At 65.3% G+C, this 90,319-nt stretch carries 92 protein-coding genes, 1 tRNA gene and 1 pseudogene (1 of these 94 cut by a window edge); 47 read left to right on the top strand and 47 right to left on the bottom strand.

Going from position 1 to position 90,319, the window contains the following annotated elements; genetic code table 11:
- The 4 genes from C491_RS02105 to C491_RS02120 form a co-directional block, all read left to right on the top strand.
- The coding region (locus tag C491_RS02105; protein WP_241431285.1) for a 6,7-dimethyl-8-ribityllumazine synthase at positions 1-204 on the top strand (204 nt) is incomplete at its 5' end.
- A complete protein-coding gene (locus tag C491_RS02110; protein ID WP_005553443.1) occupies positions 201-1,349 on the top strand; it encodes a pyridoxal phosphate-dependent aminotransferase in 1,149 nt (382 codons plus the stop codon). The genes C491_RS02105 and C491_RS02110, both read left to right, overlap by 4 nt.
- 87 nt (positions 1,350-1,436) lie before the next feature.
- The gene (locus C491_RS02115) at positions 1,437-2,186 is read left to right on the top strand and encodes an HNH endonuclease (RefSeq protein WP_005553444.1); all 750 of its coding nucleotides are present in this window, start codon (positions 1,437-1,439) and stop codon (positions 2,184-2,186) included.
- Positions 2,187-2,286: 100 nt separating this feature from the next.
- Positions 2,287-2,389, top strand: a tRNA-Gln gene (locus C491_RS02120).
- Positions 2,390-2,499: 110 nt separating this feature from the next.
- On the opposite strand, the gene C491_RS02125 is transcribed toward C491_RS02120, so the two are convergent.
- On the bottom strand, positions 2,500-3,543 hold the full coding sequence (locus tag C491_RS02125) for a hypothetical protein (RefSeq protein ID WP_005553446.1): 1,044 nt from the start codon (positions 3,541-3,543) through the stop codon (positions 2,500-2,502).
- A 157-nt stretch (positions 3,544-3,700) separates the two neighbouring features.
- On the opposite strand from C491_RS02125, the gene C491_RS02130 reads away from it, so the two are divergent.
- Positions 3,701-4,207, top strand: coding sequence for a GNAT family N-acetyltransferase (locus C491_RS02130; protein ID WP_005553447.1), 507 nt, complete (start codon positions 3,701-3,703; stop codon positions 4,205-4,207).
- Between the two features lie 98 nt (positions 4,208-4,305).
- Here the strand turns inward: C491_RS02130 and C491_RS02135 are convergent, their stop codons facing one another.
- From C491_RS02135 to C491_RS02155, 5 genes are all read right to left on the bottom strand, one after another.
- The gene (locus tag C491_RS02135) at positions 4,306-4,683 is read right to left on the bottom strand and encodes a winged helix-turn-helix domain-containing protein (protein WP_005553449.1); all 378 of its coding nucleotides are present in this window, start codon (positions 4,681-4,683) and stop codon (positions 4,306-4,308) included.
- Between the two features lie 219 nt (positions 4,684-4,902).
- On the bottom strand, positions 4,903-5,691 hold the full coding sequence (locus C491_RS02140; protein ID WP_005553451.1) for a TorD/DmsD family molecular chaperone: 789 nt from the start codon (positions 5,689-5,691) through the stop codon (positions 4,903-4,905).
- A gap of 2 nt (positions 5,692-5,693) precedes the next feature.
- Positions 5,694-6,902 (bottom strand): 4Fe-4S dicluster domain-containing protein, encoded by a 1,209-nt coding sequence (locus C491_RS02145; RefSeq protein WP_049891375.1) that lies wholly within the window; start codon positions 6,900-6,902, stop codon positions 5,694-5,696.
- Between the two features lie 16 nt (positions 6,903-6,918).
- On the bottom strand, positions 6,919-10,434 hold the full coding sequence (locus tag C491_RS02150; RefSeq protein ID WP_005553455.1) for a molybdopterin-dependent oxidoreductase: 3,516 nt from the start codon (positions 10,432-10,434) through the stop codon (positions 6,919-6,921).
- A 278-nt stretch (positions 10,435-10,712) separates the two neighbouring features.
- Entirely contained in the window at positions 10,713-12,008 is a 1,296-nt protein-coding gene (locus C491_RS02155; protein WP_005553457.1) for a P-loop NTPase, read from the bottom strand.
- Between the two features lie 1,041 nt (positions 12,009-13,049).
- Here C491_RS02155 and C491_RS02160 point away from each other — a divergent pair.
- Positions 13,050-14,333, top strand: a complete 1,284-nt coding sequence (locus tag C491_RS02160) for a Cdc6/Cdc18 family protein (protein ID WP_005553458.1) — start codon at positions 13,050-13,052, stop codon at positions 14,331-14,333.
- Between the two features lie 204 nt (positions 14,334-14,537).
- Here the strand turns inward: C491_RS02160 and gdhB are convergent, their stop codons facing one another.
- Entirely contained in the window at positions 14,538-15,812 is a 1,275-nt protein-coding gene (gene gdhB / locus C491_RS02165) for a glutamate dehydrogenase GdhB (RefSeq protein WP_005553459.1), read from the bottom strand.
- Between the two features lie 258 nt (positions 15,813-16,070).
- On the opposite strand from gdhB, the gene C491_RS02170 reads away from it, so the two are divergent.
- From C491_RS02170 to C491_RS02180, 3 genes are read left to right on the top strand one after another with little or no spacing between them, the layout of a single operon-like run.
- Complete coding sequence (locus tag C491_RS02170) at positions 16,071-16,532, top strand: MaoC family dehydratase (protein WP_005553460.1); 462 nt, start codon at positions 16,071-16,073, stop codon at positions 16,530-16,532.
- 2 nt (positions 16,533-16,534) lie between these two features.
- A complete protein-coding gene (locus C491_RS24090; protein ID WP_049891437.1) occupies positions 16,535-17,401 on the top strand; it encodes a PH domain-containing protein in 867 nt (288 codons plus the stop codon).
- Entirely contained in the window at positions 17,398-18,018 is a 621-nt protein-coding gene (locus tag C491_RS02180; RefSeq protein WP_005553462.1) for a PH domain-containing protein, read from the top strand. The genes C491_RS24090 and C491_RS02180 overlap by 4 nt, the downstream gene beginning before the upstream one ends.
- 13 nt (positions 18,019-18,031) lie before the next feature.
- On the opposite strand, the gene C491_RS02185 is transcribed toward C491_RS02180, so the two are convergent.
- Together C491_RS02185 and C491_RS02190 are read right to left on the bottom strand one after the other, a co-directional pair.
- A complete protein-coding gene (locus C491_RS02185) occupies positions 18,032-18,382 on the bottom strand; it encodes a DUF5658 family protein (protein ID WP_005553463.1) in 351 nt (116 codons plus the stop codon).
- Between the two features lie 129 nt (positions 18,383-18,511).
- Positions 18,512-20,290 (bottom strand): acyl-CoA carboxylase subunit beta, encoded by a 1,779-nt coding sequence (locus tag C491_RS02190; RefSeq protein WP_005553464.1) that lies wholly within the window; start codon positions 20,288-20,290, stop codon positions 18,512-18,514.
- Positions 20,291-20,540: 250 nt separating this feature from the next.
- Between C491_RS02190 and C491_RS02195 the strand changes: the two genes are divergently transcribed.
- Both C491_RS02195 and C491_RS02200 read left to right on the top strand, forming a co-directional pair.
- Positions 20,541-21,713 carry a hypothetical protein gene (locus tag C491_RS02195; protein WP_005553466.1) on the top strand — a complete coding sequence of 391 codons (1,173 nt, stop codon included), beginning with the start codon at positions 20,541-20,543 and terminating at the stop codon, positions 21,711-21,713.
- Between the two features lie 28 nt (positions 21,714-21,741).
- On the top strand, positions 21,742-21,981 hold the full coding sequence (locus C491_RS02200; protein ID WP_049891439.1) for a hypothetical protein: 240 nt from the start codon (positions 21,742-21,744) through the stop codon (positions 21,979-21,981).
- A gap of 12 nt (positions 21,982-21,993) precedes the next feature.
- On the opposite strand, the gene C491_RS02205 is transcribed toward C491_RS02200, so the two are convergent.
- From C491_RS02205 to C491_RS02215, 3 genes are all read right to left on the bottom strand, one after another.
- Positions 21,994-23,376: an ADP-dependent glucokinase/phosphofructokinase gene (locus tag C491_RS02205; RefSeq protein ID WP_005553469.1), complete on the bottom strand. Its 1,383-nt coding sequence runs from the start codon at positions 23,374-23,376 to the stop codon at positions 21,994-21,996.
- A 169-nt stretch (positions 23,377-23,545) separates the two neighbouring features.
- On the bottom strand, positions 23,546-24,415 hold the full coding sequence (locus tag C491_RS02210; RefSeq protein WP_005553471.1) for a class 1 fructose-bisphosphatase: 870 nt from the start codon (positions 24,413-24,415) through the stop codon (positions 23,546-23,548).
- The gene (locus C491_RS02215) at positions 24,412-25,200 is read right to left on the bottom strand and encodes a class I fructose-bisphosphate aldolase (protein WP_005553472.1); all 789 of its coding nucleotides are present in this window, start codon (positions 25,198-25,200) and stop codon (positions 24,412-24,414) included. Before C491_RS02215 ends, C491_RS02210 begins: the two co-directional genes overlap by 4 nt.
- Positions 25,201-25,412: 212 nt before the next feature.
- On the opposite strand from C491_RS02215, the gene C491_RS02220 reads away from it, so the two are divergent.
- On the top strand, positions 25,413-26,267 hold the full coding sequence (locus C491_RS02220) for a 3-hydroxyacyl-CoA dehydrogenase family protein (protein ID WP_005553473.1): 855 nt from the start codon (positions 25,413-25,415) through the stop codon (positions 26,265-26,267).
- A 64-nt stretch (positions 26,268-26,331) separates the two neighbouring features.
- Entirely contained in the window at positions 26,332-26,763 is a 432-nt protein-coding gene (locus C491_RS02225) for a hypothetical protein (RefSeq protein WP_005553474.1), read from the top strand.
- Here C491_RS02225 and C491_RS02230 read toward each other — a convergent pair.
- Positions 26,760-27,806 carry a phytoene/squalene synthase family protein gene (locus C491_RS02230; RefSeq protein WP_005553476.1) on the bottom strand — a complete coding sequence of 349 codons (1,047 nt, stop codon included), beginning with the start codon at positions 27,804-27,806 and terminating at the stop codon, positions 26,760-26,762. The two genes, C491_RS02225 and C491_RS02230, sit on opposite strands and share 4 nt — an antisense overlap.
- 203 nt (positions 27,807-28,009) lie before the next feature.
- Between C491_RS02230 and C491_RS02235 the strand changes: the two genes are divergently transcribed.
- Entirely contained in the window at positions 28,010-29,155 is a 1,146-nt protein-coding gene (locus C491_RS02235; RefSeq protein WP_005553478.1) for an acyl-CoA dehydrogenase, read from the top strand.
- A 4-nt stretch (positions 29,156-29,159) separates the two neighbouring features.
- Here the strand turns inward: C491_RS02235 and C491_RS02240 are convergent, their stop codons facing one another.
- Genes C491_RS02240 through C491_RS02250 form a run of 3 tightly spaced genes read right to left on the bottom strand, consistent with a single transcriptional unit; the run spans position 29,160 to position 30,656 of the window.
- Entirely contained in the window at positions 29,160-29,375 is a 216-nt protein-coding gene (locus C491_RS02240; protein ID WP_005553479.1) for a hypothetical protein, read from the bottom strand.
- 29 nt (positions 29,376-29,404) lie between these two features.
- Positions 29,405-29,692: a PadR family transcriptional regulator gene (locus C491_RS02245; protein ID WP_005553481.1), complete on the bottom strand. Its 288-nt coding sequence runs from the start codon at positions 29,690-29,692 to the stop codon at positions 29,405-29,407.
- Positions 29,693-29,723: 31 nt separating this feature from the next.
- The gene (locus C491_RS02250) at positions 29,724-30,656 is read right to left on the bottom strand and encodes a DUF3267 domain-containing protein (RefSeq protein WP_152421265.1); all 933 of its coding nucleotides are present in this window, start codon (positions 30,654-30,656) and stop codon (positions 29,724-29,726) included.
- 88 nt (positions 30,657-30,744) lie between these two features.
- Here C491_RS02250 and C491_RS02255 point away from each other — a divergent pair, with 88 nt between their 5' ends.
- The 6 genes from C491_RS02255 to C491_RS02280 all read left to right on the top strand — a co-directional run bounded on the left by C491_RS02255 (position 30,745) and on the right by C491_RS02280 (position 36,392).
- Positions 30,745-31,050 (top strand): DUF7111 family protein, encoded by a 306-nt coding sequence (locus tag C491_RS02255; protein WP_005553483.1) that lies wholly within the window; start codon positions 30,745-30,747, stop codon positions 31,048-31,050.
- Positions 31,051-31,166: 116 nt separating this feature from the next.
- Positions 31,167-32,606 carry a heme o synthase gene (locus C491_RS02260; RefSeq protein WP_005553484.1) on the top strand — a complete coding sequence of 480 codons (1,440 nt, stop codon included), beginning with the start codon at positions 31,167-31,169 and terminating at the stop codon, positions 32,604-32,606.
- A 58-nt stretch (positions 32,607-32,664) separates the two neighbouring features.
- A complete protein-coding gene (locus C491_RS02265) occupies positions 32,665-33,309 on the top strand; it encodes a DsbA family protein (protein ID WP_005553485.1) in 645 nt (214 codons plus the stop codon).
- 154 nt (positions 33,310-33,463) lie between these two features.
- Positions 33,464-34,078 (top strand): OsmC family protein, encoded by a 615-nt coding sequence (locus C491_RS02270; RefSeq protein WP_005553487.1) that lies wholly within the window; start codon positions 33,464-33,466, stop codon positions 34,076-34,078.
- Positions 34,079-34,378: 300 nt separating this feature from the next.
- A complete protein-coding gene (locus tag C491_RS24340) occupies positions 34,379-35,041 on the top strand; it encodes a PAS domain-containing protein (protein ID WP_005553489.1) in 663 nt (220 codons plus the stop codon).
- Positions 35,013-36,392, top strand: a complete 1,380-nt coding sequence (locus C491_RS02280; protein WP_005553491.1) for a sensor histidine kinase — start codon at positions 35,013-35,015, stop codon at positions 36,390-36,392. The genes C491_RS24340 and C491_RS02280 overlap by 29 nt, the downstream gene beginning before the upstream one ends.
- Positions 36,393-36,669: 277 nt before the next feature.
- Here C491_RS02280 and C491_RS24155 read toward each other — a convergent pair whose 3' ends face one another.
- From C491_RS24155 to C491_RS22380, 3 genes are all read right to left on the bottom strand, one after another.
- Positions 36,670-36,864 (bottom strand): HalOD1 output domain-containing protein, encoded by a 195-nt coding sequence (locus C491_RS24155; protein WP_394295439.1) that lies wholly within the window; start codon positions 36,862-36,864, stop codon positions 36,670-36,672.
- Positions 36,865-37,368: 504 nt separating this feature from the next.
- Positions 37,369-38,040, bottom strand: a complete 672-nt coding sequence (locus tag C491_RS02285) for a helix-turn-helix domain-containing protein (protein ID WP_005553493.1) — start codon at positions 38,038-38,040, stop codon at positions 37,369-37,371.
- A gap of 118 nt (positions 38,041-38,158) precedes the next feature.
- Positions 38,159-38,350, bottom strand: coding sequence for a hypothetical protein (locus C491_RS22380; RefSeq protein ID WP_152421266.1), 192 nt, complete (start codon positions 38,348-38,350; stop codon positions 38,159-38,161).
- A gap of 462 nt (positions 38,351-38,812) precedes the next feature.
- Here C491_RS22380 and C491_RS02290 point away from each other — a divergent pair, with 462 nt between their 5' ends.
- Entirely contained in the window at positions 38,813-39,283 is a 471-nt protein-coding gene (locus C491_RS02290; protein WP_005553494.1) for a DUF6653 family protein, read from the top strand.
- 242 nt (positions 39,284-39,525) lie between these two features.
- Here C491_RS02290 and C491_RS02295 read toward each other — a convergent pair whose 3' ends face one another.
- Positions 39,526-40,527, bottom strand: coding sequence for an aldo/keto reductase (locus tag C491_RS02295; RefSeq protein WP_005553495.1), 1,002 nt, complete (start codon positions 40,525-40,527; stop codon positions 39,526-39,528).
- A 191-nt stretch (positions 40,528-40,718) separates the two neighbouring features.
- On the opposite strand from C491_RS02295, the gene C491_RS02300 reads away from it, so the two are divergent.
- The gene (locus tag C491_RS02300) at positions 40,719-42,206 is read left to right on the top strand and encodes a geranylgeranyl reductase family protein (protein ID WP_005553496.1); all 1,488 of its coding nucleotides are present in this window, start codon (positions 40,719-40,721) and stop codon (positions 42,204-42,206) included.
- A gap of 66 nt (positions 42,207-42,272) precedes the next feature.
- Here the strand turns inward: C491_RS02300 and C491_RS02305 are convergent, their stop codons facing one another.
- The 5 genes from C491_RS02305 to C491_RS02325 form a co-directional block, all read right to left on the bottom strand.
- A complete protein-coding gene (locus tag C491_RS02305; protein ID WP_005553497.1) occupies positions 42,273-43,226 on the bottom strand; it encodes a TIGR03557 family F420-dependent LLM class oxidoreductase in 954 nt (317 codons plus the stop codon).
- A gap of 78 nt (positions 43,227-43,304) precedes the next feature.
- On the bottom strand, positions 43,305-45,041 hold the full coding sequence (locus C491_RS02310) for a glycoside hydrolase family 13 protein (protein WP_049891443.1): 1,737 nt from the start codon (positions 45,039-45,041) through the stop codon (positions 43,305-43,307).
- A 246-nt stretch (positions 45,042-45,287) separates the two neighbouring features.
- On the bottom strand, positions 45,288-46,367 hold the full coding sequence (locus C491_RS23615; RefSeq protein WP_005553500.1) for a sugar ABC transporter permease: 1,080 nt from the start codon (positions 46,365-46,367) through the stop codon (positions 45,288-45,290).
- Positions 46,364-47,362, bottom strand: coding sequence for a carbohydrate ABC transporter permease (locus C491_RS02320; RefSeq protein ID WP_005553502.1), 999 nt, complete (start codon positions 47,360-47,362; stop codon positions 46,364-46,366). The genes C491_RS23615 and C491_RS02320 overlap by 4 nt, the downstream gene beginning before the upstream one ends.
- Positions 47,363-47,371: 9 nt before the next feature.
- Positions 47,372-48,667, bottom strand: coding sequence for an extracellular solute-binding protein (locus tag C491_RS02325; protein ID WP_005553503.1), 1,296 nt, complete (start codon positions 48,665-48,667; stop codon positions 47,372-47,374).
- A gap of 217 nt (positions 48,668-48,884) precedes the next feature.
- Here C491_RS02325 and C491_RS02330 point away from each other — a divergent pair, with 217 nt between their 5' ends.
- From C491_RS02330 to C491_RS02350, 5 genes are all read left to right on the top strand, one after another.
- The gene (locus C491_RS02330; RefSeq protein WP_005553504.1) at positions 48,885-50,009 is read left to right on the top strand and encodes an ABC transporter ATP-binding protein; all 1,125 of its coding nucleotides are present in this window, start codon (positions 48,885-48,887) and stop codon (positions 50,007-50,009) included.
- Positions 50,010-50,145: 136 nt separating this feature from the next.
- Complete coding sequence (locus C491_RS02335) at positions 50,146-52,245, top strand: alpha-amylase family glycosyl hydrolase (RefSeq protein ID WP_005553507.1); 2,100 nt, start codon at positions 50,146-50,148, stop codon at positions 52,243-52,245.
- A gap of 66 nt (positions 52,246-52,311) precedes the next feature.
- The gene (locus tag C491_RS02340; RefSeq protein WP_005553509.1) at positions 52,312-53,247 is read left to right on the top strand and encodes an ABC transporter ATP-binding protein; all 936 of its coding nucleotides are present in this window, start codon (positions 52,312-52,314) and stop codon (positions 53,245-53,247) included.
- Positions 53,244-54,017 carry an ABC transporter permease gene (locus C491_RS02345; protein ID WP_005553510.1) on the top strand — a complete coding sequence of 258 codons (774 nt, stop codon included), beginning with the start codon at positions 53,244-53,246 and terminating at the stop codon, positions 54,015-54,017. The genes C491_RS02340 and C491_RS02345 overlap by 4 nt, the downstream gene beginning before the upstream one ends.
- Before the next feature lie 46 nt (positions 54,018-54,063).
- Positions 54,064-55,305 (top strand): cytochrome P450, encoded by a 1,242-nt coding sequence (locus C491_RS02350; protein ID WP_049891383.1) that lies wholly within the window; start codon positions 54,064-54,066, stop codon positions 55,303-55,305.
- 34 nt (positions 55,306-55,339) lie between these two features.
- Here the strand turns inward: C491_RS02350 and C491_RS02355 are convergent, their stop codons facing one another.
- On the bottom strand, positions 55,340-55,852 hold the full coding sequence (locus tag C491_RS02355; protein WP_005553512.1) for a hypothetical protein: 513 nt from the start codon (positions 55,850-55,852) through the stop codon (positions 55,340-55,342).
- A gap of 57 nt (positions 55,853-55,909) precedes the next feature.
- Positions 55,910-56,932 carry a Gfo/Idh/MocA family protein gene (locus tag C491_RS02360; protein ID WP_005553513.1) on the bottom strand — a complete coding sequence of 341 codons (1,023 nt, stop codon included), beginning with the start codon at positions 56,930-56,932 and terminating at the stop codon, positions 55,910-55,912.
- Between the two features lie 147 nt (positions 56,933-57,079).
- Between C491_RS02360 and C491_RS22850 the strand changes: the two genes are divergently transcribed.
- Positions 57,080-57,232: a hypothetical protein gene (locus tag C491_RS22850; RefSeq protein ID WP_160167134.1), complete on the top strand. Its 153-nt coding sequence runs from the start codon at positions 57,080-57,082 to the stop codon at positions 57,230-57,232.
- Between the two features lie 30 nt (positions 57,233-57,262).
- On the opposite strand, the gene C491_RS02365 is transcribed toward C491_RS22850, so the two are convergent.
- The 4 genes from C491_RS02365 to C491_RS23095 all read right to left on the bottom strand — a co-directional run bounded on the left by C491_RS02365 (position 57,263) and on the right by C491_RS23095 (position 58,920).
- On the bottom strand, positions 57,263-57,862 hold the full coding sequence (locus C491_RS02365; protein ID WP_005553514.1) for a DUF420 domain-containing protein: 600 nt from the start codon (positions 57,860-57,862) through the stop codon (positions 57,263-57,265).
- 88 nt (positions 57,863-57,950) lie between these two features.
- On the bottom strand, positions 57,951-58,220 hold the full coding sequence (locus tag C491_RS02370; protein ID WP_005553515.1) for a HalOD1 output domain-containing protein: 270 nt from the start codon (positions 58,218-58,220) through the stop codon (positions 57,951-57,953).
- 63 nt (positions 58,221-58,283) lie between these two features.
- Positions 58,284-58,652, bottom strand: a complete 369-nt coding sequence (locus C491_RS02375; protein WP_005553517.1) for a helix-turn-helix domain-containing protein — start codon at positions 58,650-58,652, stop codon at positions 58,284-58,286.
- Between the two features lie 112 nt (positions 58,653-58,764).
- Positions 58,765-58,920 carry a DUF7560 family zinc ribbon protein gene (locus C491_RS23095; RefSeq protein WP_005553519.1) on the bottom strand — a complete coding sequence of 52 codons (156 nt, stop codon included), beginning with the start codon at positions 58,918-58,920 and terminating at the stop codon, positions 58,765-58,767.
- A 117-nt stretch (positions 58,921-59,037) separates the two neighbouring features.
- On the opposite strand from C491_RS23095, the gene C491_RS02380 reads away from it, so the two are divergent.
- Positions 59,038-59,685: a helix-turn-helix domain-containing protein gene (locus C491_RS02380; RefSeq protein WP_049891385.1), complete on the top strand. Its 648-nt coding sequence runs from the start codon at positions 59,038-59,040 to the stop codon at positions 59,683-59,685.
- Between the two features lie 66 nt (positions 59,686-59,751).
- The gene (locus tag C491_RS02385) at positions 59,752-60,219 is read left to right on the top strand and encodes a pyridoxamine 5'-phosphate oxidase family protein (protein ID WP_005553523.1); all 468 of its coding nucleotides are present in this window, start codon (positions 59,752-59,754) and stop codon (positions 60,217-60,219) included.
- Positions 60,220-60,285: 66 nt separating this feature from the next.
- On the opposite strand, the gene C491_RS21390 is transcribed toward C491_RS02385, so the two are convergent.
- The gene (locus tag C491_RS21390; protein WP_005553525.1) at positions 60,286-60,423 is read right to left on the bottom strand and encodes a DUF7560 family zinc ribbon protein; all 138 of its coding nucleotides are present in this window, start codon (positions 60,421-60,423) and stop codon (positions 60,286-60,288) included.
- A 167-nt stretch (positions 60,424-60,590) separates the two neighbouring features.
- On the opposite strand from C491_RS21390, the gene C491_RS02390 reads away from it, so the two are divergent.
- The 4 genes from C491_RS02390 to C491_RS02405 all read left to right on the top strand — a co-directional run bounded on the left by C491_RS02390 (position 60,591) and on the right by C491_RS02405 (position 64,097).
- Positions 60,591-61,250 carry a helix-turn-helix domain-containing protein gene (locus tag C491_RS02390; protein ID WP_049891387.1) on the top strand — a complete coding sequence of 220 codons (660 nt, stop codon included), beginning with the start codon at positions 60,591-60,593 and terminating at the stop codon, positions 61,248-61,250.
- A 50-nt stretch (positions 61,251-61,300) separates the two neighbouring features.
- Complete coding sequence (locus C491_RS02395) at positions 61,301-62,155, top strand: HpcH/HpaI aldolase/citrate lyase family protein (RefSeq protein ID WP_049891388.1); 855 nt, start codon at positions 61,301-61,303, stop codon at positions 62,153-62,155.
- Positions 62,156-62,252: 97 nt separating this feature from the next.
- A complete protein-coding gene (locus C491_RS02400) occupies positions 62,253-63,509 on the top strand; it encodes a Glu/Leu/Phe/Val family dehydrogenase (RefSeq protein ID WP_005553529.1) in 1,257 nt (418 codons plus the stop codon).
- 81 nt (positions 63,510-63,590) lie between these two features.
- Positions 63,591-64,097, top strand: coding sequence for a DUF2062 domain-containing protein (locus tag C491_RS02405; RefSeq protein WP_005553530.1), 507 nt, complete (start codon positions 63,591-63,593; stop codon positions 64,095-64,097).
- Positions 64,098-64,181: 84 nt separating this feature from the next.
- Here C491_RS02405 and C491_RS02410 read toward each other — a convergent pair whose 3' ends face one another.
- The 3 genes from C491_RS02410 to C491_RS02420 form a co-directional block, all read right to left on the bottom strand.
- Complete coding sequence (locus C491_RS02410) at positions 64,182-64,400, bottom strand: hypothetical protein (RefSeq protein WP_005553531.1); 219 nt, start codon at positions 64,398-64,400, stop codon at positions 64,182-64,184.
- A 1-nt stretch (position 64,401) separates the two neighbouring features.
- Positions 64,402-65,544 (bottom strand): acyl-CoA dehydrogenase family protein, encoded by a 1,143-nt coding sequence (locus tag C491_RS02415; RefSeq protein ID WP_005553532.1) that lies wholly within the window; start codon positions 65,542-65,544, stop codon positions 64,402-64,404.
- A gap of 61 nt (positions 65,545-65,605) precedes the next feature.
- Entirely contained in the window at positions 65,606-66,814 is a 1,209-nt protein-coding gene (locus tag C491_RS02420; protein ID WP_005553533.1) for a DUF7544 domain-containing protein, read from the bottom strand.
- Between the two features lie 150 nt (positions 66,815-66,964).
- On the opposite strand from C491_RS02420, the gene C491_RS02425 reads away from it, so the two are divergent.
- The 3 genes from C491_RS02425 to C491_RS02435 all read left to right on the top strand — a co-directional run bounded on the left by C491_RS02425 (position 66,965) and on the right by C491_RS02435 (position 69,236).
- Complete coding sequence (locus C491_RS02425; protein WP_005553534.1) at positions 66,965-67,777, top strand: RIO1 family regulatory kinase/ATPase domain-containing protein; 813 nt, start codon at positions 66,965-66,967, stop codon at positions 67,775-67,777.
- A gap of 81 nt (positions 67,778-67,858) precedes the next feature.
- The gene (locus tag C491_RS02430; protein ID WP_005553536.1) at positions 67,859-68,347 is read left to right on the top strand and encodes a hypothetical protein; all 489 of its coding nucleotides are present in this window, start codon (positions 67,859-67,861) and stop codon (positions 68,345-68,347) included.
- 166 nt (positions 68,348-68,513) lie between these two features.
- Entirely contained in the window at positions 68,514-69,236 is a 723-nt protein-coding gene (locus C491_RS02435; protein WP_005553538.1) for a helix-turn-helix domain-containing protein, read from the top strand.
- A gap of 64 nt (positions 69,237-69,300) precedes the next feature.
- Here C491_RS02435 and C491_RS02440 read toward each other — a convergent pair whose 3' ends face one another.
- Entirely contained in the window at positions 69,301-70,137 is an 837-nt protein-coding gene (locus tag C491_RS02440) for a proline dehydrogenase family protein (RefSeq protein WP_005553539.1), read from the bottom strand.
- A 138-nt stretch (positions 70,138-70,275) separates the two neighbouring features.
- Between C491_RS02440 and C491_RS02445 the strand changes: the two genes are divergently transcribed.
- Complete coding sequence (locus C491_RS02445) at positions 70,276-71,811, top strand: aldehyde dehydrogenase family protein (RefSeq protein ID WP_005553541.1); 1,536 nt, start codon at positions 70,276-70,278, stop codon at positions 71,809-71,811.
- Positions 71,812-71,873: 62 nt separating this feature from the next.
- Here C491_RS02445 and C491_RS02450 read toward each other — a convergent pair whose 3' ends face one another.
- A complete protein-coding gene (locus C491_RS02450; protein ID WP_005553542.1) occupies positions 71,874-72,206 on the bottom strand; it encodes a 2Fe-2S iron-sulfur cluster-binding protein in 333 nt (110 codons plus the stop codon).
- A 228-nt stretch (positions 72,207-72,434) separates the two neighbouring features.
- Between C491_RS02450 and C491_RS02455 the strand changes: the two genes are divergently transcribed.
- Both C491_RS02455 and C491_RS02460 read left to right on the top strand, forming a co-directional pair.
- The gene (locus tag C491_RS02455) at positions 72,435-73,847 is read left to right on the top strand and encodes a transposase (protein ID WP_005553543.1); all 1,413 of its coding nucleotides are present in this window, start codon (positions 72,435-72,437) and stop codon (positions 73,845-73,847) included.
- Positions 73,848-73,931: 84 nt separating this feature from the next.
- On the top strand, positions 73,932-74,633 hold the full coding sequence (locus C491_RS02460) for a hypothetical protein (RefSeq protein WP_005553544.1): 702 nt from the start codon (positions 73,932-73,934) through the stop codon (positions 74,631-74,633).
- Positions 74,634-74,854: 221 nt separating this feature from the next.
- Here the strand turns inward: C491_RS02460 and C491_RS02465 are convergent, their stop codons facing one another.
- The 9 genes from C491_RS02465 to C491_RS02505 form a co-directional block, all read right to left on the bottom strand.
- Entirely contained in the window at positions 74,855-75,679 is an 825-nt protein-coding gene (locus tag C491_RS02465; RefSeq protein WP_005553545.1) for a carbon-nitrogen family hydrolase, read from the bottom strand.
- Positions 75,676-76,110, bottom strand: a complete 435-nt coding sequence (locus C491_RS02470; RefSeq protein ID WP_005553546.1) for a CoxG family protein — start codon at positions 76,108-76,110, stop codon at positions 75,676-75,678. Before C491_RS02470 ends, C491_RS02465 begins: the two co-directional genes overlap by 4 nt.
- 125 nt (positions 76,111-76,235) lie before the next feature.
- Positions 76,236-76,460 carry a DUF7123 family protein gene (locus C491_RS02475; protein ID WP_005553547.1) on the bottom strand — a complete coding sequence of 75 codons (225 nt, stop codon included), beginning with the start codon at positions 76,458-76,460 and terminating at the stop codon, positions 76,236-76,238.
- An 89-nt stretch (positions 76,461-76,549) separates the two neighbouring features.
- Entirely contained in the window at positions 76,550-76,735 is a 186-nt protein-coding gene (locus tag C491_RS02480) for a DUF7525 family protein (RefSeq protein WP_005553549.1), read from the bottom strand.
- Between the two features lie 79 nt (positions 76,736-76,814).
- On the bottom strand, positions 76,815-77,672 hold the full coding sequence (locus C491_RS02485) for a bile acid:sodium symporter (protein ID WP_005553550.1): 858 nt from the start codon (positions 77,670-77,672) through the stop codon (positions 76,815-76,817).
- A gap of 279 nt (positions 77,673-77,951) precedes the next feature.
- The gene (locus tag C491_RS02490) at positions 77,952-78,296 is read right to left on the bottom strand and encodes a hypothetical protein (protein ID WP_152421267.1); all 345 of its coding nucleotides are present in this window, start codon (positions 78,294-78,296) and stop codon (positions 77,952-77,954) included.
- Positions 78,297-78,448: 152 nt separating this feature from the next.
- Positions 78,449-81,634, bottom strand: coding sequence for a bacterio-opsin activator domain-containing protein (locus C491_RS02495; RefSeq protein WP_005553554.1), 3,186 nt, complete (start codon positions 81,632-81,634; stop codon positions 78,449-78,451).
- A 108-nt stretch (positions 81,635-81,742) separates the two neighbouring features.
- Entirely contained in the window at positions 81,743-82,774 is a 1,032-nt protein-coding gene (locus tag C491_RS02500) for a phosphate signaling complex PhoU family protein (protein ID WP_005553556.1), read from the bottom strand.
- A gap of 103 nt (positions 82,775-82,877) precedes the next feature.
- Positions 82,878-83,984: an ATP-NAD kinase family protein gene (locus C491_RS02505; RefSeq protein ID WP_005553558.1), complete on the bottom strand. Its 1,107-nt coding sequence runs from the start codon at positions 83,982-83,984 to the stop codon at positions 82,878-82,880.
- Between the two features lie 96 nt (positions 83,985-84,080).
- Here C491_RS02505 and C491_RS23930 point away from each other — a divergent pair, with 96 nt between their 5' ends.
- Positions 84,081-84,206 carry a hypothetical protein gene (locus C491_RS23930; RefSeq protein WP_005553559.1) on the top strand — a complete coding sequence of 42 codons (126 nt, stop codon included), beginning with the start codon at positions 84,081-84,083 and terminating at the stop codon, positions 84,204-84,206.
- A gap of 25 nt (positions 84,207-84,231) precedes the next feature.
- On the opposite strand, the gene C491_RS02510 is transcribed toward C491_RS23930, so the two are convergent.
- Positions 84,232-84,924: a competence/damage-inducible protein A gene (locus tag C491_RS02510; protein ID WP_005553560.1), complete on the bottom strand. Its 693-nt coding sequence runs from the start codon at positions 84,922-84,924 to the stop codon at positions 84,232-84,234.
- Positions 84,925-85,285: 361 nt separating this feature from the next.
- Between C491_RS02510 and C491_RS02515 the strand changes: the two genes are divergently transcribed.
- The 6 genes and pseudogenes from C491_RS02515 to C491_RS02540 all read left to right on the top strand — a co-directional run.
- Positions 85,286-85,744, top strand: coding sequence for a 6-pyruvoyl trahydropterin synthase family protein (locus tag C491_RS02515; RefSeq protein WP_005553561.1), 459 nt, complete (start codon positions 85,286-85,288; stop codon positions 85,742-85,744).
- Between the two features lies 1 nt (position 85,745).
- Complete coding sequence (locus C491_RS02520; protein WP_005553562.1) at positions 85,746-86,525, top strand: 7-carboxy-7-deazaguanine synthase QueE; 780 nt, start codon at positions 85,746-85,748, stop codon at positions 86,523-86,525.
- A gap of 21 nt (positions 86,526-86,546) precedes the next feature.
- A complete protein-coding gene (gene queC, locus C491_RS02525; protein ID WP_005553564.1) occupies positions 86,547-87,305 on the top strand; it encodes a 7-cyano-7-deazaguanine synthase QueC in 759 nt (252 codons plus the stop codon).
- 86 nt (positions 87,306-87,391) lie between these two features.
- Positions 87,392-88,159 (top strand): DUF5518 domain-containing protein, encoded by a 768-nt coding sequence (locus C491_RS02530; RefSeq protein WP_049891391.1) that lies wholly within the window; start codon positions 87,392-87,394, stop codon positions 88,157-88,159.
- 100 nt (positions 88,160-88,259) lie between these two features.
- Complete coding sequence (locus C491_RS02535; protein ID WP_005553568.1) at positions 88,260-89,561, top strand: serpin family protein; 1,302 nt, start codon at positions 88,260-88,262, stop codon at positions 89,559-89,561.
- Between the two features lie 124 nt (positions 89,562-89,685).
- Positions 89,686-90,319: pseudogene (locus C491_RS02540) on the top strand (NAD(P)/FAD-dependent oxidoreductase); it runs 324 nt beyond the window's last position.

The raw sequence follows: 90,319 nt of genomic DNA on the forward strand, positions 1-90,319 counted from the left end.
TGTATAAGAGACAGGGTGATCACCGACGCGGCCGCACAGCGACTCTCCGACGTCAGTCTCGAGCGTGACACTCCCGTAACGCTCGGCGTCACCGGCCCCGGCATGTCCGCCGCGGAGGCCCGGGAACGCGTCGACAACGCGGCGAAGGCCGTCGACGGCGCGCTCGACCTCGTCGCCGAGCTACCCGACCCAGATCAACGATGACAATGGAATTCACCGACCGCCTGACCCGAGTCGAACCGTCCGCAACGCTCGCCATCTCCGCGCTCGCGACCGAACTCGAGAACGATGGCGAAGACGTCGTCGACCTCTCGGTCGGCGAGCCCGACTTCCCTACGCCCGAGAACGTCGTCGAGGCCGGCAAGGATGCGATGGACGCCGGCCACACCGGCTACACGACCTCGGCGGGGATCCTCGAGCTACGCGAGGCGATCTCCGAGAAGCTCGCCGAGGACGGCCTCGACCACGGCACCGACGAGATCATCGTCACGCCCGGAGCGAAGCAAGCGCTGTACGAGATCGTCCAGGCGCTGATCGCCGAGGGCGACGAGGTCGTATTGCTCGATCCCGCCTGGGTCTCCTACGAGGCGATGGTCAAGATGGCCGGCGGCTCGCTCTCGCGAGTCGACCTCTCCGAACACGAGTTCCAGCTCGACCCCGCCCTCGAGGACCTCGAGGCCGCGGTGTCGGACGACACCGAGCTGCTAATCGTCAACTCCCCGTCGAACCCCACGGGCGCCGTCTACTCCGACGAGGCGCTCAAGGGCGTCCGCGACCTCGCCGTCGAGCACGACGTGACGGTGATCTCCGACGAGATCTACAAGGAGATTACCTACGGCGTCGAGCCCACGAGCCTGGGGACGCTCGAGGGGATGGCCGACCGCACCGTCACGGTCAACGGCTTCTCGAAGGCCTACTCGATGACCGGCTGGCGGCTGGGCTACTTCGCCGGCCCCGAGGAGCTGATCGACCAGGCCGGCAAACTGCACAGCCACTCCGTCTCCTCGGCGGTGAACTTCGTCCAGCACGCCGGGATCGAAGCGCTCGAGAACACCGACGAGGCCGTCGACGACATGGTCGCCGCCTTCGCCGAGCGACGGGACCTGGTCGTCGACCTGCTCGAGGGCCACGGCGTCGACGTCGCCGTTCCAAAGGGAGCATTCTACATGATGCTTCCCGTCGCGGAGGACGATCAGGCGTGGTGTGAGGGCGCGCTCGAGGATGCCCACGTCGCCACCGTCCCCGGCAGCGCGTTCGGCACGCCGGGGTACGCCCGCATCTCCTACGCCGCGAGCGAGCAGCGCCTGCAGGAGGGTATCGAGCGACTGGCCGACGAAGACTACCTGTAACGTCGTCACCGATCCCGATTTTCGCGGATCCCAGTCGATTTTGTCTATTGACCTAGCTTTACGTACGATAGCGGGGTCAACGACCGTATGGACTGTCCCACGTGTGGCAAGTCCCTCCAGTCGGAACGGGGAATGCGACAGCATCATACGAAAGTACACGGGGATCCGCTTCCGAACCGGACCTGCAGCGGCTGTGAGACGGAGTTCTACGATCCGAAGGCGCGCCGCGAGTTCTGTGACGACTGTAACCCGAACGCGGGAGAACATAACGGAAACTGGAAGGATGCAACCGAGACCACGTCGTGTGCATCCTGCGGAACGACGTTCTCGTACTACCCGTCCAACAAGCAGGGACGGTACTGTCCGGACTGTGTCGATGCCGCAGATGGATTGCTTCCGGAGAACCCGTCGGAGAAGGGCGAACGAATCGAGACAGCGTGCCCGTCGTGCGGCGCGACTCTCGAGGTACGTCCCGCTCGTCTCGAACGGCGAAAGCGGGGCGTCTTCTGTACGCTCGAGTGCTACGGAGAGTGGCTTTCCGAGAACGTGGTCGGCTCGGAGCACCACCAGTGGGAGGGTGGACCGATCGAATACGGCGGAGAATGGTGGCGCGTACGGCGACGGGCGCTTGAGCGAGACGAGTACGAGTGTCAGCACTGCGGCGCGAACGCCGACGAACTCGATCGCAACCCGGACGTACATCATCTCCGACCGGTCCGGTCGTTCGAGGACGTCGAGGACGCACACTCCCTGGACAACGTCGTCACGCTGTGTCGGAGCTGTCACCGTCGCGTGGAAGCGGGCTCGATAGCGGTACCCCCTCGCCGTGAAAAGTAACACTATTGTGCAGCGGGAGTCTATCCCGCGAGTGAAGTCCCGTGGTGGTGAGCGATTCCGAAGAATCGCGAGGTACGCGGGAGCTTCGAACGACGTGAGAAGTCCCGTGGTGTAGTGGCCAATCATATGGGCCTTTGGACGTGCTCGGTTCGATCCGTCACGGAAGACAGCCCATGACGGCGGTTCGAATCCGCCCGGGACTATATTTCACTGTTTTTCGTTTGAAATAAACTCGAGCAGGCCGATAGCTATCGTTCGGAAAATCCCTCAGCGGAAGCAACCTCGAGCGACCCGACCCCAACTTCCGAACAGCTTACGACGGTAGTTCCTCGAAGGTCGCCGACGCGTGGACCCGGTTTTCCTCGAGGCTGATCTCGTGGGGCACGTCCTCGTCGACGAGGTGGTCCCGGACCATGCTCTCGGCAGGGACCGAATCCTCGGGATAGAGCCCCGAGAATCGGGCTTCCGTCTCGAGGAGGTCGCCGTCCTCGGCATCGACCACGAGAGTAGTGACAAACTCATCGACGTCGTTGAGGACGGGGTTGCCGCCCACATCCAGGTCGGCTCGCGGCTCGTCGCCGGCGCCGAGCTCCTCGACCGGCTCGAGCGCGTCGTCGAAGCTCTCGACGTTCCAGACGCCGAACGCCATCGCGGCGTCGCCCGTCGTCTCGAAGAGCCAGCGACCGTCGTCGGTGTCGACGGTTCGGTCGACCTCGTCGAGGCGGCGCTCGAGCGCGTCCTCGACGACGGCTTTGGGCCGATACCCGTCGTCGTCGCCGGGCTGGGTGGCGACGACTACCGCGTCCTCCGAGACGGCGTAGGCCAGCTCCTCGGGGGTGACGTAGACGGTGTACCCGTCCCGTTCGTCCGCCTGCTCGAACTCCTCGGAGTACTGCGCGACGAAGAGTTCGGGGTCGTACGTTCCGTGGAACACGAGCACGTTCTCGGTCCAGGTCACCGAGTCGGTCGCGATCCCGTCGATATCCTGGCCGTCTTCGGGGAGGATGTCGTCGGAGAAGGGGTAGAACATGATCCCGAACGCCGCAAACGGAGCGATCAGCCCGCCGTACATCGGGAGTCCGAGGATCGGAGCCTCCTCGAGGAGCGCCTCGGTTTCGTCGTCGGTTCTCGGAACGCCGGCCTCGAGTTCCTCGAGGGCCGTCCAGTCGAGGTGGGCGAAAAACGTGCCCGTCTCCGTTCCTCGGCTCGCCTCGGGGACCCACCCGGCGTAGCCGGGAACGTCGCGGGAGGGGAACTGGCCGTCGTCACCGTCGAGGTCGCCGGTGCCGGAACACCCGGCGATCGTCGCGAGGCCCGTCGCGGCGAGAGTCGTCGAGAGCAACTGACGGCGTTTCATACGGAGGCGCTTCGGCCCGAACGGGGAAAACCGTGACGCGCTCGTCCCGCAGAGAGTACGGTACCGAGTCTCTCGACCGAAACGACGGATGCTCGCTCGCTCCCAGTCGCTGGGAACCCGGGACAGGCTTAGGAACGTCCGCCACCGAGTACACCTCATGACCCTCCCGTCCGATCAGCGATCGCGGTTCCCGCGTCCGCCGACGACGGCCGACGATCACGAGGGCCGGACGATAACCGTCGTCGAGTACGACGACGGGACCGATCCCCTCGTCGAGATGTACGGCCACTTCGACGAGGAGTCGCGGTCACAGGGGCTCCCGCCCAGATCGGACGATCGAACCCGCGAGTGGCTCGAGGGGCTGCTCGAGGACGGGTACAACACCGTCGCCTACCACGGGGACGACGCGGTCGGCCACGCGGTATTGGTCCCCTCCGGCGAGCTGTTCGAGCTCGCGATCTTCGTTCGACCGGAGTACCAGGCAGCAGGGATCGGGACACAGCTCATCCGCGGGCTGCTCGGCCAGGGACAGGACCGCGGTGTCGAGCACGTCTGGCTCACCGTCTCCCGCTCGAACCGGATCGCGATGAACCTCTACTGGTCGGCCGGCTTCGAGACGACGGCGAGCGGGCGGGGAGAGCACGAGATGGAACTCCGCCTGTAGTCTTGTGACCCTGTTTTGGAAGTCGATTCGAAGAAAAGGGGACGTATCCGTGTATCCGTCGCTCGGTCATCGGCGGGAGCATCGTAGAAACGTAGACGTTAGTCCGAGAGCGCACTCGAGCCCTGCCCCGGGGCGTCGATCGAAATGCCGTCGGTGCCGGTCACGGAGACCGTGATCTCGTCGAAGCACTGGCAGTACTCGCTGGCATGTTTGCCGCCGATCTGAATTCGGATCCGTTCCTCGAGCAGTCCCGCGTCGGTCAGTAACTCGAGTTTGCGGTACACCGTCGAGGAGGGGATCTCGCACCGATCGGCGACCTCGGCGGCGGTCAGCGCCTCGTCGGTCGTCGCCTCGAGGATCGTTCGGCAGTCGCCGTCCTCGAGAGCGGTGAGAACGGTGTCGACGTCGACGTCGTCTTCGGTCGAGAGGGGCGATACGGAGTCGGCGGGATCGCGGTCGTAGTTCGTCACGGACATCGTCGTTCTACTCCCTTCTTTCCGTGGGATCCGTACCAACTAACGCCCAAAATATACGGGGCCGTTTATCAGGGGGTAGTTATGTGGGGCAGGGTCGGAGATGCAGCGAAACACGAGTCCGCTCGAGATCGAATCGAGCAGCGCCGAATCGGATCGGAGAAGGACGACTGCGGATCGGACGCGGGATCGAACGGGATACGGCCGAAATCGAACGGGAGCTCAGTAGGGACCTTTGCGGTTGCCCATCGGCATCTCGGCGGTCGGTCCCGAGGACGTCGCGCTGCAGGTTCCACAGCGGAAGTCACCCTCACCGTCGTTGAGCCCCTCGAGTGGCGACGCCGGCGTCTCCTCGAACTGCTTAGGCTCGACGCCAAACCGGTCGGTGTCATCGGCCACGAGGCTATCGACCAGCACCGCGAGCGCGCGGTAGAACTCGACGTCGGCCTCGTCCTCGAGCGTCTCGCGGAACCGACCCGTCCAGCGCCCGAGGTGATCCTCGAGGAAGCTCCCCTGTGCGTCGGTCAGGACCTCGATACCGGTTTCGTCGCCCTCGTTCTCGAGGTAGGCCGTCTGCAGGGCCAGGTGCGAGAGGAACTCGAGCTGGATACAGAGGTGGTCGACGCGCTCGCGGTTGCCCTCGTCCATCGAGAGGCCGAAGGCGCCGTAGAACCCCGAGATGTCGGCCAGTACGTCCGTGCTGGTGACGAGTGTGCCCGGGCTGTACTCGATCTGGTACTGGGAGATGTTGCCACCTTCCTCGAAGCCGAACAGCGCAGCCCAGTCCGAGTAGCAGTCGTCGAACTCGTCCTCGTTGGTCGGAGCCGCCTCGGCGACCGCTTCGGCGTGTTCCTCGAGGGGTTCGTCGTCGAGGGCGGCGGCGGACTCGAGCAGTTGCTCCTCGAACGTTCCAGAGAGCAACGCCTCCTCGAACTCCTCGCCGGGACGGTCGAACGCCATCGAGGCGAGCTTGTACAGTCGTGCGCGGTGAACGTGGATGGTTGCGGTCATGGTTACGTGATGTCGAGCCGGTAGGCGTCGTTGTCCTCGTCGTACAGTTCGCGTTCGTACTGGGGCTCCTCCATCGGGACGCGGGCGACCGTCGAGCCGTCCTCGTCGTACCCGATGGCCTCCTCGTCGGTCACCTCGAACTCCTCGACGCGCCACTCGGTCGAGCCCATCAGGTGGAGCAGGCCACGGAGCTTGCGGTACTCCTCGTCGCCGCGGCGGGCGGCCTGGTAGGTCTCCTTCGCCTCCTCGACGCGGGGACCGAACATCTGGACGAGGTAGTCCGTCGGCACGTTGATCGGCGGGATGTAGTAGACGTTCGGCTCGAGGCCGAGCTGTGGGTACAGCGGCAGGGCGACCTCGGCGTCGTGGACCAGGTAGTCGATCGGGTTCGAGGAGTCGGCCTCCTCCGGTGGGTTGACCCAGCCGTGCTGTCGGATCTTGCCGAGACAGGTCTCGAAACACTGCGGAACGAGTCCCTGCTCGACCTTCGGGTAACAGCCGACACACTTCTGGGAGACGCCCTCCTGGGGGTTGTAGATGGACTTTCCGTACGGGCAGGCCCGAACGCACTCCTGGAGCGCCTCACAGTTCTCCTCGTCGATCAGGACGATCCCGTCCTCCTCGCGCTTGTAGACGGCCTGGACCGGACAGCCGCCGGCACAGCCGGCGAACGTACAGTGGTTACACAGCCGCGGGAGGTAGAAGAACCACATCGGGTGGGTCTCCTCGTCCTCGGAGATGTGCGTGTCCGCCTCGAACTTCTCGCCGGCCGGCTCGTCCTCGCCGAGGTTGGGGTAGGCCCAGTCCTCGCTGTCGGGACGGTAGCCCTCGATCCCCTCGCCGTGCATGTTTCCGGGGTCGTCGTCGGGCTCCATGTCCTCCCAGTCGATATCGTTTGCCTCGAAGATGGTGTCGCCGTCGTAGACGTACTCGCCGTCCTCTTCGGTCCACTCGCCGACGCCGAGCTCCTCGAGGATCTCCTTGTCCCAGCCGATGGGATGGGAGCCGTACGGCTTGGTCTCGACGTTGTTCCAGAACATGTGTTCCTGGCCCTCGCCGTGGGTCCAGGTCGTCTTACACGACAGCGTACATGTCTGGCACGCGATACACTTGTTGATGTCGAAGACGGCACCCCACTGTTTTTCGGGTCGTGCCTCTCCGTAGGGGTACTCCATCTCTCGTCCGATCTGCCAGTTGTATACTTCAGCCATTGGTAATCACCTTGTGTTAGTCGTCGGAAGTCGTCACGAAGTTGCCGCTCAGGTACTCCTCCATCGATTCGTCCTCGTTGCTCGGGCGGAGGCCCTTCCGGTCGGGCATCCACTGCTCCTCGTCCTCCTCGTGAGCCGCGTCCTCGGCCTTCTCGATCTTGACGAACGACTCCTTGGGCGCGCCGTTGGCGACGTGGACGTCCATCTCGAAGCCGACGTCGATGTTCTGCCCGCCGTAGTTCTTGCGGGCCATGTCGTCGGTCAGCAGGGTCGGCCGGAACCAGGTCCGGGTCGCGCTCTGGTGGCTTCCCTGCCGGTACAGCGACGCGTAGTCGGTCTGTTCGTTGACCGCCATCCCGTCGCCGTCCTCGTCGTTGTGCGCCTCGACGGTGCCGTGGGAGGCACCGTTTAAGTTCATCCAGCTACGGGTGACGCCCCGTGGCATCGCCGGCTGGCTCCGGGCGCGCATCTTCGCGCGGGCGTAGTTATCCTCGTCCTCGGAATCGGCGCCGCGGTACGGCCGGTCCTCGGGGTCGGCGTCGACCCAGACGTAGTCGCCGTCGTTCAGCCCCTCCGCTTCCATGTCTTCGGGGCTCATCTCGATGTACCCCTCACCGTAGTAGGGTTTGCGCTCGTCGTGGCGCTCCATGTCACCGAAGGGACCCCACCAGACCGCGATGTTCGGCAGCGCGTTCGCGAAGGTATGGGTGCCGTGGCGGTACTTCGGCGTCATGTAGCTGTAGTCGTACCCCTCGTCGAGCTCCTTGAGCGGGTGTTCGGTGTCGGTGAGCTCCTCGGGCGTGTAGATCCGGTTGCGGATCTGTCGAGCGTCACCGTCGCGGCGATCGCCGACACCGAGGTCCTCCGGGGTATCGGGCTCGATGATCGGGTGATCGTCACCGGAGACGATGGCGTTGGGCTCGTAGAACGTGCCGTCCATCGGCTCGCGGTGCAGCGGGATGTTCTCGCCGGCCTCGGTGAACAGCTCCTCCTCGCGGAAGAACTCCATCCGACCGGTCTTCGTGTACCAGGGGTCGCCGTCGACGGCCTGGCGCCCACCCATCTTCTTCGGGTAGGTACTGGTCTGGATCAGCTTCGGCGTCCCCTCCTGGGCCTCCTCGAGCATCTCGTCGATGTCGTACCCCTTGACGGTGTTCGAGTGGTCGATGATCCGCTGGAGGTACGGCCGGGCCGTATGCTCCTCGTCGATGAACGTCCAGTAGTCCTCGAACCGATCGTCCTCTAACAGCTCGCCGAGCTTCTCGGCGACGCCCGCGTAGATCTCCGCGTCGTTGCGGGTGTCGTAGATCCGGTCGATATCGGTCGTGGGGATCGCCATCACGAACGGGTTCGTCACGGCGGCCGTGAGATCGTTCATGTTGTGTTCGGCCCACGAATCGGCCGGGAAGACGATATCGGAGTACTCGCAGGTTCCCGTCCACCACCACTCGTTGGTGAAGAAGGCCTCGATCCGGCCGTTGCGAAGCATGTTCTCGATGATGTCGTAGGAACCCTTCGCGTTGCCCAGGATCGAGTTCGAGCCCGACACCCACAGCAGCTTCGTCGGCGTCGGCATGTGGGAGTCGCCCATGTGGTACTCGCCTTCGATTTCCAGGGGACGGTCGCCGTTGGAGTACCAGTGGGCCGACTGTGCCGTCGTCGTGTTCCGGATGTCGACGTCGGTCACGTCCGGATCGGTCTCGGGATCGAACGGATCCTCGTAGATCCACTGATCGCGGCCGTTGAAGTACGCCCCGCGGTAGTTGCCCGCGTAGCTGCCGACGTTGCCGGCGTGGCGGCCGACGTTCTTCGTCAGCGACGCCAGCAGGAAGGCGGCGCGGTCCTTCTGGTCCTGATTCGTGTAGTGGTTCGGCCCCATCCCGGTGAGGATGAGCGTCTTCTCGTGGTTGTCCGCGAGGTCCGCGGCCAGGTTCTCGACGGCCTCCGGCGAGCTTCCGGTGACCTCGGCGACCGCTTCGGCGTCCCAGGTGTCGGTCAGGTGCTGTCTGATCAGATCGAAGACGGTGCGGACCTCGACGGTCTCACCGTCGACGGTCTCGACCTCGAAGCTTCCCTCGAGGCTGGCGGGGACATCGAAGTCGTCGCCGATCTCGTCACGGGTGACCGGCTCGAGCTCGCCGCTTTCCTCGTCGCGGACGACGAAGTCGCCCCACTCGTTGCGAAGGTCCTCGGTGAGGACGTTCTCCCAGACGCCGGTCGTCCCTTCGTTGGGTCGGTCCTCGTCGTCCTCGACGACCATCGTCTTCTCGAGGTCGGCGGGCTCGTAGCCCTCGATAACGTCGCTGGCGCGCAGGAGCGACTTGTCGTCCATGCGAACCAGCATCGGTAGGTCCGTAAAGCGGCGGACGTAGTCCTCGTCGTACTGCTCTTCCTCGATGATGATCTTGGCCGCACCGAGGAACAGCGCGGAGTCGGTCCCCGGCCGGAGCACGACGAGCTCGTCGCACTTCGAGGCCGTCGCGTTGTAGTCGGTGAAGACGCCGGTGACCTTCGTGCCCTTGAGCCTGGCCTCGGTCAGCCAGTGGCAGTCGGCCATCTTCGTCGTCAGGAAGTTGATTCCGGCGAGGATGACGTGGTCGGCGTACTCAACGTTCACGAGGTCGAAGTCGACGGTCTGCTGGCCGGTGACCATCGTGTGTCCCGGCGGCAGGTCCGTGTGCCAGGAGTAGTTGTCGAGGCCGACGCCGCCGACGGCCTCCTCGGCGTCGACGTCGCGAATGTGCTGGTCGACCAGCGCCATCTGGTTCGCGACGCGGTACATGCCCATCAGTCGGATCATTCCGAGCAGGGGCATCCCGCCGCGGAACTTCAGCACCTGCGTCCCGATCGAGTCGGTCTCCTCGACGACGCGCTCGTCGTAGTCCTGCTCGAGGAGCCGCTGTGCGCCGGCGTCACCGTTGTAGTTTTCGGCGATGTTGTAGATCGCCTCCGCGGCGAGTTCGTACGCCTCGTCGAACTCCATCTCGACCCAGTTGTCCTCGCCGCGGTTGGCGTACTCCTCGGGCATCGAGCCGTCGTCATTGCGCGGGAAGCCCTCCTCGACCCACTCCGCGAAACCCTCGCGGACCATCGGTGCCTGGACGCGCTTGTCGCTGTAGAAGCGCTCGACCATCGCAAGCCCCTTGTTACAGACACGGGGATCCCACCGCTGGGTTGCCTGGTTTCCGTCGAGGTCGGTCGCCTCGCCGTAGTTCATCGAGGGGCCCAGACGGGTGACCTGGCCGTTTTTGACGCTGGCCTCGAGGTAGCAGTTGTGGGTGTCGTTGGGCGTACACGTCAGCATGTACGACGAGTCGGGCTCCCAGACGTCGCGGTAGTGTTCCTCCCACTCGCGGTCCGGATACTCCTCGAGGGGGTTCATCGGTCCCTCCTCGGCCGTTTCGTCGGCGTCGCCCGAGAGCCGGCGGTAGCCCAGCAGGCTGAGTCCGGAGGCACCGGCGACCCCGGCTGCCGCGGCACCGAGCTCGCGGCGGGTCATCTCGATGCCGGCGTCGTCCTCGGATTCAGACATCGTCCCACCCCGCGGACGTCGCTCGGAGCGAGCCGACGGACGGTGCGGTCGTTGCCCGGCACGGATGCCGTTCCGTGGGTTCCGATTGTCCGTATTTCATACAGGCTATCGTTGGGAGGCCTCTCTTTAACCAGACGCGGCTGTTCCCAGCGAATGGGGACGAGCGGCCCGGAAACCACGGTATAGCGGGTCGTTTATAACGGGGTGCGAAAGAAGGAACGAGACACGGATTCTGATCGCTCGAAAACGGGTTCCGGACGGTCGCCCGGGGAGTCGGCTCAGGCCAGTGGTTCGGACCGCGCGAGCGGCTCGGTCTCGAACTCGACGAGCCATCCCTCCTGTCCGAGATCCTCGACGTCGGCTCGCTCGAGGCGTTTGCCGTCGGACTCGAGGGTTTCCGCGACGGACTCGCGGAGTCGCTCGGGGTCGTGGCGACAGAGCAGCGACAGGTGGCCGTCCTCGGTGACCCCGAGTTCGGTGATCGCCTGTCGATTACAGGTCTCGGGCGGGAGCCCGCGCAGGTCGATCGCGTCCTCGGGCGCCCGCGTTCCGCCCTTCCCGGCGACGAACGACTCGACGGTTTCGGCGAGGTCGGCGATCGCCCGCTCCCCTGCAGAGGTGCCGTCGGCGAACGATCGCTCCGTCGGGGTCCGGAGCGCGGGATCGAACGGAACGGGTTCGATCGAGGCGACCGCGTCCTCGTTGATTGCGTCCTCGAGATTGCGGCCGTCGCCGTCGTACGGCGACTCGTTCGTTTCGGTCGCGGTCATGTTCGGAACGACGCCGATCGTCTCGACGTCGTTGGCGGTGAACAGCGCGCCGGTCCGCTCGGTCGCGCTCGCCCCGGCGTCGGTCGGCGTACTGACGAGCAGGGCGCCGTCGAGGGGGGCCTGCTGGACGAGAGTGTAGACGGCGTCGCCGATCCCTGGCGGGAGGTCGACCAGGAGCACGTCCCGGTCGTCCCAGGTCGCGTCCCCGAGGAGGTCCTTGAGGACGTCGTGGACCATCGCGCCGCGCCAGGCGACGGGGCCGTCCTCGGCGATCAGGTCGAGACTGACGACCTCGATCCCGTCGGCGTCGATCGGCTGCGGTCGGCCCGAGGGCGTGTTCTGGATTGGTCCCTCCGCGCCCAGCAGGCCGGGGATATCGGGGGCGTAGACGTTCGCGTCGAAAACGGCCACGTCGAGCCCGGCCTCGTCGAGGGCCCGCGCGAGCGCGGCGGTGACAGTCGTCTTGCCGACGCCGCCCTTCGCGCTGCCGATCGCGATCAGCGAGTCGACGCCCGTGACGGGAAGACCGCTCTCGGGTGCCTCGGCGTCGGTCGCCTTGAGGCGAACGTGATCGATCCCCTCGGTCGCGAGCCCGGCGCCCCGGAGCTGATCCGAGAGGCGCTCGCTCAACTGCCGGTTGAGCCGATCGAAGACGACCGTGAACGTGACGACCCCGTTCTCGACGGAAACGTCCTCGAGCAGTTGCTCGCTGACCGGGTCGCCGTCCGCCAGTTGTACCTCTCGTGTTCGGTCGATAACCGCGCGCTTGATCTCGTCGTCCGTCCGCGGTGTCTCGTCTTCCATGGACGTGTGTTCGGAACGGACGGTATTTCACCCAGCGTCTCTTCCCAGGGGCTGGGAAGACGTCGTCGGACGGCGCTCGACTACGTTGTCGTTGAACGATCGGTGTGGCGTCACTGTCGCCATCCCCGTCCCCCGGTCCCCTTGTTCAGAGTGTAACGACTCGAGCGGGAAGCCGGGGGAAGCGGCGATTACGAGCCACAGCTTTTCACTCTGAGTTGGGTGTGTGCCCACCCCCACCCCTCGTTCAGAGTGAAAAGGGCTTCGAAGGTGTCCCCCTACCTGTGAGGGACGACGGTGGGAAGGATATTCAGTAGGAGACCAGCGTATCGATCGGTATCACCACAGTTGAGTCGTCTCGCGGTAATTCTACACGAGAGCTCGATCAAAGCGGAACAGGGAAGCAAACTCTGTCGTGTAGATACGAAATACTACCAGCATCCTTATCCTGAGTCGACGTAGGCGTCGATTCGCATAGTACGCTGCCTTGGAGTGTGGTATCTTTAATCTAGTTGGCAGCTAGCATATTGTGGTGGACTCTCTCTGAATGTCTACGTCTAGATACTAGATAGATATCTAGAAAGACATAGTAACTAACTAGAGATGGTCTAGAAATCGTTCTCTTACCAGCAGCAACAACCTATACCAAAAAATATAATACTAACTAGTAGATCTCGGCTACAGTGGATGCTAGACAGACTCACGCTATGCTCGAGATGGGAGTACAGTGAGAGAACTGTCACGTCCTCACAGCAGTTACCGTCTCAATCCCGTGGTTACCCACCGCCATTTCTTACCACCCCTCCCCCACCACCCCTCCCCACCCCCTCTCTCGAGCCGTTACACTCTGAACGAGGGGTGGGGGTGGGGTCGAAGAGAGGCCGAAAACACCGGTGGAGTCTCCCCGTCGTTCAGTCTGCATGCGGCCTCCGGCCCGCTCGCGCCGATTCTCTCGAAATACATCGGTTCAACGCCGCTCGAGATACCTTATCAGTCTGAGCTACCTTCCATAGTTTTATTATACAACTCTCCAAGGACAGCAACATGACCGAACAGGCCGGTGGGGATCCCCTCTTCCAGTCGCAGGATCCGATCTTCAATCGGAAGGAACTCCTGCACGTCGGCCACGTCCCCGATGAGGACCGGATCGTCGGCCGGGACGACGAGATCCAGTCCGTCGCCGCCGAAGTCGGGGCGATCACGCGGGGCGACCCACCGAACAACGTGATGATCTACGGCAAGACCGGGACCGGGAAGAGTCTCATCTCCCGCCATGTCGCGACGCGGGCCCGGGACGCCGCCGATGACAACGAGATCGGCTGTGGCGTGCTCTACGTCGACTGCTCCGAAGCCAACACGGAGACGCGGGCGACCCGCCAGCTCGCCCTCAGTCTCGCCGACCAGACCGGCTACGACCAGCACATTCCGGTCCGTGGTGTCGGCACGATGGAGTACTACCAGCACATCTGGTCGATCCTCGAGGAGTTCTTCGACTCGGTGATCGTGATCCTCGACGAGATCGACAAGCTCGACAACAGCAACATCCTGATGCAGCTCTCGCGGGCCCGCGAGGCGCGAAAGACCGACGCCTACATCGGTGTCATCGGCATCTCGAACAAGGTCCAGTACCGCGAGACCCTCGATGAACGGATCGACAGCAGCTTCGGCCACCGGGAGCTGTTCTTTCACCCCTACGACGCCGCACAGCTCCGAGAGATTATGCGAAATCGCCAGGACGCCTTCCAGCCCGACGTGCTCGAGGACGGCACGATCGAGCTCTGTGCCGCCCTCGCGGCGAAGAAACACGGCGACGCGCGCAAGGCGATCGAGATCCTCAAGGAAGCCGGCGAACTCGCGCGCCGCACGGCCTCCGAGAGCGTCTCCGAGCGCCACATCAAGCAGGCTCAGGAGGTCGCCGAGATCAACCGGATCGAGGAACTCACCAGCGGGGCGACCGCCCACGCGAAACTGGCACTGTACGCGCTGGCGAGCTGTATCGTCACCGGCGACCGCGAGACCTACAAGACCCGCGAGATCTACGAGCGCTACGCCGACATCTGCGAGCTGGTCGCGACGGACCCGATCACCGAGAACGGGCTCTACCGCCAGCTCAAGGAACAGGCCTTCTTGGGCGTTATCGAGTCCGAGAAGACCGGCGGGGGTCGCTCCCAGGGAAGCTACCTCCTTCACCGCCTCGTCACCGATCCGAAACACATCGTCAAGGCCGTCCGTCGCGACGACTCGCTCGAAGAGCTGCCGCCCTACGACAAACTCGCCGACAGTACCGACTCGACGCGCGGACGCGTCGACCTGTCCTCGTTCTCGTAGCTCTCCGTTCCACCCTTCGCTTCTGCAACTCCCTCGCGTCGCTCTCCTACGTCGCTCCCCGTCGCAGTCGCTCTCCGTTCCAGTAGTCTCGGCACCACGCCTCGTTTCCGTCGCCCCCCGCTCTCTCGAGCCGTTTCACTCTGAACGAGGGGTGGGACCCCGGCCCAACGGTCGCGATTATCGACGGGAAACGATACCCCCTTACTACGGCCACAGGCCGCGGGCGTCGTGTGCGTCCGCGATCCGCGAGAGCGCGACGAGGTAGGTCGCGTCGCGCCAGGTGACGTCCCGCGCGTCGTACTCCTCTCGAACGGCGTTCCACGCCTGGAGCATCTCCGACTCGAGCTCCTTGTGGACCCGCTCCAAGCTCCAGGCGCGGCGGTTGATGTCCTGAAGCCACTCGAAGTAGCTCACCGTTACCCCGCCGGCGTTAGCGAGGATGTCAGGGATCACGTGAACGCCCTGATCCTCGAAGACCTGGTCGGCGGCCGACGTCGTCGGTCCGTTCGCGCCCTCGACGATCATCTCGGCCTGGACGTTGCGGGCGTTCTCGACGGTCAACACGTTCCCGACCGCCGCGGGAATCAGCACGTCGACGTCGAGCTCGAGCAGCTCCGCGTTCGAGAGCGTCTCGGGGGCGTCGTACGTCGAGACCATCCCCGGTGCCTCGTCGTGGTCCTCGACGTCGTTCGTGTCGAACCCGTCCGGATCGTAGATCGCCCCGTCGACGTCCGAAACCGCGACGATCGTCGCACCGCGTTCGTCCAGATAGCGGGCCGCGTTCGCGCCGACGCTGCCGAACCCCTGGACCGCGACCGTCGTCTCCTCGAGCTCCCAGTCGTAGTAGTCGATCGCCTCTCGCGTGACGATCCCGACGCTTCGACCGGGGGCCTTCTCGCGGCCCTTGGAACCGCCGATAACGGGCGGCTTCCCCGTGACGACGCCGGGCGTCGTCTCGCCGGCCTGCATCGAGTAGGAGTCCATAAACCACGCCATCGTCTGTGGATCGGTTCCCATGTCCGGAGCCGGGATATCCTTCATCGGGCCGATGACGGGTCGGAGCTCCTCGGCGAACCGGCGGGTGAGCCGTTCCTTCTCGTCGTTGCTCAGCTCCTTCGGGTTGACGACGACGCCACCCTTCGCGCCGCCGAAGGGGAGATCCATCACGGCGCACTTCCAGGTCATCCACATCGAGAGCCCGACGCACTCGTCTTCGCTGACGCCGGGGTGGTAGCGCAGCCCACCCTTGTACGGGCCACGAACGCTGTCGTGGTGGGCGCGGTAGCCGGTGAACATCTCGGTCGTCCCGTCGTCGCGCTCGAGCGGGATCGACACCCGGTAGACGCTGGTCGGGTGCCGGAGCCGTTCGACGACGCCCTCGTCGACCTTGAGGTGTGCCGCGGCGCGCTCGAGCTGGCGGCGGGCGGTTTCGACGGCGCTCTCGGATTCGGGTTCCGCTGTGGATTCGGCTGTAGTCATTGTGAAACGGTGGTGCACGATCGGAGTAGTGCTCGAACGGATCGGCGACTCGTCGTCGATCCGGGCTCCGGAGTGCAGGTCTGATCGATGTCCGCGCCAAATAATAATCCTTGTCACTCCGGGCGAATTACGACAATACTTGCGACCACGAGGCCAACACCTGACAGCCGTCCGATCGCAGCTGGGCCACCCTCGAGCGCGCGAAAGACGCCTCGGGATCCCGACGCGTTTTTGTGCGGTCTCGTGGAGGTCGAACGCATGACGGGACTGTACTACGAGGAGTTCGAGGTCGGCGAGACGATCGAACACGAGCGCCGACGGACGATCTCCGAGAGCGACAACCAGCGCTTCTGTGACATGACGATGAACCAGCAGCCGCTCCACCTCGACGAGGAGTTCGCTGGCGACACCCAGTTCGGGGAGCGGCTGGTCAACGGACTCTACACGATGTCGCTGGCGGTCGGGGTCTCGATCCCGGAGACGACCGACGGGACGATCGTCGCGAACCTCTCCTACGACGACGTCGAACACCCCCAGCCGGTGTTTCACGGCGACACGATCCGGGTTCAGTCGACGGTAACCGACAAGCGCGAGACCAGCGACGGCGAGCGCGGGATCGTCACCATGCGCGTCGAGGCGTTCAACCAGGACGACGAACTCGTCTGTGAGTTCGAGCGCACCGTCCTCTCGCTGAAACGCGAGCGCGCGGAGGCGGAGTGACGATGTCGGCCTCCGGTGATCCCGCCCTCGAGCGCGACCTCGAGTGGCTCTCGCTGGAGGACGACGAGGAGATCGTCTGGGTCGGCGGCCCCGACCGTCGGACGCTGCTGCCGACGCTGGCGATCGGGATCCCGCTCTCGATCGTGCTGATCGGGATCCTAATCATCGTCGGCGAGTACCTTCGGATCAGTAACACCGTCTACGTGATCACCGACAGCGCCGTCTACCGGAAGACGGGCGTGCTCTCTCGGGACGTCAAACGGATCGACCACGAGAAGGTCCAGGACATCTCCTACAGCCAGTCCGCACTCGGCTCGACCTTCGGATACGGAACGGTCGAACTCACGACAGCCGGCGGCGCAGGTGTCGAGATGGCGTTCCGGTCCGTTCCGGAACCCCGAATGGTCCAACAGCGGATCAGCGAACAGGTCGGCCGCCACCGTGATCCGGGTCAGGGAGAGGGCGACGTCCTCGAGGAGATCCTCGCCGAGCTACGGGCGATCCGTGCGGCCGTCGAGGGGTCGGATGACCGCGGCGAGATACCGGATATCGACGACGAAATATCGGATATCGACGGCGAAGGGTTGCTCGAGCCCGACTCGGACACCGGACGTGAAGCCGAGTCGAGGCCTGAATTCGACTCGAGGACCGAACCCGAGTCGAGGACCGAATCCAAACCGGATCGTCGAGAGCCCGTTCGCAGGCGACAGCCGCCGACGGACGACGCAAGCCCGGCGGATGGGAGCCCGCCCGACGGCGATCCGTCCGACGACCGACTCCTCGACGGCGACGATCCGTCGCTCGATGACCGTCCGCTCGAGGACGACTCGAGGAACGGATCCGACGACGACGATCGGAACCGACGATGACGGCCGCGACGAGTCGTTCTCGGACCGATTCGGGCGATCAGGCAGACCGAGAGAGGGTCGCATCCTGGCTGGCCCTCAAGTCCGACGAGCGACTACAGTGGCGAGGCCGACCTCGGGTCCAGACCATCTACCCGTGGCTGGCCGGAACGGTCCTCGCCATGGCCGCGGTCGCCGTCGGCGTCATCCTCGAGTTCCTTACGATCCTGGCACTAGGCTGGATCCCGATACTCGCGGCGATCCCGGTGTGGCCCTACGTTCGGCTCGCGAGAACGGAGTTCGTGATCACCGACCACCGGCTGGCGATCAGACGTGGCGTCGTCGGCGTCTCGGTGCGAACGGTCGGCCTCGAGCGGGTCCAGAACACGACCGTCACGCAGGGCGCCCTCGAGACGGTGATCGACGCCGGAACGGTCTCGATCGAAACCGCGAGCGGGTCGACGCTCGCGTTTCGCTCCGTCGACGCTCCGCTCGAGGTTCGCGCCGAGCTCGAGCGCGCGGCGGAGGGATCCGAAAGGGCTGGAGTTCCCGGCACGCGGGCACAGTGGACCGCGATCAGGGACGCGGTTCGGGGCTGGCGGCTGGCGCTCGAGGAGCGGAACGGCGACGAGCGTCGATAGCACCCTTAGGCACTCAGACAACTCGCGAGATCATGTAGAGGTTGATCCCGACCGCGACGGTCCAGGGGATTGCGAGCCCGGCGGGAACGATTACCCGATACACCTGTGGAAGGAGCGGTCGACAGGCCAGGCCGACGCCGACGGCGGCCCCCTTCATCACGAGCATTCCCGCGAGCCCGTAGCTGTAGATCACGTTCCTGGCGATCGGGTTCGACTCGGCCAGCCCGAGCTGGAGACCGACGAACGTCGTGACGACGTCGCCGACCAGCGAGAGGCCGACGAGGATCCAGAGCGCGCGCTCGAGCGTTTGGGGCGTCAGTTCGCCGGGAAGCCGTCTCGAGGCGTACCCCTCGTCGAAACCCATGAGTCTCCCCGCCGGAGTCGAACCGGCGGCCGCCCTCGGGAGCGTATAGCTCTCCTCGACGAGAAGCGGTTTTGTTATGGGAGCGATAGCGACGGGATAGGTGGCTGCTAAACGGTTCCCGACGGCGAACTAGAGGATCGTGCCGTGTTTCTTGTCCGGCAGCTCCTTCTCGAGGCCCTCGTAGAACGCGAATCGGGCCGACAGCTCCTCGCGAAGCGTGCTCGGGGGAACGATCTCGTCGATGACGACCTCGCTGGCCATCCGGTGGACGTCGATGTCCTCGCGGTACTCCTCGCGGAGTTCCTGCTCGCGGCGTTCGCGCTCATCGGGGTCGTCGATCTCGGAGAGCTTGCGCGCGTAGACGGCGTTGATCGCGGCCTCGGGGCCCATGATGGCGATCTCGCCGGAGGGGAGGCCGATGACGCTCTCGGGGTCGTAGGCGGGGCCGCCCATCGCGTAGATCCCGGCGCCGTAGGCCTTGCGGACAACGACCGTCTGCTTGGGCACCGTCGCCGAAGAGGTCGCGTAGATCATCTTCTTGCCCTGTTCGAGGATACCGTCCTTCTCGACCTGCGAGCCGGCCATGAAACCAGGCGTGTCACAGAGGTAGAGCAGGGGGATGTCGAAGGCGTCTGACTTCCAGATGAACTCCGCGGCCTTCTCGGCCGCGTCGGGGAAGATCGCACCCGCACGGTGAGCCGGCTGGTTCGCGACGATCCCGACGGGTCGGCCGTCGATCCGAGCGTAGGCGGTGATGATCTCCTCGCCGTAGTCGGGCCGTAACTCGAAGTAGGTGCCGTCGTCGACGACCCGATCGATGACGTCGGTCATGTCGTACCCCTTGTTCGGCTCCTGGGGAACGATCGCGTCGATCCCCTCCGGCGAGGCGGCCGGCGGCTTCGGCTCCTGTTTCGGCGGTTTCTCATCGGCGCTGTCGGGGAGGTAGGTGATCAGCTGGGCGACGAGTTCGCGGGCGTGTTCCTCGTCGCGCGCAACGAGGTCCGCGGAGCCGGATTCGGCGGCGTGGACCTGCGGGCCGCCGAGGTCCTGCATGCTGATGTCCTCGCCGGTCACCATCTGGACCATCCGGGGGGAGGCGATCGCCATCGCGGACATCTCCTCGACCATGACCGTGAAGTCGGCGAAGACGGGCGTGTAGGCGGCCCCGGCGATACAGGGGCCGTAGAGCACGCAGATCTGGGGCACTCGGCCCGAGAGCATCGAGTGGTTGTAGTAGTACTTCCCGATACCCTCGCGGTTGGCGAAAAAGCCCGTCTGCTGGTCGATCCGACCGCCCGAGGAGTCCATCAGGTACAGTACCGGCTTGCCCGTCTTCAGCGCCCGCTGTTGCATCCGGAGGAACTTCTCGACGCCCTTGGCCGCCATGCTGCCGCGCTTGACAGTGTAGTCGTTGGCCATGAAGTGGACGTCCCGCTCCTCGAACTCCGCGGCGCCGGTGATGAGCCCGTCGGCCGGAAGTCGGTCGTCGGTCTCCTCGTCCGTGTCGGCCCCGCGGGGGTGCCAGTCGTCGAACGCCGCGAACTTCCCGTCCTCGAACAGCAGGTCACCGTCGTCCCCGCCGAACCAGAGGTCGAGGCGGTCCCGGACGAACAGCTTCTCGCCGTCCTCGAGCTGCTCGCGGTACTTCTTCGGGCCGCCCTCGAGGATGTCCTCGATCTCCTCCCACAGCAGCGCCTCGCGGTTGGTCGGTCCGAGCGACTCCGCGGACCGGTCGGCCGCGGATCGATCCGCCGTCTGCTCGGGCTCGGTCGGCTCCTCGCGGGTCGCCGCTGGCTCGTCTCCGTCGCCGACGTACACCTCGACGTCGCTCCCGACGTGTTCGGCCAGCGCGGCCGCGATCGCGGCCGCCTCGTCGTCGGACGCGGTCGCAGCGATACGAACTTTCATGACAAAAATTGCGACGGGGGGTCCCAAAACCGTTTTCACTCGCCGGCGCCGAGGTTCGACTGACTGTCCCGTCGAAACGCCGGTTTCGGTGACTGTCAGGTCTCGGAACGGAAACAGCACCTGCAGGCAGAATCGGTATCTTCTAAATCGCCCAAACCCGTAGTAGCTTCCGATCCCACGGGTGTACGTGACGATTAGCTATGACAGCCCGTGGCGTACGCCGTAGAGCCAGACTCGAGAGATCAGTAGAATGTCCGATGCGACCGCTTCCCGCTCCGCAGATCGACTCGCGAGGATTCGCGACCACGTACGGGAGGGAATGAGCCGCCGCGAGTTCTTCCGAACCCTCGCTACCGGCGGGTACGCCCTCGGTATGGCCCACTTTCTCGGCGTCGAGGACTTCCTCGCGGCCGACGACGGCGAGGTTCCAGTCGTCACTGCGCTCGTCCGGAGCGACCCCGACGACCCCTGGTCGCTCGAGGAGCGCACGGAGTACGTTCCCGCCGACTGGTACGCCGCCGTCGAGAGTGCGATCGAGCTGAACGATCGCCTCTCCCGGGCCGCCTTCACCGGATACCTCGGCAGCGCGGTCGTCCCCGAGCACTACGACGACGGCGGTGCGGCGGTCTCGGTCGGCGTCTCCGGCGACCTCGATTCGATCCGAGACGCGGTCGGCGACCTCTCGGAGGGTGTCTCCCTGAACGTCCGGGAGATCGTCGATGTCGAGGCGGTCGAGGACGACTCCGACCGCTACGAGCCGCGGATGGCCGAATCGCTCACCTCGAGTCAGATCCCCGCCGGGATCGCCTGCGAGACACCCTCGAGCCTCGCGACGCTCGGGCCGGCCATGTTCGACCCCGAAAGCCAGCAGCGGTACTTCGTCACGGCCGAACACGCCTTCGAGGAACAGGACGAGGTCGACGGCGCGTTGCTCTCGCTTCCGATCTCGGCGGAGGAACCCGTCGAGCTCGGGCCGGTCAGACACGCCTATCCCGTCGAGGACGTCGCCGCTATCGAACCCAACGGCAGCCTCGCACCGTCGATGTGGATCGACGCCCCGGAGCCGGTCCGCGTGCGCGGCCAGCTGACGCGCTGGGGCCTCGCCGACCTCATCGCGCGGGACGAACGCCTCGAGAAGGTCGGCGCGCTGACGGGCCACACGACCGGTCGGGTCCAGGGGTTCGATGCGGTAACCTGTTTCACGGACGACTTCTGTCGGCGAGGCCAGATCCGCTGGGGCGGCGAGATGGACCTGACCGACGGCGACAGCGGCTCGGCCAGCTACTACGACGACCCCGACGGTAACGAGGAAGACGTCCTCGTCGCGGGGTTCAACAACGCCCGGACCTGGTGGCCCGGCCAGAGCTACGTCTGGGGGGTCGCGGCCTATCGCGTCACCGAGCAGTACGGTTATCACTTCTGAGATGGAACCCGACACCACGCACGCAGCGATGTCCGACGATCACCGCTCCCGGCCGCGACGCGCGCTCGCCAGCCTCGCAGCGGCCGTCGGCGTCGGAACCCGCATCGTCCTCGACGCGCTCGTCATCGGCCTCTGGGTCCTGTTTCTGACGCTGCTGTTTCTCTCGACGAACTGGCCCCGGTGGCTATTCTACCTCCTCCTGCTGCTCGGGGTCGGACTGTACGTCTCCATCACGGCCGGCTGGGGCGGCTCGTCGAACCGCGACTGATCGGGACCACGATCACCCCTCACTCTCGTCCCTGGTGACGGCGAGTTCGAGGACGAAACTCGAGGCCGAGACGATGTCGCCGATCCCGACCGTCCCCGCGGGATCGGCGACGACGCGGTTGGGGCAGGCGGCGACCGTCGGCTCACAGAGGGTACCGTCCTCGGCCTGCCCGTCGACGCGTGCCGCCAGCAGTTCGATCGCTTCCAGTCCCTTCCTCGAGGGGGCGTGCTCGAGGCCAGTCTCGAGGTCGTCGGGCGCCGAGATGTGACCGCGGGCGGCCTTGGCCGCGGCGTTGATCGCGGCGAACTCGAGTCCCCGCAGCAGGGCTTCCGGCGAGTGGGACGCCTCCATGACGGCGAGGTGGTACTCCATCGCGTGCAACTGGAGACAGCCGACGCCGAGTTCCTCGCGTATCGCCTCGAGCATTCGGTAGTGGTCGATGATCTCTGTCGGTTCGAACGGCGTCGCCTCTGAGGGTGGTTCCTCGACGACGCCGACGCCCGCGTCGTCGTGGAGCATGGTCAGTTCGTGCGTGTCCACGCCCACGACGTTCGCCACCGGCAGGACCACGTCGTACATACTCGCTCTGAGGTCGTCGTCGTGGGTGACGGCGTACTCGACGTGGACGTCGACGTCGCTAGTTGATCGAAGCCGATGGATAACGTCCCGTGCATGACGATGCGTCTCCTCGTACCCCGCCTCGACGTGATCCGGGGTGAGGTTGTGATACCCCGCAAGGAGGGCGCCGTCGACGACGTCGCCGACCTGGTCGATCGTTCCGTCGAGATCGCCGGCCGTCAGGTCGAACTCCGGCGGTCTCGAGGCGGCGATGAACCGGGAGCCACCTGTTGCCTGCACCCCGAAGAACTCGTCTCCCTCCCTGAACTCGAATACCCAGTTGATCTTCGTTCGCTCGGCGGTTTCGGCCTCTGGAAGGGGAACGTAGCTCACCGTATCGTCCTCGACGACGGGGTAGCGCACCGCCTCAGGGTGGTCGAACATCGACAGCTGTCGCTCGGAGAGCAGGTACGTGTACGTGATCGGCGCCACCCCCAGCGCAGTGAGCAGGTTCGTCATGATGCCCGCCTGGCCGCCCATCTGCTGGCCGTCGGGCTTTAGCTCCGACTCGAGCGCGGCGGCGAACGCATCGGTCATGGCGATCTCGTCGCCGTGTCCGGCCGCCATCGTTCGGGCGATCGCCGCCGCGAGATCCCGTTTCGACTCGAGCGGTTTCGCCGGTCCCGTCTTCCCGGGATCCGACGGTCGATCGAGAACCGACGCCAGCTCTTCGTCGGCTCGAACGATCGCATCGACGTTCGCGTTGTAAGCGACGAACACCGACAACTCCTCGAGGGCGGCGAGATCCCGCTCCAGTCGGGCGTGGGCGTCGCTCATTGCACGGGCTCCCTCCCAGACGCAGCGGGATAACCCTGTGCGTGTCGGACTCTCGATTTGGCACTCGCCGTCTCCCCGGGGACGCGGCGATTCCGGCCGCCATGGAAACGGTGGACCTGGTTCCTACGCGCGAAAAAGGAGGGGCGTCTGGGACGTCCGCCTCGAGTGGCTACTCGAGCGCGTCCTCGAGACGCTCGATCAGCTCGTCGTTGCCGACGTGCAGCGGCACGCGGTCGTGGAGCTCGTCCGGTTCGACCTCGAGGATCGACTGGCTTCCGTCCGTGGAGCTGCCGCCGGCAGTCTCGACGAGGTGTGCGATCGGGTTCCCCTCGAACTGCAAGCGGAGCTTGCCTCGGGGGTTGCCCTCGAGGGCGGGGTAGGCGAAGATCCCGCCGTAGGTGAGCACCTGGTTGACGTCGCCGATCATCGCGCCGCCGTAGCGCAGCTTGTGGTCCGGATCGGACTCGATCTCGCGGACGTAGGCCTCGAACTCGTCCGACCAGTGGGGGACGCGGCCGCCGAAGCCGTAGACGAGGGGATCGTCGGGGAGGGAAACGTCGTCGTCGACGAGGTTGCGGTCGTCGCCCGTGAGCTCGTACTTCTCGACGACTCCGTCGCGGGCGAGGGCCATCGTCGTGATCGGCCCGTAGAGGACCCAGCCCGAGGCGACGAGCGAGGTGCCCGGTGCGGGGAGGGGATCGTCGTAGATCCCGAACACCGTCCCCATCGTGTTGTTCGACTTGAGGTTCGAGGAGCCGTCGAGGGGGTCGACGCCGACCGAGAGGCCGCCCTCGTCCCCGCAGTCGATCGTCTCGAGGCGCTCCTCGCTCGCGTACTGGCAAACCCCGTCGATCGACGAGAGGCGGTCGGCGAGCAGCTCGTCGGCCCAGACGTCGGCCTCGGCCTGGGTCTCACCGCTTGGGTTCTCCGCGTCGGCGTCTTCGCGTCGGCCGACGAGGCCCTGCCTGATCTCCGGTGCCGATTCCGCGATCGTCTCGACTACCTCGTCGACCACGCGACCGGCATCGCGTCCGGTCATTCCTCGAGTGCGGCGTCGGCCGTCTCCTCCTCGAAGATCACCTTCTCGAGGGCGTCGAGGATTCGGGTCGGGTTCTCGCGCTGCCAGACGTTGCGGCCGACGGCCAGTCCCTTCGCGCCGGCGCTGACGGCGGACTCGACCGTCGAGAGGAACTCGTAGTCCGAGGTCTTCGACCCGCCGCTCATGACGACCTTCATGTCGCCGGCGGACTTGCAGGCGTGTTCCATCGCTTCGGAACTGCCGGGGTACTTGACCTTCGCGATGTCGGCGCCCAGCTCGAGCCCGAGGCGGGTCGCGTAGGAGATGGTGCTCGGCTTGGTGTCGTTTTTCAGCCCCTGGCCGCGGGGGTACGACCACATGACGACGGGCAGGTCGTGTTCGCGAGCGTCCTCCTGGACGTCCCGGAACTCCTCGGCCATCTCGACCTCGTGGTTCGAACCGCCGTAGAGGGTGAAACCGATGGCGTCGGCGCCGATATCGGCCGCGTAGTCGACCGAGCAGTTCACCGCGGAGTCGTACTCGCCCATCCAGAGGTTCGAGGTGCCGTTTACCTTCAACAGGAGGTTCACGTCGTCCTCGTAGCTGGGGTAGTAGCCCTCGGCGATCCCCTTCTGGACGGCCATGCAGGTGACGGCGTCGTGGGTCGCCGTCTCGAACACCGTCGACGGGTCGAGCTTCTCCGGGACGTCCTCGAAGTCGACCGGACCGTGCTCGAGGCCGTGGTCCATCGCGAGAATCAGTGACTTACCGTCGCGAACGATCGGAGAGTCGTCGATCGGAATCATCTGTTAGACGGTCCACCGTGTCGCTATATATCTCTGGTGGTCTGCCTGATATAAATTACTTACAGTCGTAGTAAGCGACTCCGTCGGTCGTCCACTGTCCGGAAATATCCCTCTGTACAACCCCTCTCGAAAGCAACAGTTCGTCTCCCTCGAGCAGCGGATCCACACGATCGATCGGCACGTTTACGAGCCCGATGGGTGAAGGCCGGCGTATGGTACGCGACCAGATCGACCGGATCGGCGTCGTCGGCGCGGGAACGATGGGCAGCGGGATCGCACAGGTCGCCGCGACGACCGGCTACGACGTCGTGCTCCGGGACATCGAACGGGAGTTCGTCGAGAACGGCTTCGAGACGATCGAGGACAGCCTCGGCCGCCTCGAGGGACGTGACGCCCTCGAGGAGGACCCCGAGACGATTCGCGGCCGAATCGAGGGGACGACCGCCATCGACGAACTCGGCGACTGCGACCTCGTCGTCGAGGCCGCCCTCGAGGAGATGGACGTCAAACAGGAGATCTTCGCGGAGCTGGAGCGAGTCTGCGACGAGGACGTCCTGCTTGCGACGAACACGAGCACCCTCTCGATCACGACGATCGCCTCCGAACTCGACCGCCCGGAGCGCGTGATCGGGCTGCACTTCATGAACCCCGTGCCGATCATGGAGGGCGTCGAGGTCGTCGTCGGCGAGAAGACGACCGACGACGCGACCGAACTGGCCCACGACCTCGCCGAGGAACTGGACAAGACGACCTGGGAGTCCGACGACAAGCCCGGCTTCGTCACGAACCGGATCCTGATGCCCTGGATCAACGAGGGGATCCGGGCCTACGACGAGGGCGTCGCGACGAAGGAGGACATCGATGCGGGAATGGAACTCGGCACGAACGTCCCGATGGGGCCGCTCACGCTCGCCGATCACATTGGTCTCGACATCTGTCTGCACGCCTCAGAGACCCTCCACGAGGAGCTCGGCGATCGATACAAACCGGCGTACCTGCTCAAGCGGAAGGTCGAGGCCGGCGACCTCGGGAAGAAGACGGGCGAAGGGTTCTACGAACACGACTGACGACCCCCTCGCCGACCCGCGGCGCGCGGCAAGCTTTTTATCAGACCGCGAGAACGGTCCTCCGATGCCCGGGTACAGTCGCCGCCAGCTCGTCGGCGCAGGCGCGACCGGCACCGCGTCGGTTCTCGCGGGCGGATACGCGTGGAACCGATACGCGACGCGCCACCACCTTCGGCTTCAACCGCTCGAGGCCGTCAACGAGACGGCCGACTCCCTCACGCTCGAGTTCGCCGTCGAGGGGAACGGAATCGAAGCCCAGCGGACGGTCCGGCTGGCGCCAGCGGACGAGGAGGGGGCGACGCATCTTTCAGGTCGGTGGATAAAAAACACGGCCGAGTGGACCGTCAGCGCCGAGTACGAGGGTGAGACGCTCGAGATCCGGGCCAGCGAGATCACCGAGCGACTCGAGGGAACGGGTTGGGGGCCGGACTGTGCGCGCGTCGCGCTGGTCGTGACGGCGACCGGCGAACTGGAGGCGCGGGTCGGGCCCTGTTAACGGTGCAGCGGTTTCTCGGCCATCTCCTGGCGGAGATCGCGCAGCTGAGCGCGGGAGACGTCGTCCTCGAACTGCTGGATGACGGCGAACACCTCCGCACGGCAGATCTTCACGTCACCCTCGCGGACGACGTCTTCGGGTCGTTCCTGGAGTTCCCGCAGGGTGCCGACCGCGAGCAGGTAGGGGATCGCCCACGCCGAGAGCCGGTTGCCGTGGCGCTCGGGGACGACCTCAAGGTAGCGGTGGGCGTCGTCGAGGTAGTTCTCCGCGCGGCCGGTCACCCGCTGGATGACGTTGGTGACGCCGCGCTGGTTGTCGGGTTCGGTGACGGCATCGGCGTCGACGTTCTCCTCGGCGAGCCACTCCTCGGGGAGGTAGACGTTGTTCTCCTCGTGGTAGTCGCTCTCGACGTCCTTGGCGATGTTGACGAGCTGCAGGAGGAGGGCGAACGAACGGGCGTTCTTGCGCATCTCCTCGGCCCGGTCGGGCGAGGCGCTGCGGGCGACCAGCCCCGTGATCAGGGTGCCGACGGTGCCGGCGGCGTACCAGCAGTACTCCTCGAGCTCTTCGAGGGTCTGCAATCGGAGTCCGCCCTCCTCGGCGTACCGATCGGTGAACATCGCCATCCCGTCGACGAGCTCTCGAACCGGGTCGCGCATGATCTCGCGGGGCTCCTCGTCGAGCGCCTCGAAGGTCCGCAGGACGCGAGGCGTCTCGGCGACGACCTCCCAGTCGGCGTTTGCTTCTTCCGGGATCCAGGGTTCGATGTCGGCCATGAACTGCTCGACCTCGAGCGGGTCGGCCGGATCGAGCAGCCGGTCGTAGGCGCTCAACAGTTCCGTCTGGGTCTCGGGCGGAATGTGACCCGCATCCTCGATCGTGTCGGCGACGCGACAGAGGAGATAACCGAGGCAGATATGTCTCGCCATCGGTTCGTCGAGGCGATCGATCGTGATCGAGAAGGTCCGAGAGACCCCGTGTACGGCCTCGTAGCACCACTCGAGGTCGGTATCGAGGTTTGTTTCAGGCTGGCCCGTTGTCATCTACTCGATACGGTTTGGTTCCCATCCCGGAAAAGCGCCGCGGTCGCGGCGCGTCGTTCCGTTACGGACACTCGCAATGCCGACTGGTCATCGAATCCGACCGAAGCGCTCGTCTCGCCGGCCGGAAACGCCGAACGACGGGCCCGAAGTTGACGTCCCGGGGGAGAGACAGTAATAAATAATCAACCTCGCAATATCTGCGTATGGAGTTTGCACTCTCGGCCGAGCAGCGCCAGATTCGGGATATGGTCTCGGAGTTCGTCGACGAGGAGGTCGTCCCCGTCGCGAGCGAGATCGATCACGACGACGAGTTTCCCGCCGACCTTGTCGACGAGATGGCCGAGCTGGGGCTGATGGGGATGCCGTTCCCCGAGGAGTACGGCGGCGCCGGACTCGACTACCACTCCTACGCGATCGGCCTCGAGGAGATCTCGCGAGGCTCGGGCGGTCTGGGAACCGTCGTCGCCGCCCACATCTCGCTCGCCGGAAACATGCTCTACGAGTTCGGCGACGAGAGCCAGAAGGAGGAGTACCTCACGCCGCTGGCGGAGGGCGCCGACGTCGGCGCGTTCGCGCTCTCGGAGGCCGGCGCAGGCAGCGACGTGCCGGCGATGGAGACGACCGCGGAGAAGGACGGCGACGAGTACGTCCTCGAGGGCGGCAAGCTCTGGATCTCGAACGGCTCGGTCGCAGACACCGTCACCGTCTTCGCCAAGACCGATCCCGACGCGGGCAACAAGGGGATCTCGTCGTTCGTCGTCCGCCCCGAGGAGGACGACGGCTTCCACGTCGAGGGCACCGAGGAGAAGCTCGGCGACAAGGGGTGTCCGACCGCGGAGCTTCGCTTCGACGACCTCCGGATTCCCGAGGACCGCCTGCTCGGCGAGGAGGGCGAGGGATTCGTCCAGGCGCTGAAGACCCTCAACGGGGGGCGGATCACCATCGCGGCCCGCGGGGTCGGCATCGCCCGCGCAGCCCTGGACGAGGCTCGCGACTACGCCAATGAGCGCGAACAGTTCGACCAGCCGATCGGTGAGTTCCAGGCGATCAAACACAAGCTCGCCGACATGGACACGAAGATCCAGGCTGCGAAGCTGCTCATGCACAAGGCCGCGGACAGGAAGATCCGCGGCGAGGACTACATCAAAGCGTCCGCCCAGGCCAAGCTGTACGCCTCCGAGGTGAGCCGCGAGGTCGCGAACGAAGGAATCCAGATCCACGGCGGCTACGGCTACACCAAAGATTTCCCCGCCGAGCGGTTCTACCGCGACGCCAAGCTCAACGAGATCTACGAGGGCACGAGCGAGGTGCTGCGGAACACGATCGGCGACCAGGTCCTCGAGGAGTAGGGGATCAGTCGGCCGTTCGCTCCTCGTCCCGCTCGGCGGCCGCGTCGGATCCCCCCATCGCGTAGGGGATCGTCACGGCGGCCAGGACCGCCGCGCCGAACACCGATCCGAAGATCGCGTCCGAACCGAGCGCGGTCGCCAGACCCAGCGCGGCGCCCACGAGAATCACGAGCAGCAGGATGATCGCGTTTAACTGTCGCTTCAACCGAGTGTCAACCATACTTACTACTGTGCGATCGAGCACATATGCTATTCGGCCGTCGCCTCGAGACACGCCCGAACCCACTCGCCGTGTTCGCGGACCCGCCGCTCGCCGGCCTCGGTTAGCGCGTAGACGTCGTGAAGCCCCTCCGTTCGCTTCTCGACGAACCCCGTCTCGACCAGCGCCGATAGCGAGCCGTAGAACGACTTCGGCTCGAGGCGCTCGTCGTAGTGGGACTCGAGGCGGGACTTGAGTTGCTGGCCGCGCAGTTCGCCCTCGGCCGCGAGCAGGAAGCAGAGATCCCGCCGCCGGCCGCTCTGGAGCCACTTGCTCATACCGGGCGATCGATCCGCGCTCGCTCGAGCGTTACGGTTTCGCGAGTCCGTTTCGGACGGCGTCGGCGAGCGCCCAGGCGAGTCCCCCGCCGACGGTTACCGCGGCGAGGTATCGGGCGCCGATCTCGAGGACGACGACCCCCGTGTACATCTCGTGGCGAAGCAGCGTCCACCCGCCGAGGTCGACGACGACGGTCCCCGTGCCGACCGCGAGCGATCGAAAGACCAGTCCGGCCAGGATCGACGCGAGCGCGACCGCCGTTGCCGCAGCGCCGACGACGGTCCGCGAGAGGAACTCGCGTCCGGGGAGCCGTTTGACGGGAACCCGTTCGGACTCGCCCGGGCCTGCGGGAGGGTAGATGGCAAACCCTCGAGCGTCCGCTCGCGGGTGGTCCCCGACGCGAACGTCGGACGGATACCGCCAGAGCGCGAGCGCCATCCAGAGGTCGCCGACCGAACCCGCCGCGTTGACCGCCAGCGGGACGAGCCAGATCGGGGACGGGTGGATCGCCATCACGACCAGCCCCGCCGTGGTACCGATCACGAGCGGTGCAAGGAGGACGACGAGGAGTTGGTTCCGGCCGTAGCTGGCGGCGCCGCCTCGAGCGTAGGCGTAGGGAAAGACGACCGAGACGCCGATCCCGTAGGACGGCGAGTCGCCGTAGCGAGCCATGAAGAGCCCGTGGACGAGTTCGTGGGCGGCGACCGAGAGCACGCCGAGCCCGATCGCGGCGAGCAGGGCCGGCCCGCCGTAGGATAGCATCCCGATCGAGAGGACGATCGGCTCGAGGGTGGCTCCGTGGATCGCGGCGAGGACGACGCCGAACGCGTACGCCGACGCGAAGAAGCCGACAACCGAGACGAGAACCAGTCCGACGGCGACCGACCGAGTGAGCCGAACCGTCTCGATCGGCTCGAGGGAGGCGCCGTCGATTGCGGTTCCGTTCGGCGTCGCAGCTGACACGCTCTTTCCTCTCGTGAGCGAGGCGAAAGGGGTGTCGGTCGCCGACGAAACCGACAGCTTCCCGGTTATCGACTCCACAGGTGGAGGTATGACCGACGACGACCGAACTGCCGAGGCGAACGGAATCAGGGCCAGCTACGAGGTAGCCGACGGCGAGCGACGGCTCTCATTCGAGGCGACCGACGCCAGCGAAGGGGCCCGGGCCGGTTCGACCGCGGCGATCGCCCAGAACCTCGAGGGGTACGCCATGCTGAAGGTGCGCCCGACGGCGGCGGGTGACGAGCTCGAGCGCTACTACGGGTTCGACATGGCGCTCGATCACGTCGGCGAGCTGCTCGGCGTCTCGCCCCGCGAGCTCCCGGTGCCAGAGGCCGCCGCTGACATGGGAATGTGAGCGGAAGACCGGAGTTGTTCGGTCGGCGACCGAACCGACCCGGGCGAGCGGGGTCGCCGGCGAAAAAAGCGGGAACCCTAAATACGCAGAGTCGAACGGTGTAGACGAGAATAGCCGTGGCAACCGACCCGTTTCCCCGTCCGATTCGGACGCGTCGTCGTTTCTCCGCACTGCTCGCAGCGACCGCCCTCGGCGTCTACCTGCTGTTGATCATCGGAGCCACGACGTCGATTACGAACGCGGCGACGGCGTGTTCGACGTGGCCGGCCTGTCACACCCCCGTCGATCCCCTGAGCCAGACCGATCTGGCGATCGCCTGGGGCCACCGCCTCGCCGCCGTCCTCGTCGGAGCGCTCGTCGCTGCATCCGTGGTCACCGCAGTGCTCGGTGCGGTCTCGAGCCGTGTTACGGTCGCCCTGCTTGTCGGCGCCGTCCTCTACGTCGTGCAGGTCGGCGTCGGCGCCGCGACCGCGACGCTCGGTCCCGCCGCGATCGTTCCCGGGCTCCACCTCACACTGGGCGTCGTGATCTTTACGGCCATCGTCCTGGCGCTCGCCTGGGACCTCGAGCTCGCGACCGGCAGCGAGGACGACGTCATGGAGACACCGGAGCCGATCGATCCCGAGCCGTCCGCGACGGCCGGGGGAGGCCGAACGCTTCCCTCGAGCCGGCTCGCTCGCGCCCGGCTGACCGCCTTCGCCTACTTCAAGATGATGAAGCCCCGTCTGATGTGGCTGCTCTGTCTCGTCGCCGCCGCGGGGATGGCCCTGGCCGCGGGCCCGGCGCTCGACCGCTACACGATTGTCGCCACGCTCGGCGGCGGCGTCCTCGCGATCGGCGCCTCGGGGACGTTCAACCACGTTCTCGAGCGCGACGTCGACCAGCGGATGTCCCGCACGGCCGATCGGCCGCTGGCGACCGACCTGATCCCGGTTCGAAACGCCCTGCTGTTCGGGCTGTTCCTGACCGCGGCCTCGCTGACGGTCTTCCTGACGATCAACGCGCTCGCGGCCGCGCTCGGCCTCGCCGCGATCATCTTCTACAGCGTCGTCTACACGCTGTTGCTCAAACCCAACACCGTCCAGAACACGGTGATCGGCGGCGCCGCGGGCGCGCTCCCGGCGCTGATCGGCTGGGCCGCGGTCACGAACGAGATCGGCCTCCCGGGGCTCGCGCTGGCGGGCGTCATCTTCCTCTGGACGCCGGCGCACTTCTACAACCTCGCGCTGGCGTACAAGGATGACTACGCCCGCGGCGGATTCCCGATGATGCCCGTCGTTCGGGGCGAGACCGAGACCCGAAAACACATCGTTTACTACATCGCCGCGACGCTCGCAGGGACGGTCGCGCTCGCCTGGATTGCCAACCTGGGCGCGCTGTACGCGGCGACGGTCCTCGTCTTCGGCGGGATCTTCCTCTGGAGCGCCGTCGGCCTCCACTTCGAGCAGACCGAGGCCGCGGCGTTCCGGTCGTTCCACGCCTCGAACGCGTTCCTCGGCGCGGTGCTGGTCGCGATCCTCGTCGACGCGCTCGTGCTGACGACGCCGGTGTTCTGAGGATCGCTCGAGCGAGAAGCGTCACCGATAACAGGCCCGACTCCCTACGCTCGGCCGAATGAACCGCCGCTCGTTTCTCACCGTCACCGCCGCGACTGGATCGGTCGCACTCGCCGGCTGTTCGGCGCTGTTCGGCGCGTCGCTCCCCGACGAACTCGACGGCGTCGACTCCGACCCCGATCAGCTCCCAACGCCGACGGTCGGCTCGGGGACCGTTTCGATCGACGTCTACGAGGACCTCGCCTGCCCGAGCTGTCAGGAGTTCCAGGCCGCCGTTTTCCCCGAACTCGAGGCTCGCCTCCTCGAGGACGACGGGGCGACCTACCGTCACCACGACTTCCCGCTGCCGGCCGACGAGGAGCGGTCGATCCCGATGGCCAACGCCGCGCGGGCGGTCCAGTCGGCGTCCGGGACCGAGGACGACCCCGGGGAGTTCTTCGGGTACAAGCGATTCGCGATGGACGCGGGGACGCCGAGCGACGAGGAGCTGGTCGAGATCGCAGATGCCGAGACCGACGTCGACCCCTCGGTCGTCGAGAACGCCCTCGAGGAGAATACCTACTACCCGACGCTGGCCGCCGGGTGGGTGGATGCCGACGACCGGGGCGTCGACCGCACGCCGACGGTGTTCGTCGACGACGAGGAGGTCGAGGATCCGCTCGACGCCGACGAGATCATCACGATGGTCGAAGATACCGTGTAGGTCGAGCTCCGAGTTCGAGCCTGTGACTCTCGCCCGATCCGTGGCACGTTCGTTCCCGTTTCTCCCCTGGCGTCTCCGTTTCTCCCCTGGCGTCTCCGTTTCGCGAGGCGCGGTTAATACCAGGCCCCGTCTAGAGTCGCTCGAGAGATCACTGATGTCGACAGCACGACGAGACCGACGAGCCGGTGAGATCGAACACGGCGCGGATGCCGAGACACACCTCGAGTTCATCGACTGGGTCGAGGCCAACCCCGAGGACGCCATGCTCGAGTTTCGGGCGGCCGGCGCCACGGAGGCGGTCGCGAACCGGACGACCGCGACGATCGGCGACTGGGCGCTCGGCGGCGATGAGATGGGCGCCGAACGCGAACACACCCTCGAGTTCGGACTGCCCCCCGAACTGGAGGAGGCGATGGGCTACGTCGAGGCGACCGACCGCCACGAGGCGATCGAGGGCGCCCTCGCGGGGCTGACCGCCTGCATCAACGGGACGATCGTCTACAACGCGATCCGCGAGGGGATCGACCTCGAGGGCGTGACGACGACCGTTCGCGCACCCGTGGACCTCCGGATGCTGTTCGGCATCCACGACGTCGACCGCGCCCACGAGATGTACGGCGAACTCGAGATCGACGTCGAGGTGACGGGCGATCTCACGGCCGAGGAGAAGATGGTCGTCCGCGACTACCCGAAACGGTCACCGGTGTACACGCTCGTGACGCTCGAGCATCCGAACAGGCCGACCGTCGAGTTCGAGCCGACGGCCTAACGGTATCTGGCAATACGTCTTTCCAAAATCGGGTGGAAGACTTGTGGTACGTACAGGTCAAGCAGGTAGCGGAGAGACAATCAATCCCTCCGATAGCTGCCAAAAACCGCCTGCTGAATAGAGAGCATAGATGTAGCACTCAACTTACGTGAACACCGAGCCAGTAATGGCATCCCTGACATCGTAAAGCCCGTTACCCATCGCGAGTCACGGCTCGGCGAGCCATTTCGAATATTCGTTGACTGTACGATATCCTCCAACGGTGGAGGCTTTATCGGTCCGGGGTACAATTACGGGGCAATGAGTTCGACACCGCTGACGGACACCCTCCGAGAAACCCTCGCAATCTTCGAGGAAGGCGGGGCGCCTCGGACGACGACCGAGGTCGCCGAACAGTTCGACCTTGGCCGCCGGAGCGCCTACGAGCGACTGGAGCGTCTCGTCGACCACGACCAACTCGAAACCAAGAAAGTAGGGGGAAACGGGCGCGTCTGGTGGCGGCCAGTTACGGAGGAAGGAGCGATTACACGAGATTCCGCCGATCGCGACCTTGGTGCGGTATTCGATCGAATCTCGGACAGTTTCTACGCCCTCGATGAAGAACTCCGCTTTCGCTATCTGAACGACACCGCAGCAGACCTTTTTGGACTAGATGAGGATGCAATTGGTTCGGACATTCGCAACGTGAATCTCACGGAGACGTTCGAGAGCGCGCTGTACGAGGCTCTCGAAACAAAAGAGCCTGTTACCTTCGAAGACTACTATCCGCCGTGGGACAAGTGGTTCCACAACGCCATCTCTCCCTCAGAATCAGGCCTGTCGGTGCTCTCCCGCGACATCACCGACCGGAAGCAACGCGAACGGGAACTGGCCCGCTACGAAACGATCGTCGAAACGAGTCCGATCGGCATCACGATCGTTGGCAACGACGGCGATGTTGCAGTTCGCGAGCGACCGCGCTGAGGAGATATACGATCGGAGCAAAGACCAGATCAATTCCCTCAGCTTTGACGATTCCGAATGGAAGGAAGTCGACGCTGACGGCGAGCCGCTCTCGCGCGACGAGAAGCCCTTCTCGCGGATCATGGAGTCCGAAGAACCGCTGTTCGACCAGGTCCACGGCGTATCAAGACCGGGAGGGGAGCGCGTCTGGATCTCCATCAACGGGGCACCGGTCTACGACGATTGTGGAGAGATCGAGAGCGTCGTGTTCAGTACCGAAGACATCACTGACCGACGGGAACAACAACGCGCGGTCGAGGAGAGCGAACGTCGCTACCGGACGCTCGCTGAAAACTTCCCAAACGGTGCAGTCGGCCTATTCGACGATAACATGCGGTACACAGCCGTCGGCGGGGAGTTACTGGACGCGACCGGGGTCTCTCCAGAAGATCGGATTGGATGCAGCGTCTACGACATTTGCCCGGACGATCTCCTCGAAGAAATCGAACCACACTTTGAGGCCGCCCTGGAGGGCAAGGCGAACTCGTTCGAACTCGAGTATCACGATCGAGACCTGTTCGTCTACACTTTGCCCGTCAGAAACGCCAACGACGAGGTCTACGCGGGGATGGTCGTCTCACAAGACATTACCGAACGGCGGGAGTACCAGCGCAAACTTGAGGAGTCGAACGAACGCCTCGAACAGTTCGCCTACGCCGCGTCTCACGACCTCCAAGAGCCGTTGCGAATGGTCACGAGCTACCTCGAGCTGGTCGACAACCGGTACGGTGACGAACTTGACGAAGACGGTGAAGAGTTCCTCGAGTTCGCCATCGACGGCGCCGAGCGGATGCGCCAGATGATAGACGGACTGCTCGAGTACTCGCGCGTCGACACGCATGGTGATCCGTTCGAACCGGTCGACCTTGACGATATCCTCGAGGACGTGCTCGAAGATCTCCAAATACGGATCGACGAGAGGAACGCCGAGATCACAACCGACGATCTCCCGTGTATAGATGGCGACGACAGCCAGTTGCGCCAAGTCTTCCAGAACCTGTTGAGTAATGCGATCAAGTACAGCGAGGACGAACCGCCACAGGTCGACATTTCCGCCACGCGTGATGACGAACAATGGATCATTTCAGTGCAGGACAACGGTATTGGGATTGATCCAGATGAACAGGAGCGTATCTTCGAGGTATTCCAACGACTGCATACACACGAAGAACATTCGGGGACGGGTATCGGCCTCGCGCTCTGCCGGCGAATCGTCGAACGTCACGGCGGCAACATCTGGGTCGAGTCAGGGCTAGACGAAGGTTCCACGCTCTCGTTTACCGTTCCTGCCGTAAGTGGGAACAAGACGTAAATTCTCTGTATTGAGCGATCACCGCTTTCGCAACTCAAGCCATCTCTCGTGCAGCATTCGCGCCCTCTATTCAGCAGATCGTGATCGAACTACCGAGTCACTGTCAAAGTGGAATGGTAAAGAGAGAGGAGATATTCAGCACTGCAGCTTCGTTCATTTCAAGCTAGTTCTGATGACTTACCCGCTCAATAGCGGTACGGACATATTGTGTTAGCGTGAGATAGGACTCAACTGGATCTGTCCATCGATGGTCACAGTTCGGCTTTCAGTCCACTCGTCAGTCTCCAGAACCCTTGACTGACGATTGTTCGTCTACCAGAATGACATTTGTACTAGTGACTGTCACTTTGTATCCGGCGTATGGGAACGTGACCTGCCAGTTGGCGTCCTCGTCGGTTGCGGCAGGTGACAGACTGGTGAGCGCGTCAGGGTCTACGACCTTGTAAAGTGATGGAAGTGATTCACTACACACCTCATCCGAAACAGGGCCATCCGACGGTAACAGTGGAATGTTAGTGATGGCACTGACTGCGTTGAGAACGGCTTCGGCTACCGTCTCGTTGCCGTTCAGACTGTATTCAAATGCTTGTAGCTCCGTCGCAGGTGAGTCCCCTCATCGGCGTCACTGCTCATTCTTGTATAGTTGTTGGTTAAGTGCCGTCTTGCCGCTTGCCTGAAATTATGGAGGTCTTTTAAAAGTAGGAGTCACTCAGCACTGCATCAGTCTTCATGGAAATCGATAGCGCTCGTGTCTTCGATAACCTGGAATTCTGTCGATCCACAGCCGGGACATCCGTTTTTCGCCCCGATTGGTTGAATCGCTCCGCCCGACCACTCCTCGGCCGCATAGGTATTACCGCAGTTGGAACATTCAGCGATTGTCCGTTCGCTATCTCCTTTTGGCATCTTCTATACTGTTGGCCGAGTATCGTTTGCCGCTTACCTACAATTATGGAGGGCTTTTAAGATGCGAGCGTCAATCATCACTGTCATTAGCCGTGGTGTCACGGTGCGCGATTGTGCTTCTGAGAAGGTTGTGGTATCCTCGATGGAGACGATCGGCGAACGAGGGACGCGAAATACCGAGTTGATCGGCAAGTGTTTGGAGATCGGTCTCACGAGGTTGGTTATAATAGCCTTCATTGAACGCGAGAAGCAACGCCTCGTGTTGGTTAGCGGTGAGGCCGTACTCGTCCCCTGCCTGTAACTCTGCTAGCGATTGCAACCGGGTGAGTTGGGTATTAATCTCGTGGTCGGCACAGTATTGCTGAAACGCCGAGATTTGGTCTGAATCTTCAGCGCGGAACTCGAACGTCCATTGTTTGTTCGTGCCGATCGCCGATAGTAGCGTGAGATCTTTGTCGAGAATAGCTGTGAGGACGCCTTTTACCTCGGGGTTCCACTGGGCACGATACAATCCCTGATTCTCGTAGTAGTCGATACGCGTCACCGACTCAAATGCCGCTTCAGTTGTCAGAACGTCTTGAATAGTGTCGTCAGGAGCGTCAGCTATCCAGAAGTACGGGAGTTGACCTTGGTCGGTGGGAATGACACGCTCTATTTCGACCGTTGCGGTCGGCAGATCATCGAAAACCCGACCTAATGGGAAGCTCTCTACTGGTATAATGAACTCTGCGATGATCGCCATATTAGTAGCTACAACTGCGAAACAGAAAGTAGCCTATTCACGCTAGACTGACTAGACACGTAAGGCAATGGTTGCTCTTCCGCAGCGAAAATCATGTTAGGGTGTTCAGTCCACGGACTTACTTATCGTCACCAAGTTCTTCAGCAGTGAGTTTATGGCCCGTTTCCTGTCCATGTTCAATGATCACCTTTGATGACTTGTTCCCTTCTTTCGTCACCAGCTTCGAAAAGGCGCATTCAGTACACACGATGCGAACTTTTTGTGAGGTTTGTACGGCTTCGCCTGTCAGGGTGTCCTTATCTTTGGTCATATAGATCAGGTGTGGTGAAATACGCTTCCGGTACAATGTGCCACACGTGACAGCGACGCGAAGGGAAAAAGGAGCGTTCCGCGACAGAACGACCTCTAGTTCAAGTGGCCCCTCCATCGTAGGGGCGCTAACACACGATATGAATCGCTATTTCAGACAAATATAGACGCCTCAGACGTATAAAGGTGCGTATGTGAATATACAATTTCTTTCTCTCTTCGGATGATATGTTCGTCCTATACCCGGTGTTCAACGCCCTTGGTGATTGGCTTCCTTTGTGCCTCATTCGCGCTGTGTATGCAGCAGCGACTGAGCGTTCTACCCAGCCTCTGTCAGAATCGGCGTGAAAGACTTGGAGGATGAGTGCAGCACGACAGCTTCGTTTGGTTTACGTTGGAATCGGTGAACCATCCGCTCACTACACCTACTTACTGAACGCTGTGGCGGAATATTAATGGAGCAGTGGAATTTCTCACTTTAGAGATAGTTGATATGGTCAAAGAGTGGCTGCAGATGGAGAATATGTGGGGTAGACACTCCAATCCGAAGAGCGGGTGGAGTCGAATGGCAGCAGGGTTCGTGGCCGTGGGCGCACTCTACCATCGGAAATGGAATTTGTTGGGGCTCACTCTTCTGTTCTTGATCATCAATCCGGTGCTATTCCCCGAACCGAGTGAGGAGTTGGATGACTGGATGTACAAAGTCGTACGAGCTGAAGAACGCTGGAGTAACGACGGTCACCGCTTTATCGGTCTCGGCTACCCGCAGATCCTAAACACCGTGAGTATCCCAATCGGGCTCTATGGCCTCTACGCGGCGTACAAACGCAAGCCTGTCTCAGCTGTGGTTTTCACTCTCGCATCACAAGGACTCAACCAGTGGTGTATGAAGGAGATTATCGAGTACTACGAAGAAGTCGATTCGAAGAAATAGTTGATCCCACATTGATCCTTTGTCCAAAGCGAGACGTGAACCACCAATATTGACCAGTATTACCGTCGCAGACCGAGTCAAATTTCGTGGTACATTCGCGCTGTGTATTCAGCATGGCTCTCCCAACACCCCTATTAGTTGATGGAAGAGACGGCGTTACGTTCGCATGCTCTACGTAACGAATTAGGGGAGTCGGATTCGACACTACGGCCGAACGAAGAAAATCACTCTCTACTACTGAGCTACTGCTCGCTCGAGCGGGCCGCGTCGATCCGCTCGAGCTGCTCGCCGCTGAGTTCGACGTCGACGGCACCGACGTTCTCCTCGAGTTGGTCGGGCGAGCGCGCGCCGACGATCGGCACGCAGGTAAAGCGGTCCTGGTCCATGAGCCAGCGCAGCGAGACCTGCGCGGGGGAGGCATCGACCTCGTCGGCGACCGACTCGACAGCCTCGAGGACGTCCCACGCCCGGTCGGTCGCGTAGCGGTCCTCGAAGAGGTCGTCCAGGCTGCCCCGCGAGCCGTCGGGGGCCTCGACGCCGCCGTCGTCGGTGCGCTCGTACTTGCCCGTCAGGAACCCACCGGCCAGCGGCGAGTACGGGCAGACGGCGAGCTCCCGGTCGGCACAGACGTCGAGGTAGTCGCCGACGGCGTCGTAGTGGGCGGCGTTGACCATCGGCTGGGTGACGTCGAAGCGCTCGAGTCCCTCGACGTCGCTGGTCCACAGCGCCTTCGTGAGCTGCCAGGCGGCCATCGTCGACGCGCCGAGGTGGTTGACCTTCCCCTCGCGGACGAGGTCGGTGAGGACGGACATCGTCTCCTCGATCGGGGTCTCGTCGTCCCAGCGGTGGATGTAGTACAGGTCGAGGTAGTCGGTGCCGAGTCGCTCGAGCGTGCCCTCGATCTGGGCGCGGATGTGTTTGCGACCGAGCCCCGAGTCGTTCGGTCCGGGGTCGCCCCAGCCGTCGAACTCGAAGTACACCTTCGAGGCGATGACCAGATCCTCGCGATCCTGTCCCTCGAGCCACTCGCCGATCCACTCCTCGCTGGTGCCGTCGGGGGTGCCGTAGACGTTGGCGGTGTCGATGAAGTTGATCCCGTGGTCAACGCAGGCGTCGAGCAGTTCGTGGGCCTCTTCGCGGGTCGTCTCGTTCTCGAGGTCGCCCGTCGAGCGACCGAACCGCCAGGTGCCGAAACACAGCTGCGAGACGGTCGTGCCCGTGTTGCCGAGCGTGGTGTACTCCATGCTCGAGCGTTTCGCTGCGAGCGGTAAAACGGATTGGGCTGCGGAAAGGGGGGTCGGAAACTCGAGACGCCGACCGTCGCGGTTACTCCCTCCGTCAGGACGGGCCCGTTGTGGGCTGCCAACTCGTCCCCTCCACCACCGCAAGAGCAAGAGTTACGTTCCGTATTTCCCAAGGCATGAATAGTAACCCAATGGTGGACAGCCAACACGACGTGATCGTCGTCGGGGGTGGGATAGCGGGCTGTTTTGCGGCGGCGACAGCAGCAGCCGAGGGAGTCGACGTCGTCCAACTGGAACGAAAACCCCGCGAAGAGGGCGGGTTTATCGCCTGTGGCGACGCAATAAAGAGTCCTCGAAATCCGACCAACTATCCGGGGCCGATCGACATGGACGCGGTTGCGAACGACGAATCGGTCCTGATCGACAACAACATCGACCAGATCGAGTGGTGGGACGAGGACCTCGGCGTGCGGAAGGTGTTGCCCTACCAGAACGGGAGCAACGTTATCGACCGATACGAGTTCGGCCAGCGCCTGCTCGAGCAGGCCGCTGATCACGGCGTCGAACAGCACTACGACACAGTGGTCAACGAGGTCGTTCAGGACGGTCGCGTCACCGGCGTCAAGGCGATCCGCGACGGCGAGCCGGTCACCTACGAGTGTGACGTGTTGATCGACACCGCGGGCGCACAGTCGATCCTGCAGGACATGGTCGACTTCGAGGCGCTCGACACGCCCGCCGAGCCGACGTTCGAGGTGCCCCACTACACCCACTTCGGGTCGGCTTACCGCGAGATCATCGAGACCGAGGAGCCGGTCGACTACCACAACGCCATCGTCGGCAAGCCGCTCGAGGAGATGGGCTACATCTGGTACTTCCCGCGCACGCCGACGCAGATCAACGTCGGCCTCGGGTTCCAGATGAACAAGGAGCCCATCCCGCTCGCGGATCGCCTGCGCCGCGACGTCGAGAACCGGCCCGAGTTCCGCGGCGCGAACGTCGCCGAGCGCTTCGACAGGAAGAACAAGCTCGGCTCGGCGATCGCCCTCCGACGACCGCTGGATTCGATGGTCGCCCCCGGCTACCTGACCGCGGGCGGCGCAGCAGGGACGACCCACCCGATCACCGGCAAGGGGATCCGCGGGGCGGCATACTCCGGCTACTCCGCCGGGCGCGCCGCCGCCCTCGCGGTCGAAGACGGCGACGTCTCCGAGGCCGGCCTCTGGGAGCACAACCGCTGGCTGTACCGCGAGCACGGCGAGGCCGCGAAGCTCGCCTCGTGGGACGCGTACAACGTCGCCGCGAGCTCCATCGACGTGAGCGTCCTCCGGGCCGTCACCGCATTGCTCCCCGAGAAGGAGCTCCGGGAGATCGTCGGCACGTCGACGGAGGTGGACGGACTCAAGAGCAAGCTGCTGGTGGGTGCTGGCGTCCTCAGGAACTTCGCGACGGAGACCCGCAAGGGGACCTTCGACGAGCTCGGCGTGGACAGGACCGAACTGTACGAGGCGGTCCTCGGCCTCAAGCGAACGCGGGACTACGTCTCCGAGTACGAACGGCGGTACGAGGCCTATCCGGCGGAGCGTTCGTCGTTCGAACGCTGGCGCTCCGAGCGCGACCGTCTCGACCGGGAGTTCTACGACGCCCTCGAGCTCTCCCCCGACGAGCGCAAGTACTGAGACGCCGGCTCGAGCTGGGTGCGCGGTTTTCGCCCCGATAGGACGTCGGCGGTGGACTCGAGCGTTTCAGAACGACGGCAACACTTCTTTCTCGTAGAGCTCGATCGCCGACTCCTGGTCCGGACCGACCTGGTGGTAGTGGACGTGGTCGTAGCCGGCGTCGACCGCCTGCTCGATGCTGTCGATGTGATCCTGCGGGTCCGGACTGGTCGTCGTCCCCGACTCGGCGATGTCCTCCTTCTCGACCATCTGGGCGGCCTGATCGAAGTGAGCCGGCATCGGCAGCTCCTGGCCGAGTTCGCCCGGGACCGAACCGTTCGGCCAGTACTCGTAGATCGTCTCGACGGCCTCCTCCTCGCTGTCGGCGTAACAGCCGTGCAGCTGGGTGTACTTCGGTCCGTCGCCGCCGGCGTCCTCGTAGGCCTCGACTGGCTCCTCCTTCGGCCCCGAACACCAGAGCCCGTCAGTGTTGTCGGCGACCCACTGGGCGGTCTGGGGCCCGAACGCGCTCCCGATCGTCGTCGGCTGCTCGTCGGGGCAGGTGTACAGGCGGGCGTTCTCGACCGTGTAGTGTTCGCCGTGGTGGCTCGTGGTCTCGCCGGTCCAGAGCTGCTCCATCACGTCCATCGCCTCGTCGAGCTTCTCGAGACGAACGTCGTGTTCGGGCCACCGTTCGCCCGTGACGTGTTCGTTCAGGTTCTCGCCCGTACCGACCCCGAACGTAAAGCGGTCGCCGAACATCTCGTCGACGGTCGCGACCGCGTGGGCGACGTTGAGCGGGTGAATCCGGGTCGTCGGACAGGTGACGCCGACGCCGACCTCGATGTCGTCCGTCGCGGTCGCGATCCCGCCCAGCGTCGACCAGACGAACGGGGACTCCCCCTGAGCCGGAACCCACGGGTGGAAGTGATCCGAGATCGAGAGGAAGTCGAAGCCGGCCGCTTCGGCCCGCTGTGCGATAGAAACGAGTTCGTTGGGCTCGTGTTCCTCGCTCGAGAGCGTGTATCCGAGTTGTACCATCGACTCGGGATAGCACGAACGCGCGTCTAACGGTTGGCCCTGCGAAAGCAACAAGCGAACCCTACTCGAGGGGTCCCGCTACTCGAGCCGGTAGACGACCGCCTCGTAGGGCCGAAACTCGGCACCGGTCGGATCCACGGGCGACTCGCCGTAGTTCCCGATCAGAACCTCGAACCCGGCGGCCTCGAGTGCTGCCGGCTCGAACGTCGCGGGTTCGGCCGACCAGTTGAGGACGACCAGTACCCGCTCGTCCTCGAGCGTTCGGGTGTAGGCGAACAGCTGCTCGTCCTCCGGAAGCAGGAGGTCGTACTTCCCGTAGACGAGCACGTCCTCGGCGTCCCGCAGCTCGATCAGCCGATGGTAGTAGTGCCAGATCGAATCCTCGTCGGCGAGGGCGGCCTCGACGTTGACCCTCGAGCGGTTCTCGTTTACCTTGAGCCAGGGTTCGCCGTCGGTGAAGCCGGCGCCCGCCGAGCCGTCCCACTGCATTGGCGTCCGCGCGTGGTCCCGGCTCCGGTAGTTGACGAACTCCCGGACGTCCTCGTAGGCGTCGATGGCGCCCGCCTCGAGCAGCTCGTCGATCGTCCCCAGCGTCTGGGGGTCGTCGATCTCCTCGCGGCTGCGGAAGTCGGCGTTGGTCATCCCGAGTTCGTCGCCCTGATAGACGTACGGCGTGCCCCGCATCGTCAGCAGGAAGGTCGCGATCAGCGTCGCGCTCTCCTCGCGGTAGCGTTCGTCGTCGCCGAACCGCGAGACGAGCCGCGGGACGTCGTGATTGCTCAGAAACAGCGCGTCCCACTCGAGGGTCGCCTGCTTGCGGGTAACGATCTCCTTGAGCTCCGTCAGCTCCCAGTCGCCGGGCTCGGCTCGGCCCCAGGGCCCGTTCTCGTCCGCGTCGACGTTCATGTGATCGAACTGGAACACCATGTCGAGGCCGTCGCCGTCCTCGCCGAGCGAAGCAGCGGCCTCCTCGACAGAGGCCATCCCCATCTCGCCGACGGTCATCGCGTCGTAGTTCGAGAGCGTGTCGTCGTAGATCTCCCGCAGGTACTCGTGGAGGCGCGGCCCGTGGCTGTAGTGTTCCGAGCCGACGAGCGCGCCGTCGGGATTGCCGTCCGGCAGTCCCTCGGCCTTCGAGAGCAGGTCGATAGCGTCCATCCGGAAGCCGTCGATCCCCTTCTCGAGCCACCACTCGATTTCGCCCTTGACGTCCTCGCGGACGTCGGGGTTGCGCCAGTTCAGGTCGGGCTGGTGTGGATCGAAGATGTGGAGGTACCACTGGCCGCGCTCCTCGTCGTAGCTCCAGGCGGGCCCGCCGAAGATCGAGTCCCAGTTGTTCGGCGCGACCTCGTCCGCGGGGCCGTCGGCCGTCTCGTAGTCGGCTGCCGCGGCCGGCCGGCCCTCCTTCCAGTGGTAGTACTCCTCGTACTTCCCGTCGCGCTGTCTGGAGCGCCGGAACCACTCGTGTTCGCTCGAGGTGTGGTTGACCACCAGATCCATGATCAGGCGCATGCCCCGTGAGTGGAGTTCCTCGAGCAGGCGCTCCCAGTCGGCCATCGTCCCGAACGCGTCCAGGATCGATCGGTAGTCCGCGATATCGTAGCCGTTGTCGTGGTTCGGGGAGTCGTAGACCGGACAGAGCCAGATCACGTCGACGCCGAGTCGATCGAGGTAGTCGACCTTCTCGACGATTCCGGGAATGTCGCCGACGCCGTCGCCGTCGCTGTCGTTGAAGCTTCGCGGGTAGATCTGGTAGACGACCGCTTCCTTCCACCAGGCCCTGTCGGCTCGCTCGAGGGGGTCGCTCCGACTCATCGCCTCATAGATCTCTCGAGCGTTCCAACAGTGTTTCGACACCGGCTCGCGTCAGACTGACGGCTTCGTTGGCTCTCGCTCTCCGTTCGGTCCTCGAGCGGACGACGCGCGGTCGTCGGCTGGAAACGTAAACGTAAACGTAAACGTAGACGGACTGTCGCCGAATTCAGTCGCGAGAAGCGGCGGGACGAAATGCGTCCGGAACGGGTCTACGACGAGGCGATCGCCGAGCGGAGTCGAGTGGGGTTATCCCTTCGTGCCGCCGAAGGAGAACCCGTCCTCGATGTAGCGCTGGGCGAACATGTAGATGAAGACGACCGGTGACGCGTAGACGAGTGCGAACGCCGAGAACTGCCCCCACGGGACGTTGTGTTCGTCGATGAGGGAGAACAACCCGACCGGCAGGGTGTAGTGTTCCGGCGAGAGGATCAGCTGGGCGATAATGAACTCCATCCAGCCCACGAGGAAGATGAAGATGAAGATCGTGGCGATGCCGGGCTTTGCCAGCGGCAACACGACCTCCCAGGCGACCCGGAACGGCGACGCACCGTCCATGATCGCCGCCTCCTCCAGCGAGGTGGGGATCGAGTCCATATAGGTCTTGAGCAGCCACGTGTTGAACGGGACGGCCATCGCCGCGTAGTAGAACGCCAACACGAGTCGGTTGTTCGTCACGCCCATACTCGAGAAGATGGTGTACAGCGCGATCACCGAGGCGATTCCCAGTCCGGCGCCGACCTGGGTGAACAGGATGTAGCCGTACAGGAGCTTCATTCGACCTGCGAACTCTCGCCGCGAGAACGCGTACGCGGCCGGGACGATCATCAGCATCGCGAACACGACCGTCCAGAAGCTGATGAACATGCTGTTCCGGAAGTACCGGGGGAAGTCCGACGTCGAATCGACGTAGTTACTCGCGTCCAGGAAGACGATTCGTGGCCACGAGATGTAGAACTCGATGTCAGTAAACGGGATGGTGATTCCGACGATTGCGCCGGGGATGGCGATATCGCCGATCACCCAGACGAACGCCGCGGGATCGAACTGGCTGGGAATGAGCCCGGCGCTGTCGGTCGAGTATAGGGTCGCACCTTCTCCCTGGAGTGCGATGATGAAGATCCAGTAGACCGGGATCAACAGCACGAACACGAACACGATCGTCGCCAGCGTGGCGAGGACCGTCTTCGCGACGTCCAGCGGATCAATCGTTCCCCGCCGCATCCCGTCAACGGTGTAGGCGACGTCCTCGCGCCACTCCGCGGGCTTCTGGACGACGGTCCGGACGTCGTTACGGATCTTGTTCGAGAACCATTCGCGCACCGTCATGGACCGTCTACCCCCTCGGCGAGACGGCCTTTCCAGACTGCAACTATCATGAACGCTCCGATAAAGGCAACTGCCGACATCATGATCGCCGCACCGGCTCCGTAGGCGTTGAAGTTGAACGCCTCCTGGTAGCCGTGAAGGACGATCAGTTCGTTCGCACGGTTCGGTCCGCCCCGGTTGAACACGTAGGGGATGAGAAACTGGGTAAACGAAGCTGCGGCTGTGAGGATCGCTGCGAACATCACCGGCCGTTTGATCGACGGCACGGTCACGTGCCAGAACCGGTGGAAGTAGCCCGCTCCGTCGACCTTCGCCGCGTCCATGAGCTCATCCGAAACCGCTTGTAGGGCACTGACGGTGATGATCACCATGAACGGGTACGCCAGCCACATCTCCGTCAGGAGGTAGCTCGCGAAGGCCATCCACCGATCGTTGAGCCAGGCCTGCTCACTGAATCCCAGGAAGATGACGGCCTGATTGGCCAGCCCGAACTGCGCGGAACTGAAGATGCCGCTCCAGATCGTGATGGTGAAAATCGGTGGTAGCGCCCACGGGATGATGATGATCGAGCGCATGTACCGTCTCCCCTTCACCCGGTCGCTCGTCATGATCATCGCGATGCCGACGCCGAACAGCACCTTCAGCGCCACGCTGCAGATGACGAACAGCCAGGTTACACCCAGCGAGTTCCAGAACGTCGGATCGGAGAACACCGCGATGTAGTTCTCGAGACCGACGAACGACTCTTCACCTCGAAGCCCGAAAAAGCCGGTCAGGCCGCCCGGTCCGTCCTGAAAGACGGTTGCCGGTTCCGCGTCCGTAAACGAGAGGTAGATCGTGTACGCGAGCGGGAAAAACATGAACAGGGAGAACGCTATCAGCCCCGGTAGGACGAGCAACAGCGGCCGGTGCTCCTCGAGACGATCCCTGACGTGTTCCGGAACGGTCGCCTGATAGCGCTCGCGTGTCCGATCTCCGACTGAAGAAAGACTCATGTGTCGAGTTCAGTCCCAGGCGTCCTCGATTCGGCTCTCGGCGTCGGCCATTGCGTCCGCGACCGACTTGTTCCCGTTCAGCGCCTCCCACCACTCGTCCTCGAGTGGCTCCCAGACCGTCTGGAAATCCGGGTCGGTCGGCATCGGCTCGCCCTGGTCGACCGCCGCTGCAAAGCCCTGGAGATCATCGGTGAGTTCGTCCTCCTCTTCGCCGTCGTCGGCGAACGCGTTGTGGACCGGGATAAATCCGTGTTCGTCGGCCATCTGGGCGATAGCCGCGGTGTTCGTCGTGTACCACTCGGCGAACGCGCGGGCGGCCCCCGCACGCTCGTCGTCCTCGTCCATCGCGGCCGCGAAATAAATGAGCTGCACGCCGGTAAACGGGCTCGGCGTGTTGCCTTCGACGTCGGGCCACGGGGCAACGCCCCACTCGAACTCGTCTTCGTCGAGCTGCCCGAGCTGCCAGGGACCGCTGAAGAGAAACGGTGCGTTCCCTTCGAGGAAGACGGCTTCCTGTGCTTCGCCCTCGGGATCGTTTGGCATATACTCCCAGACCTCCTCGAGGACGTACTCGAAGCTCTCGACCGTCTCGTCGTTCGTGAGGCCGAGTTCGCCCGAGTCGTCGTCGTAGTAGTAGCCGCCGAAGCCGTGTGGGAGCGCGCTTACGTGGTAGGCGTCCATCGGCCAGCCCAGGCCGTAGGTTCCGCCGTCAGGGTCGTGGTGTTCCTCGGCGATCTCGAGCAGTTCGTCGAACGTCTCGGGCGGTTCGTCGACGTACTCCGTGTTGTAGATGAGTCCGACCGTCTCCGCAGCGTGAGGGAGGCCGTGAAGTTCGCCGTTGAACATTCCGGATTCGGCGTTCTCACCGAAGTATTCCTCGAGGTCGAAGCTCACTTCGTCCGACTGGTCGCTCAAAAAGCCGTTCTGGTGGTAGTCGCCGATCCAGTCGTGGGCCCAGACGAACAGTTCGGGACCGTCGCCGGCCGGAATCGCGGCCATCGTCTGCTCCTCGAGGTCCGAGATGTGATCGGGCGCGACGTCGGCATCGAACTGGTCGTTGAACGACTCGAGGTGCGACTCGAAGTCGTCCTGCTCGCCGCCGGAGAGCGAGTGCCAGAGCGACGCATCGCCGGAGACGTCGTCCGGCTCGACCGTCTCCCAGTCGTCGTGTTCCTCGTAGTCTCCGGCGTCGTCACCGCCATTGCCGTCGTCGTCGGACTCGGGCTCTTCGGTGCTGATACATCCCGCAAGGACGCCGACGGCGGAAGCGCCCGCGAGGTACTTCATCGTCGTTCTCCGATCCATAGTCATGGCGATACATGATGAATTATAACTTCATATATTTAGTAGTTGTGGGTATCGGTGCCACCTCACGAGAGCCGAACGCGGAGTAAAACCTCTCAGTCGGCGGATTACCGAATCTCAGCGTACGGCTGGCGATCTCGAGAGAAGATGAAATAGTGCATCAGCTATTGAAAAATGGGGAAAAGAATTATGTACGATATCACCAGACAGTACACAAATGGCGCGTTTGCACGTAGAGGATCTCCGGAAGGAGTTCGATAGAGGGTCGATCGTGGCCGTCGACGACCTCGATCTCGAGGTTGAGGACGGCGAGTTCGTCACCGTCGTCGGTCCCTCGGGCTGTGGAAAAACGACGACGCTGCGGATGATCGCTGGACTCGAGGAGCCGACCTCCGGCTCGATTACCCTTGGAGGCGAGGATGTCACAGATCAGAGTGCGCGAACGCGTGATATCGCGATGGTGTTCCAGAACTACGCACTGTACCCACACAAGACGGTGTTCAAGAATATGGAGTTCGGGCTTCGGATGAGCACCGACCTCTCGAAGGCCGAACGCCGGGAGAAAGTCGAGTGGGCAGCTCGGATGATGGACATCGAGGAGTTGCTGGACGATACACCCGACGAGCTCTCGGGTGGCCAGCAACAGCGGGTCGCGCTCGGTCGGGCGATCGTTCGCGAGCCCAAGCTCTTCCTGTTCGACGAACCGCTCTCGAACCTCGACGCCAAACTTCGAACGACGATGCGTGCGGAGATCCAGCGCCTGCAGGAGGAACTCGGTATCACATCGGTCTACGTCACACACGACCAGGAGGAGGCGATGACGATGGGTGACAAGATCGTCATCCTCAACGACGGTAACCTCCAGCAGGTCGGCCCGCCGAAGGACGTTTACGACGAACCGGCAAACCGGTTTGTCGGCGGCTTCATTGGCTCGCCGTCGATGAACTTCGTCGACGTCGTCGCCCGGCGATCGGACGATCGAATCGTTCTGGACGGCGGCGAGGCGTTCCAGTACTCGCTTTCGTCTGCCTATTCGCAGGAGATGGAAGTCCAAAACGGCGAAGAGGCGGTTCTCGGCATCCGCCCGGAAGACATCTATCCGGCGGACGGACCGAACGGAATCCGAACGACAGTCGACGTCGTTGAGCCGATCGGCAGCGATAACTACCTCTATCTCGACATCGGCGAGCAGTTCATGGCGCGGGTTAGCGCTGACTTCGAGCCGGCGGTCGGCGATGTCGTCGACGTCACGTTTGACGAATCGAAGATTCGGCTCTTCGACGACTCGACCGGCGAATCACTGTTACACTCGAGCAAGGTGGTGCCGACGCCCGAACCCTGAGCGGCCATCGTTCAGTTTCGTCGCCACACTGCGGCCGGGCCAGTACTCGTCAGCGACGGTCGACCTCGATCTAGAGAGATGTTGTAATAGTAGTTCACTGCTAACAGTGAAGTGAATGGGGGGTGTCTGGCATCGCATGCACCACCCAGGGCCGCCGCGGTTCTGTGCCGTTGGCGAAACCGTCGAACTCGCACCGCGAGCGCCGGATCCCGACGCCGATTACGAGTGGACGCTCGTGGAGAAACCGGCCGAGAGCGAACTGTCGGCTCCCGAGGCAGCGGTCGCGGAGATCGAACCAGATTTGCCCGGTAGCTATCGATTCGAACTCGAGTCGCCTGCCGGCACGCACGAACAACGCGTTCGCGTCTTTCCCGACGTTCGTCGGGAGACGAGTTTCGACCTCGACCGAACGGAGCTCCCCGACCACGACCCCGACGAGGTCTCGATCATGGGGCCGTTCAACGAACACCGGTTCGCGCGGGAGTGGCCGACTCTCGAGGGCGACACCTACCGCTACGAGATCGAGGTCCAGCCGGGAACGCACCGCTACGGCTACGTGCCGGGCGAGGACTTCGAGAACGCCGTCTGGACGAACGTCGAGATCCCCGGGCCGGGTCGGCCGCGAGTTCGTCTCGAGGGGAAGATTGAGGAAAGCGATGAGGCGGTTACCGTTACGGCCGAGGCGACACCCGGTACGGACAGCGAGTACGCCGCGGCGGACCTCGAGGTCGAGTTCTACGCCGACGACCGGGATCCGCTCTCGGACGACGACCTCGAGATCGACGGCCGCGAGGTCCGGATCGACCTCGCGGACCTCGAGGAGGCCACTCGCGTTCACGCCGTCGCCGTCGGCGAGCGCCACAGCGTCGCTGACGTCGTCGTCGTCCACCCCGACGGGCGGGTCGACCGGGCGAACGATCCGCCGGAGTGGGCCGAGGACGCGGTCGTCTACGAGATCTTCGTCCGCTCGTTTACCGACCCCGCGAGCTTCGAGGCGCTCGAACGGCGGGTGCCCTATCTCGAGTCGCTGGGGATCGACTGTCTCTGGCTGACGCCGGTCCTCGAGAGCCCGACCGAACACGGCTACCACACGACCGACTACTTCGACACCGCTGCGGATCTCGGCACGCGCGAGGAGTTCGCGTCGTTCGTCGACCGCTGTCACGAGGCGGGAATCAGGGTCGTCTTCGACCTCGTCATCAACCACACCGCCCGCGAGCACGCAGCCTTCGACATGAGCGCGGCCCAGGTGCCCGAGTACGACGACTGGTACGTTTGGGAACCGCTCGAGGACGTCGGGATCGGCGCGGCGGACCTCGAGGGTGGGCGGGACGCCGACTCGCCGCCGTCGCGGGTCACGACCGAGGAACGGATCGAGGTCGCCGACTACTACTTCAACTGGCACGGCATCCCGAACGTCAACTACGATTCGCTCGCGGTGCGGTCGTTCTTCCGTGCGGTCGTCGAAGAGTGGGTCGACGTCGTCGACGGCTTCCGCTGTGACGTCGCCTGGGGCGTTCCCCATGGCTTCTGGAAGGAGGTCGCCGACCTCGCTCGAGACCACAACGACGAGTTCCTGCTGCTGGACGAGACCATTCCCAGGGAACCTGGGTACGCCGAGGGCGAGTTCGACGTCCACTACGACACGACCCTGTACTACGCGCTCCGGGAGATCGGCAACGGTCAGCGGGCGGCTGACGACCTGCTCGAGGCCGCACGGGCTCCCGAGCGGGAAGGGTTTCCCGACTGGTCGCTGCAGATGCGCTACGTCGAGAACCACGACGAAACGCGGTACCTGACCGACTGTGGCGAGGCCGCACAGCGTGCGGCCGTCGCGGCTGTACTCACGCTTCCGGGGATGCCGATGATCTACTACGGCCAGGAGCGGGGTGCGACCGAGTACCGCCAGCGGATGCCCTGGGAGGGCGACAGCCGGGCGACGACGTACCACCGGCGGCTCGTCGCAGCCAGGCGCGACTCCGAGGCGCTCTCCCGGGGCACCCTCGCGGATCTCGAGTACGAAGCCGACTCCGAGCGCGTCGTTGCGTTCACCCGCGAGGCCGACGCCGAGCGCGTCGCCGTCGCGCTGAACTTCGGGAGCGATCCCGTCGAGGTGACCCCCGACGTCCTCGTCGACTCCGTCGATCTCGTCACCGGCGACGAACTCGCCGTCGAGGACGGAACCGAGAGCCCGACCCTCGAGGTCGAAGACGTCGTCGTCGTTCGCCTCGAGTAACACGTCCCATTGATCCGAAAGCGGGGAATCGAACCCCTTACGCCGGACGCGCCGATAGCGACCCGTATGGATACCGCGGTCGTCGCCGAGGGACTCGAGAAGCGATACGACGGGACCACGGCGCTGGCGGGCGTGACGCTGTCGGTCGAGCGCGGCGAGGTGTTCGCGCTCATCGGCCCCAACGGCGCGGGCAAGACGACGCTCGTTCGCGCGCTCACCGGGACGACCGAGCCCGATTCGGGCAGCGCGCGCGTCCTCGAGGCGGCGCCCTCGGCCGTCGACCGCGACCGGCTGGGCGTGCTCCCGCAGTCGTTCTCGCCCCCGGATCGGCTCACTGCCCGGGAGCTGGTGGCCTACTACGCGGGGTTGTACGACGACCACCGCGACCCCGAGGCCGTGCTGGCCGACGTCGGTCTCGCCAACGCCGACGACACCTGGTACGAGAACCTCTCGGGAGGCCAGCAGCGACGGGTCTGCGTCGGCACCGCGCTGGTCAACGACCCCGACGTGCTCTTTCTGGACGAGCCGACCACGGGCATCGACCCCGCGGGTCGGCGAACCGTCTGGCGGCTGATCGAGGACCTCGCCGACTCGGGAACCACGGTCTTCCTGACGACCCACGACATGGCAGAGGCGGAACGCCTCGCCGACCGCGTCGGACTGCTCGCCGACGGCGAACTCGTCGCCCGAGGGACGCCCGCGGGACTGGTCGCCGACCACGCCGGCTCGAGCCGGCTGACGATCGAGACGCCTGCCGACCAGACCGCGTTCGAGGATCTGCCGTTCCCGACGGCGACGCGGGGAAGCGAGGTCGTCGTCCGCGAGGTCTCGCCCGCCGACATTGGACGCGTCGTCGACTACCTCGAGCAGCGCGGGATCGACTACTCCGGGCTCTCCTGGGCCGAGCCCGATCTGGAGGACGTCTACCTCGAGCTGGCAGACGAAACCGAACTCGAGCGAACCGACGGGACGGCTCTCGCTCGCGCGGGTGAGACGGCGTGAGCCGGCTCGGTCGCGTCCGCGCCGAGACCGCGGCCGGCTGGCGGGCGTTCGTCCGTCGCCGGACCGCGGTCTTCTTCACGTTCTTCTTCCCGGTGATCCTGATCGTCATCTTCGGCGCGCTGATCCGAACCGACCCCGGCGGGGGCGGACTGTTCGCCGAGCACCCGGCGTACTACGTCCCGGGCTACCTGGCGGTGGTCGTCCTCTTTACCCCGCTGTCGCGGCTGGGCAGCGAGGTCGCGCGCCACCGCGAGGGGAGTCGCTTCGAGAAGCTCGCGACGACCCCTCAGACGCGAGCCGAGTGGCTGCTCGCCCAGACGGTCGTCAACGCCGTCATCATCGGGCTGGCGAGCCTGCTGATCCTCGCGCTCGTCGTCGTCCTGACGGGCGCCGAGATCGTCTTCTCGCCGCTGCTGGTCCCCTACGTTCTCGTCGGCGTCGTCTGCTTCTGCGGCGTCGGCGCAATGCTCGGCAGCTACACCGACTCCCAGGACGGCGCCGTCGCCGCCAGCAACGCGATCGGGCTCCCGCTGCTCTTTCTCTCCGAGACGTTCGTCTCGCTCGAGCAACTACCTGGCTGGTTCGAACCGCTCGTGAACCTCTCGCCGCTGACCTACTTCGCCCGCGGCGTGCGGGCGGCGACCGATCCCAACGCCGCCACATCCGCAATCGCGGGGGTCGATCCCGCGCTGGCGAACCTGGGGATCCTCGCGGTCCTCGCGGTGGTCTTCTTCGCGCTCGGTGCCCGTTCGATTCCGACGACCGACTGAGCGAATCGTCCCCGAACGTTTTGTTCGTTCCTCTCGTCTACGGGCTATGAGTAGTGCAGACCCACAGGGATTGCAGGCGTTCCCCGACGAGCTCTCCTCCCGGGAGGCGTGGCTCGAGCCGTTCGACTGGTACCGTGAGATGCGCGAAAGCGCCCCCGTCCGGTACGACCCGTCTCGGGGGTGCTGGGACGTCTTCCGGTACGCCGACGTCAAACGGATCCTCGGCGACGACGGAACGTTCTCGGTGAATCCGCGGCTGGCCGACGACTTCCAGGAACCGGAGCGGCCCGAGGAGGGGCTGCTTTTCGAGACGATGCTCTTCAAGGATCCGCCCCGACACGACGAGCTCCGCGGCGTCGTCGACGACGCGTTCGAGCCGCGGGCGATCCGGGCGCTCGAGCCGGAGATCCGCGAGCTGGCGACCGACCTCCTCTCGGACGCGCTTGCCGACGATCGGGGCGAGCTGGACGTCGTCGACGACTTCGCGTACCCGCTTCCCGTGGTCGTCATCGCCGAGCTGCTCGGCGTTCCCGCCGAGGACCGCGAGCAGTTCAAGCGGTGGTCGGACACGCTCGTCGAGTCCTCGAGTGCGGACGACGAGACCGAGGCGTTCCTCGAACGCCAGCAGCAAGCCCAGATGGAGATGGCGAGCTACTTCTTCGAGATGATCGCCGACCGACGCGAGTCGCCCCGGGACGATCTCATGAGTCAGATCGTCACGCGGGAGCTCGAGGACGGGTCGCGGCTCTCGGAGGAGGGGGCGCTCGGGACCTGTATCCTGTTGCTCATCGCCGGCAACATCACCACGACGAACCTCGTCACGAACGCCGTCCGCTGTTTCGACGCCCACGACCTGTTCGACGAGCTCCGCGCGGAGCCGGACGCGATCGGGCGGGCGATCGAAGAGGTGTTGCGCTACCGCTCCCCGGTTCAGGCGATGTCCCGGGTTGCGACGGAAGACGTGACGCTCCGAGACGCCGAGATCGAATCGGGCGACCGCGTCGTCGCCTGGCTCGGCTCCGCGAACCGGGACGAACGGCAGTTCGAGGACGCCGACGCGTTCGTTCCCGACCGATCGCCCAACCAGCACCTCGGCTTTGGCCACGGGACCCACTACTGTCTCGGCGCCCCGCTGGCTCGCCTCGAGGCGTCGGTCGCCCTCGAGGAGCTGTGTACCCGAACGGCGACGATCGAGACGGTCGACGCCGACCTGCAGCCGGTTCGCAGTTCGCTGATCTACGGCGTCGAGTCGCTGCCGATCCGGTACGAGCGATCGTCGGCGAACTGAAACCGATCCCCTGAATTCTCCTTCGTGGCGGTTCCTACATCCGACCGGAGTAGTCCCAGCCGTAGACGACCGCCGGTTCGATGGTGATCGTCACTTCCTCGCGGTCCTCGTCCAGCAACGTCCGCGCGAGCTCCGACTCCGTTCCGCCGAGGTAGCGCTCGAGCAGGTCCTGGAGCACCTCCTTCTCGGGATCGGGCTCGAGCGACGCCGTACCCCGTCCGCGGACTCCGGCGTAGGGCGGGTCGTTCGTCGAGACCTCGAACGATACCTCAGGGGTCTCCCGGAGGTAAGCGACGACGTCCGCCGAGGCGGCGGTCGCACACTCGAGGATCCAGCGGTCGCTCCCGTCGGCTTCGTCGCCGCTCTCTCGCTCAGCCCCGTCGTCTCCGCCGTCCGTCGGTCCCGCCTCGGGGAGCCGTCGGCGGTACCACAGCGACACCATCCAGGGGTGACCCGCGGGAGTCCGACAGCCGAGTCGGATCGGAATCGTCTCCGCCTCGAGAAACGCCGCGATGTCCTCGCGCGAGCGAGAGCCTCGAACCTTCATACTCGACGGACGGGGCCCTCCCATACCAATCCCAGGGGCCGGGTTCCCGAGCCCAGCTTACCGCGCTTCCTCGATCAACGCCTGCACATCGACCCGACGCTCTCGATCGTCGGCCCGGTAGGCCGCCTCCGTCAGCGCGACCACGCGGAGTCCGTCCGCCCCCGGAACGGCCGGGTCGGCGGTTCCCGCGATCGATTCGAGGAAGTTCTCGAGTTTCGCAGTCGTCAGCGTTGTGAAATCCGTTCGGGCGTCGATCGTACTCTCGTAGACCGTCGCGCCGCGTTCGGCGAGGCGAATCCGCTCGCCGTCGAAGGTGACCCGACCGTCCGTTCCCCAGATCGTGTACCCCTCCGCCGGCGTGAGTTCGACGCCGTCTCCGCTGATCGTGACACCCGCGAGGATCGATCGGTCGTCGCGTTCGAATTCGACCGAGAGCGCGCTGTTGACGTCGACCTCGGCCTTCGCGTACGTTACGTCCGCGGAGACGCGAGTCGGCACGCCGCCGACGATCCAGCAGAGTACGTCGAGCAGGTGCGATCCCGTATCGTACAGCTGCCCGCCGCCTGAGAGCGTCGGATCGACGCGCCAGGTTCCCTCGTGGAGCCCGAGCCAGTTCTGGCCGAGGAACGCGTTCGCGGCGTGGATCTCGCCGACACGACCGTCGTCGACGAGCCGTTTGACCTCGGCGAACCCCGGATGAAAGCGTCGCTGGTACCCCACCTGTACGACGAGCCCCCGATCGTCGGCCAGTTCGAGCAGTTCGACCGCGTCGCCGACGTCGGTCACCATCGGCTTCTCCAGGTAGACGTGGACGTCGGCCTCGAGACACGCTCGAGCCTGTTCGAAGTGGAGGGTGTGGGGGGTGACGATCAATGCTATATCGATCTCGTCCCCGTGGTCGGCGAGCACCGCGTCGTGGTCGGCGTACGCCGGCGCACCGAACTCCCGTTCGAAAACGTCCTGTGCGTCGCCGGAGACGTCGGCCCCCGCGACCAGCTCGACGCCCTCGAGCCCGACCAACACCTCGAGCTCGAGTTGCCCGAGTCCCCCGAGTCCGATCGCCGCTGCGCGGAACTGCATACCGCTACCGCGCTCTCCACGACGAAAAACACTGGCTAACACACAACATGATGGGACTCTCGGATCGTTCCGGTAATCTTTGTTGTCGACCAGTCGGGAGCGAGGGTCACCGGAAGCTACTCTCCCTTCGGACGCGTTTCGACGGATATGCCGACCTGTCCCGGCTGTAAGAGTCAGCTCACTCACGAGGAGTGTCTCGCGCACCTGCGGTACTGCAAGTGGCTCTGGAGCAGCGCTCCCGAGCGGGAGTCACGATGGGGGGAGCAACTCCTCCGGGAACTCCGCGATCGGGAGCAATAACCCGCGGCCGACGACGAGGGACGATCCCGTTCAGAGGAGAGGAACGAGCATCGCGAACTCGTAGCCGTAGATGTGGTTGAGCATGAGGTAGGTGACGATTCCGAGGACGAGGCTCAGGATCCACGAGCCGGCGGCGATGCGGCCGATCCGAGCGTGGATGGTCTCCCGAAGCTCGGACGGAGAGTGGGTGAGACCCAGGATCAGCGCGTACAGCACGACCGGGACCGCGACGATCGAGAGCACGATGTGGACCGCGAGCATCACGAGGTAGAGCTCGTACTCCGGGGAGGGGCCGACGAACTCCTTCGTTCCGCCGCCGCCGACCCGGATCAGGTAGACGACCAGAAACAGGAGGATCGTCGCGAACGCGCCCGTCATCGCCGCGCGGTGTTTGTCGACGTCGCCGGCTCGGATCCAGTACCAGCCCGCGACGAGCAACACGGTCGTCACGGCGTTGATCACCGCGATCGCGTGGGTAAACAGGTTGACCTGTGCGTTCGTCAGATCCGGATAGATCGGGACGTCCGCGACGAAGGTTCCGATGACGAGCACGTAGCCGACGATCGTCAACAGGATCGTTGCGCCGATCGGTCGTTCCCGAAGTCGCTCTCTCGCGTCGGCGGTTGCCATCGGCCGACGGTTAGGAGGGGGCGCCTATCTGTCTTGCCGTTTCGGAACCCGTCCCGATTGCACGTGTTCGAGGCGGAAGCCCACGACTTTAGTCGAGCGAGACCGTCCCGCGGTGATCAACGGTGACGTCGTACCCACAGTAGGAAAACGAGACTGAGCCGACACGTGGTCGTCCGTCCCGAAGCGGGGCGAACAGTTCGTCGAGCGCGGTCGGATCGACGACCGAGTGGAGGGGGTCGTACGCCGGCATCGTGAGCCGGTCGTACCGAACACCCTCCGCGTCGGCGACGGCCTCGACGACCGCCAGGCTCGGCGGTTTCGATTCCGTTCCGTCGGTCCCGTCGTAACTGCGACTCACGGTGGACCTACCCTCCGAGAGCCGATAACGGTATCCCTCGTCGCGACCGATCGAGCCGAGCGCTCACGAGAGCTCGAGCGCGATCCCGCCGTCGTCGACCGAAATCGTGACGTCGTCGACGCGCTGGTCGTACTCGCTCGCGTGACGCCCGGACTGGCGGATCCGTAGCTTCTCCTCGAGCAGGTCGGCCTCCTCGAGGAGCTCGAGCTTCCGGTAGGTCGTCGAGAGGGGGACCCCACAGCGTTCGGAGAGCTCCGCTGCCGAGAGGTAGGGCTCGCTGTCGCCGAGCTCCTCGAGAATAGTGCGACAGTCGGTGTCGTTGAGCGCGGTGAGAACCGTTTTGATCTCGTCCTCGCCCGAAACGGTCTGTGGCTCGTCCGTCAGTTGGTCGCGACCGTACGTCCCCGGGGCTCCAGTCAGCGATTGGCTCATACTCCACCGTGGGGCCCGGAGGAGCACCAGTGTTGACCACCGATATCGGGGACCCTTTATATCTCGGTGTTACACATAGTCACGCACAGAGGGGCTCGAAACTCGTCGTTCGTCACGCGGTTTCCGCGGCGTCGAAGGCGCCGAGATCCACGTCGGCGCCACAGACGGCGCATCCGTTCTCGACGAGCGCGTCGCGAACGGCGTCGGTGACGGCGATCGACCGGGTGCAGGCCGGACAGACGAACCGTGCGTTCTCACGGGTGCTCATAGCTCGGAGTACGCTCCCCACCCATAAGGTACCGATTCTCGTTCCGAGGGTGTGAGAATATCGGCGTTCGGCTACCCACTTTAAATACGACGGAGGCCGAACCCGCCTGTAGTACCTATGTCGTCGGGAATTCGCGCTACGGTAAAAGTAGACTCCCCTGAAGCCTGCCCGATCGCACGGTTTTCGCGGGAGACGGGAACGACGATCGATCAGGTGTCGACGAGCGTCTCCTGTGGCTCGGAGGGATCGACGACCGAGTTTCTCGCGGACGTCGACGTCGAGTTCGACGAGTCGATCTCGGGGCCGGTGTTCTCCTACGGGACGACGAACCTCTACCGCTGTTCCCACGACGGCGAGGCGGCGTGTCCCTGCGAGTGTCTGGGATCGTACGACTGTCCGGTTCACCGCTACCGGGCGGCCGACGGCGACGTAACGGTCGTCTTCCACGCGGCCGACTTCGACCAGCTCCAGGCGGTGATGAACGAGTTTCGCGAGCGGTACCCCGGCGTCGACGTTCAGAGCCTGCTCCAGCCACCCCTCAGCGGAACGCCGGAAGAACGGATCTTTGTCAACCGCGGAAAGTTGACGGATCGCCAGTACGAGGTGCTCGAGACGGCCTACGAGATGGGCTACTTCGAGCGGCCGAAGGAGGCCAACGCGACGGAGGTCGCGGAGTCCCTCGGCATCACCCAGTCGACGTTCACCGAACACCTCGGCGCAGCACAGCGGAAACTTCTCGGCGACGTCTTAGAAACCGGGACGTAACGTCGCGACCCGGCCTCCAAAGACAACGAAAGTAGTTTTAGTGCTACGCGCACTCGAGGTACGATAATGGCACTTGCCGAGGAGACCGAGATGACCGACGACGAGATCGATGCGTTTCTCAGCCGCCACGAAACGGGCGTACTGGCGCTCGCCGACGAGCGGACGCCGTACGCGATTCCGATCTCCTACGGGTACGACACCGACGCTCGAAGCTTCTATCTGCGACTGGTTTCGACGCCCGAAAGCGAGAAGCGCCAGTTTCTGGCCTCCTCGCCGGAGTCCCGACTCGTGGTCTACGAGGAGGGAAATTCTGACGAGACCTATCGGAGCGTCGTCGCCGTCGGTTCGCTCGAGGAGATCGATCCGTCGGAGCTGACCGTCTCCCACATCGAGCAGTACGGCGAGGCCAAGCGGCCGCTGTTCGAGATCTGGGGAAGTTCGAAGGAGAACCTCGACATCCAGCTCTACGAGTTCGAACCGACGGAGCTGAGCGGTCGGCGGACCGAGATCGACCGCGACGCCGAAAGCAAGTAGCCGACCCCTCGGGCGAAACAGTTGGCGATACGTCTCGGTGTTCCCTCGAGCGGAGTCGGGTTCGGCCTACTGCCTCGAGAAGTGTTCCTGCGAGACCGACGCGCCACAGACGGGACAGCCGTGTGAAAGCGTCGCCTCGCGAACCGGCGTGTTGACGTCGATCTGTTGCCCGCAATCCGGGCAGGTAAACTCGTATTCGGACATCCCTCGTGTGCTCCTCTGTAGAGAGTGACGCGCCCTACTGAAGTCGTCGACTCCAACATATCCGGGTGGGTTTAAGAGAATGTCGGGATCGGCTCGATTCCGTCCTTTTTTCCACGCGCTGGGAACTGGCGGCCGAAGTAATCGTGGTCCGTCTCGAAGCGGGGTGTATGAGTGGATTGTCAGCGACGGTCGTGCTTCGCGATCCGGATAGTTGCCCGGTCGCCCGCGCGACGAGCGCGACCGGGGAATCGGTCGAGACGGTCTCCCGGTCGTCGCCCTCGAGTCCGGAGACGCCGGTTGTCGAGGAGTTCTCGATCGAGAGTGAGGGCGAGTGCGAGCCCCCCGAGTCGGCCGACGTCGGGGTCGAGCTGTCGACGGTCTCCGCGAACGAACACGGGGAGGTGTACCGGTTCACGCGAGATCTCGACGGCCCCTGTGCCTGCGAGGTCGTCGAGACCGAGGGGACGCCGGTATCGTCGATCCGGGCCGAGGAGGGCGCGCTGTATCTGACCGTCCGGGCGACCGACGTCGAGGCGCTGTCGGACATCGTCGGCGCGCTTCGCGAACAGTTCGAGGCCGTCGAACTCCAGCAGCTGCTCCGGACCGGCGAACGGGAGTCGACGGATCTCGCCGTCGTCGACCGGAGTCGGCTGACCGACCGCCAGCGAGAGGTCCTCGAGACCGCCCACGAGATGGGCTACTTCGAGTACCCGAAACGGGCGAACGCCGGCGACGTCGCCGAGGCCATCGGTATCTCGCGGTCGACGTTCTCCGAACATCTCGGCGCCGCACAAACCAAACTCCTCGATGCGATCCTCGAGGCCTGAGTCCCGCCCTGACCCGTACATTGACGGTGACGGTCCGCACACACGGAGGTATGGTACGTCGAAGTCTGCTATTTACGCCCGGCGATCGCCCGGAGATGCTCCGCAAGGCGCCCGATTCCGGCGCCGACGCGATCGTGTTCGACCTCGAGGACGCCGTCTCACCCCGCCACAAGGACGAGGCCCGCGAGGTCGTCCGCGACCTCCTTTCAGATCCCGGGTTCGATCCCGACCTCGAGGTCTGCGTCCGGGTCAACGCTACGTCCGATGCGATCGAGCGCGATCTCGACGCGCTCGCGGGCGCTGACGCCGAGGCGATCCGCCTCGACAGCGTCATGCTCCCGAAGGCGACGGCGGGCGCCGACGTTCGCGAACTGTCGGGGGAGCTCGAGGAACGCGGGCTCGGCTGCCCCGTCCTGGCGCTGATCGAGAACGCCGCGGGCGTGCTCGCGGCGCCCGAGATCGCGGGCGCGGACGCCACCGACGCACTCGTCTTCGGCGCCGAGGACCTCTCGGCGGATCTCGGCGCGACCCGGACGAGGGAGGGGACCGAGGTGCTCTACGCGCGAGAGCGGGTCGTCCTCGCGGCGGCGGCTCGGGACTGCGGGGCGATCGACACGCTAGTCACCGACTTCGGCGATAGGGAGCGCCTGCGCGAGGACGCCGCGTTCTCGGTTCAGCTCGGCTATGACGGGAAACTGGCGATCCACCCCGCCCAGGTCGAGCCGATCAACGAGGCGTTCTCCCCCGACCCCGACGAGATCGAGTGGGCCGAGCGCGTCCTCGAGGCCGAGCGGGAAGCCGAGGAGGCGAATCGAGGGGTGTTCGAGGTCGACGGCGAGATGATCGACGCGCCGCTGATCGCGCAGGCCGAACGAATTCTCGAGCGAGCTCGTGTGGTCGACTGACGAAGAAGGGACCTAGAACGTCCTATTATATCTGCGGGTTATTCGATTGTAACTGATATTCGCTACGCTTATCCACCAGTCCGAGAAACGCCTCCGTATGACAGGGCAGGCGAACCCATTCGAGAGTCTCCAGTCACAGATCGACGAGGCCGCCGCCTACCTCGACGTCGAGGACGACGTCATCGAGCGGCTCAAACACCCCGAGCGGGTCCTCGAGACGAACCTGACGATCGAACTCGACGACGGCTCGCTCGAGCGGTTCAAGGCCTTCCGCTCGCAGTTCAACGGCGACCGCGGCCCGTACAAAGGTGGCATTCGCTACCACCCCGACGTCAACCGCGACGAGGTGAAGGCGCTGTCGGGCTGGATGGTCTACAAGTGCGCGACCGTCGACATCCCCTACGGCGGCGGAAAGGGCGGGATCGTCATCGATCCGAAGGAGTACTCGGAAGCCGAACTCGAGCGTCTCACTCGCGCGTTCGCGAAGGAGCTTCGGCCGATGGTCGGCGAGGACCGCGACATCCCCGCCCCCGACGTGAACACGGGCCAGCGGGAGATGAACTGGATCAAGGACACCTACGAGACCCTGGAGAACACCACCAAGCCGGGGGTCGTCACGGGCAAGAACCTCGCCAGCGGCGGCAGCGAGGGCCGCGTCGAGGCGACCGGGCGTTCGACGGTGCTCGCCGCCCGCGAAGCCTTCGACTACCTCGGGAAGGACCTCGAGGGCGCGACCGTCGCGGTCCAGGGGTACGGCAACGCCGGCTGGATCGCCGCCAAGCTGATCGAGGAGATGGGCGCGACCGTCGTCGCCGCCAGCGACTCGAGCGGCGGGATCTACAACGCCGACGGCTTCGACCCCGTCGCCGCGAAGGAACACAAGAACGAGACCGGCAGCATCGTCGGCTACGAGGAGGGCGACGAGGAGCTCACCAACGAGGACGTCCTGACGATGGACGTCGACCTGCTGATCCCCGCGGCCCTCGAGAACGCGATCGACGCCGACCTCGCCGAGGACGTCTCGGCCGACGTCATCTCGGAGGCCGCCAACGGGCCGCTCACCCCGGAGGCCGACGCGATCCTCGCCGAGGGGGACGCCTTCGTTATCCCGGACATCCTCGCCAACGCCGGCGGGGTCACCGTCTCGTACTTCGAGTGGGTCCAGAACCGCCAGCGCTTCTACTGGGACGAACAGAAGGTCAACGAGGAACTCGAGGAGCACATCGTCGACGCCTTCGATGCCCTGGTCGAGACGATCGAGGAGAACGACCTCGAGAACCCCCGCACCGCGGCCTACGTGGTCGCGATCGAGCGCGTCGCGAACGCCTTCGAGGAAGCCGGCAGCTTCCCGTAGTCTCCGGGATGTCGGACCGGCGACACGACCGCGAACACGTCGACATGTTTTTGCCGACCCGGACGGACCGATCGACAGAGCGTGATCCGAGACCGGCTCTCCCGGTACCGCGAGCGCGTCCGCCGGGAGCTGACGACCGCCCTCCGCGAGGAACACACCCCCCATGAGGTGGGACTGAGCTTCGCGATCGGAATCTTCGTGACGGCCATGCCGACCGGGGGGCTCGGGATCGGCCTGCTCGCCGGGCTCGCGGCGTGGTGGTCGTGGGTCAGCAAGCCCGCGATCATCGCGTCGATCGCCGTACTCAACCCGCTGGTCAAACCCGCCGTCTACGTCGGCAGCTACCAGGTCGGCGGGCTCATTTTCGGCGAGCGGCCGCTTCGCTCGAGCACAACGGACACCTCGCTGCTCGAGACCGCGGGGATCGTCGTCCGACAGCTCCTGGTCGGCAACCTCCTGATCGCCGCGGCGCTGTCGGCCTCGAGTTACGTCGTCGTCGCCCGGCTGACGCGACTCCACCGCGAACGGACGGACGACCCCGCCGATGGATCGCCCGCGTCGGCCGTCCTCGGGCTGTTCCGTCGCTAGCGCGGCTGTTTCTGCGAGAAGTCGATCGTTCGACGGGTGCTCGAGTGCAACCTCGGGTCAGCGTCGTCGGCGTTCCGATTGTCCCTAGACAACGCCCAATCCGTAGGCGAGCAGGGCGAGCCCGATCAGGACGGCGACGGCGCCCGTTCCTCGAGTGACCCTGACCCGGTCGGACGCCTCGAGTTCGGCGTCGTCGAACGGCGTCATTCCCTCCCGGCGCTGGGCCTCGACGATCGCGGGGGCGTACCGGATCCCCGCGAGGCCGAACGCGAGGAAGACGACCCCGAGAGCCGTCGCGAGCATCTTACAGGCCGAGTTCGCGGCCGATGACGAGGTGTTGGATCTCGCTCGTCCCCTCGCCGATCTCCATCAGCTTGGCGTCGCGGTAGAACCGCTGGGGTGCGAAGTCGGTGGTGTAGCCGTAGCCGCCCAGCACCTGGACGGCGTCCTCGGCGACCTCGCGGGCGGCCTCGCTGGCATCGAGTTTCGCCAGCGCGGACTCGCGCGCGACGGGCTCGCCCTGATCGTAGCGGTGGGCCGCCTGGTGGGTGAGCAGTCGGGCGCGTTCGGTCTTGCGGTGCATGTCGACGACCTTGTCCCGGACGGCGTCGAACTGCGAGATCGGCTGGCCGAACTGCTCGCGCTCCTGGCTGTAGGCCTTGGCGTGCTCGTAGGCGCCCTGGGCGAGCCCCGTCGACAGCGCCGCGATCGATATCCGCCCGCCGTCCAGGGTCTTCTTCGTTTGGTCCCAGCCCTCGCCCTCCTCGCCGAGCAGGCGATCCTCCGAGAGGCGGACGTCCTCGAGCTGGATCTCGCAGGTCGGCGAGGCGTTGAGTCCCATCTTGTCCCAGATCGTCGTCACCTCGAACCCGTCGTCCTCGCGGGGGTCGACGATGAACGTCGAGATCCCGTCGTAGCCGGCGCCGGGGTCGGTGACGGCCTTGACGAGCACCGAGCCTGCCTCGGAGGCGTTCGTGATGAACTGCTTGGTGCCGTTTATCACCCACTCGTCGCCCTCCTTTTCGGCGACGGTATCCATATCGGAGGCGTCCGAGCCGCTGCTCGGCTCCGTCAGCGCCCAGCCGCCCATGTACTCGCCTTCCGCGAGCGGGCGCAGCCAGCGTTCTTTCTGTTCGGGCGTCCCAAACAGTTCGATCGGCTTCGAGGCAAGCGAGATGTGTGCCACGTAGGAGAGCCCGACCGAGCCGGAGACGCGTCCGATCTCCTCGGCGACCAGCGAGTACATCAGGGTGTCGCCGCCGAGCCCGCCGTACTCCTCGGAGATGGGGACGCCCATCATGTCGAGGTCGGCGAGCTGCTCGAAGATCTCCTCGGGGAAGCGGTGGTCGTCCTCGATCTCCTGGGCGATCGGCTCGATCTCGCCCTGGCAGAACTCCCTCACCGTCTCCTGGATCATCCGATGTTCGTCCGGCAGCTCGAAGTCCATATGCAATACTTGCCGAGCCCCGGAATAAACGCTCCGGAAAAATGATCAACTACGGGGTCGGCTACCAGCCGCGGTCGTCGTCCTCGTGGTTCTCGCGGTCGTTCCGACCGTCACGGTCATCGCGGTTATCGCGGTCGTCGCGGCCGTCGCGGTCTTCGGCGTCTCCCCAGCCGGCGTCCTCCCAGTCGTCGATCTCCTCGTCGTCGTCGACCCACCCGTAGTCGGCCGTCCAGTCGTCCTCGTCGTCACCCCGGTCGTCGGTCTCGGGCGGTCGACTCGAGTCGTCCCAGTCGGGCTCGGACAGTTCGCCGCCGTCGGCTCTGATCGCCGCCCGCTGGTCGGGGATCAGATCGAGGTCGGCGTTCGTGTCGCCGAGCAACAACAGCGCGTAGTACTTGAAGTACGAAACGACCGGAACCTGGATGAGCAACGCGGCGAGCACGAACGCGAGGATCCCCGTCAGAACCACCACCGCGGCGAGGATCGCGCCAACGTCGCCGAGTGCGAACAGCAGGACCGCGATGACGATGAACGGGATCGCGACGATGATACCGGCGATCAGCATGAGGATACTGACGGCGATCCCGACGGCGGCCTGGATGATCCAGACGAGAACGAGGTAGACGACGTACTCGAGCCAGTTCGCCCGGACCGTCGGCCAGAACCGACGCCAGGCCGAGAGCACGCCCCGCTCCTCGAGCAGCATGATCGGGGCGACGAACTCGGAGGTAAAGCGGTTGATCACGGCGTAGGCGAGGTAGACAGCGACAGCGAACAGCGCTGCCAGACCCACGACTCCGGTCGTTCCGTCGATCCCGCCGAGGCCGAGTATCGAGGCGACGACGGGGGTCGCACCGACGAGCGCCGCGATCGCGATAAGTGCCACCCGGAACCCGAACAGCCGGATGCCGCGGCCGACGTTCGCGTTCGAGTACCGTCGAACGCGGACCGTCTCGGAGCGAAGCGACTCGATGAGGACGAACTCCATGACGGCTGCAACGAGTGCGTAGCCGAGCCACAGTAACAACAAGAAGCCGACGGCGACGACGGCCGCGAGGATCGCTTCCTCGGGGATCGCCTCGGCTCCGGGGCCAGGAGCCTGCTCCGCCGCCGGTCCGACGTCGCCGGTCGGAGCGGACGGAAACCCGGTGCCCAGTCCGCCGACGAACAGCGCGAGTATCGCTAGCCGGAGCCACAGCCCGGCCCGGACCGGCGTCAGGAAGTTCCGCGTCGCGGCGATCGCGTCACCGAGGTCGTCGACAGCGTCCATACGTACCGAACAGTACCGTCGCACCGCTGATAATAATACTGTTCTGACGGTCCGTGATCGGGCGCGCCGGACCGCGAGCCTGCCCGCCGAACTGGTCTCGGTTGCGGCAGTTCGAGAGGCATTTAACCCCATCGCTCCTTCGTTCGACGTATGGATATCCGCCAGCTCGCTCGCGGAACCGTCGAGTGGAGCCGCATCGAGCGCGTCATCCGGACGCTGGCGGATCGGTACGGTCGCGAGGACGTCCGCGTCGAGTTCCTCGAGGCCGACAACTGGCTGTCGACGCCGTGTGTCATCGACGAGGAGTGGTTCGTCAAGATCGTCTCCCGCCAGAACGCGCTGGTCCACGCCCTGCTGACGACCGGTCGGAACGTCGGCGCCTTCTCCTCGGGCACCGAGGGGTTTTTCGACCGGTTCGACACGCCTCGCGAGATGGTCGAACACGAGTACGAGGCGACCAGGCGAATGCGCGAGATCGGGATCAACGCGCCTCGGCCGATCGACGCCTTCGAGGTCAACGGGCTGGGCGTGCTCGTCCTCGAGTACCTCCCGGCGTTCGAGTCCCTCGACGAGGTCTCCGACGAGTTCGTCGCGGCCCGCGCCGTCGACCTCTTCGAGATGCTGGCGACGCTGCACACCCACGGGATGGCCCACGGCGACCTGCGCGCCGAGAACATCCTGCTGTGTGACGGCGAGCTGTACTTCATCGACGCCACCAGCGTCCACGAGGACCGGGTCGACGAAACGACCGCCTACGATATCGCCTGCGCGCTCGCGGTGCTCGAGCCCCGGATCGGCCCACGAGACGCCGTCAACGCGGCCCTGTCGGTGTACGACCCCGAGACGCTGCTCTCGGCCCGGCGCTTTCTGGACTTCGTCCGGCTGCGCCCCGATCACGAGTTCGACTCGACGACGTTACGAAGCGAACTCGAGAAGGCGGCCGATCTGGGACGACAGCGCTGACGGCGAGGGCTCCGAGTGACCGCTCGCGAACCCCGCGAGTGCAGGCACTGGTCGTTTTCCCCGCTCTCTATTACCCGGTCTATGGGAATACAACTCACCGAGGACGACGTCGGCAAACCTGTCGAGACCGCGGACGGTGAACGAGTCGGCGCCGTCGCCTCCCTCGAGGGTGCGACGGCCGAGATCGACTACGATTCAGACGCGCTCGAGTCGCTCAGAGGAGCGCTCGGCCAGAACGTCGACACCGATGCGGAAACGGTTTCGTTCGGCGAGGACGACGTCGGCGGGGTCACGGACGAGACGGTTCGGCTCGAGCGCGCCGGCGACGACAGGGTGTCGGATCCCCACACCGAGGACGAGACAGTAGCCGGACGAGACGACGAACACACGGGCGACGCCGAGGGACGGTCCGCAGGGACCGACGAGTCAGGACGCTCCGGCGAGGCCCTCGAGCCCGAGACCGAGGGGATGGACGAGGCCGGCGACGAGCGCCACCCCGACACCGAGGAGGCGCCACCCGAGGGTGACCGGACGGTGACCCGAGACCGCGGCAAGGACGAGGACCGGTAGAACGTCCTCGACTCGGGAGGCCATTCCGGGAATCAGTTGGCGAGTGACCGCTCGACGCCAGCGGCACCCAACCTGTTCCGACGGAACGACTGCCGGTCGGACGAGCGATGGACACCTCCCCGTCGAGAACGGAACACAGAAGCGCCTGCTCCGAGCAACGGGAGCCATGAGCCTGGACGGCGAGCTATCGAGCGTTCGACTGACGCTCGATCTGTGGCACCCGAACTGCTGGGCTATCGAGGCGACCGATCGAACGGGGGGCGGCGTGCTCGCTCACGCGGTCTACAACTCCCCGAAATCGGACGGTGAGGGGCCGAATACGGTCAGAGGGCTGTTTACGGCCTTCGGCGACACGTCGGCGGAGGTCGAGAGACTGCTGGACGCGATCCGCGACTCCGAACACTCGGGCGAGGTGTTCGAACTTCAGGAACGGTTCGGCCGCGCCCGCGACGCTCCCGGAAACGTCGTTCGCGAGTTCTTCCTCGAGTACGATCCCGCCGAGATGGTCTGTCCGACCCTGCTCGAGAACGGGTTCGTCCACAGCGCACCGGTTCGGATCGAGGACGGCAGCGAGACGTGGAAGCTGTGTTTCGCCGGAGATCGCTCCGGTATCGAGCCCTCGCTGGACGCTGTCCGCCGAACAGCCGGCGCCGAAGTGACCGTGACGTCGATCACGACTGCCGACGCGTCCGGGCGCTCGGCCCGTGCCCGGCGTCTCGATACGCTGACGGCGGCCCAGCGAGAAGTGTTCGAGCACGCCCGCGAAACCGGCTACTACGAGTGGCCTCGAGAGACCACGACCCGGGAGCTTGCGGCCGACCTCGACATCGCGAAATCCACGCTGCTCGAGCACCTGCGCAGGGCCGAATCGAAGCTACTGGATCCGTAGACGGACGGTTCGTGGTCGTCCCTCTCGTCGTCACCGTCTCCGCTCGAGAACGGGGAGCGACGACTCAGCTCAGGATCGCCCGCAGCGCGAACGTGAGGTTCTCCCTGCGCTCGCGAACCCGTCGATAGAAGTACGACAGCCACCTGGAGCCGTAGGGAACGTACTGATACACGTCGACTCCCTGGGCGGCCAGTTCGTACTGGGCGTCAGTTCGAACGCCCGTCAGCATCTGGATCTCGTAGGGCGTGCCGTGAATCTGGTGTAGCTCGCGTGCGCGGGCGACGGCCGCGGGATCGTGGCTCCCGATCGCGATCCCGTCGTCGAACGATTCGAACATGTATTCGACGAGCTCCCGGTAGACCTCGTCGACGCGGTCCTTGTCGGTGTAGGCGATCTCCTCGGGCTCGTCGTAGGCGCCTTTGACGAGACGGACCTTGCCGGGAACGTCGGCGAGGCGCTCGAGATCCTCCCGAGTGCGCTCGAGGTTCGCCTGGAGACAGACACCCGCTCCGCCCCCGTGACGGCGGACGAGCGCTTCGTAGGCGTCGAGGGTGGCGTCGGTCGTCGTGTGGTCTTCCATGTCGACCCAGACGAACACGCCCCTGTTTGCGCCGTAGTCGACGATTTCGATGAGGTTTCGTTCGAACGTCTCCTCGTCGACGCCGAGGCCGATCTGGGACGGTTTCACCGAGATGCAGGCGTCGAGATCCGACGCCGCGATGCTGTCGATCAGTTCGACGTAGGCGTTCGTGTCCGCCGTCGCGTCCGACGGGTCCTCGTAGTGTTCGCCGAGCAGGTTGAGAATGCCCGCGACCTCGCGCTCGTTGAGCGTCCGAACGTGCTCGAGCGCGTCGGCGGGCGTCTCACCCGCGACGAACGTACTCGCGATAGGGGGGATCATTCGTTCGTATCACTCGAGACGGTCGACATAAGCCACTACCCGACCAATGCGTTAGACATATGAAATTGTGAAATTATCCCCGCCGGGACCGACCATGATCGGTGGTGCTTACATACGCACGGCGTGTGAGTACGAACCATGTCGCAGCAAACCGGGACGCAACCGCACCAGCACTACATCGCGGGAGAGTGGACCGACGGAAGCGGTTCGGAGACGTTCGCAAGTGAGAACCCGGCGACGGGCGAAACCCTGGCGGAGTTCCAGCGCGGGACCGCCGACGACGTCGACGCCGCCCTCGAGGCCGCCGAAGAGGCCTTCGAGGAGTGGCGCGGCCTCTCGTACATCGACCGGGCGGAGTACCTCTGGGACATCTACCACGAGCTCCGTGAGCGCCACGAGGAACTCGGCGAGATCGTTTCCCAGGAGTGTGGCAAGGAGATCAGCGAGGGGAAAGCCGACGTCACGGAGGCCTGGCACATGGTCGAGTGGGCCGCCGGCAACGCTCGCCACCCCCACGGCGACGTCGTGCCGAGCGAGGTCGCGAACAAGGACGCCTACATGCGCCGAAAACCGCGGGGCGTCATCGGCTGTGTCACCCCGTGGAACTTCCCGGTCGCGATCCCGTTCTGGCATATGGCCATCGCCCTGGTCGAGGGGAACACCGTCGTCTGGAAGCCAGCCGAACAGACGCCGTGGTGCGGCCAGATCATCGCCGAGATGTTCGAGGACTCGGGGATTCCCGAGGGCGTGTTCAACATGATCCAGGGGTACGGCGACGCCGGCGCCGCGATCACCGACGACGAGCGCGTCGACACCGTCCTCTTTACCGGCTCCGCCGAAGTGGGCCAGGAGATCGCCAGCAAGGTCGGCGGCGAGCCCGGCAAGCTCGCGGCCTGCGAGATGGGTGGCAAGAACGGCATCATCGTCACCGAGGAAGCCGACCTCGAGATCGCCGTCCACTCGGCGATTATGTCGAGCTTCAAGACGACCGGCCAGCGCTGTGTCTCGAGCGAGCGCCTGATCGTCCACGAGGACCTCTACGACGAGTTCAAGGAGCGCTACGTCGAGATCGCCGAGGATATCGCCGTCGGCGACCCCCTCGAGGAGTCGACGTTCATGGGGCCGGCCATCGAGGCCGAACACGTCGAGAAGATCGAGAAGCACAACGAACTCGCCCGCAAGGAGGGTGCCGAGGTGCTTGTCGATCGCTTCGAACTCGAGGACGACGAGATCCCCGACGGCCACGAGGACGGCCACTGGGTCGGCCCGTTCGTCTACGAGATCGAGTACGACACCGATCTTCGGTGCCTGAAAGAGGAGTGTTTCGGCCCCCACGTCGCCCTGCTCGAGTACTCGGGTGACATCGAGGACGCCGTCGAGATCCACAACGACACCCCCTACGGGCTGGCGGGGGCGATCGTCTCGGAGGACTACCGCCAGATCAACTACTTCCGCGACCGCGCCGAGATCGGGCTGGCGTACGCGAACCTGCCGTGTATCGGCGCAGAAGTACAGCTCCCGTTCGGCGGCGTCAAGAAGTCGGGCAACGGCTACCCAAGCGCCCGCGAGGCCATCGAGGCCGTCACCGAGCGCACCGCCTGGACGATGAACAACTCGAAGGACATCGAGATGGCCCAGGGGCTCTCCGCGGATATCCTCACTCGAGAGGACTGAACGCCGTTCTCGAGCCGATCTCCGTTTTCGATGCGCCGGCCTCCGCCGGACAGCCGGCGACGCTAGTCGCGCGACGTGTCTTCGGTGTGCTGCCCCCAGAACCCGTCGTGTTTCTCGACCGTCAGATCGCCCCGCACTTCCGTCTGACAGGACAGCCGCAGCCCGCTGTCGGAATCGTGTGGCGGCACCGAGAGCCGTCGCTTCTCGCGGTTCGTCGGCTCGCTCGTGGAGCCGTCGATCTCCACCGCGCAAGTGCCGCAGGTCCCGTGGCCCCGGCAGTTCAGCAGGGCCGATCGCCCGTTGTGCGGCGACAGCCCTGCCTCGACCAGGACGTCGCGAAGGATCGCCCCCTCCTCACAGTCGATCTCCCGGCCGTCGAAAGTAACCGTCGGCATGCAACGGCGTACGAGACGCGGACCCAAAGCCGTTCGCGAGACGGCAGTCCCGACGCTGGCCACCAGGAACGGGATTCGGTACCGACTCTCGATCACGCTTACAGGGAAAACAGGAGAAAGCCCACGACTTCAGTCGTGGGATGAATCCGTCACTGCTGACCACAACCACGCTCCCATACACGGCCGCAATCCCAACGTTCACACTCCAGTACGTCAAACAGACGACACGTGAGCGACCGACCGCGGCGCACGAACGAGTACACTGCCACACCCACCAGCGAGCGGTATAAACAGTGCTTGTTCGAATGGTTGGTCGCCCACGCCCCCCTCTGGAACCAGATCAACTACCGCCGCCTCGACCAATACTTCGACCCCGACGGCAACGTCTGGGATGCCGAGTACACCGACTTATACGACAAGTACGCACCCGTCCTCGGCAAAGCCACCTGCCAACAAGTCGCCCGCAAAAACGCCGACGCGTGGCGCAGCCACTTCGACCTCCTCGAGACATACCACTCCGACGCCCCCTCGATCACCGAGAAACCATCTCCGACCGGATTCAAAGGCAACCGCGACGACGGCTACGAGCTGTACGGCCTCGTCCGCAACGACCTCTACGAGTTCGACTGGGACGAACACCAGAGTACCCTCGAGTTCGGCGTCGGCGAAGTGCTAGAAGAGAAATACGACTTCGACCACAACGAACGCATCACGCTGGAAGTCCGCGGCAATCCCCAGTGGGACGGTGACGACGCGCAGTTGGAACTCGTCTACGACGAGGCGGCCGACACGCTTCGTGTCAAGCATCCGGTTCGCATACGGTCAGACCGATTGCGAGAACAGCGGCTGGATGCCTTCACTCACACACTCGATCCCGAGAACACGATGCACGCGGCCGCCATCGACGTCGGCGCGAACAACACCCTCGCCATCGTCACCACCACCGGGGAGACCGCCGTCTACCACGCTCGCCCCGAATTTGAACGGTTCCAAGCGCTGTCAGAGTTGATCGCCGAGCTGCAGTCGCAATTGCCCGCCGACCAGTATACGAGCCCGCGCATCCAGCGCGTGTACGAGAGGCGTGGCGAGAGACGCGATCATAGCCGCGACGCCGGGGTGAAACACGCGGCCGACTGGCTGCTCGAGCGCAACGTCTGCACCGTGTACGTCGGCGATCTGACCGGCGTGTTGGAGACGCACTGGTCGGCTGTGGTGAACGAGAAAACCCACGCGTTCTGGTCGCACCGCCAGCTCGTCGACCGTCTCGAACTCATGCTCGGTGATGTCCGCATCACCGTCGAGCAGGTGAGCGAGGCAGAGTCGAGTAGTGCGTGTCCCGAGTGTGGCAGCGAGAACGTGTCGAGGGAGGGTGACTTGTTCAGGTGCCGCGACTGCGCGTTGGACGCGCATAGTGATGTTGTGGGGGCGTGGAATCTGCTGCAAGCGAGAGAAGGGCCGATGGCCCGGCCCGCCGCCCTGTCTGCTGGACGCGGCAGGGACGGATCCGACAACTCTTCGGAGTGTGATGGAACGTACTGGGAGTGGGACGGACACGACTGGAGACCCGCCGTATTTGGGAAACAGTCGAGCCCGGTCGACCAACCCAGCGTCGGCAAACCCGCAAGTTCACAGCCGGGGTAGTCCACTGGCCGGATTGCCCACGGAGGAATCCCACAACTTCAGTCGTGGGAGGAGGTCAAGACGGTCGAGCGTGTGTCACACACTGTGACGACACACGACCCGTTCGGTCGCGCCGTTCGCGACCACTACCGCGGCGAGCGGACGGCGCCGCTGCTCGATCGCGACGGTGAGGAGACCCGCGAGCATGCCATCGAGGAGTGGTACTTCGGCGACCACGACGAGGGCGCCTGGCGCGACGCGTGGCTCGAGGGACCGCTGCTCGACATGGGCGCCGGTGCGGGGCGAGACAGCCTCTACTACCAGGAGCGGTTCGAGACCGTCGCCATCGAGGTGAGCGAATTCCTCGTCGACGTGATGCGGGAGCGGGGCGTCGAGGACGCCAGGCTCGCCGACATGTTCTCGCTCAGGGAACGCTTCGACCGCGACCGGTTTCGGTCGGCCCACGCCATCGGTACGCAGGTCGGGCTGGCCGGTTCGATGGGCACCCTCCGTGAGTTCCTCACCGATCTCGCGTTCGTGACGACGCCCGACGCGACGGCCGTCCTCGACAACTACGCCCCGGAACTGGCGGCGACCGCGGACACGTTCGGGTACCGAGAGGACGCCGCGCCCGGGCTGGCCTACCGGGTGTACCACTGCGAGTACGAGGGCGACGTCGGTCGGACGCTGCTGTTTCGGCTGTTCAGCGTCGATCGCCTCCGGGAGGCGACCGTCGGCACGCCGTGGACGGTCGCCGAGACCAGATACGGCGACGTTCAGTGGCGAACCGTCCTCGAGAAGCGATGACTCGTCGAGCCGACGCGACGCTCGAGGGAAGGAGACGAAAGACGCGGGCGAAAGGAGTGGCGCGGACGAAGCGAGCCGACGGGAGTGGGTCGCTCGATTCCCGGGAGATCGAGCGAAGCGCGGCCGGAGCGACGCGCAGTGCCGGTCTGACGTGAAAAGCGCCTGTAACCGGCATCCAAGACAATGCCGTCAGTGGATAAAAAAACAGCGGTCGAGGTCGGCTACAGTCGGCGGTCCCGAAGCGCGGGGAACTCCTCGCGGATCGACGCGATCGCGTCCGGATCGATCTCGGCGGTGACGAAGGCCGGATCGTCGCCGCTCGAGGCCAGCGTCACGCCCCAGGGGTCGTACACCGTCGACCGCCCGAGCAGCTCGGCGCCGGCGTCGTCGAACTCGCCGGAGCCGTTGACCGCCGCGACGTAACACTGGTTCTCGATCGCCCGTGCCCGCGAGAGGGTCTCCCAGTGTTCGATCCTCGGGTAGGGCCAGGCGCTGGGAACGACCAGCAGCTCCGCACCGGCGTCGATCAGCTCCCGGTAGAGTTCGGGGAATCGCAGGTCGTAACAGGTCGTCACGCCGATCGAGACGCCGTCGATCGACGCCGTCTCGATCCGCTCGCCGGGAACGAGCAGCTCGGCTTCGGCCGAGTCGTAGCCGAAGAGGTGGTGTTTGCGGTAGACCAGCTGTAACTCGCCGCTGGCGTCGAACAGCGCGGCGGTGTTGGCCAGCCCCTCGTCGGCGGGCGTCTCGACGGACTCGGTCTCGGCGAGATCCTCGACGATGGTCCCCGCGAGGACGGCGATCCCGTGATCGGCGGCGGCCTCGCCGAGTCGGGTGAACGTCTCCCCCTCGAACGGCTCCGCGTAGCGCTCGTAGAGGTCGAACGCGAAGTAGCCGACGTTGAACAGCTCCGGCAGGGCGACCAGGTCGGCGCCCCGGTCTGCGGCCCGTTCGACCGCCTCGAGGGCGCGCTCGACGTTGCCATCGACGTCGCCGGCCTCGACCTCGAGCTGTGCGAGCGCGAGGTCGAGTTCGTCGGCGCTCACGGCGATCCCTCCAGGTCGCGCTCGAGCGCCCGCTGCAGATTCTCGAGCTCGCCGTCCAGATTACGCTTGAAGAACTTCTCGACGCCCGGCAGCTTGCCATCGACGACGAACTCGTTCTCGAGGCGACTTCCGGTCTCGGTCTCGACGATCCGGTGTTCACCGGTGACGTCTAACCCCGTCGATTTCCCGGTGAACTTGACGTACTCCGGGGGGTCTCGAGTGATGTCCTCGGTTTCGACGGCGACGGTCTGGCGGACGAGCGGAATCGGAAGCTCGACCTGCCAGGTCGCCTGTCGGCCCTCGGGGCCGTCGATGGAGTACTCCTGGACGACGCTGATCGCTTGGGCGCGGTTCTCCGGATCGACGATGAACTCCCAGACCCGTTCCGGCGGCGCCGCGAGCTCGAACGACCGGTCGACGCGTACAGTCATGCAACTACGTCAGTCGTTCGCGGGTAAAAAGACCACGAACCCCTCAGACGGTCCGTCATAGCGAGTTCCGACTCATCCTCGAGCCGTCCCGTGATCGCGTCGAAGCCGACGTAGCGCGGCCCGCCTCAGCTGACGGTGACTCGCCAGGTCGTCGACCGGGCACGACCCCACTTCTCGATGTCGACCTCGTCCGACTTCTCGGCGAGGTGGGGGAGGCGGGCGCCGACCTGCTTCGAGGAGAGGTCGATCGCCTCCGCGATGTTTTTCGCCCGGAAGTACTGCTCGCCGCGGGCGGCACTCTCCCTGAGGTACGAGAGAATACGCTGCTCTTCGTCGGAGTAGTTCGTCATCGTCCGTTACACAGTGTAGGTCGTCGGCGGTATTAACGTTTGACGCCAACTCTCGAAGGGCGATATCGAACGGCGAACCGATGGGAACGTCAGTCCCAGTAAAGGTGAATCCCGACGACCGCGAGCGCGCTAAACAGCATCGCGCCGGCAAAGCCCCACGCGGCTTCGATGTCGGGGGCGCCGACCAGCATGCCGAGCGCGCCGATGGTTGCGACCGCACCGAGTGCAAGCGCCAGTCCCAGGCCCTTGTCCGTCGACTCCGATTGCGTAGTCATGCTCGAGAGTTCCGAGTGGCGTCGCTTAATTGCTTTCATTCGTGCAAGCCGAGGGGTACCCGCAACCGGCCACCGACGACTATCCGGAGGTGGCAGCGTCGAGATGACGAACCAGCGAGCTGCTCACGAGCTGCTGGACGACGTAGAAGGCGGTGATGCTGGCGACGATCGTCCCCCCGCCCAGCACCGCGCCGATCATCACCGAGACGCTCATGTTCTTCATCGAACTCGAGAACAGGACGGTGACGCAGTCGTCCTGTCCCATCCCATGTACGTACAGTCCGTACGCGACCGCCGCGCTGAGGCCGATCGCCGCGGCCCCGATCGCGCCGACGAACGCAAGCTGGGAGGGCTCGAGCGCGAGCGTCGAGCCGCCGACGCCGGCGTAGATCAGCGCACCGATTGTGGCGATCGAGAACCCGTCGAGCTGGCTCTCGGAGACCGAGCCGTCGGGGACGACGTACGCGAGCGCCCCGCCCGCGAGGACGATCGCGCCGAGCTCGAGGATCAGCGCCGAGGCGGAGACCTCGACCGCCGAGTCGGCGAACAGGGTGATGAGCGAGGGCATGACGAGCGGCGCGAGCAGCATCGAAGCGAGGACGACGATCGTCGTCAGAACGGTGTTCCCGCCACCCAGGCGCGTCCAGATGATCGAGCTTCCGGCCGCCAGCGGCGCCGAGAGGACCACGAGGACGCCCAGGAGCATCTCCCCCGAGAGTACCGCAGCGGCGACTGGGTACAGCGCGACCGGGACGAGCAGGTAGAGACAGAGCAGGGAGGCGACGACGGGTAAGGAGACGCGCTGCTCCGTGGCTTCCCCGAGACTGAATCCGTAGAACCCGGTAAAGATCAGTCCGGCGACGAGCACCGGCAGGAGCGGCTGGAGGGGGGCGGCGAGCGTCGGGTACGCGACGCCAGCGAGCGTGGCACCGATCACGACCAGGAGCGTACTCTGCGATCGGGCGGCGTTCCGGAGACGAGCGATGTGTCGGACGATGACGGCGAGTAGTGGAACGGACGCATATATCTCTTTTCAACCGTCTTCTCTCCCAATTTAACATGATGGTCGGCCGCACGACCGCGACGAGTAGCCGGCAGGTTCGTCGCGGGACGAGCCCGCTGCACTGCCGCGACTCGAGCGCCCCCTGGAATCGGGGCCGAGTGTAGCAGTCTCGCTGGCGACGGCCCGCACGTATCAACGACGTGTTCGGGACGTCTACGGACGGTCGCCCGGGAGTACGTCGGGATGGTCGCGTAGTAACCGGAGTAGCGGTCGGAGCTCGTCGAAACGCCGCCCCGTTCGGATCTCGTTCGCGTTCCGGCGCCAGTCGACGACCCCCGTGGACTCGAGCTTCGGCAGGTGCGAGTGGTGTAGCCGGAGTTCGAGGTCACGTCCCCCCGACTCCGCGAGGTTCTCTACGGGGAGTCGCGCGTCGCCGTCGTCTCGCAGGTCGCGTTCCAGTAGCGCCATCAGGAGTTCTCTGCGGCGAGCGTCGGAAAGGAGTTCGAGAGCCGTGTCAGTCGAGAGTCCGCCGGAGAGGTCCATGCTCTTGTCGATCACGCTCCGGGATGGGCGAGACTCGGAAGAAAGCTTACTTTAGAACTGTTTCGGCTAGCAACGGAACGGTATCGAACTATCTAGGCCGCCGGAGTCACGGGCGAAGCGTCGTCGTCCGATTCGTCGCCCCGGTGACGGTCCCGGCCGAGGACGGGTCAGGCGTTCTCGAACGCCAGCTCGCAGAGGCGACGCTGCGCCTCCCGGAGGTGGTGCGAGAACGTTGGTTGGGCGATGTCCAGCGCCTCGGACAGCTCCCGTCCAGTTCGCACGCGCGGCGATTCGAAGAACCCGCTTCGGTACGCGGTCTCAAGCACCTCGCGCTGTCGGTCAGTGAATCGTTCGTCGAGCACGTCCCGCAGATCCTCCCGGGTCGTAATCGGACGATCGCGCGTCCGCCGGGAGACGAGATCGGTGTGGGTGTACTCCTCGCGAACGGTCTCGACGAACGTTCTGGCGCTGTCGGCCGCGGGGAGATCGACGACGAGGGTCGTTCCCTCGTCGGTCGCGGTGAGCGACCGCACGACGCCACCGTTCTCGACGACGTGCGACGCGAGGGTGCCCCCGGTGACCGTCGCCTCGAACTCGTACTCGCCGTTCCCGCTGCTGAGCGTTTGGATTTCGGCGACAGTGGGGACCCGAGATGCGGCGGTACGAACCGGCTCCGGATCCGCCCCTGTCGCGCGGAAGAACAGGCGAGCGGTATCCCCCTGACGGGGGACGAGACCCTCGAACTCGATCTCGCAGTCCGCCTCCCGAGCGAGCCGCGAGAGGACGTCGGCGGGCTCCCGAACGTCGATCGTCAGCTCGATCACGCTGTCGGTAAGGAGAGTACGCTTGGTTTCGACGGCGTTGAGCGCGTGTGCGATCGTCCGACCGAGCTCCCCGAAGACGGCGTGGTCGCGCGCGTCGGGCTGGGGACGACTCGCGTACACCGCGAGAACGCCGTACCGCGAGCCGTTGTAGACCAGCGGGATGGCGATACACGAGCGCGCCCCTCGCTCGAGGGTCGCTTCCCGCCAGGAAGCGGCCCGCGGATCGATAGCGACGTCCGAGACGACCCGAAGCTCGCCCGTTCGCGCCGCCTCGGCGATCGGGTCCGCGCCCGTCTGTCGTTCGTCGATCCCGGTCGGAAGCGTCTCGAGGTAACCCCGGTCGACGCCGGCGAACTCCCGTGGCGTAACCGCGCCCGTCCCGGGGTCACGGTCGCCGACCCAGGCGAACTCGTAGCGATCCGCCTCCGCGAGGTGCTCGCAGACGGCGGCGTCGATCGCCTCGAGGCTGTCGGCCTCCACGAGCGCCCGGTCGATCCCCCTGATGAGAGTGTTGAGGGCGTCGAGTCGCTCGAGTTCCTCGTTTCGCTCCGCGAGCTGGTGTTCGCCCTCGGCGCGATCCCACGCCGATTCGACGGTCGCTCCGATCGTCTCCGCGATATCGACCGTTCGCTCGTCGACCGCCTCCGGCCGCGGCGAGCCGCCACAGAGCACGCCGTGTCGTCCGAGGGGTATCAGAACCTTGCTCCGGAGGGTCAGGACGCCGGGCCCCGATTCGGGAGCGGACGGGTCGCGAGCGACGGCGAGCTCGTCACCGACGAACACGTCCCAGGCCAGCTCGTCGACCTCGTCGGGGTACTCGACGGCGTCGACGTCCCGTCCGGCGCCGACCCGATTGTCGTAGCGCTCGAGATCGCCGGCGGTCTCGTCGTAGCGCCACAGCGCGGCGTGTTCGACGCCGAGGACCTCGCGGGCGACCTCAGCGACGCGGCCGGCGATCTCCCCGCTGTCGGCGCCGATCAGCTCCTGGCTCGCCGCGCTGAGCCGCTCGAGCGCCGCTTTCGTCTCGTACTCGTCGTGGATGTCAGTCGCCGTGCCGAACCAGCGGCTGATCGTTCCGTCGTCGTCCTCGATCGGTCTGGCCCGGGCGAGGAACCAGCGGTATTCGCCGTCATGACGGCGAATGCGGTGCTCGTGTCGGAACGGTTCGCCCTCGTCGAGGGAGCGCCGGAAGCTCTCGAGGGACTGCTCGCGGTCCGCGGGGTGGATCGCATCCAGCCAGCCGTCCTCGGTGGCATCCTCGTGGGACTGGCCGGTGTACTCGAACCACTGCTGGTTGTACCAGCTCACCGAGCCGTCCGGATCGTTGCTCCACATGAGGTCGGGGACGAGGTTCGCGATGGCCCGAAAGCGCTCCTCGCTCTCGCGGAGGGCGTGTTCGATCCGTTTGCGTTCGGTTACGTCGGTCGCCGCTCCGAACCACTCGACGATCGCCCCCTCCTCGTCGCGGATCGGAACGGCTCGAGATTCGACCCACCCCCGCGTCCCGTCGGCTCGCAGGACCTCGTGTTCTAGCTCGAAGGTACTCTCACTTTCGATGGCCTCGTCGACCGCGTCCCGAACGCGTTGTTGCTCGTCCCGCGGAATGTACTCCTCGAGCCAGGTGTCGAGCGGATCGTCCGTATCGTCGAGGAGTCCCCGTCCGTCGAGTTCGTACATTTCGGTCCAGTCGGGACTCATCCGGTAGACGAGTTCCGTGGTCGCGGTCACGAACGCGTCGAGACGCCGTTCGCTCTCGCGCAATCGCTCGTGTGCTCGCTCCTTCGCTCGCCGGAGTTCGTCGTCCCGGAGCACGGCGTCCGCAGCGAGGCGCGAGTCGTTCGGAGTCGCGGTCTCGAGGGGTCCTTCATCGCCGTCCGTCCGCAGCTGCCGGACGACCGGCGTGACATCCTCGACGCGGTGAACGATGTACTCGAGATTGCCGCCCGCGTCGAAGACTGGGGCGTTGATCGGAGTCCACCAGCGGTCCTCGAACCCGCCGTTCCCGTCGCCCCGCTGCGGGATCGGGTAGTGTGTCACCGGCATCACGTCCTCCTCCCGCCGCGCTTTCACCCGGTCGAGCGACGCTCGCAGTTCGGACGCTCCTTCGTGATCGGGGCCGCCGGCGGGGAAGACCTCGAACAGCGTCTCGCCCAGGATTTCGTCGCGACCGGTCATCGTCGCCTCGAGGTAGGCGTCGCTCGCCGCCACGATCTCGTAGTCGTCGGGTTTGAGGATGAGATAGCGCCCGGGAACGTTCTCGAACAGCCGGCGAAACGTCGCTTCGGCGGATTCCGCCGCCGCTCCGCCGTTGGCGCCTCGAGGGCGTCGCCACCATACCCGACCGCGGGAGCCGACCTTCTTCGTCTCGAGACGACCGTCCTCGACGAGCGCGTCCAGCTTGTTGTAGATCGTTCGGCTCGTACAGTCGAACTCCGCTGCGACCTCCGCCGTCGTCAGGGGCGTTCCCGGTTCCGCGAGCGCGTCGAACGTCTCGAGGACCTCGGACGGCGTCGGGGCGGACTGGCTCATTGATCGGATCACGACGCACAGCAAAAAAAGGATTCCGTCGACGGAAACTCGGCGCCGATACCGAGATCGGACGGCAACCGTCGATAATCCCGCTGTCGACGACGCCGATCAGCTGATCGTCGTGTGCTCGGACTCCTCGTTGAGCGCGAGGTTCGCCGAGATTTCGGCGTTTCGCATCGCGTACTGGGCGGTCTGCTGGAGGCTGACGAGCACCTCGCGAACCCGCAGCAGGTCTTCGTTGTCCATCTCGGGAAGGTCGGCGAGGATCTCCGACTCCCGATCGGCGATCTCGTGGAACAGCGCTCGAACCTCGTTTGATTTGTCGTAGTCCCGCTCGACGGCGGCCTCGACCGCCAGCGAGGTGATCTCGTCGACGATCTCGTTCAGCTCGCGGATGTCTCGCATGACGGAGCTGTCGATGTCGAGGGTGTGGCCCTCCGTCTCCATGACGATGTCGGCGATGTCCTCGGCGTTGTCGGCCGTGAGCTCGAGGTTCTTCGCAATCGAGCGGTAGCCGATCAGCGGGAACCCGCTGTTGAGCCCGACCGCCCGCGCGAGGTTGGGGTTCTGGTAGGCCGTAAAGATCAGGCGGAGCAGAAGCACGAAGATCTTGTTGGCCTGGCGCTCGCGGTTCAGCGCGCGCTGGGCGAGATCGGGGTTGCCGTGGGCCAGCGCCTTGATCGCCTCGCCGCGCATCGTGCTCCCGGTTCGTTCGAGGCGCTCGAGGAGGTTGTCGAGAGTGAAGTCCTCGGGGTCGACCGAACAGCGGATCGAGATGTTTTCGGGGGTCTCCTCGATCACGCCCAGCCCCATCAGCTGCGTCTCGGCCTGGTAGACCGCGTTGATGTGCTCGGACTCGAGGGCGCCGTCCTCACACTGGATTCGGATCACCCGTCGGCCGAGGACGTACTGGGCGACGATCGCCCGTTCGACGGCGGCCGCGTCGAGGTTGTCGACGTGGATCGTCGCTTCGGTTTCCTCGGTGTTAGCCGATTCGGGCATCACGGTTAGCGTTCCCTTGCCGCTGGTCCGGATCGTCACTTCGTCTCCCTTCTCGACGTCGTGTTCGGACGCCCATTCCGCCGGGAGGGTCATCGCGAGCGTCGACGGACCGAGTCGCTGCACTTTCCGCGTTTCCATACGCCGGAGTAGGCTAGAGGACACCTTAATCCTGACTATACACACAGTATATTCGCATCCGATAGTAATATCCTTGTCACAGATCCCTCCGAACGGTCTCTCCTTAAACAACCTTCACGAGCCGCGTCGTGAACCGTCCCGTTCGCACCTTCATCCAGCCCCGTAGCTCCTCGTCGAGGTCGTCGTCGTCGGTGTCGACCCGGAGCGCGTCGATCGCGTCCAGCTTCTCGCCGGCGGCGACGACCGCGATTTCGTCGGCCCGCTCGATGACGGCGGGCGAGAGCTGGTGATTACCCCGCCCGAAGACGAACCCCTGGCCGCCGATCGGCGAGACGACGATCGTGACGGGTTCCTCGAGGACCTCGAGAAGCTCCGCCTCCGCGGCGTCGCGTGCGAGTACCTCGCCGTCGCGCCAGACGTCGACCCCGAGCGGGGAGGCGTCGATCCCGAGTTCCGACTCGATCGCCCCGACCGTCCCGCCCGGCCCGAAGACGTAGGTCCGCCCGTCCTCGATCTCGCGAGCGAAGCCCGCGGCCAGCGATTCGGTGCTGCCGCTCGAGACCTGCTTGCCCGACTGAACGTCCGGCGCGACGGGCACCGGGACGACCGCTCGTAGCTCGGATCGAACCTCGCCCTCGCGGTAGGCCGCCTCGTCGATGTCGTTGACCTCGCGGGGCTCGACCGCGTCGAACCCGGCCGCGATCCGCCCGGCGTCTCTGGGCGTGACGGCGAACACCGAGGAGTAGATTTTGACCCCCGCGGGCACGCCGAGCATCGGCGTCTCGTCGCCGGTTTCCTCGAGCACCTCGGCGACGTCGACCGCCGTCCCATCGCCGCCGACGAACAGGACGAGATCGATGCCTCGCTCGAGAAGCGCCCGGACGGCTGCCCGTGTGTCCTCGGCGGTGGTCTCGGCCTCGCCGGGGTCCTCGGGCGGTCCGTCGTCGGACTCCGCCCACGGATCGTAGACGACCTCGGGCTCGAAGCCCGCGTCTCGAGCCGCGTCCTCTCCCATCGGCCCCGCGGCCGCGTAGACCGCCAGGTCGTCGGCTTCACGGGACAGTACCTCGAGGGCTTGTCGCGCTCGTTCGGGTGCTCGCGTCGTCGCGCCACGTCGACGCGCCTCCGCGACTTTTCCGTCGGTTCCCTTCAGTCCGACCCGCCCGCCCATGCCGGCGATCGGGTTGACGACGACGCCGATCGTATTCATAACGGGCCTTCGGAGGCGGCGACCAAAGCCGTGTGGCTTTTCATCGAACGACACGCTTTCTGAAAGACTAAGAGGGATCGGAACCGACCGCGACGCATGAACGAACTGATTGCCGTCGTGCTCGAGGCCGAACCGACGCTGCCGATGGATATCGCCGGCTGGGGAACGCTCCTGTTGAGTCTCGTCGTCACGATCGTCTGGCTGGCGTACCTCTACCGATAGCGCGGTTCGACGGGTTCCGCGACCGCTACGACTCCTCGACCGTCTCCACTCGCTCGCGGAGCCACGCTGCCGCCGCCGCGACCGTCTCCTCGTCGGGTCCGGAGAGCTCGAGTCTGACCGACTCCCCCGGGTAGCTCCCCACCGAGACGTCGAACTCCCGGTTGAGGGTCTCGAGGCGGTCGAGCAGCGCGCTCTCGGGTTCGTCGGCGACGACCGTCTCCCGGTACACCCGGGTTCCGGTGAACTCCTCGGCGACCGTCTCGAACATCGCTCGCATCTCGGTGGGAACCCCCGGAAGGACGTAGACGTTCTCGAGAACCGCGCCGGGCGCGACCCCCGCATCGTTGTGTAGCGGCCGCGACCCCGCGGGCAGGTCGGCCGTTCCCGTCGTCAGATCCGACCGCGAGTAGCCGTGTTCCTCGAGCCACTCGAGGGCGGTCTCGTCGGTCTCGAGGTCGCGTCCGAACGTCGCCGCGATCGCCTCCATCGTGAGGTCGTCATGGGTCGGGCCGAGCCCGCCCGTGACGAGGACGGCGTCGTAGGCTGCGCTGTAGTCGCCGACGACGGACGAGATGTCATCGATCCTGTCGGGAACGGTCGTCACGCGTTCGACGGTCACGCCCCGATCCGCGAGGCGTTCGCAGAGCCAGGTGGCGTTCGTGTTCGTCGTCCGTCCGGCGAGCAGTTCGTCTCCGACCGTCACGACCGCGGCGTTCATACCTCGCCTTCGAACCGACGGTTCAAATGGCTCCCGCCGTCCGTTGGTCCCGCTCGCCATCGTACAAAAGAAAAACTTTCAGCGGAACCACAATGTTCACTGCCGATTCGCGCGTGGACGGCTCCATGGCCCGGGGCCGGGCGGGACCTGACTCGAGGTGGAACCGGCGACCGCTCCGACTCGCCGACGTCTCGAGAGAATCCGCTGGAGTCGGCCGGTTCGCGGTCACAGCGGAAACGTGCCCTCCCCTTCCACCGTGAAGCCAAAAACAGCGGAAACGTACTCTCTCACTCCTCGCCCTTGGACCGTCGACTCGAGTTCGGACCGACCGGCCTAAGTATTCCGGGAAGAATATTCTGGTATGACCGAGATGCTCTCCATCCGCGAGGACGCCGACGTCGTCGGCAGCCGCCGGGTCCTCCACGTCGGCCGGGACCGCCCGATTCGGATCAGCGCCGGCCATCGGCTCCTCCACCACGACGGCAAGTGTTCCCGCCCGCACGGCCACAACTACGAGGTAGCGGTCAGGGTCGAGGGCGAGCTCACCGAGGAGGGGTGGGTCGCGGACAAGGGCGATATTACCACAGTGATCGACGAGTGGGATCATATGTTCCTGCTCGAGCGCGGCGACCCCCTGATCGAGGCCTTCGAGGCGGCCGGCGACGACGACGGCGTGGTCGTCCTCGAGCACCCGCCCACGGCGGAGGTGATGAGCGTCCTCCTCGAGGAGAAACTCGAGGCCGCCCTGCCCGACACCGTGGTCGACGTCGCCGTCCAGGTGAACGAGACGAGCGAACTCTGCGGGGGCGGTGGGGTCTGAGATGCCCGTCTCCGACTCTGCGGACCGCGAGTGTGTCGCCGACCGCAACCCGAACGGCGAGCGGCTCCCGATCAACGAACTGTTCTACTCGCTGCAGGGCGAGGGAACCCTCGCCGGGGTTCCGTCGGTGTTCGTCCGCACCAGCGGCTGCAATCTTCGGTGCTGGTTCTGTGACTCCTATCACACCTCCTGGGAACCGACCCACGCCCGGATGAGCCTCGAGGAGATCGTCGCCGAAGTCGAGGCCCACGCCGAGGCCGACCACGTCGTCCTCACGGGCGGGGAACCCCTGCTTCACGAGGAGAGCGTCGACCTGCTCGAGGCCCTCGACGAGCGTGGCTACCACACCACCGTCGAGACCAACGGGACGATCCACCGCGAGGCGCCGATCGACTTCGCCTCGATCAGCCCGAAACTCGAGAGCTCGACGCCGACGTCGGAGCGCGACCCTAAAGGCGACGGCGAGTGGGCCGAGCGCCACGAGAACGACCGCATCGACTTCGAGGCACTCGCCGCGCTCGTCGAGGACTACCCGTTTCAGCTGAAGTTCGTCGTCACCGACGCCGACGACATGCCCGAGATCCTCGAGCTGCTCGAGGAGCTCCGCGACGCGACGAGCGAGCCGATCGGCGACGACGACGTCCTGCTTATGCCCGAAGGCGCCACCCGCGAGCGCCTCGCCGAAACCCGCGGCCGCGTCGCCGAGCTGGCGATGGAGTACGGCTTCCGGTACACGCCCCGCCTGCACGTCGACCTCTGGAACGACGCCCCCGAAACGTAGCCGACGATACCGACCCACACGATGACCGACGACATCACCACGACGACCAAGGACACGCCCGCACGAGACGACGAACCGACCGACAAACGCGCCGTCGTCCTCCTCTCCGGAGGGATGGACAGCGCCACCGCAGCCGCCGTCGCCCGCCAGCGGGGCTGCGAAATCTACGCGCTGCACACCTCCTACGGCCAGCGCACCGAAGACCGCGAGCTCGAGTGCGCCCGCAGGCTCGCCGAGGCGTTCGACGCCGCGGACTTCCTGCGCATCGAGACGGGCCACCTCTCGGCGATCGGCGCCTCGAGTCTCACCGACGAGGAACTCGACGTCGCCGACGCCGATATGGACAGCGACGAGATTCCCACCTCGTACGTCCCGTTCCGGAACGCGAATCTGCTTGCGATGGCGGTTTCCTACGCCGAGGCCAACGGCTGCGAGGCAGTGTTCATCGGCGCCCACAGCGAGGACTTCTCGGGGTATCCCGACTGCCGACCCGAGTTCTTCGAGGCCTTCGAGCAGGTGGTCGACGTCGGCACGAAACCCGGCACAGAGATCGCGATCGAGGCGCCGTTCGTCGAGGAGTCGAAGACCGACATCGCCGAGCGGGGGCTCGAGCTCGACGTTCCGTACGAACACACCTGGAGCTGTTACCGCGAGAACGAGCCCGCCTGTGGCACCTGCGACGCCTGCGCCTACCGCCTGCAGGCGTTCCAGCGCCTCGGCGTTCGCGATCCGATCGAGTACGAGCAGCGGCCGTCGTACCTCGAGAGCGAGTCGACGTAGCAGTCGGTCCCGACAGCCCGAGTCCGGTCGATTCCACTTCGGTCCCAACGAGCTATAAGGAACCGCGTCGCGTACGAACGAATGTCATGGGATCGACACCAGCCGAGCGGGTGGACGGGGAGCAACATCCGACCGCCGACGGGCCGTTGCCGGAGGTCGTCGACTGGATCCTCGCGACCGTCGTCGCGCTGGTCGGCCTGCTCTCGGTCGTTGCCGGCAGTGCGCTCGTCTTCCTCGTCGACCGAGACGGGCTCGCGGCCGGGATCGAGGACGGCACGGTGACGGTAACGGTCGCAACGACGGAGCTGACCGACGCCGAGGCGCTCGAGGTGGCCGACGCCGTCGTCTCGTGGACGGGAGCGGGGCTGCTGCTGGTCGGCATCGGGACGGTACTGGTCGCCGTCGGCTACCTCGTCGCGAGACGGCGCGCCCACCGCCGAAGCAAAACGGGCGAGCCCACGGGTTCGTACGGAACCTACGCCGTCCTCGGCGCCGTCGTCACCGTCGTGCTGTCGTTCGTCCCGTTCTCGCCGGCACTGGGCGGTGGGGTGGCCGGCTACCTCGAGCGCGGCGAGTCCGATCGCACGGTCAGCGTCGGAGCGCTCGCCGGGTTCCTGCCGGCGGCTCCGGTCCTCGCGGTCCTCGTCTTCGTCCTCGGCGGGTTGATCGCGGGGCTGCTGACGATCGGACAGATCGGGGAGGCGATCGTCGTCGGCACGACGCTGTTGCTGACTGCGCTGCTCGTTGCGACCCTCGCGGCCGCGCTCGGCGCACTCGGTGGCTACGCCGGCGGGCGGTTCGCGGAGCGTCGAGCAACGACTTCCCGTCCGCAGCGCGCTCCCGACGACGGGTAGCGACGCGACCTCGAGGACGCTCCCAATCGCTTCTGCTCTAGCTCAAACGCCGCTTTCACCCTGCCCCGGGGTTTTTCGACGCCGGCAACGAGTTAGCTGTATGAAACTATCGCGACGACGGCTCGCGACCGTGTCGGGGGCGGCCCTCGCGAGCGGCGCCCTCTGGCGGCGGTTCGGCCGCGACAACGCCTCGAGCCCGACCGTCGAGCCCGCTCCCGGCGTCGGTGCGGCGACCGATCACGACGGCGACGCCCTCGAGCGGGCGGTCGAGGGGAACGTCGAGTTCGGGCTCGCGCTACTGGATCGACTCGCCGACGCCAACCCCGACGAGAACCTGCTCGTTTCGCCCGCCAGCGTCGGCTTCGCGCTCGGGATGACCGACGCGGGGGCTCGCGGGGAGACGGCCGAGGAGATCGCCGAGGCGCTCCGGTTTCCGGACGATCGCGAGGCGCTCCGATCCGCCCATCAGCAGCTCCAGTACGAGCTGAACGAGCGTGCGGACGCGGCGACCGACGGCGAGTTCGAACTCGCGGTCGCGAACGGGGTCTGGGGTCTCGAGGGCTACCCCTACCGCGAGTCCTACCTCGAGACCCTCGAGGACCGCTACGGGGCCGAGCTACGGACGGCCGACTTCGGCGGGGATCCCGAGGGCGCCCGCGAGAAGATCAACGGGTGGGTCGCCGAGCGAACGAACGAGCGCATCGACGAGCTGTTTCCGGACGGCTCGTTCGATGATCAGACGCGGCTCGTGCTAGCGAACGCCGTCTACCTGCTGGCCGACTGGCACCACCAGTTCGAGGAGAGTGACACCCGAGAGGAGGAGTTTACGCTGCTGGACGGTGAGACAGCCGAGGTGCCCCTAATGCGCCAGACCGAGACGTTCCCCTACGCCGAGGTCGACGGCCACCGGGTCGTCGAGCTCCCCTACGTCGGCGAGGAAATCGGCATGCTCGTCGTGCTCCCGCCGGAGGACGAGTTCGAGCAGTTCGAGGACGAGATCGACGCCGAGTCGCTCGCGACGCTCGCGGAGGCTCTCGAGGAGCGGGAGGGCGAGGTCGTCCTCCCCCGGTTCGAGTTCGACGCCGGGTTCGGCCTGACCGACGTCCTCGCGGAGCTGGGGATCGAGCGGGCGTTCGATCCAGACCGGGCGAACTTCGACGGGATGGTCCCCCTCGAGGAGATCGACGGCAACCTGTTCGTCGGCGACGTCCGCCACGAGGCTTTCGTCGCCGTCGACGAGGAGGGGACCGAGGCCGCGGCCGCGACGGGTGTCGAGATGGAGGCCGACTCCGCCCCTGCGGTCGACTTCCGGATGGTCGTCGACCGACCGTTCCTGTTCCTGATTCGGGACCGCGAAACCGACGCGACGCTGTTTCTCGGTCGCGTGGTCGACCCGCGGTAGCTCCCTCGAGCGGCCCGTTCTTCGCAAAGCGAGCCGACGGGCGACCGTTTTCGGGGTGCCGCGACAGCCGGCAATCGACGCCGGCTGCGGAAGGGTACTTCCGGGTTGCCCTCGAACGCCGCGTATGAAACGGATCGGGATCGTCGGCGCGGGCGTCGGCGCCGCCGGGGCGGCGTTCGCCCTCGAGGAGTCGACCGACGACGTTTCGGTGACGGTGCTCGAGAAGTCGGGCGGGCTCTGCGGACGGGCCGCGACCCGTCGCCGGGACGATATCGTCTACGACTACGGCGCGAACTACCTGAAGGCCGGCGACGAGCGAGTCGTTGAGCTGGTGACGGAGACGCTCCCGACGGAGGGCCTCGTCGACGTCGAGGAACCGGTGTGGACCTTCGACCGGGACGGCACCATCGAACCCGGTCGCGACGCGGACGACCACAAGTGGACGTACCGACAGGGGCTGACCCAGCTCGCCAAACGGCTGTTCGCCCGCACCGACGCGACGATCCACCGCGAGACCCGCGTCGAGCGACTGGTGCGAGACGAGGACGCCGGGACGTGGACCCTCGAGGACGCCGCCGGCAACCCGTGGGGGCCGTACGACGTCGTCCTCCTGAACCCGCCGGCGCCACAGACGGCGACCCTGCTCGAGTCGAGCGTCTGGGAGTCGGACCGACGGGAGTCGCTGCTCGAGGCGCTCGCCGAGGTCTCCTACCGTCGGGTGTGGACGGGGGTCTGTCTCTTATACACATCTCTGAGCG

Origin of the sequence: Natronococcus amylolyticus DSM 10524 (assembly GCF_000337675.1) — an archaeon.
GTDB classification, from domain to species: domain Archaea; phylum Halobacteriota; class Halobacteria; order Halobacteriales; family Natrialbaceae; genus Natronococcus; species Natronococcus amylolyticus.

Excerpts from the sequence above, each read along its gene's own strand:
- C491_RS02110 (WP_005553443.1), top strand. The coding sequence starts at position 201 with ATGACAATGGAATTCACCGACCGCCTGACCCGAGTCGAACCGTCCGCA.
- C491_RS02115 (WP_005553444.1), top strand. The coding sequence starts at position 1,437 with ATGGACTGTCCCACGTGTGGCAAGTCCCTCCAGTCGGAACGGGGAATG.
- C491_RS02125 (WP_005553446.1), bottom strand. The coding sequence starts at position 3,543 with ATGAAACGCCGTCAGTTGCTCTCGACGACTCTCGCCGCGACGGGCCTC.
- C491_RS02130 (WP_005553447.1), top strand. The coding sequence starts at position 3,701 with ATGACCCTCCCGTCCGATCAGCGATCGCGGTTCCCGCGTCCGCCGACG.
- C491_RS02135 (WP_005553449.1), bottom strand. The coding sequence starts at position 4,683 with ATGTCCGTGACGAACTACGACCGCGATCCCGCCGACTCCGTATCGCCC.
- C491_RS02140 (WP_005553451.1), bottom strand. The coding sequence starts at position 5,691 with ATGACCGCAACCATCCACGTTCACCGCGCACGACTGTACAAGCTCGCC.
- C491_RS02145 (WP_049891375.1), bottom strand. The coding sequence starts at position 6,902 with ATGGCTGAAGTATACAACTGGCAGATCGGACGAGAGATGGAGTACCCC.
- C491_RS02150 (WP_005553455.1), bottom strand. The coding sequence starts at position 10,434 with ATGTCTGAATCCGAGGACGACGCCGGCATCGAGATGACCCGCCGCGAG.
- C491_RS02155 (WP_005553457.1), bottom strand. The coding sequence starts at position 12,008 with ATGGAAGACGAGACACCGCGGACGGACGACGAGATCAAGCGCGCGGTT.
- C491_RS02160 (WP_005553458.1), top strand. The coding sequence starts at position 13,050 with ATGACCGAACAGGCCGGTGGGGATCCCCTCTTCCAGTCGCAGGATCCG.
- gdhB (WP_005553459.1), bottom strand. The coding sequence starts at position 15,812 with ATGACTACAGCCGAATCCACAGCGGAACCCGAATCCGAGAGCGCCGTC.
- C491_RS02170 (WP_005553460.1), top strand. The coding sequence starts at position 16,071 with ATGACGGGACTGTACTACGAGGAGTTCGAGGTCGGCGAGACGATCGAA.
- C491_RS24090 (WP_049891437.1), top strand. The coding sequence starts at position 16,535 with ATGTCGGCCTCCGGTGATCCCGCCCTCGAGCGCGACCTCGAGTGGCTC.
- C491_RS02180 (WP_005553462.1), top strand. The coding sequence starts at position 17,398 with ATGACGGCCGCGACGAGTCGTTCTCGGACCGATTCGGGCGATCAGGCA.
- C491_RS02185 (WP_005553463.1), bottom strand. The coding sequence starts at position 18,382 with ATGGGTTTCGACGAGGGGTACGCCTCGAGACGGCTTCCCGGCGAACTG.
- C491_RS02190 (WP_005553464.1), bottom strand. The coding sequence starts at position 20,290 with ATGAAAGTTCGTATCGCTGCGACCGCGTCCGACGACGAGGCGGCCGCG.
- C491_RS02195 (WP_005553466.1), top strand. The coding sequence starts at position 20,541 with ATGTCCGATGCGACCGCTTCCCGCTCCGCAGATCGACTCGCGAGGATT.
- C491_RS02200 (WP_049891439.1), top strand. The coding sequence starts at position 21,742 with ATGTCCGACGATCACCGCTCCCGGCCGCGACGCGCGCTCGCCAGCCTC.
- C491_RS02205 (WP_005553469.1), bottom strand. The coding sequence starts at position 23,376 with ATGAGCGACGCCCACGCCCGACTGGAGCGGGATCTCGCCGCCCTCGAG.
- C491_RS02210 (WP_005553471.1), bottom strand. The coding sequence starts at position 24,415 with ATGACCGGACGCGATGCCGGTCGCGTGGTCGACGAGGTAGTCGAGACG.
- C491_RS02215 (WP_005553472.1), bottom strand. The coding sequence starts at position 25,200 with ATGATTCCGATCGACGACTCTCCGATCGTTCGCGACGGTAAGTCACTG.
- C491_RS02220 (WP_005553473.1), top strand. The coding sequence starts at position 25,413 with ATGGTACGCGACCAGATCGACCGGATCGGCGTCGTCGGCGCGGGAACG.
- C491_RS02225 (WP_005553474.1), top strand. The coding sequence starts at position 26,332 with ATGCCCGGGTACAGTCGCCGCCAGCTCGTCGGCGCAGGCGCGACCGGC.
- C491_RS02230 (WP_005553476.1), bottom strand. The coding sequence starts at position 27,806 with ATGACAACGGGCCAGCCTGAAACAAACCTCGATACCGACCTCGAGTGG.
- C491_RS02235 (WP_005553478.1), top strand. The coding sequence starts at position 28,010 with ATGGAGTTTGCACTCTCGGCCGAGCAGCGCCAGATTCGGGATATGGTC.
- C491_RS02240 (WP_005553479.1), bottom strand. The coding sequence starts at position 29,375 with ATGGTTGACACTCGGTTGAAGCGACAGTTAAACGCGATCATCCTGCTG.
- C491_RS02245 (WP_005553481.1), bottom strand. The coding sequence starts at position 29,692 with ATGAGCAAGTGGCTCCAGAGCGGCCGGCGGCGGGATCTCTGCTTCCTG.
- C491_RS02255 (WP_005553483.1), top strand. The coding sequence starts at position 30,745 with ATGACCGACGACGACCGAACTGCCGAGGCGAACGGAATCAGGGCCAGC.
- C491_RS02265 (WP_005553485.1), top strand. The coding sequence starts at position 32,665 with ATGAACCGCCGCTCGTTTCTCACCGTCACCGCCGCGACTGGATCGGTC.
- C491_RS02270 (WP_005553487.1), top strand. The coding sequence starts at position 33,464 with ATGTCGACAGCACGACGAGACCGACGAGCCGGTGAGATCGAACACGGC.
- C491_RS24340 (WP_005553489.1), top strand. The coding sequence starts at position 34,379 with ATGAGTTCGACACCGCTGACGGACACCCTCCGAGAAACCCTCGCAATC.
- C491_RS02280 (WP_005553491.1), top strand. The coding sequence starts at position 35,013 with ATGTTGCAGTTCGCGAGCGACCGCGCTGAGGAGATATACGATCGGAGC.
- C491_RS02285 (WP_005553493.1), bottom strand. The coding sequence starts at position 38,040 with ATGGCGATCATCGCAGAGTTCATTATACCAGTAGAGAGCTTCCCATTA.
- C491_RS22380 (WP_152421266.1), bottom strand. The coding sequence starts at position 38,350 with ATGACCAAAGATAAGGACACCCTGACAGGCGAAGCCGTACAAACCTCA.
- C491_RS02295 (WP_005553495.1), bottom strand. The coding sequence starts at position 40,527 with ATGGAGTACACCACGCTCGGCAACACGGGCACGACCGTCTCGCAGCTG.
- C491_RS02300 (WP_005553496.1), top strand. The coding sequence starts at position 40,719 with ATGGTGGACAGCCAACACGACGTGATCGTCGTCGGGGGTGGGATAGCG.
- C491_RS02305 (WP_005553497.1), bottom strand. The coding sequence starts at position 43,226 with ATGGTACAACTCGGATACACGCTCTCGAGCGAGGAACACGAGCCCAAC.
- C491_RS02310 (WP_049891443.1), bottom strand. The coding sequence starts at position 45,041 with ATGAGTCGGAGCGACCCCCTCGAGCGAGCCGACAGGGCCTGGTGGAAG.
- C491_RS23615 (WP_005553500.1), bottom strand. The coding sequence starts at position 46,367 with ATGACGGTGCGCGAATGGTTCTCGAACAAGATCCGTAACGACGTCCGG.
- C491_RS02320 (WP_005553502.1), bottom strand. The coding sequence starts at position 47,362 with ATGAGTCTTTCTTCAGTCGGAGATCGGACACGCGAGCGCTATCAGGCG.
- C491_RS02325 (WP_005553503.1), bottom strand. The coding sequence starts at position 48,667 with ATGGATCGGAGAACGACGATGAAGTACCTCGCGGGCGCTTCCGCCGTC.
- C491_RS02330 (WP_005553504.1), top strand. The coding sequence starts at position 48,885 with ATGGCGCGTTTGCACGTAGAGGATCTCCGGAAGGAGTTCGATAGAGGG.
- C491_RS02335 (WP_005553507.1), top strand. The coding sequence starts at position 50,146 with ATGCACCACCCAGGGCCGCCGCGGTTCTGTGCCGTTGGCGAAACCGTC.
- C491_RS02340 (WP_005553509.1), top strand. The coding sequence starts at position 52,312 with ATGGATACCGCGGTCGTCGCCGAGGGACTCGAGAAGCGATACGACGGG.
- C491_RS02350 (WP_049891383.1), top strand. The coding sequence starts at position 54,064 with ATGAGTAGTGCAGACCCACAGGGATTGCAGGCGTTCCCCGACGAGCTC.
- C491_RS02355 (WP_005553512.1), bottom strand. The coding sequence starts at position 55,852 with ATGAAGGTTCGAGGCTCTCGCTCGCGCGAGGACATCGCGGCGTTTCTC.
- C491_RS02360 (WP_005553513.1), bottom strand. The coding sequence starts at position 56,932 with ATGCAGTTCCGCGCAGCGGCGATCGGACTCGGGGGACTCGGGCAACTC.
- C491_RS22850 (WP_160167134.1), top strand. The coding sequence starts at position 57,080 with ATGCCGACCTGTCCCGGCTGTAAGAGTCAGCTCACTCACGAGGAGTGT.
- C491_RS02365 (WP_005553514.1), bottom strand. The coding sequence starts at position 57,862 with ATGGCAACCGCCGACGCGAGAGAGCGACTTCGGGAACGACCGATCGGC.
- C491_RS02375 (WP_005553517.1), bottom strand. The coding sequence starts at position 58,652 with ATGAGCCAATCGCTGACTGGAGCCCCGGGGACGTACGGTCGCGACCAA.
- C491_RS23095 (WP_005553519.1), bottom strand. The coding sequence starts at position 58,920 with ATGAGCACCCGTGAGAACGCACGGTTCGTCTGTCCGGCCTGCACCCGG.
- C491_RS02380 (WP_049891385.1), top strand. The coding sequence starts at position 59,038 with ATGTCGTCGGGAATTCGCGCTACGGTAAAAGTAGACTCCCCTGAAGCC.
- C491_RS02385 (WP_005553523.1), top strand. The coding sequence starts at position 59,752 with ATGGCACTTGCCGAGGAGACCGAGATGACCGACGACGAGATCGATGCG.
- C491_RS21390 (WP_005553525.1), bottom strand. The coding sequence starts at position 60,423 with ATGTCCGAATACGAGTTTACCTGCCCGGATTGCGGGCAACAGATCGAC.
- C491_RS02390 (WP_049891387.1), top strand. The coding sequence starts at position 60,591 with ATGAGTGGATTGTCAGCGACGGTCGTGCTTCGCGATCCGGATAGTTGC.
- C491_RS02395 (WP_049891388.1), top strand. The coding sequence starts at position 61,301 with ATGGTACGTCGAAGTCTGCTATTTACGCCCGGCGATCGCCCGGAGATG.
- C491_RS02400 (WP_005553529.1), top strand. The coding sequence starts at position 62,253 with ATGACAGGGCAGGCGAACCCATTCGAGAGTCTCCAGTCACAGATCGAC.
- C491_RS02410 (WP_005553531.1), bottom strand. The coding sequence starts at position 64,400 with ATGCTCGCGACGGCTCTCGGGGTCGTCTTCCTCGCGTTCGGCCTCGCG.
- C491_RS02415 (WP_005553532.1), bottom strand. The coding sequence starts at position 65,544 with ATGGACTTCGAGCTGCCGGACGAACATCGGATGATCCAGGAGACGGTG.
- C491_RS02420 (WP_005553533.1), bottom strand. The coding sequence starts at position 66,814 with ATGGACGCTGTCGACGACCTCGGTGACGCGATCGCCGCGACGCGGAAC.
- C491_RS02425 (WP_005553534.1), top strand. The coding sequence starts at position 66,965 with ATGGATATCCGCCAGCTCGCTCGCGGAACCGTCGAGTGGAGCCGCATC.
- C491_RS02430 (WP_005553536.1), top strand. The coding sequence starts at position 67,859 with ATGGGAATACAACTCACCGAGGACGACGTCGGCAAACCTGTCGAGACC.
- C491_RS02435 (WP_005553538.1), top strand. The coding sequence starts at position 68,514 with ATGAGCCTGGACGGCGAGCTATCGAGCGTTCGACTGACGCTCGATCTG.
- C491_RS02440 (WP_005553539.1), bottom strand. The coding sequence starts at position 70,137 with ATGATCCCCCCTATCGCGAGTACGTTCGTCGCGGGTGAGACGCCCGCC.
- C491_RS02445 (WP_005553541.1), top strand. The coding sequence starts at position 70,276 with ATGTCGCAGCAAACCGGGACGCAACCGCACCAGCACTACATCGCGGGA.
- C491_RS02450 (WP_005553542.1), bottom strand. The coding sequence starts at position 72,206 with ATGCCGACGGTTACTTTCGACGGCCGGGAGATCGACTGTGAGGAGGGG.
- C491_RS02470 (WP_005553546.1), bottom strand. The coding sequence starts at position 76,110 with ATGACTGTACGCGTCGACCGGTCGTTCGAGCTCGCGGCGCCGCCGGAA.
- C491_RS02475 (WP_005553547.1), bottom strand. The coding sequence starts at position 76,460 with ATGACGAACTACTCCGACGAAGAGCAGCGTATTCTCTCGTACCTCAGG.
- C491_RS02480 (WP_005553549.1), bottom strand. The coding sequence starts at position 76,735 with ATGACTACGCAATCGGAGTCGACGGACAAGGGCCTGGGACTGGCGCTT.
- C491_RS02495 (WP_005553554.1), bottom strand. The coding sequence starts at position 81,634 with ATGAGCCAGTCCGCCCCGACGCCGTCCGAGGTCCTCGAGACGTTCGAC.
- C491_RS02500 (WP_005553556.1), bottom strand. The coding sequence starts at position 82,774 with ATGGAAACGCGGAAAGTGCAGCGACTCGGTCCGTCGACGCTCGCGATG.
- C491_RS02505 (WP_005553558.1), bottom strand. The coding sequence starts at position 83,984 with ATGAATACGATCGGCGTCGTCGTCAACCCGATCGCCGGCATGGGCGGG.
- C491_RS23930 (WP_005553559.1), top strand. The coding sequence starts at position 84,081 with ATGAACGAACTGATTGCCGTCGTGCTCGAGGCCGAACCGACGCTGCCG.
- C491_RS02510 (WP_005553560.1), bottom strand. The coding sequence starts at position 84,924 with ATGAACGCCGCGGTCGTGACGGTCGGAGACGAACTGCTCGCCGGACGG.
- C491_RS02515 (WP_005553561.1), top strand. The coding sequence starts at position 85,286 with ATGACCGAGATGCTCTCCATCCGCGAGGACGCCGACGTCGTCGGCAGC.
- C491_RS02520 (WP_005553562.1), top strand. The coding sequence starts at position 85,746 with ATGCCCGTCTCCGACTCTGCGGACCGCGAGTGTGTCGCCGACCGCAAC.
- queC (WP_005553564.1), top strand. The coding sequence starts at position 86,547 with ATGACCGACGACATCACCACGACGACCAAGGACACGCCCGCACGAGAC.
- C491_RS02530 (WP_049891391.1), top strand. The coding sequence starts at position 87,392 with ATGGGATCGACACCAGCCGAGCGGGTGGACGGGGAGCAACATCCGACC.
- C491_RS02535 (WP_005553568.1), top strand. The coding sequence starts at position 88,260 with ATGAAACTATCGCGACGACGGCTCGCGACCGTGTCGGGGGCGGCCCTC.